Here is a 94,545-nt window from a genome sequence, read left to right on the forward strand (position 1 = left end):
TTTTTATTTCATCGTTGGTTAGGTGGTAGAGTTTATAGACTAGAAAATCGATTTTAGATTCTAGCTCTTTGGTGTCTGTGGTGGGGTCTTTGGCTTTGGAATCTAAAATTTGCTCTACTAGGCTTATTATCTCATCGCTTAAGGCTTTGTTTGTAGAATCTATTTTGGGAATAGGAAGTTTTTCTATATAAATCTTAGCACCATAGATGCCATCACCTAATGTAGCAGCATTATCTTTTATCCATTTTTTTGAAATAGCAGAGTTTAAAACAGCAATAATATATTTTAAAGTAGAAGTTAAATGTGAAGTTATTGAAAACATAGAATCTAAAATAAATATTTTGTTTGTATCATAACAAAAACATAATTCACTAGAAATTCTATTCCATACAATCTTTTCTTTTTCAAATTCCTCGTGATAATTTGCACCCCATCTTTGCAGACAATACCACTCATAGCGAATCCCTGTCTCATCTTTGTTGCGTGCAGATAATTTTTCTTTGTGAGAAATCAAGTGCTTATATAAAGCTGGAAATTGGGTTTGCAAATCTTTTTCATTTTCTTGCATTGTTTTTGGATTTTCTACATTTGGAAAATGCCAAGGGATAAATATCAACCACAATCCCGCCCATTCATAGCCATAGCGTTTGATGTCTCTACCGCGTAGCATTTTTTTGATAAGTTTGCTTGTGCGTGTCTTCTCGCTTTTATCCTTGCAGTTGTTTAGAATCTCTTCTCTTTTTGCGCTATCTATGATAAAGGCTTCATTGTAGCCTGTTTTGATTCCATAGTTTATAGAGATGTCCCATTCTTTTAGCGGTGTGCCAAGGCTTTCTATCTTTGCCTTTAGGGCTTGGTTTGCTTGGTCTTGGAATATAAAAGAATCTTTGCTTAGGCTACTTTGGTGCAAAGGCTGTGCGTGTAGCTCATCTGTATCTAGGCTAGGCTGTGTAGGTGCTAGGTAGTCAAAGCTATCTTGGCTTGGCGGTGTCTTTGCAAAAGTGATGATACTTGTATCCACGGTGGCAGAATCAAAGATTTTTAAGCCATTTAGGTCAATGTAGTGTAGAATCTGTGTGTTTGCTAGGATAAATGCCCTCAAAGGTTCGCCATAGCCCGCACGCGTGTATTTGTTGCTCGTGATCAAAGATAGGAGTGCCTTTGGCTTTAGAATCTTGTAGCCTTGCTCAAAAAAGTAGGTGTAAATATCGCTTGTGCCTTTGTAGATACTAAAGGCTTTTTTTAGATGTGGCTTTAGGTGCTTTATCTCTTCTTGGCGGATATAAGGTGGATTGCCTATCACTAAATCAAAGCCCAAAAAATCGCCATTGTTATCTAGCACTTCTGGGAATGCAAACCGCCATTCAAAAGGCTTGTTTGATTCGAGATTAAAGAGTGCGTTATAGGATTCTTGGAGTGTGGCGAAGTCAATTTGCGCTTGTTTTTTGTCAAAATCATCATCAAAAATACTTAGAGATGCTTTTACATATAAGGATAGATTCTCATCATCTTTGGCTAGGTAGTTGCCATATTGAGCGCTGTATTTGTCGCACTCTTTTTCAAAGGCTTTGATTTGGGATTTGAATTTGTCTTTGAAACAAAAGTTTTTAAAGGCTTCGTGGAGTTCTTTTATCTTTGAATCTAGGGCTTGTTTGTCTTGGTATAAGCCCTCTTTGTAGTTTTGCACGGCTTGTTTGTAGTCTTTTATCTTGGTGTTTATGTTGGGATAATGGCTAAGGCTTTGGGTGATGTCAAAATAGCTTATAAGGCTATTGCCGCATTTTATGTTGATGTCTATGTTTGGGAGGGTTTCTAGCTCTTTAGTAGAAATATTTTTATAGTAGCTATATTTCAGTAACTCTATCCAAAGTCTTAGCTTTGTGATTTCGCAAGAATTGTGGTTTATATCCACGCCAAAAAGACAAGATTCTATAAGTGTGCGTTTGTTGTGGAATATGGCTTTTTGGAGTTTGTGGGATTCTATGTTTTGGTGGCTTGGGATTTGGTAGATGTGTGGGTTGCCTGTAGAATCTTGTAGCACAATCTCATCGTTTTCTAGGCGTAGTTGTATGTCTTTTAGGCGTTCAAAGTTTTCATCACAAAGGATTTTTAGGTGGAATTTTAGCTCTATCATAGCATTTAGCATAGAGACTAGGAAATGTCCGCTTCCTACGGCTGGATCGCATACTTTTATGGAATCAAATATCTCATTTGCTTCTTTGTAGCCATCAGGTGAATCTGTGAGTTTATCTAGCCTTAGTTTTAGTGATTGTAAATCTTTGCAATCCCAATTTTTAGCGGTGTTAAACTTCTGTATCACGACTTGCTGCAGGGATTGCTTACACATATAGTTTGTGATAAAGCTTGGCGTATAAAAACTGCCTTCCTTGTAGCCATTTAGCTTTTCAAAGACTAGCCCTAAAACAGCGGCGTTGATAAGTTTGTCGTGGTTTATTTTGACATTGTCTTGTATGTCTTGTGGGGTGGTGGTGAAGTCATAAGCGTTTAGGAAATAAAAGAGATATTCTAAAAGCGGCAGGGGCTTTTTGGTGTCTTTGAGAATTGATTTTTTATAAAGTGCTAATGGCTTTGAATCTAAAAGCTTGATTTCTTTGCCTTGCTTTTCAAGCTCGGTTTTGTCAAATAGGCTTGAGTTCAGGTAAGGGATAGAATCTAGCTCTTTTGGTATGCTTTTGCGGACATTTTCTCTAAGTGCGAGAATCTCAAAAAAGAGTGTGTTTAGCTTGGCAAAGCTTTCTATCACGCTTGAATCCAAAAAAGGCTTTGGGATATGTTTGAAACTTAGCAGCATAGATTCTAACAAACGCAAGAATAAAAGGCGGTTATTCCATGTGATGATAAGCTCAAATATGCTCTCAAAATCTCGCACGCAATCTAGCCCTAAATTTTCTCTTATCGCGTAGCTTAGGGTATTTGGCGTGTCGCTAAGTTTGATGAGTTTGTTGGCGCCATCTTTTGTTTCTTCTAATCCCAAGATATATAGTAGCTCTTCATAGAAATTTTGGTTTAGCACATTGCTATCGATGTGGGTTTTGTAGCCAAGTAGCAGATGTGGGCTAAAGACTTGATATAGCAAGACAGGCTCGGTGTCTTTAATCCCAAAATGTGTAAAAGTCATCTCCATATCAAGTGTGCTTAGGATTTCTTGGGCTTTTTGATAGAATTTTTTTGTGCTTGTGTCGTTGCCTTGCTTTTTGTCGACATTTTTGTAGGCTTTTTGCAATTCTTTGTTTTGGGAGAGTTTCTCAAACTCTTTGGCACTGATGAGATAAAAAGATTCTACATTGCATAAGAGGATACATTTGAGGTTGTTATTTCCCTCGTTTTGTTCTCTCATATAATACAGCAGGGCTTCATACAAGGCTTTGGAATCTAGGGATTGGGTGCTTTTGGGGAATTCGCTTTTGTTGGCTATGGATTTGACTTCAAAAAATGTCTTGACTTCATCATCTTCGTATATGGCAAGATCGATTTTGTGTTTTGTGTTGATTTTTGGGTAGCTAAATGCTTGTTTTAAAAAATCTGCAATAAGATTCTTTTGAAATTCCTCACTCTCGCTTGTATCTTGCGCGGTGTGTTTGTGGCATTGGGCTAAAAAATGATCTAAGTGTTCTTTAAATGTGTTAAGGGATTGTGTCGTGGGGTTTGGTAATGTATATGTGTGTAAAAATTCTTTCAATGGCTTAGAAATGTAGTGCATACGCCTCCTTTGTAGTATGTAATGTATAGCTTAGTATATCGTATATTTGTGTGAAGTAAGTTTAATGGTTTAGCGAGGGTTGAAAAACCCTCAAGCATAATCACTCTAGCTCACTTTCTTTTGGGATAAAGATAGAAACGACTAAGATAAAGAACATCATCACTGCTAGATAGATGAAAAATCCATTTTCAATACCGGCGTTTTTGAATTGTAATGCCACATAAGGTGCAGAACCTCCAAAAATCGCATTGGGTATCGCATAACCAAATCCTGTTCCTAAAGCCCTGACATGCTCTGGAAAAAGCTTGGCTTTGAAAATCCCTGCTACTGAAGTGTAAAAGCTCAAGATTGTAAAAAGTGCCATAACAACTAAAAAGATGAGTATGCTATTTTGTGTGCCTTTTAAGGCTGAAAATAAAGGATAGAGTAGGAATAAGGCAAGGACCGCAAAAATCATTAAGAAGTTTTTGTGTCCTATTTTGTCTCCCAAAGCCCCAAAGATTGGTTGCATAACCATTAAAAGGAATAATGCAATAAGCATAATGTGGTTTGAAGTGGTTGCATCGATTCCTGCACTATTAATCATAAAGGTTTTTACATAAGTTGTGATTGTATAAAACGCTAAAGAACCTCCTGCGGTGATCCCTACAACAAATAAAAATTGTTTCCAAGAGGTTTTAAAAAGTGCTTTTAGCGTCCCTCTGTCTTCGTGATGGTGTAGTTTTGTCGCACTCTCATTCATAATAGATCGCACAAACAACGATCCAAGTGCTAATAAGCCCCCAATTACAAATAAGATTCTCCACGCATAGTCATTCATTTGCTCGTTGGTAAAAAATAGCAACATAATAGAAATACTAGCTACCGCTAAAAGCTGTCCGCCTATGAGAGTTACATATTGAAAAGAGGAATAAAAACCTCTATTGCCCTTACTTGCAAGCTCACTTAGATAAGTGGCGGCTATGCCATATTCGCCTCCGACACTCAAGCCTTGGATTAATCTTGCGACAAGTAATAATAAAATAGCAAAATCACCTATTGTTTCTTTGGAGGGGATAGCGGCTATCATAAAAGATCCTAGTGCCATAAGGATAACAGAAAAAACCATAGAAGATTTACGACCGATTTTGTCTGCTAATGATCCAAAAACCCAAGATCCAATGGGTCGCATCAAAAATCCAAGGGCAAAAATCCCAAATGCTGAAATTTGCTGTATTGTTGGATCTTGTGATCCAGAGAATTTGTGTGCAAAATACACTGCACTAAATGCGTAAATATAAAAATCATACCATTCTACCAAATTTCCGCTACTTGCAGCGATGATAGATCGAATCCTTTGTGATCTTGTAAGATTTTCTTGCATATCTAATCCTTAAATCAAAGATGATAAATAATTTAAATTATTTATGCTATCTATCTTACACTTAAATAAAATGAGATGCAACATAACACATATAATTGTATGGAGATTTTTTAATTTCTAGTAATTATTGTAACAATCTGTTTTTCTTGGTGCATCTTTTTGGTGTTTTGCAGTGATTCTTGTGAAAAAGCGGTAGAGTGAGATTAAAAGCAATATTTATTGTAGAGTGAAATTTTAAGTGATTGTAAGATTTGCAAAGGCAATGTGTGGTGTATTTGCCTTTGTTGTTGCTTTGATACTTGGCATTATTCTTTGAAAATGATGATTTCATAAGAACTTTGCTTTTTGGTAACGGATCTGCTTGGTTGATTGCTTTTGAGTTTTTCTAGGTGGATTTGCAATTCTTCGATTTCTCTATCTTGCTCATCAAGCTTGTCTTTAAGGCGCAAGATTATATCCACTCCTGCTAGATTCACGCCTAAATCGCGCGTTAGTCTTAGAATCGTTTTTATCTTGTCAATATCTCTTTGGGAATACAAGCGCATTTTGCCATCGGTTCTGCCTGGTTCTATCAAGCCCTCACGCTCATATTGTCGTAGCGTTTGGGGGTGGATTGAGAGAATCTTTGCTACTACACTGATGAGATAAACGGGTTCATCATAGCTATACATTGGCGCTCCTTATAGGTATTTTTCAAGCGATTCAACAAGCTCTTTTGGGAGTGAATCAATGTCAGGTAAAATAATATTAGCTTCTAGGTATAAATCTCCATAGATTTTGCTTTTGCGATTATAAGCCCCAAGCTCTTTTACGCGGAATCGTTGGTTGTTTTTGGTGTTTTTAGGAACTTTTAGTGTGATAGGCTTATAAAGTGTCTCTATCTCGACTTTGCCACCAAAAAGTGCGGTTTTTAGAGGTAAATCAAACTTTTTGGTGAGATTGTCGCCCTCTTGGGTGTATTGTGGGTGTGGAGCAACAGAGACTTTTAGCAAAACATCACCGCTTTGATTTCCCATTGTGTTGCCTTTTCCTTTTAGCCTTATGGTTTCGCCATTTTTGATTCCTGCTGGGATTTTAACATCAAAGTTTTGGCTTTGTAGGCTTACATTGTGTTTGCCTCCAAGAATCGCGGTGCTAAAGGGGATAGTGATTTGTGCGGTAATGTCAAGATTGGGTTGGCTTTTTTGATTAAATCCCCCAAACCCTCCAAACCCTCCAAAGCCACTAAAACCGCCAAAATTTCCTGCGCCTTGAGAGAATCCGCCTCCGCCAAAGATTTGACTTAAAATATCATCTAAATCCACATTGCCTTGCCCTCTTGCAAAATCGTGGAAATTTTGTCCGCCAAACATTGAATCGCCAAATTGATCGTATTGTTTGCGTTTTTTCTCATCGCTTAAGATTTCATAGGCTGCGTTGATTTCTTTGAATTTTTCTTCGGCATCTTTTTCTTTGTTGATGTCGGGGTGATATTTTCGTGCTAAGCGACGATAAGCCTTTTTTATTTCTTCGCTTGTTGCATTTGAAGAGACTTCAAGTGTTTCATAAAGACTTTTTGACATTTGCCATTCCTTAAAAAATAATAAATTCTATAAACTTTTAGCATATTATATAACAAATCTTTAGTATATGTCAATCAACTTTTAGGATTCTTAAATTAATGTTATAATGATGCAAATTTTATAAGGAAATACAATGGAAAATGCCTTATTGTGTTTGAATGCAAGTGCGGGGAGTGGGAAAACTTATCGTTTGGTTTCGCGTTATCTTGAACTGCTTTTTTTGGGTGCTAAGCCTTCAGAAATTTTGACTTTGACCTTTACTAAAAAAGCAGCAAAGGAAATGGAAGAACGCATTGTTAAGAGCATTCAAGAAATCTATCAAAGAAAAAATGATAGAGAATATATTAAACAACTTGAGTTTATTAGTATAAATGATTTGGAGGGAATTGAGCAAAAGATTACAAAGATTTATTATGAATTTTTGCGTGAAGATTTGAAAATCACCACGATTGATTCGTTTTTTCAGAGAATCTTAAAGAGCTTTTGCTGGTATGTGGGGGTTGAAAATAATTTTGAAATTCAAAATGAGGATTTTGAGGCAATTACAGAGATTTTTTTGGAACTTTTGAGCGATGAAGCCTTTGAGAGAATCGTGCTTTTTTGCGCCCAAGGGAGAAAGAGTATCGATAGTGTTTTGTCGCTTTGTTCTTTTCTTGATTCTTTTAAAGAAATGCTTAAAAAGGGATTTTTTGTCTATGAAGCACAAAAGAGCGATAAAGAACAAGCAATGGAATATGCCTATAGACTTCAGCGAGAATATAAAAAGAGTAAGGGTGAGAGTGAGAGTAAGAGTAAGACTTCTAATCCGATGGATTTTAGCGATTTTAATTCTTTGTTGCATAAGGGTAAAACTTGGCTTACAAAAGAGAAAATAACTGATTTTAGGGGATTTGGAAAGATTCCTTTTGATGAGAGGGATTTTGAAAGTCTAAAAGAAGCGCTTTTGGGAGTGTATTTAGATGAAGAATCGCAATATCTTAGGAATCTGTATGAAATTTTTCAAGTTTATTTAGAAGCCAAAGAGAAGTATTATAAACAAAGCAATACTTTGAGTTTTAATGCGGTAACTTCAAAGGTTTATGAGCTTTTGCTACAAAAAAACTTTGATAAGGAATTTTTGTATTTTAGACTTGATAGCACCATTAGCCACATTTTGATTGATGAATTTCAAGATACAAGTATTTTGCAATATGAGATTTTAAAGCCTATGATTGATGAAATCAAAAGCGGTAAGGGTGTTAAAGAGTTTTTGCGTAGTTTCTTTTATGTGGGGGATATTAAGCAGTCTATTTATCGCTTTAGGGGTGGTAATCCAAATCTTTTTAAAATTGCTGCTGATGGAATGAAGCAAGAGAGTTTGCAAAAAAATTATCGGAGTGCTAAGAATCTTGTGGAGTTTGTCAATGAAGTTTTTAGCAACAAAATAGATGGCTTTGTCTCTCAAGAAGCTAATAGCCATCAAGAGGGCTTTGTGAGGGTTGTCAAAAATGAATCAGATAAAGAAGAGATTTCAAAATGCTTAAGGGAGCTTTTGGAGCTTGGTGCTAAAGAAGAAGAGATTGCTATTTTGCTTTTTGATAATGATTGGGTGGTGGAGTTAGCAGAATACTTGGAAACTAGTGGTTTTAAGGTCGTAATGGATACGAGTGCAAAGCTAGTATTTCATAATGAAGTGCGCGCTTTGATTGAGTTTTTGAAATATTTAGATTCTAAAAATCCCTTGTTTTGTGAGGAATTTTTTATGCTATTGGGACTAGAAAAAGAGCCATTAGATAGGTATTTTGAAATTTTGGAGAATCCACCAGCAGTGATTTTGCTACAAGTGATGCAAAGTTTTAAGATTTCTAGTTTGAGTGCTAAGAAGTTTTTGGAATATGCCTTGGGGTTTGCAAGTGTGGGGGAGCTACTAGAAAAAGTTGAAAGCTTACAAGCAGATATTGTTTCAAGTGAGTGTTCAGGGATTAGGCTAATGACAATCCATAAATCTAAAGGCTTGGAATTTAATCATGTTTTGGTGATTGATGATAATAAGGCTAGAAGTCGTTATAATAATGTCTTTTTTGAATTCAAAGAAAATGGCGTGGAGATTCAAAGGGTGTTTCAAAAAAGCAATGATTTAAGAAAAAGCTTGGATAAAACCTATCAAAAGGCGATTTTTAAAGAAGAGATTTTAAAAGAAAAGGATTTGAAAAATCAGCTTTATGTGGCTTTGACACGCGCTAAAAATACGATGCATATTATGCTTTTAAGTGAAAAAGGGTGCTTTGATTCTTTGGAATTAGAAAATTTACAAAGAGGGGATTTAAAAAAAGCATTACAAGAAGTCAAAGAAGCTACAAATTTACCCAAAAAAGAAGAACAAGTATTTTTTGAAGAAGCAAGTTATAAAAAGAGCTTGGTGTCTTTGGGCACACAAAAGAAAATGCAGGTAATTCAAAAAGAAGTGCAAGAAGGTAAGATTCAAGGGATTTATTATGGTGTGGCGTTGCATTTTGTAATGGAACAAAAAATAAAAAATAATTTAGATGATTCGGTGCTTTTAGAGATTTTATGCAATAAAATGGGCTTTTTAATGGAGAGAGAAAGCTTAAAAAATGTGATTAAACATTGTAAAAAAATCTTAAAAAATTCTCATTTTATTGAAATTCTAGCTAAAGGAAAGGTAAAATGTGAAATTCCTTTTTTATCCAATGGCAGACAAAAACGCTTGGATCTCTTGGTTATCGGAGAAAACGAGGCGTTTGTGATTGACTATAAAAGCGGAGCGCAAAGGGAATCTTATGCGACGCAAGTGCTAGAGTATATGCAAAGTGTGGGAGAAATTTTGCAAAAACCTGTGAGAGGTTTTGTCTTTTATACAGAGGGTGAAGGAAGATTAGTTGAAGTTATAGGGGAATAAATGGAAGCAGAAAATCAAAATGGCTTTATGTCTAGCCTAAAAAAAATCACTCAAAGTGAATCGTTTGCGGGAGTTTTGTTGCTTTGTTGTGCTGTTTTGGCAATGATTGTTGCAAACTCACCTTTAGCAGAGGGTTATGCGGCACTTTGGAAAAGTAAAGTGGGATTTGATGTTAATGGCACTTTTATTGGAATGAGCTTGGAGCATTGGATTAATGATGTATTAATGGCATTTTTCTTTTTGGTTGTGGGCTTAGAAATCAAACGCGAAGTGTTGTTTGGTGAGTTAGCAGGGTTTAAAAGAGCAGCCTTGCCTGTCATTGCTGCTTTAGGGGGTATGATTGGTCCTGGGATTATTTATTTTGCTCTAAATGCTGGAAGTGCTTCTGAACACGGATTTGGAATCCCAATGGCGACAGATATTGCTTTTGCTTTGGGAGTTTTATCAGCGCTTGGCAAAAGAGTTTCTATTTCTGTTAAAGTGTTTTTAGTTTCTTTAGCGGTGGCTGATGATTTGGGTGCGATTATTGTGATTGCATTGTTCTATTCTAGTGGGATTAGTTTTGGTTGGTTGGCAGTTGCTGCTGGGATTGTCGCGGTTTTGGTTATGCTTAATAAAATGGGAGTAAAAGCACTAACCCCTTATATGATTTTGGGTGTTGGTCTGTGGCTTGCTGTTCATAATTGTGGTATTCACGCGACTATTGCAGCGGTTGTTTTAGCCTTTACTATTCCTGTTGCGCCCAAAATGGATACTTTAGATTTTATGGATAAAATTAAATTAGTGATTAGTAATTTCCAAGAAGCGCAAAAGAAAAAAGATGGAATCTTATTACAAAACGAACAAATTGAAGCCTTGCATCATATTGCCCAACACAAAAATGCAGTGCAAAATCCACTTTTGCGATTAGAACACGCTTTAGCACCTTATTCTAATTATCTTATTATGCCTATTTTTGCTTTTGCAAATGCAGGGGTTAGTATTGGGTCTAATATTGATTTTGGTGTGGATCATGTGTTTTTGGGTATTTTTTGTGGTTTGGTTATTGGGAAGCCATTGGGTATTTTCCTTTTTACTTTCTTGGCAGAAAAGTTTGGAATCGCAACGCGTCCAAAAGGCGTTACTTGGGTAGAAATCTTTGGTGCTGGGGCTTTAGGCGGAATTGGATTTACTATGTCAATGTTTGTAACTAACCTTGCCTTTAGTGGCGAACACGCTCTTGTAGCAACGGATGTGGCAAAAATTTCTATTTTGATTGCTTCTCTTACAGCTGGTATTTTAGGATGTATTTTCTTTTTTATTAGAGATAAAGTAACACACCATTAAGCAAAAGAATCCTTTTTTGGATTCTTGGCTTAGAGATAATTTTTTTATTGGATTGGAGTTAAAATTTAATCAAAAAGTTATCTAAAAAATAAAAACAATGGTATTTATTAGCAAATCATTAGTAAATAAATGGTAGAATCTTCGTTTAATTTTATTTAAGAGAGGTTAGCACTTATGGAAAATGCTGGAAATATCTTTACACAACTTTTGCCTTTGGTGGTTTTAATTGCGATTTTTTATTTTTTGATTATTCGTCCGCAACAAAAACAAGCCAAAAATCATAGAGAAATGATTGCTTCTTTGAGCAAAGGGGATAAGATTGTTACAACTGGCGGATTTATTGCAGAAGTGGTTAAACGCGAGGAAGATTATTTTATGGTGCGTTTGAATGAAGATACTATCGTAAAATTAGCAAAAGATTATGTTGCCAAAAAAGCCGAATAAAATAAAATGAAAAAGAGTTTTAATACTAAATTATTTTCTTTTATCATAGCAGCATTATTTGGGATTATTTTATCAATTCCCTCTTTGTTTCAAACTCAAGGACCTAAAATTACACTAGGGCTTGATTTGCAAGGAGGCTTGAATTTGCTTTTGGGCGTTAAAACTGAAGAAGCGGTTAAGACGCGCTATGCTTCTTTGGCTTCAGGTATAAACTACTATGCCATAGAAGAGCAGATTTTACTAGATGGCTTAAAAGTAGATTTAGAAAGTGTCGTGTTTGAGCTGCTTGATTCTAATGAAAAAGAAAAAATTGACAATTATCTTAAAGAGATTCAAGGTTTAAATGTCATAGAAAATGGTTTAAAATATACTATTACCCTCACAGAAGCAGAAATTATCAATATTGAAAATTATGCAATTGAACAAGCAATTGGTAATATCCGTAATCGTTTGGATCAATTTGGATTATCCGAACCTAGCGTAACAAAGCAGGGAACTGATTCGATTCTTGTGCAATTGCCCGGAATCAAAACTCAAGAAGATGAGCAAAGGGCTTTGGATTTGATTTCTAAGGGCGGACATTTACAGATGATGGCAGTAGATGAATCAAGAAATGCACGAGTGCATACTATGACAGAGCTAGAAGCAGAATCTTATGGTGATGTGATATTGCCCTTTATTAACGATCCTAATCAAAAAATCTTGCTTAAAGCTATTCCGATTTTAGATGGTGCGATGCTTACTGATGCAAGGGCGGCTTATGATCAAAATGGGCAACCTATTATTAATTTTACCTTGAATGCACAGGGAGGGAAAATCTTTGGGGATTTTTCTGGAAAAAATGTAGGGAATCGTATGGCAGTTGTGCTAGATGGCAAAGTTTATTCTGCACCAGTGATTCGTGAGAGAATTGGAGGAGGTAGCGGACAAATTAGTGGGGGCTTTAGTGTGCAAGAAGCAAGCGATATTGCTATTGCATTGCGTAGTGGAGCTTTGCCTGCGCCTATTACTTTGCTAGAAAAACGCAGTGTTGGTCCAAGCCTAGGTGCTGATAGCATTAAGGCTTCTATGATTGCATTAGCTAGTGGAGCGGTGCTAGTTGTGGTGTTTATGATTTTTTATTACGGCATTGCAGGAATTATCGCTAATATTGCAATGGTGATTAATATTTTATTGGTAATTGCGGTAATGGCGCTTTTTGGCGCGACATTGACTTTACCTGGAATGGCTGGAATTATTTTAACCGTGGGTATGGCAGTGGATGCTAATGTGATTATTAATGAACGGATTAGAGAGGGCTTTAGAGCAGGGGAAAATTTCATTAAGGCAATGGAAAATGGTTATGCCAATGCTTCAAGGGCGATTTTTGATTCAAACTTAACTTCTTTAATTGCTGCAGTTTTACTTTATATGTTTGGAACAGGCGCGATTAAGGGCTTTGCAATCACAATGAGTATTGGGATTATTGCTTCAGTGATTACAGCAATTGTTGGGACTCACGGAATCTTTAGATTATTGCAAAATAGAATCATCAAATCAGGCAATTATTCTTTTTGGTTTGGTTATAAGAAAAGAGGTGCTTAATGGATTTTTTTAAACACAACAAAATTTATGACTTTGTTAAAATGTCTAATTATGGGATTGTGCTTTCTTTAATCTTATTTATTGGATCTTTGGTTTTGTTTATTAAGCCTGGTTTTACTTTGGGTGTGGATTTTGCAGGTGGAACAATTATTCAAATACAATATTCAAAAGAAGCACCTTTAGCGGAAATACGCCAAAGGTTAGAAAGTGTTGAAGAGTTTCAAGGCGCACAAGTAAGTGAATTTGGAAGCCCTGAAGAGATTTTGATTAGACTTGCTACGGCAACTTCTAGTGTTAATCAAGATATTGGTGAGGAAGTTACGAATCTTTTGAAAGATACTGGAGATTTTCAGATTAGGCGTGTGGATATTGTAGGACCAAAAGTTGGAGATGAACTAAGAGAAAAAGGGATTTTGGCTTTAAGTTTTGCAATTATTTCTATTATGGCTTATGTGGCATATCGCTATGAGTGGCGCTTTGCTTTAGCGAGTATTTTGGCTTTGATTCACGATATTGTAATTGCTGCTGGTGCGGTGATTTTGTTTGATGTGGATTTGAGTTTGGAGGTGATTGCTGCGCTTTTAACACTGATTGGTTATTCCATCAATGATACCATTATTATTTTTGATCGTATTCGCGAAACAATTGGAATGAGAGCAAGTAATAATTTAAAAGCAGTAGTTAATGAAGCACTTTCTGCAACACTATCTAGGACAATGCTCACTTCTCTTACGGTATTTTTTGTTGTTTTAACACTTTATTTATTTGGTGGAGAGATTATCAAAGGCTTTAGTTTGCCAATGTTGGTTGGTTCGATTGTGGGGAGTTATAGCTCTATTTTTGTTGCAAGTAAGCTTGTAATGATTTTGGGATTTGATTTGGGAAAATATCATAAAAAATTAGTAGATCAAGAACGCAAAGCATTAGAGAAAAAGAAAATGCGCGAAATGTATGAAAGAGGAAGAGTTTAGGAGGTATCAAGATGGACTGGGGAAAAGTAATTTATGTCTTTTTTATATTAATGAGTTTGACTTCTACCATAGGATTTTTGTGCGAGCAAAATATCATAATGCTTTTTATTGCTGGGGGTGTAAATATTATTTCTACCATTTTGAAAGTTGGGGTAAGAAATTATATGTCTGCTGAACTTATGGCAGCCTCTCTTGTAGCAGATTTGCATTTGATTCCGGCTTTTATTTATATGCAAGTGCTAAATAATATTAATGTTGCTATAGCATTGGCTCTTGGTGCTTTGGTGGCTAATATTGTTTCAATTGTATTTGTGGCTATTGAGAGCATAAGAAATTACAACGATTTTAATTAAGGGTTAGCAATGGAATATTATGCAAAAGGGATTGAAAAAAAATGGCAAGATTTTTGGGAAAATAGCGGTGAATATGAACCAAAAGAAGATAAAAGTCTGCCTAAAAAATATATTTTAAGTATGTTTCCTTATCCAAGTGGAAATATCCATATGGGGCATGTAAGAAATTATTGTATTAGTGATGCAATTGCTAGGAATCTAAGAAAACAAGGCTATAATGTGCTACACCCCATTGGTTGGGATGCCTTTGGAATGCCTGCTGAAAATGCTGCGATTAAAAATAAAACTCACCCAAAACAATGGACTTATAGCAATATTGAACATATGAAAAAGCAACTTTATTCTCTGGGTTTTTCATTTTCTAAGACTCGTGAGCTTGCGACTTGTGATTTAGAATATTCTAAATGGGAGCAATTGCTCTTTATAGAAATGTGGGAAAAGGGATTGATTTATCGTAAAAAAGGCTATTTAAATTGGTGTCCTAATGATCAAACGGTTTTGGCTAATGAGCAAGTGATTGAGGGTAAGTGTTGGCGTTGTGATACGCAAGTTATCCAAAAGGAAATGTATCAATATTACATTAAAATTACAGATTATGCAGAAGAATTATTGCAAGATTTAGAGAGCTTGGATGGCAAATGGCCTAATCAAGTGCTAACAATGCAGCGCAATTGGATTGGAAAATCTCAAGGATTGAGCTTTTGTTTTCAATTAGAGCAAGAATGTCAAGGCATTAAGGAAATTGAAGTTTTTACAACGCGACCTGATACAATCTTTGGTGTAAGCTATTGTGCTTTGGCGCCTGAACATAGTTTGGTTAAAAAAATGCTTGAGAGCGATGGATTGAGTCAAGAAGCTAAAGATGAGATTCTTAAAATGCAAAATACTTCTGCAAGAGAGCGATCACAGCAAGAAAAGTGTGGTGTGCCTTTGGGGATTTTTGCCATTCATCCTTTAAGTGGAGAGAAGATTCCATTATGGGTGGCTAATTTTGTTTTAATGGATTATGGAAGTGGTGCAGTTATGAGTGTTCCTGCGCACGATGAGAGAGATTTTGATTTTGCACAAAAATATCATTTGCCTATTAAGCAAGTGATTGTAGATAAAAAAGATCCTAATGCACCTTTGCCTTATTGTGAGAGTGGAGAATTAATAAATTCTAAAGAATATAGCGGAATGGAAAGCAATGAGGCTAAAGAGGCGATTATTAAAAGCTTTGAATCACAGAATCTAGGCAAGGCTGTGGTGAATTTTAAATTGCGTGATTGGGGAGTTTCTAGGCAAAGATATTGGGGAACTCCTATTCCACTTGTCCATTGTGAGGCTTGCGGTATTTTACCAGAGAGCAAGGACAAACTTCCTGTAGCATTGCCAGAAGATGTTATTATCGATGGAGAAGGAAATCCGCTTGATAAACATTCTACTTGGAAGTATTGTGTTTGTCCTAAATGTGGTCAAAAGGCTCTAAGAGAGACAGACACTCTGGATACTTTCGTGGAATCAAGCTGGTATTTTTTGCGCTATACCACTCCACAGCAATTGCGCGATAAAACGCCTATTAGTTTGGAAGATGAAAAATATTGGATGAGTGTAGATGAATATGTTGGGGGTATTGAACACGCAATTTTGCATTTGCTGTATTCGCGATTTTTTACTAAAGTTTTAAGGGATTTGGGATATACACATATTAGTGAGCCTTTTTCTCATTTGCTAACGCAAGGAATGGTAACTAAAGATGGTGCTAAAATGAGTAAATCTAAAGGCAATGTAGTTGATCCTCAAGAGATTATTGATACTTATGGAGCAGATACGGCTAGACTTTTTATTCTTTTTGCAGCACCGCCTGTAAGAGAACTAGAATGGAATGATTCTGCTTTGGAGGGATCTTTTAGATTTATTAAGCGGTTGTGTGCAAAAGTGGAGAACATTGATTCTGTGCAAGGGCTTCCAAAGATTGACACTGCTAAGCTCTCTAAAGCAGAAAAATATGCTAGAAAAAAAGTCTATGAAGCCTTAAAAAAATCTAATGAAACTTTTGTGCATGAAAATGGCTATGCTTTTAACACCCTAATTGCTGCTTGTATGGAAGCAATCAATGCTTTAAGTGAGCAAGAAAATAGAGAAATTTGGAGTGAGGGATATTTTATTTTGTTGAATATCTTAGAGCCAATTATTCCACATATTTGTTGGGAGTTAAGTCAGCAGTATTTTAGTTTAAAAAATTTTCAAACTATTGTAGTGGATAATGAAGCTTTAAAAGAAGATTCAATTACTTTAGCAATCACTATTAATGGAAAACGCCGCGATGAGCTTGAAGTGGATTTGGAAACTTCTAAAGAGGAGATTTTGGCGCTTGCTAGAGAAAAAGTATCTAAATGGCTTGAGGGTAAGACACTTATAAAAGAAATTGTAGTTCCAAATAAGTTAGTAAATTTTGTCGTGCAGTAAAATGAAAAAGCTTTTTTTGTTCTTAGTGGTTTGTGTGTTTTTGGCGGGGTGCGGTTATCAGCCTATCGCTCACCAAGCCAATAAAGCGCTTGGTGGTAAAGTATTTGTAGAAGTTAAAATCAGTTTAAGAGATCCTCAAAATAGTGTGGAGTTAAAAGATTCTGTTTCACGAAGTATTTTTGAGCGTCTTCATAGTAGAGTGGTGGATAAGCAAGAAGCAGATTCGGTGGTGGAAGTGGAATTGCAAAATGTATTGTTCCATACTCTAGCAGAGAATAAAACTGGATTTGCAACCTTTTATCGCTGTGAAGTGAATGTGCGCTTTAAATATACTAATCGCTATACACAAAGCACAAGAATTTTTAGCAAAAAGGGCTATTATAATTTTTCACTTGGAAACTCATCTAATATCACCGATTCTATTCGTATGGAAGCGATTAATGAGGCAGTGATTCAAACACTTGATGGGTTTATTTCGCAAGTGGGAATTGAGACTTTTTAATGCAGATAATTCAAAAGATTGCTAAAGAAGCTTTGAAAGAATTGATGCAAGAGGGCAGTGATCCTACGCCAGAGGCTTACACTGATTATTTTTGCAGACAAGCCAAAAAAATGGGTTTAAAATCCTATGGGGATTATATTAGCTTAAAAAATATGTTAGAAAAAATTGATGCAGAAGTTAGAGACAATTTAGCTAATAAAGAATTTAGAAATAAAGATGAATTAACGATTCATTTGATTGTAGCATTAAATCATATGTATTTTTATAAGAAAAATTTTGCGCTTTATGTGGAAATTATCAAAATTCTTTTACGTATTTTGGCGACTTATCCTGAAAAGTCTATCTCTTCACTTGCTAAAAGTCAGCTTTTGGAATTTGACAAATCTAATCCTAAGATTATGCAGACTTGGAAAGAAAAATGGAATGAATTATTTAAAAAAGGTCTAGAAATCCAAAAAAATAAAAGTACATTAGAGATTTTAAGTGATTTTAAAATCAATAATCAAGCCTTTCAGGAATGGCAGGGAGAAGTGAAAGAGTTTCTAAAATTTCCACAAAATTTCAAAGAAGAATATTTATTAAAAAACTTGGAGAAAATTTTAAACCAAGAGCTTGTTATACAAAAAATTTCGCAACAAGAAGAAATTAAAAACTCACCAAAAGAAAGAATAAAATATCAAGAAGCAAGTTCTTTGCCTATAGATTCGATGACAACTTTGGTTAGCAAAGAGGGAATGCAAAAAGTTTTGGGATTTGCAGAAGAAGCATTTTGTAGGCAAGATAAAAACTACGCATTAGTAGTTTTTGGGGTTGTGGGCTATGATAAGATTGTAGAGGATTTTGGCAGTGAGGCTGGGAAAAAGATTCTATCCATTTTAGGAAGACTTTTAAAAGAATACAGCGGTCCAAGTGATTGGATTTCATATTATGGTAGGGAAGAGTTTGTAGCTTGTTTGTTGGATAGTCAAAAGAATGATGCGATTGAATTTATTAAAAATTTGGACTTGGTAGTTAAAAAGAGCATTTTTGCATATCAGCAAATGCACTTTAAAATTAAGCTTAGCGCGCAAGTTTTGCAACGATCTAATCAGACAAGTTTGGAATATATGCTAATGAAACTTTTAGCAGATTTTCAAGAATCCAAAAACACTCAAGGTGTGATTGGTGATGAGTGAGTTAAAAAAATTTTTAGAAAAAAAAGGTGTTGAATACGCTCCTTTTGATCCTAAACGCGCTCCAAAGATTTTAGAAACTCTTAAGATTCCTTTTTTAAAACCTAAGGTAATACATATTGTTGGCACAAATGGTAAGGGTAGCACAGGGAGGTTTCTAGCACTAATGCTTCATCAACAAGGGCTTGATGTGGGGCATTTTACTTCTCCGCATTTATTTAGTATTGAAGAGCGCTTTTGGCGTAATGGAAAAAATATTACACTAGAAACTTTAGAAAATGCATTTTTAGAATTTGATTTAACACTTTTAAAGGAGGCTAGTTATTTTGAGATTTTAACTTTTTTAGCCCTTAAAGTTTTTGGTGAGTGTGATTATTTGGTGCTAGAAGCTGGACTTGGCGGGGAGTTTGATTCGACAACAACTTGCGTTAAAAGGGATTTAACACTCTTTAGTGCTATTGATATAGATCATCAAGAGTTTTTAGGAGAGAGCTTGGAATCTATTGCAAAAACTAAACTTAATGCAATGGCAAAAAAAGCAATTTTGGGGATTCAAAGTCATTTTGAAGTAATTAAGATTGCACAAAAAATTGCTCAAGAAAAACAAATAGAATTAGAAATTTTAGATATTCAAAGTATTTCACCATCTATTAAGGAATATTGCAAAAAACATCATTATGCGAGATTCCAAGAAGAAAATCTAGCATTAGCATACTCTGGATTTAAAGCCCTAGGGTTTGATATGAATCTTAAAGAGCTTAAGTCGTTGGATTTGCAAGGTAGGGCACAGCAGATTGCACCTAATATCTGGGTTGATGTTTTGCATAATCCAAATGGTGCTAGGGCGATTTTGAAAAATTTTAGTAAAGAAAAATATATTTTAGTTTATAATTCCTATCTTGATAAGAATCCAAAAGAGATTTTAAAAATTTTAAAGCCTATTATTAAGCGTGTTGAGATTATTGAAATTTCAAGTTCGCGTAGGATTCCAAAAATGCAACTAGAAGATATTTTAAGAGGATTAGATTTGGAATTTACAGATTTTTGCAACATTAAAAAAGATGAAAAATACCTTGTGTGTGGATCTTTTTGTGTGGTCGCAGAGTTTTTAAAAAGAAGATAGCAATGGCAATAAAGAATCGCTTTGTAGTAACAATTACAGATATTGCTGGTTCTAAGCAGTACAATATTCATCAGTATGTTAAGCAGATTATCTTGTATATTGTTTTGTTTATTGTGGCTGTTTTTTTCTTTAGTGCTATTTCTATTAGGCTACTTTTAAACGAAGTTAAACAAATTAAAAATAAGCGCGACTTAATGCAGCAAGAATTTTTAAAAATCAATGAAAAAAATGAGCAATTACAAGCTTTAATTGATGAAAAAACTGAAGAATTAGTAAAAGTTTCTGATAAGATTGAGGATTTAGAAGGCATTGTTGGACTAGGGGAGCAAACTAGCCAAAGAGATTTGAGTTTAATAGAAAGAGTTGATTTGGCTAGTATTACAGGTGCTCAAAAGGCGTTTGTAATGCAACTTATTCCAAATGGTGCTCCACTTAAGGGAGATTATCGCATCACAGCTGCTTGGGGAACAAGATTACATCCAATTCTTAGGCGCTCTCACTCTCACACGGGTATTGATTTTGGAATGCCAATTGGAACACCTATTTATGCACCTGCTGATGGGGTGGCTGATTTTACGGGGACAGGTTATAATGGTGGGTATGGAATTATGGTAAAATTAGAACATTCTTTTGGTTTTAAGACTTTTTATGCACATTTGAGTAAAATTGTTGTAAAAAGGGGTGAGTTTGTGAGGCGAGGGCAGTTGATTGCTTATTCGGGTAATACTGGGAGAAGCACCGGTCCGCATTTACATTATGAAATTCGCTATTTAGGGAGAGATTTAGATCCAAAACCATTTATAGAATGGACTATGCGTGATTATACGCAAATTTTTGAAAAGGAGAAAAACATAAAATGGCAATCTTTGCTAACAATGATAAACAAACTATCGGAAATTCGGGAAACACCAGTATTATTGCGCAGGGCACAAGAATAAAGGGAGATATTGTTAGTGAGTGCAATTTGCATATTGATGGTGAGTTAGAAGGTAGCATTATTACTAAGAATAATATTGTTATTGGCAAAAGCGGGAATGTAAATGGCACTATTAATGCCGAACATTTGGTAGTTAGCGGAAAGTTAATGGGGAATTGTGAGTGCAGTATTGTTGAGATTCTACCTCAAGGCAGAATTGATGGAGAAATCAATGCTAAAGAACTTGTAATTGAAAAAACAGGTGAGTTTGTTGGGCATAGCATTACACACAAAAATAATGAAATTAGAAGTGCTTTTGAAAAAAATAAGCCACACAATGATATTTCCAAAAAAGTTGAGAATGTAGTTGGTTCAAAGTAGCTTTTATGAGTTTTTAAAAGCCAAAAAAGATGGTTTTGCTAAGACTTATTCTAAGGGATTGATTGGTTTAGCCAAGGATAAAAATGAGGCGCAAAGAATGGCAGATGTTGCTAGTTTTTTGGGCTTTGATTCTTATGTATTAGAGGATTTTAGGGCAGTTTTTGGAGAGGATTTAAGAAGTTATCAAGATGAGCTTGGCGAGATTTTTAAAACGCTTAAAAGGTTTTATGAATCAAAAGAGCAAAAAATCTTACTAACACCTTTGCAAACTTTGCTTAATTCTATGCCAAAACTAGAATTGTTAGAGGGTTTTAGTGTTGAATTTGGAGAATGTTTAGAGCTTAAGTCATTTCAAGAGAAGTTATTATATTTTGGCTATGAGTTTGTGGAGCTTGTTGAAGTCAAAGGAGAAGTTTCAATAAGGGGTGATATTATTGATCTTTTTTTGCCTAATTTTGAAAATCCCATTCGCATTTCTCTTTTTGATAATGAGATTGAGAGTATGCGATTTTTTGATGTGCAAACACAACTTTGCATACAAGAAGAATTAGAACAAATAGAGATTCTACCTGCTTTCTTTAATCTCAATGAAGAAACTTATGAAAAGCTTGTTGAAAAAATAGAAGAATCGCATTTGCAAAATGCTTTGCAGCTTGAGGGGAATAGTATTGCTTCATATGGGCTTTGGTTTGTGGAAGGCACACAGAATCTCTTAGAAGAATATCCTTATATTAAAGCGCCCAATTTAGAAAATTTACTTAATGAGCTTTTGGAATTTAAGGAGCAGAATCAAGGTTTGTTACATCAGATCTTAGAGCATTCAAGTCTAGAAATTAGTAAAAATTATGAGGATTTTGAATGTGCTTTTAGAAATATTCCGAGCTTTTTAGAATTTCGTAAACACAAAAAAATCACGCTAATAGCCAAAACTGAAGCGCTAGTGCGACAAGCTGGAATCACGCCTAGTGAGCATAAAGATTATGAATTTGTGTTGGGAAAAGATTATGGGGTTTGGATTTTAGGTAAAGAGGAATTAATACTCTCACTCAATGTTCAACAAAAACAAACTAAAAAGCGCCCTAATAAAATTTTAATTGATGAATTAAAGACTGGGGATTATGTTGTGCATATTGATTATGGAGTGGCAGTTTTTAATGGAATCATTCAAGCTAATATTTTTGGCGCAACGCGGGATTTTATTGAGCTAAAATATTTAGGTGAAGATAAATTGCTTTTGCCTGTTGAAAATTTAGATAGGGTTGATCGGTATATTGCAGATGGTGGCATTCCGATACTTGATAGGCTAGGCAAGGGTTCTTTTGTAAAGCTTAAAGAAAAAATCAAAGAAAAGCTTTTTGTTATTGCTAATGGAATCATTGCTCTAGCAGCTAAAAGAGAATTGATTGATGGGATTATCATTGATACTAATAAAGAAGAGATTCTAGTTTTTCAAGGGCAAAGTGGATTTGTTTATACAAAAGATCAAAGTCAAGCTATCCAAGAAATTTTTAAGGATCTCTCTAGTGGTAGAGTGATGGATAGATTGTTAAGTGGGGATGTTGGGTTTGGTAAAACAGAAGTAGCTATGAATGCAATGTTAGCTTGTTTTTTAAGTGGCTATCAAGCGGCTATTATTGCTCCAACGACTTTATTAGCCTATCAGCATTTCTCAACAATAAAAGCTCGTTTTGAAAACTTTGGTGTGAAAATGGCAAGGCTAGATAGATATGTTAGCGCCAAAGAGAAAAAGTCTATTTTAGAGGGATTAAAGCAGGGGAGTGTGGATATTGTTGTTGGAACTCACGCGCTTTTAAGCGCAGTTTTTAAAAAATTAGCTCTCATTGTGGTGGATGAAGAGCATAAATTTGGAGTGAAGCAAAAAGAAAGAATTAAAGAAATAAGTCAAAATATTCATTTGCTTTCAATGTCTGCTACTCCTATTCCAAGAACGCTTAATATGGCACTTTCACACATTAAGGGTTTGAGTGAATTAAAAGAAGCTCCAAGTCAGAGATTGCCTACAAGAACTTTTGTAAAAACTTATAGTGATTCATTGCTTAAGGAAGTGGTTTTAAGGGAATTAAGACGCGGAGGTCAAGTGTTTTATATTCATAATAATATCGCTTCTATTAACCAAAGAAAAGAAGAAGTTTTAAGTGTAATACCGCATTTAAAGATTGCTATTTTACATTCGCAAATTTCAGCTCAAGAATCTGAAGATATTATTATGGAGTTTGCAAAGGGAGAATTTAATCTCTTGCTTTGCACTTCTATTGTTGAATCAGGAATTCATCTTCCTAATGCAAATACGATTTTGGTGGATAGAAGTGATTGTTTTGGGATTGCGGATTTGCATCAGCTAAGGGGGCGTGTAGGGCGAGGCAGTAAAGAGGGATTTTGTTATTTTTTGATTGAAGATTTAAATAAAATCACTCAAGAAGCACAAAAACGCTTAATGGCGCTAGAAAAAAATGCGTATTTGGGAAGTGGTGGCGCTTTGGCTTATCATGACTTGGAGATAAGAGGTGGGGGTAATTTGCTTGGTGAGGCTCAAAGTGGGCATATAAAAAATATTGGTTACTCTTTATATCTAAGAATGCTAGAAGAAGCTATTTATCAGCTAAGTGGAAATGTAAAAGAAGAAAAGGCTAATATTGATGTGAAGTTAAGTGTAACAGCATTTTTAAATCCCGAGTTGATTGCTTCAGAGAAATTGCGTTTAGAGATATATCGCAGATTATCAAGATGCGAGGAAGAAAGCGCAGTTTATGGTATAGAATCAGAGATTGAAGAGAGATTTGGAAGTTTGGATATTTACACAAGACAATTTATTGGTTTAATTATTATTAAAATTAAAGCTAGAATGCGCGATATTGTGAGTGTTTTAAACTATCAGCAAAATATTACTTTTATGGATTCAAAGGGTGAGAAAAAAACTATCGTTGCAAAAAGCAAAGATGAAGAAGATATTTTAGAAGCGGTTATGGAATATTTGAAGTAGTTAAAGGGATAGATAAATGCGTTTTGGATTTATTGGAGATATTGTAGGAAAAGTTGGTCGGAGATTGGTTGGAGATTATTTGGGTGAAGTGCGAAAAAAATATGCAATTGATTGCGTAATAGCTAATGGAGAGAATGCTAGTCATGGATTTGGCTTGAGTGTTTCAACTTTTTTGGAACTTCAAGGCTATGGAGTGGATATTTTTACAAGCGGGAATCACATTTGGGATAAAAAAGATATTTTTCCACTTTTATCTCAAGATGATTCAGTGATTTTGCGTCCGCATAATTATCCAAAAGGTGTAATGGGAAGCGGAATTTATAAAGGAGAAATAAAAGAAGAGAAGTTTGCGGTGTTAAATCTTATGGGAAGTTTTGGAATGCCGCAATGCGATAATGCTTTTGTTTGTGCTAAAGAAGCTGTAGAATCTTTGCAAGAAGAGGGAATTAAGAATATTATTGTTGATTTTCATGCTGAAGCAACAAGTGAAAAACGCGCAATGTTTATGATGCTAAAGGGAAAAATTAGCGCAATTCTTGGGACACATACGCATGTTGGGACTGATGATTTGGAGATTTTTGAGGGGACTTTTGGGGTGAGTGATGTGGGTATGAGTGGAGCAAGAAAAAGTGTGATTGGAATGGAAATGCAAGAACCTATTGAAAAGTTTTTGACAGGTGTGCCAAATCGTCTTAGGATTCCTGAAGGCAAGGGGATTCCTAGTATTTTTCAAATGGTTGTTTTTGAGTTGGAAAATGGATTTTGCAAAGAAGCTTTTAAGCTCAAAGCATTGGATAATGGTGAGATTAAACAAACCTTGATAGCTTTTTAATCAAGAAGTGAAATTAGGAGATAAAAATGCGACAAACTTTAGATTTATTAAAAGCACACAATGAAGTTAAAATCATCTCTGAGCCTTTGGATATTAATTTGGAGATTCCCCATCTTGCGTATTTGGAAGTTAAAAAGTCTGATTCTAAGGCATTGCTTTTTACTAACCCTATTGATAAACAACGCGGGATTAACTTTGAAATTCCAGTTTTGATGAATCTGTTTGGAAGTTTTAGTCGTGTGGAATTGTTAATTGGCGATACGCGACAAATTGCAAATGATCTTGCATTTTTGCTAAAATTAAAACCTCCTAAAAATTTCAAAGAAATAATGCAAACACTCCCTAAGCTTTTAAATTTACGCTATTTGTCTCCAAAAGCTATTAAGAGTGGTAGTTTATGTCAAGAAGTGATTAAAACTGGCAATGAAGTAGATTTGCAATCTTTGCCTATTTTAAAAACTTGGAGTGAAGATGGGGGTGCTTTTATCACAATGGGGCAATGTTATACACAAAGTCTTGATGGTAGTGTGCGGAATCTTGGAATGTATCGTTTGCAAGTCTATGATAAAAATCATTTAGGATTGCATTGGCAGATTCATAAGGATTCAGTTGGAATCTTTGAAGAATACAAAAAAGCAAATCAAAAAATGCCAGTTAGTATTGCAATAGGAGGGAATCCGCTCTATACTTGGTGTGCGACTGCACCTTTGCCTTATGGCATATTTGAATTAATGCTTTATGGCTTTATTAAAAAGCAAAAAGCAAGACTTGTAAAATGCGTAAGTAATGAACTTTGTGTGCCTTATGATAGCGATATTGTGATTGAGGGTTTTGTGGATACTGATGAACTAAGAGATGAGGGGAGATTTGGAGATCACACAGGGTTTTATACACCTATTGAGCCTTATCCAGTGCTTGAAGTAAGTGCAATTACGCACAAGAAAAATCCTATTTATCTTGCTTCAGTTGTAGGCAAGCCTCCTTTGGAAGATAAATATTTGGGCTATCCAACAGAGCGGATTTTTTTACCACTTTTGCAGACGACCACTCCAAGTTTAATAGATTATTTTATGCCAGAAAATGGTGTGTTTCATAATTTAATTTTAGCCAAAATTGAAGCACGATTCCCAAGTGCCGCTAAACAGAGTATGCACTCTTTTTGGGGAGTAGGGCAGATGAGTTTTGTTAAGCATGCTATTTTTGTAGGAGAGGATGCACCAAGCTTAGAATCAAAAGAGATTGTGCCTTATATTTTAAATCGTTTTAATGTGAAAAATTGCCTTTTTAGCGAGGGGGTTTGTGATGCGCTTGATCATGCTTCCCCTAATTTTGCAGAGGGTGGTAAGCTAGGAGTTGATTGCACAGGCAAAGAAATTGAGAATCTTCAATTAGAGATTTTAGAAAATGAAATATTGCTAAAACAAATAAAGGAGATTTTCCCTAAGGCTGAAATTTTAAGACAATATTTTAAAGAAACAAAAAATCCAATTACTTTGCTTGGGGTTAGAAAGGAAGCGGACGAGTGTTTGCAAAAGTATTTAAATGAAACTTTGTTTCAAGCTTTGCAAAAGCATATGAGGATTCTTGTGTTGCTTGATTGGGAGAAAAACGATCTTGAAAATCTTTATATGATTTTGTGGCGCGTGGTTAATAATATTGATTCAAAACGAGATATTCGTATTTTTGGGAATATTATTATCATTGATGCAACGGATAAAAATATTGCAGATGGTTATAGGCGTGAGTGGCCAAAAGAAACAGATTGTGATATAAAGATTTTAGAATCATTAAAACAAAAAGGTTTATTAGAGGATTTTGGCGATAAAGAGTTGGAGGAATTTTATCGCAAGTTTCACATCGATAAATCTTATGCAACAAAAACTTAAAAACAAAGAATCTAGCTCATTGATATAAGGTCAATAAACTAGACATTTGTGAGGATTATTTTTGCTTTATAAAATCTTGTGTTGCTTGATTGATTGCAGAGTAAATAGCATTGTTTAAGGCTAGTTGTATATGGGGTGGATTTAGATTTGAATCATTTCCGATTCCTAGAAATTTATCGGTGGTATTTTTAAAAGATGCCTTGCTTTTATAATATCTTGTTTCCTTATCATTGCTAAAAGCGAGTAAAACTTCAATGATTGCAGTATCATGCGAAGTGGATTTCCAAAATCCTCCTTGTTTTGCTTGTTGATTGATACTTCCATAAATAGATTCTAGAATATAAATATTTGGTGTGTTTTGCTTGGCTTTTATAAAGCATCCGCTGTTTTGTAGGGCATTTTCTATTAAAGAGAGAACTTGCTTTTTTGGAATTTGCAAATCGTTAAATTCCCCTATTTTAATATTTTCTAATTGATAAGCAATAATGGGAGTTTGACAGGATTTTTGAAGTGTAACTGGTTGAATTGTGTTTTGTTTTTGAGCGCAAGCAACTAATAAAAGTCCAATAAGAGTAGCCATAAAACAATGTTTAAACATGGTTTTTCCTTTAATAAATATAAATGTAAAGTTAATTTTATCATATTTTATTGATAATTATTTTTAAGATTGATACAATTCCTAAGATTGAAATAAAAAGGGTATTTTTGGGTAATTGTAAGAAAAATTTATTAGCGCATTTGGCGCTTTTGTGTTGTTTGTGTGGCAGTGCGGTTTATTGTTATTTTTATATAAAAGAAATTTCACAAAAACAAGATACTTTGCTGTATTATATTAATATTAGCGGAAAACAAAGATTCTTAGCACAACGCATAGTATTTTTATCGCAAGTTGCTGCAACAAATTATGTCTTAAAACGAAATAATTACGAAAATTTTATGGAGCTTAGATTTTGTATTAATCAGCTTTTAACAATCCATAATGTTTTGAGAGACTTTGCTGTTTCTATGGTAGTGCAAAATAAAGATAATTCAACGCTTGATGATATTTATTTTGGAAGTGGAAATCTTGTGGTAAAAATGGAGAGTTTTTTAAATGATGCTAATCAAACTTTTATTTTGCGTAATGTTGAAGCATTTTTAGAAAATAATCAAAAGCTTTTGGTGGCATTAGAAGGGGATAATGGATTATTGACAAGTTTGGAATTAGCCACCTTAAGTCAGCAATTTTATGCACAAAATATATTAAAAGATTCGGAGAAAAAGATTAGTTACTTTTTGTATGGAATCTTTTTGTTTATTATTTTGGAGATTTTTTTATTATTTAAAAAACCTAAAAGCTAAGCTTTAGTAGGTTTTCAAAAGTTTGGAATTGAGAGAGAAGTTTAATAAGAATTAATCCTAATAATCCTGCAAAAAAACCTGCTAATAAATCATCCCCCATAACCCCTAGACCGCCTTTAGTATTTTTATCAATTCTACCAATGATTGAGGGCTTCCAAATATCAAAAATGCGAAAGAGAATAAATGCAAGCATAAGGGCAAAATAAGTGTGTCCTATCATAGCAATACTAATCCAAACCCCAGCTAGCTCATCAATCACTATTTCTTGCCTATCGTGATTTAAACCTTGACTTTCATAGTTATCAATTATTTTAATAGCAATCACGCTTACAAGTAAGGCAAGCAAAAATAAAGTGCTAGGTGCAATAAAATAAGCAATAGCCCAGCCAAAAGGAAGTGCTACTAGTGTCCCAAGAGTGCCGGGAGCTTTTTTGCTTAAACCGCTAAAAAAAAGGGTGAGATACATTTTACATAAAAAATCTTTGGTATTTTGGAATTGTAAAAAGAAATTCTTATCTTGCATGAAAAAGTCCTAATTGAGAGAATGAGTTTGATAGAGTAAAGAGAGCTTGATATAGAAATCTTCCTCGTTTTGTTCAGCGATGATTCCATTGTCTGCAAACATTGTTCCAAATTGCTTAATGAGATTGCTAAAACGATTTGGGAAAAGGTAAGCAAGAATTTTTGCTGAAACTTCTTTGCGCACAAGAATAGTTGGCGGAATAAGTCCGGATTGCAAGATACCTTGAATAAATCTTGCATGATAGTTAATGTGATGGTGTTTGCCATGGGGACAAGTTTTGACGCTCACGATAGTTTTGCATTGCTGACAATAAACAAATTCACTTAAAAACTTAATTCTTATTTTGATTTCTTTGGTGGTATCAAAAACAGAATATACTTTTTGCTTTTCATAATAAAAGGCGAGATTGGGGTGAGTTTCGCCGATAACCATTTTATCGCAACTTAAGTTTTGAGAAATAATTGCATTAAGCAAGATTCCGTGTGTTCCTTCAAAGAGATAAATATCATTAAGGGGGAAAATAATAATACGATTTTTTGGGAGATAATTTTCTATGACATACTCTAAGCATTGTTTTCGGATTTGGAAGCTTAGTAAGTCTTCTTTTTGCTTTTTAAATAAAAATAAAACTAAAAGTTCATTTTCGTCTAAAATAAGTCGAAAAATTCTCTCATGGATTCGAGTAATAGGAGAGACATCAAGCATCATAGCAGTAATACTAGAAGCTTGGATATTTTTTTTAATTTGCAAAATGGTTTCTTTTATGCCTTTGTTTATAGGGTATGTGATTTGAGGATAAAGCTCATAGTCTCCACAAACTGCAAAATCTCCAAGCCTTTTATAAATATCTTGTGCTTTTTTAGAGTAAATATCGCCACCTGTGATTCGCATAAGTCTTTGTTTTTTGTCAATACAAAAAGTAGAATCAACAACAAGTTCACCACATACTTGATGATCACAAATGAGACTTAAAGTTTCTCCTTTGGAAACATTTTGTAGAATTTCTTGATTGCGTTTTCCAGCGGGAGCTAAAATAAAAGAAAGAGGAAGAATTTGATTCTTTTCGCTCTGTTGCATTTCATTTTCATTCATAAGATGATTAATGGGCGCTAAAAGTCCTTCTTTGCATAAATACAGCGCAAACAAAGCTTCCTTATCTATAAAGAGAGATTTATTTTTTCTTGGTGATTCCATATTTTTTTCTTTTTTCCCATAGACTTTTTCTTGACATTCCTAGCTTTTTGCTTAATTCTGTATCAGGGTATTTGTCTTCAAAGTTTAAAATCATTGCTTTAACATACTCATCAACACTTAAAATCTCTTCATGGAATCCTTGAGAAATATCTTTGGTTTCAATTTCATAAACATTAGCAAAATCTGACATATCCCCATTGAGAGATGAGAAAATAATTGGAATATTTTTTAAGAGTCTAATACAATTTTCTTTGTTTTCTCTAGAAAGAGTTTCAAAGCCAATAACATAATTTAGCTTCTGCTTGGAAATTGCCTTGATTAATTTGTTATAGTCAGGAATTTCATAAAACGAAAGAAAATTAATGGGAAGTTTTTTGTGGATAGCGTAATTAGCCACACACATATCAATAGTTTTTTGAGAAGTGCTCTTAATAATAAGGGGAAATGAAATTTTAGAATTAATAGCATAGGAGGAAGTCAATAAAGAATTGCAAAGATAATCGCGATAAAAGGCAATTTCTTTTTGAGAGTGCTTAAAGCTATTGTGCTGTTCAATTTTTCTTACTAATTCATCAATCATAAAAGGCTTTACAATATAATCGTTTGCTCCAGCTTGCAATGGTCGTGTTACAGTTTCATCATTAATATAAGGTATCATTAAGATGATAATTGAATTGCAAAATTTTTCAATAAGGGGATAAAAATTTTGCCCAGAAATACTTGTGGATAACAAAACAATATCGGCTTTATCTTGATCTAATGCTTCTTGTATACTTGAAGTAATTTCGCAATTAAAGCCCAAGTGACTTAATTTTGAAGCAATGCTTTGTGCTAAATAGACTTCGTTTTCTACAATTAAAATTTCCATAACAACCTCATTATAATAATTTTTTCCAATTAAAGTATTCTAAAACAACATTAGCTTGAACCATAATACCTTCTTCTCTACCAACAAAACCAAGTTTTTCTGTTGTAGTGGCTTTAACATTAACACAAAAAAGCGGAATACCCAAAATCTCTGCAATGCGCTTTTCTATAGCTTGTTTGTAGGGTGAAATTTTTGGCTTTTGTGCAAAGATAGTGAGATCGACTTGCTTAATGCTATATCCTACATCTAGAGCGAAATCAGCTATTTTTTGTAGTAGTTGTGCAGAATCAGCATTTTTATAGGCATCATCGGTATCAGGAAACCATTCGCCAATATCTCCCGCTCCAATCCCGCCCAAAATGGCATCGCTTAAGGCGTGTAAGCAAACATCACCATCGCTGTGAGCTATGAGTTGATATTCGCAAGGAATCATAACTCCACCTAAGACAATACCATTTCCTGATTTCATAGCGTGTATATCGCTTCCTAACCCTATAATGTTTTTAGGGCTTGGTGAGGGAAGTGGAAGGGAATTTAAATCTTCAAGGTATGTAAGCTTATTGCCCTCTTTGGAGCCTTCTACAAAAGTAATCAAGCCGCCATAAGAAGAAATGGCACTACTTTCATCAGTAAAATCCCCTTTAAGTAAGGCTTTTTTTAAGATTTTGGTTTTGCTAAGCTGTGGAGTTTGTATGATTTTAAGCTTTTCTCTTTTTAGGTATTGTAAAGTCTTATCATCATAAGCAATGGTATCTGGAATACTTAAATAGGGCACAACACAATCAGATTGGTTAGTAGAGGAGAGTATTTTAGTGAAAATACTTTTTGGCATATTGCATCGAGCAATATCACTTACCAAAACCCATTCCTCTTCCACTTTTAAAAGAGCATTTTGTAATGATTCTTGTCGCGTTTTTCCACCTTTGGTGAGAATAAAATCCAAATTATAAGAATCAAGATATTTCTGTGTGTATCTTTTTTCTTCTTCTTTAATGCTTAAGATGCACTTGCTAAAAGGATAATAGCTAGTAACTTCTTTGGCAACTTTGAGCCAAAGCGGAATCTCATCAATGCGCAACCATTGTTTTTTAGGGCTTTTTTGAGACTTAAAACGACTGCTATCACCAGCGCCCAAGAGTATCAAAGCGACATTACGCAAATTTAGCCTTTCTTGTTTATGATTTAAAAAATGAAATTATAGTGAAATTTTATAAATCTCCCATAAATATGGGAGAAAAAAGTTTATAGTTTAAAGTGATTGATATGATTTTTTAAGATCGATGAAATTTCTTTTAGTGTTTGGGCAGATTTTGTGTTATTTTCCATAGAATTAGCCGTATTTCTTGAAGTTTCAGAAATTTCTTTTAAATCATTGGCAAGATTTTCCATATTTACAGTCTGTTTTTCTGCAGCACTAGTTACCTCTCTTGCCTTGTTGAGTGAATCGGTTGCTTGGGAGTTAATTTGATCTAGTATCTCACTTGCTTCATTAGCCAACTGCATTCCTTTCTCAACTTGTGGAACAGCAGTTTGGATAGCTTCAACTGCGGTTTGTGTTTCATTTTGAATTACTTCTATCATGCGTGCAATTTCAGAGGTGGCAACACCTGTGCGTTCAGCGAGTTTTCTTATTTCATCAGCAACAACTGCAAATCCTCTTCCAGCCTCACCAGCTCTTGCAGCTTCAATAGCTGCGTTAAGTGCAAGGAGATTAGTTTGATCGGTGATTTCTTTGATTAGTTCAGCACTACCGCTAATTTCTTGAGAGTGTTTTTCTAACATTCGAATATGTTCTGAAGATGAGGAAACGGTTTGGGTAATTTTCTCAATTTCGTTAATAGTTGTTTTCATTGCTTCAATACCTTTATTAGAAAGGCTTGTAGTGATTCCGGAGTTTTCTTCTGTTTGTTTTGCTATTTGTGAGACATAAGCTACTGCATCAACAACTTCTTCAATTTTTTGAACCGAATCTTCAGAGCTATTGAGTTGTCTATAAGAGGAAGCTTTTGCTTCTTCAGAACTATTGGCTACTTCACTAGCTCGCTCATTAAGCTCTCTTGAAGAATTCATAACCTCTGAAACAATTTCTTTAAGCTTCTTTTGCATTTGTTCGACAGAAGCCAACATGCTTTCTTGATAATTGGTATGAATAGGAGTATTTAAATTTCCATTAGCAATACTTAAAACTACCTTAACTGCTTCTTTTGGTTCACCACCTAATGATGAGATAATAAGCTTTGTAATATAAATAGCGATTAAAATTGCAATTACAAAAGAGATTCCAGCCAACCATAAAACAAGGCTAAGATAGTTTCCTATTTCCTCTCTAGCACTGATAGTAAGAGCTTGATTTTTTGCTTCTTGGTAATCAATAAATTCATTTATAACTGCTAACCATTGAACAAAAGCACCCCTTGCTTGGGAAAGAAGTATATTGTGTGCAGCTGTTAGATCCCCATTTGCTTTAAGTTCGATAATATTGCGAATTAAAGGCATCGTAATGCTTTCTACTTTTTTAATACGACTTAAGATCTCTTTATCTTTGTCATCAACCATAACAGGATTTTGAAAGATTTGATCCATTTTTTCACTTGAATCGCGGTAGAAGTTTTCTAGCTTCTTGATTTGATTAAGTGTTGCTTCAAGCTCAACTGAATCTTCTAATAAAACAACATCTCTAACAGCGATTGCTCGATCATGCACACTCCCTCTAAAGTTAATTGCATAGCGTTGTTTAACCGCATTATCATCGCTGATTTTTGTGAGTGTATTATCTACAAATTTGATTTTTATATAACCTGTAGCTGCAATGATAATAATAAAAGCCAAAATGATACCAAAGCCAATGAAAAGCTGACCCTTAAGGGATAAATTTTTTCCTATCATACATAACTCCTTTATATAAAGTGCAAAATTCTAATATAAAATAATTTAAAAAAAATTAAATCGCAGAGGCTTTAATAATCTTTTGAATTAGCTCTAAAGGATGTGCAAAAAGCGTTTTGACTTTTTCTTGATGGAGAGCATTATTGAGTTGCATACGACATGCACTACATTCTGCTACAACATATTTAGCTTGTGTTTTGTTAATCATTTGAGCCTTTTTATTTCCCACTTTACTTGCTAGATTGAATTTTTCTGTTTGCATTGTAACACCACCAAAACCACAGCAAGCATTAGAATCTTCCATTTCAATTAAGTTGTAATTTTGACAAAGTAATTCGCGTGGCTCTTTCCAGATACCAAGCACTTTTCTTGCATGGCATGGATCGTGATAAGTGAATGTTTCTTGTAACTTTGGAAGAGTGGAGAGATACTCTTTGAGATTTGTATTGTGCATAAGCCAATGGGTTGCCATATGGATTTTAGGTAGTAATTTTTGGATTCTTTGTTTGTAGTTTGGGTTTTTCTCCATAAACCTTTCCCAATCTTCCAAAATCATTGCCGCACAAGTAGCTTCAGGAATCAAAATCGCCTCTACTTCATCAATGAAGCTTTCAAAGTAGGCGACATTTTCTATGATGAGTTGATTGACACTTTCAAAATCACCTGTAAAATAAGCAGGAGCACCACAACATTTTTGTTTTTTTGGAATCATTGTGTTAATCCCTAGCTTTTGGAGTATAAATACAAGCGATTCTCCCACGCTTTTATAATTATAATTTCCCAAACAGCCAATGAATATGGCAACTTTTTTGGGGTTGTCTTTGTTATAAATGAGATTTTCTTTGTGGGAATTTAAAAAACTTTTAGTCTGAATGGATCCAAAGATTCTATTAGAGATAAAAGGGAGTTTAAAACGCGGTTTTATAGAATGATTATCGCTTGTTTTTTGGAAAAGCAAGGGTGTAAAAAATGCACCTAATTTCATACTAAAATCCATTATTTTACGATGCTTTAAAAGGTAGAAAAATATTCTCTTAAACCAAGTAATTCCGTATTTTTGGGCAATTTCATAGCGAATATTCTCAATAAGTGTGTCTGTTGGGAGAGAATTTGGACATACACTAACACAAGTGGTGCATAAAAAACAGGTCTCAAAAATATTCTTAGCATTTTTATCAAGCGGAATCTCTTTTCTTTGATAAGCACCCAATAAATCAATAAAACCTCTTGGAGAAGTAGCTTCATCGCCATTGATATTAAAGATTGTGCAATCTGGAAGGCATTTGCCACATTTAACGCAGGCATCACTTGTTTTTAAATAATTATAATCCTTAAAATGTTTCATTTCACGCCTTAGATTGTTTTGCTAAAGATTTTTTGATTGGGGCTAAACTTTTTAATATAGGCATCAAAAGCCATTACAATATTTCGGATAAGCAAAGTGCCAGTTGGGCTTACTTCAATACCATTGTTGTGAATTGTAATTAAATTTTCTACTGCAAAAATCTCTAATTCCTTTAAAGATTCACTAAAATATTCTTTAAAGTTAATATTAAATTGCTTTTCAATGGCTGAGAAATCTAATTTGAAATTACTCATAAGCTGCATAATAACGGACTTTCTAATCCTATCATCAAGGCTTAGCTTGATTCCTTTGGAGAATGGCAAAATACCTAAATCAATGGCTTTTTTGTAAGAGGGGAGATCTTTGTGGTTTTGAGCATAATAATCCATGCCCTCCCCAATAGAAGTTAAGCCAATCCCGATAGTTTGGGTCCCTCCTTTGGTGCTGTAGCCTTGGAAGTTGCGCCGCAATTGTCCTTTTTGAATGGATTTAAAAAGCTCATCATCAGGTTTTGCAAAATGATCCATACCAATCATTTTATAACCATTTTCTTGTAAATGTTGTATGGTGCTTTTTAGGATATTAAGCTTTTCTTCGGGTATTGGAAGTGTGGTCTCATCTATTTTTCTCATTGTTTTTTTAATCCAAGGCACATGAGCATAATTAAAAATTGCAAAGCGATCTGGATTAAGCTTAAGGCATTGGGACAAAGTTTCTTGAAAAGTTTCAAGTGTTTGATAAGGCAATCCATAAATAAGATCAAAATTAATTGAGCTAATGCCAAAATCTCTAGCAATGCTAATGGCATCTTGAACTAACGAGAAAGGCTGGATTCGGTGGATTGCTTCTTGCACTTTGGGATTAAAATCTTGAATCCCAAAGCTAAGTCTGTTAAAGCCTCCATTTTTAAGCACTTGCATTTGTTCTTTGTTGAAGAATCTTGGATCGATTTCACAGGCGATTTCTGCATCGTTATGGAAGTTTGGAAAAGTCTCTTTTAACATTTGTATTAAAACTTCAAGCTCTTTAGCATGAAAAAAAGTAGGTGTTCCTCCTCCAAAATGTAGCTGACAAACTTCCTTGGTGCAATCTGATGTATTCTTTAGGATTTGTAGTTCTTTTTTTAGAATTTCTAAATAGAGTGTTTTGTTTTCTTCTTTACTTGTGTAAATCACATTGCAACCACAAAAATAACAAGCACTACGACAAAAAGGTAAATGCACATAAAGCGAAAGGGGATTTGTATCTTTTTGTAAATCTTGTATGTAAGAATCATAGGTGTAGTCTTGATTGAATTCTACGGCAGTAGGATAGCTTGTGTAGCGAGGACCTGGTTTGGAAAATTTAGCAAATTTTTTAAAATCAATAGTTTCTTTCAAATTTTTAACCTTCAATAAGTTTGGTTTAATGATAGATTAAAATCCATAAACAAATAAGGGTAGCGTTTTCGGATATTTTTAATAAGATTTTTGGGGTTTTTATTAAAATTCCCTGCCAATTCTTTTAGGGCAATGCACCATACATCTTCAAAATCAATAGGCATATTTTTGTATATTTCTTGCTCTAGTTTAAAAAGATATTTATTTTTCTCAAGCTCTTTGGCTGATTCTATAAGAGAATTGATACAAGAATCAGAAAGAAGATAGTATTTTTTGTTATTAGAATCCCTAAAGCAACAAGCTACAAAATCTTTTTCTCTAGAAAGCTCTAGCGTTTGTGGAAGGGGTAAGATATTCTCTTTTGCTTCCATTAATACTTGCTTTAATTCTTGATAGCCATTAGCCTTTTTGTGCTTTGTTAGCGGTTTTGGTGTAGCCAAACCATAACTCCTTTTTGTGCGTGTAAGCGATTTTCTGCTTCTAGGAAAATCTTACTTTGTGAAGATTCTAGGACTTCTTCACTAACTTCTTGTCCGCGATATGCAGGCAAACAATGCAAGAAAATGCAATCAGGCTTTGCTAATTGCATTGAATCTTTGGTAATGCAATAGCCCTCAAAAGCTTTTTTTCTCGCCTCTTTTTCGCTTTCTTGCCCCATAGAAGCCCAAGTATCAGTAGTGATAACATCAGCATTTTCAAGTACTTCTTGCGGGTTATTGGTTAAAATTAATTTTGCGCCTGAAATTTTAGCAAATTCTTGAGCCTTTTGGTAAATATTTGGACATACTTCATAATTTTTAGGAGAAGCAATTCTTAACTCAAATCCCATTTTTGCTGCAAGCATAAGCCAAGAATGTGCCATATTATTTCCATCTCCTACATAAGTTACGATAGGGTCTTTATCTTTTTGGCATTCTTGCATAGTTAGATAATCTGCCAAAAGTTGCATAGGGTGAAAACTATCACTTAAACCATTAATTACAGGGATGCTAGAGTAATGAGCAAACTCTTCTAATCTTGCGTGTTCGTGTGTTCGCATCATAATCAAATCCACCATAGATGAAAGCACTCTAGCAGTGTCTTTAATAGGCTCTCCTCTTCCTAGTTGTGTTTCATTGCTGGAGAGAAAAATCCCTTGTCCGCCTAATTGATAGATTCCAGTTTCAAAACTAACGCGAGTTCTTGTGGAGTTTTTTTCAAAAATCATACCAAGCGTTTTTCTCTCTAATAAATTGCTATATTTTCCTGCCTTTAAGTCTTTTTTAAGAGATTTTGCTATGTCTAAGATTTCTAAAATTTCTTGTTTGCTGAAATCTGCCAAAGTTAAAAAATGTCTCATATATTACCCTCTTTGGAGTGTTTTTTGAAAAATAAAAGCGATATTTTACACTTAAGAAGCTAAAATTTATTTTTAAAATGAAATAAAAATATTAGGGAATCTTTATGCATGAGTTTTCTATTGTGTCTTCGTTGATTGAAAATTGTGAAAGAATTGCCAAAGAAAATAATGCTAAGTTAGTTGTGGAAGTTTATTTGGAGATTGGGCGGCGCAGTGGGGTTAATGCGGTGTTGTTGCAGAGGGCATTTGAGGAGTTTAAGATTGGAAGCGCGTGTGAGAGAGCAAAGCTTTTGGTAGAGGAAGTAGAAGTGGAAGTGTTTTGCGAGTTTTGCAAAAAGCAAAGTCAAGTTGTAGAGATTTGCTACACCAAATGTCCGCTATGTCAAAATGAGGGAGTAAAAATTGTAAAAGGAACTGAAATGCTTATTAAGCGATTGGTGATGGAATAAAATCTCTTTGGCGAATCCCTTCATAAAGCACGATTCCAACGCTTGTTGCTAGATTTAGACTTCTTGCGTTATTTTGCATAGGTATGGTGTAACAATAATCTTGATAGCGTGAAAGCAAAGCAGAATCTAATCCTGCATCTTCACGCCCAAAATGCAAATAAGCACCTCTTTTTAAAGGGGCATTGTAATAGGGTATTTGACTTTTGGTAGTAAGATAGAAATGTGGAATTTCTAAAAGGTTTGATTCTACAAAGCTTGAGAGATTCTCCCATTCATAAACCTTAAGATGATCCCAATAATCCATTCCAGCACGTTTAAGTTCTTTTTGTGTGATGCTAAAGCCTAGTGGATGAATCAAATGCAAAATACTATTGCTAGCAAAACATAGTCGCCCAATATTTCCGGTATTTTGTGGAATCCTTGGTTGGTGTAAAACAATATGAAACTGCATTTTATTTCCTTGGTGTATAAAATTAGCCCTCTATATTTAAAGGTGGTTTTGGTAGGGGTATATCTAACTCTAGATCATCAAGATGAATGGTTGATTCTTGATTGGTCTTTTGATTAACTATTTTAGATTCTGCTAAATTTGTTGATTTGTTTTGGGGTTTTGATTTTTTATTGTCTTGCGAGACACTTTCGCTCTTAATGAGTGCTTTAAAGATCAGTGCTAATGCTTTAGGATTATGTTTGCAAAAATTACTAAATTGATATTTAATAATATTGAGCCGAATATCATTGATTTGCTGTTTTTTTGGCATTAATCTCCCCTAAAAGGGGAATTATAGCATATTTAATTTTTTTTGGAGAGCTCAATTCTTGCTTGTTTGCGTTTCTTTGCGTTATTGTAGCGACGAATTTCAGCTGGTGTCTTGGGTTCTAGTTTTGGAGCAGCAATTGGTTTGCCATTCTTATCGACACAAACCATTGTGAAATAGGCGCTATTAGTGTGTGTTACGATTCTTTTGTGAATATCTTCTGCAATGACTTTAATTCCCACCTCAAGAGAACTAGTGCCAGTGTAATTAACTGAAGCAAGAAAAGTAACAAGATTTCCCACTTCAATGGGATATTTAAAGGTAACACTATCAACAGAAAGTGTAACCACATATTCACCACAATATCTTGATGCACAAGCATAGGCAACTTGATCAAGCAATTTTAGTAAATCACCACCATGCACTCTTCCTTTGAAGTTTGCCATAGTAGGAGTCATTAAGACAGACATAGTAAGAGATTTTATATCAAAGACATTTTCTAAATTATCCATTCTTTATTCCTTAAAATTAAAATACCCTATCATATCATTTTTTAAGAGAATTATTACCATAAAGTATTAAATTTTTTAAACTTTCTAGAAAAAATCAAATAAAATGATACACTATTACTATAAAATCTTTAATTTGAGCTGTGTTAGAATTACAAAAAAGTATTAGGTTATTATTATGAATATTATGATTACAGGCGGTGGAACAGGCGGTCATTTAAGTGTTGCTAGAGCGTTTTTGGATGAATTTCATCAGCGAGGTTACACTTGTTTTTTTATGGGATCTATTAGGGGTCAAGATAGAGCTTATTTTGAAGAGGATAAAAGGCTTGCCAAAAAGTTTTTTTTGCAAACAGGTGGAGTGGTGAATCAAAAAGGATTTAAAAAAATCTTTGCTTTATTTTCGCATTTTAAAGCTTTTTTATTGGCAAGTAAGATTTTAAAATCCAAAAAGATTGATTTTGTTTTTTCTGTTGGGGGATATTCCGCAGCACCTGCAGCTTTTGGCGCAGTTTTTTTAAGAATCCCACTGGTAATTCATGAGCAAAATGCTAAAATAGGTCGCCTAAATAAAATTTTAAAGCCTTATGCGATGCTTTTTTTTTCTTCTTATTCAAAGGATTCTTTGATTAAATTTTATCCCGTACAAAAAGATTTTTTTAAATATTTTAGAGTAAGAGATAAAATACAAAATATCTTATTTATGGGTGGATCACAAGGAGCACAAGCGATTAATAATTTTGCTTTAGAAGTTGCCCTAGAGCTAAAAAAAAGAGGCATTAAACTCTATCATCAATGCGGAAAAAGTGATTTTCAAAGAGTGTTGTATGAGTATAAAAAAATGCCTTTAAAAGTTGTCCATATAACTAACACAAAAGATCTACAGGGTAATTTTGATGTGGCGGTGTTTGATTTTTGTAAATTTATGCCACAGATTTTTGGGGCTTGTGATTTTGCAATTTCAAGGGCAGGGGCTAGCTCATTGTGGGAATTGTGCGCTAATGGCTTGATGACACTCTTTATTCCTTACCCTTATGCAGCTGCAAATCACCAATATTTTAATGCAAATTTTTTAAAAGAAAAGAATTTGGGATTTTTGTGCGAAGAGAAAGATTTATCTTGTGAAGTTTTGTGGGATATTTTATTACAATCTCAACAAAATATAAAGCAAATTAGTCAATCCCTGCAAAATGAATGTGGTATCAATGCAGTAAAAGAAATGGTTGATTGTGTGGAGAAATCTTTGAAGAGATAATTCTTCCATACAAGAAGCTATAAAAAGTAAGTATGAGAAGTGATTGAGTGAGTTATAAAGGCAAATAATGCAGAAAAAAGAGATTCTGCATTAAAAAGTGCGCTTAAGGAGTTCTTCTGGGCGTAAAATTGTAATGAGTCTATCATCTCGTTTTCCAACTCCATAGATGAGATTTTCATCTTGACTAATGGTTTCTGGAGTTGGATCAATGTCAGATTCTTTAATTCTAACTGCCTCTGTGAGACGATCTATTACAAAACCTGCTCTTTCTTCTTGATTGCGTATAACAATATAGCGTGTATCCTCAGTTGGTTTTTCATAAGGTAGTCCAAATTTCAAGCGCAAGTTAATTAGTGGCACAACCCATCCACGCATATTAAAGACACCCAAAACATAGTTTGGAACCCCCGGAACCCTTGTGTATTCTAATGGTTTAATAATTTCTTGAATACTTAGGATTGGCACAGCAAACTCTTCTGATCCAACCACAAAGGCAACAAGCTGAATAATATTTTCAGCTTCAGATGCTGGTTTTTTTTGCTCTTGTTGTTTTTGTAGAACATCGCGTAATTGATTGCTCATTATTCGGTTACCTCCATAGTTAAATTAATATTTCTCTTAACAACATTCATTAAATATTCTGGTGAATAAGGTTTAGTGATGTATTCTGTCATTCCTGATTCAACTCCGCGCATTCTATCGGTTTTACTTGTCCTGCTTGTAACAGCAATGAGAGGAAGGTTTTTGAATTTAGCATATTTTCTAATCTCTCCTGCTAGAGTATATCCATCCATTTTTGGCATTTCAATATCAATCAAAATAGCATCAAAGGTTTTATCACCATTTTTAACAATCTCAAGAGCTTCCATGCCGTTTGTTGCTTCTGAGATACTAATTCCTAATGGTTTAAGAGATTTTTTCATAATCGCTCGATCTGTCATTGAATCATCAACAATTAAAACTTGGTAATCACTAGGTGAATTTTTTTCTTTTTTAGTTTCACTTTCTTGAGCAAGCTTGCTAATACTAACTTTAACTTGTTTTGCCATTTGCATCATTGCAGCAATATCTACAATAAGCGTTACTCTACCATCTCCGCGGATTGTAGCACCTGCAATACCTTCTGTTCCTTTTAGATAAGAACCAAGCGACTTAATAACAACCTCTTCTTGACCAATGAGGAAATCTACAATCACCCCAATTTTATTTTCTGCCAATCCTATAACGACAACATAGGCTTGTTCTGCATTGTCAAATACCGAATCAACCCCAAAAATATCCGCTAAACGCACTAAAGGCAACACTTCATTTCTTAGGCGCAATACACTTTTATTTTCAACAGTGTAGATTTCATCTTGAGAGATTCTAACGGTCTCTATAACAGAGGCAAGCGGAATAGCATAATATTCCTCTTGCACTCCAACAAGCAAGGATTGAATAATAGCAAGTGTTAAAGGAATTTTTAGCTTTAGGGTAGTTCCTTCTCCATAAGTGCTATCAACATCAATAATTCCATTAAGTTTTTCAATGTTTGTTTTTACAACATCCATACCTACACCGCGTCCGCTAACATTGGTTACAACCTTTGCTGTAGAAAAACCGGCTTTAAAAATAAGAGAATAGGCTTCTTTATCAGTCATACTATCTGCTTCTCTTTCGCTAATTATCCCCTTTTCAACAGCCTTGGCTTTAAGGATTACTGGATCCATTCCCTTACCATCATCAGTGATTTCGACGACAATGTGATTTCCTTCATTATAAGCTTTTAATTCAACAGTTCCTTGTTCCTTTTTGCCAGCTGCAATTCTTTCTTCTTTGGATTCAACTCCATGATCGCAAGCATTTCGGATTAGATGCACCAATGGATCCCCAATTTCTTCTACAATAGACTTGTCAAGTTCTGTCTCTTCACCACTAATAACTAATTCGATATTTTTTCCAAGTTCTCTTGAAAGGTCGCGCACCATTCTAGGGAATTTGTTAAACACCCTTCCAATAGGTAACATTCTTGTTTTCATAACCGCAAGTTGAATATCTGTTGTTACCATAGATACGGAAGCAACGACTTGATTAAGCTCTTCTAAAAATTTTTCTCCCTCATAGCGCTCTTCAACATCATTGTAAATTTTAATTAAGCGATTTTTACCTAAGACTAATTCACCAATTAGATTCATTAAGCTATCCAATCGCTTAACATCAACGCGGATAGTTTGCTCTACAGATGTGGCAAGTGTTTTATTGTCATCTTGTCGTGGCGCTGACTTTGCCTGTGGCTTTGGTTCGACAGGTTTTGGAGAGGGTTTTGGGGCTTGTGTGGCTACCGCTGGAGTTTCTGTAATTTCTTTTGGAGCTTGAACATCGCTAACTTCACCTTTAGCTTTTTTTTCTTCTCGTTTTTTCTTATCTTCTTCTTGGCGCTTATTAAGTAGCCTTTCAATCTCGCTTTCAATTTCTTCAGGGGACATATTAGAATAATCCAATTCTTCTTCATCTTCTTGTGCGGTCTGCGGTGCGGATTCTTCTACTTTGGGAGCTTCTTGTGCGGCTGGTGCTGTTTCTTGTGGAGACTCTCCTTTAGAAATTGCATCAAGACGTGCTACAACATTAGCAATATCTGAATCTAATCCAGTGTTAGCATCTGTTCCTGCATCGCGAATTGCATTAAGCAATTTTTTCATAAAATCAATTGATTCTAAGACAACATCCATAATATCAGGAGTAATGACTAACTCCCCATGTCTTGCCTTGTTTAAAACATCTTCCATATGGTGTGTTAAATGGGTTAGGACTGAGAAGTTTAAGAACGATCCCGAACCTTTAATAGTGTGTGCTACTCTAAAGATACGATTTAACAATTCTAAATCCTCTGGTCTGTTTTCTAGTTCCACCAAATCTTGATCTAGTTGCTCTATCATCTCAAAAGCTTCGATTAAAAAGTCTTCTAATATTTCTTGCATTTCATCCATTTATTTTTCCTTTTTTTGATAGATTTGAAATTTTAAGCATTATTTAATTCTTGATTGTATTTGCTAACAATCCGTGAAACTTCTTCATGGAATTTGTTGGCATCAAATTTAACAAGATACGATTCTGCACCTGCTTCCTTGCCACGACTTTCACTAAATTGATCGCTAATTGAAGAGCTGAAAATAATAGGGATTTTTGAGAATCTCGGATCTTCTTTGACTTTGGCAGCAAAGTGAAAACCATCCATTTGTGGCATTTCAATATCGGATATGATAATTTTTAGCTGCTTAGCAAGATTTTCGCTGTAGTTTTCATATAATTTTTCTAGTTTTTGCAATCCGGCTGCCCCATCATTTGCTTCCACAACATTAAAGCCCATTTTCTCCAAGAAATCCTTGATAATCTTTCTTGCAATGGAGCTATCATCTAAGATAAGTGCTAATCCATCAAATTTATTATAAGTGTGATCAGAGCCAATTTCTGGGTGGTAAAAACCTAAATCCTGCACAATGCTTTCTAAGTCAAGAATCAACAAAACTTGATCGCCCTCAATCCTTGTAACTCCTGTTACTCTGCTTTTATCTAAATTTTCACTTGCAGAAGAGCTAAAATGCGCGGGTTCAATATCTTTCCAGCTAATACGACGGATTCGCTTAGCTTCATGCACGATAAAGCCAATCATAATGTTATTGAATTCTGCGATAATAACTCGGGGTTTGATTTTTTTATTTTTTGGAGTTTCGACATTCATCCATTTTGCAAGATTGATTACAGGTATGACTACTCCGCGCAGGTCAAAAATACCTTCAATGTATTCTGGCACCCCTGGAAGTTCAGTGAGTTCAGGTAGGCGTATGATTTCATTGACTTTAGCAACATTGATTCCATAAACACCTTCATAAAGCTTACCTTTTTCGATTTTATAGATTCTAAAATCGACTAATTCCATTTCATTGGTGCCAATTTTTAAAGTATCGGTTTTTTCGAGATTTGACACTAAAACTCCTTTGTTTTGAAGGATAAAGAATAATTGTTGGATTCTACAATAAAATATGTTTTTTTACAAGTAAAAAGGGGCAATCCTATATAGTTAATTGAATCTAATTTTGCTATTTCCCCTAAATGAAAGTGTCCTTCTATAATATAAGAATCGCTATGTATGCCAAGTTTTTTTTGGTATTTGCGGATTCTATTGTTGATAAAATCTTTAGGATAATTATATTTTATTTTATTTTTATTTTGGAGATAAGAGAGAATTTTTGGATATAAAATGGAATTAAAACAATTTAAAAAAGTGAGAATAAAGTGGTTTCTAATTAAGTGCGCATAAAAATGATAATGCCAATTTAAAAAAATATCCCCATGCGCAAGATATGCTTTTTGTTGATTAAAAAGAAAGCAAATAGGTTGTTTGGCAAGTGGATAATAATGGATATTTTTAAAAAAAGGTAGATTTTGCAAAGAGAAATCGTGATTACCTTCAAAATAATGTAATTCATGCTTTAAAGAGAGTTTTTTAAGTATTTCTAGTGTTTTTTGATTATCGGTGATGCTTCTAGATACTTCCCCTACTAAAAAATCAAAAATATCACCCATAAAAAAAATTTGTCTTTTTTTTGATTTTAATAGAGAGATCAAAAAATCATCTAAGACATTATTATAAAGAGAATGGTGATGGGAATCGGCTATAAAAATGGCATCTTGCTGAATGGAAATAGGTTGCATTAGGGGATATAAGCAATTTGGGGTAAGCCTAATTTTTCATCCAAGCCAAACATTAAGTTTGCATTTGCAACAGCTTGAGAACTAGCGCCACGCAAGAGATTATCAATGCTGGAGTTGATAAATAAATCTTTACCATCATTTTTGGCATAAATATCGCAGAAATGTGTTCCTGCAACATTTTTAATTTGTGCGCAATTTTTAGTGATGCGGACAAAGAATTCATCTTTATAGTGTTGATTAAGAATCTCTAATGGATTAATTTCTTCTTTGAGTTTTGCATAAACAGAAACTAACATTCCTCGTGTAATAGGAACAAGATGTGGGACAAAAAGGGTTTTAAAATCAACTTTGCTAATTTTTTTGATTTGTTCGTTAATTTCAGGGCAATGGCGATGTGTGATAGGAGAATAAGCAAAAAGATTCTCATTGATAGTAACAAAATGAGAAGTTTGAGTAAGTTTTTTTCCAGCACCGCTTACACCGCTTTTAGCATCAATATAGAGTGTTTGAGAGGGATCTAAGTAAGACATAAAAGGTAAAATAGCTAACAATGAGGCAGTTGGATAACAGCCTGGATTTGCAACAAGATTGGTATTCTTAATTAAATGTCGATTGTATTCAGGTAGCCCATACACAGCGTTTTTAAGATTTTCCTTATCTAAATGAGGGCAGTAAGATTCTTCATATTTTTCAGCTGATAAGCGGTAATCGGCGGATAAATCTACGATTTTAATATTTTTAGCAGAGAGTGCTTTGACATATTCCATTGCCTTTTGGTGGGGGAGAGCTAGAAAAACTAGCTCGCATTCTTTTGCAATTTGCTCGATTCTAGCTTCTTGAATTGGCATACTAAGAGTGTTTTTTAAAGAGGGGTGAAGTAGGGCAATATCGCTGTAATTTTCTGTAGCACAGAGTGTATGAAGCTCAAAAATAGGATGATTAATCAATATTTTCACGAGTTCTAAACCAGTATAACCACTTACGCCAACTATTCCAACTTTAATTTTCATTGATAACCTTCAGTAATAAAATATATTTGTTTTGTGAATTCAAGAAAAAGAGTTTAGCAAGAATCAGCCACCACCTAAAAATGTGAAGCATTCAATAACATCGCCATTTTTAAGCATATAACTTTCCCATTGATCTTGTTTGATAACCTCAAGATTAACTGCAATTGCAACGCTTTTTTGTTCAATTTTGTATTCTTTTAATAATTCTAAAAGATTTTTAGAATGGGTAGCAATGAATTGACCATTAAGCTTTAATTCCATTGATTTTAACCTTAGATTTTTAAAAATAAGTAACGCAATTTTTATGTTTTTTTGCTGAAAAATTTATAAAAGAAACCTTCTTTTCTGATTTTTTCTCCTTGAGTTAAAAATAATTCACCCTGTTTAATATTTTCCCTTATAGTGCTTCCTGCGCCAATAATGCAATTATCTTCAATTGTTATGGGTGCGATTGCTTGAGAATCGCTGCCAATAAAAACATTTTTGCCAATTTTGGTTTGAAATTTTGCTTTTCCATTGTAGTTGCAAGTAATAAAGCCAGCCCCAATATTTGTCCCCTCATCTACTTCGCAGTCGCCAAGATAGCTCAAATGTCCAGCTTTAATTCCATTAAGTGTGGATTTTTTTACTTCAACAAAATTGCCAATGTGGGTGTTTTTTAAAATGCTTTGTGGGCGCAAATGTGCCATAGGTCCAATATCACTGTTTTCAACATGGCTTGATTCAATAACGCTATGGGATCTAATATGAGAATTAATAATTTCTGTATCCCCATAGAGACTAACTCCATTTTCAATAATGCATTCACCTTTAAATTTAACTCCCTCTTCAATATAAATTGTGTGGGGTAGTTTCATAATTACGCCTTGCTTCATTAGCGTTTTTTTGATTCGATTGCCCAAAATTACTTCAGCATCAGCCAAATCTGCCTTATCATTCACGCCTTTAAAATTTTCTAATTCTACAAATAAAGGAATAATATTTTTAGAATCTTGTTTAGCTAAAGTGATAATATCGGTGAGATAATACTCTTTTTGTGCATTATTGTTTTTAAGCTTAGGTAAGTAAGTTTGTAAAATTTCACTCTGAAAGCAATAAACTCCAGCATTTAGAGTGCTTAAGGCTAGGATTTCAGAATTAGCATCTTTTTCTTCAATGATGGCTTGGACTTGATTGTCTTGTATTACAACGCGCCCATAACCATTAGTGTTGGGCAGATCTATCACACTCATAATAATGTCACCTTTAGCAATGAGAAATTGTTGTAATTCGCTTGATTGAATAAGCGGCATATCTCCATTCAAAACAAGGATTTTTTGGTGTTTTGGATGATAGTTTTTTAGTGCCCCCCCAGTGCCAGGATAATTTTCTGTATCTTGAAAGATGAAGTTGATTTTATCTAAAAAATATTTTTCCATCGATTTTTTAATTTTATCTGCCTCATAGCCTAGCACAACACTCACATCATTACTGAGCTTTAAAGATTCTTTGATGGTGTAATAAAGCATTTCTTTGCCACAGATTTGGTGTAAAACCTTTGGAGTCTGCGACTTCATACGCGTTCCTTTGCCTGCAGCTAAAATAACAATTGATAATTGAATGGTTTCCATAAAAATATCCGTGTATTTTGAAGATTTTAATAAAATTTTAACACAATAAAGTTTAGAATTTAAAATATTTTTCGAAAAACTTGAAATTAAAGCTTTAACTTTTTAATAAGGAACAACAAAGTTATGGATTTAGCAACTATTATTGGTATGTCTTTGTCTTTTATTTTGATTGGAACGGCTATGATGCTTGGGGTTGGGGTTGGTCCTTATATTGATATTCCATCGGCTCTAATTACAATTGGAGGTTCAATTACGAGTTTGTTTATTGGTTATAAGATGGAGAATATGAAAAAAATTTTCTCTTATTTTCTTGTTGCTTTTAAGCCACAGACTTTTGATGTTCCAGCATTGGTTAAAAAGTTGGTTGATTACTCTACACAAGCAAGGCGCGATGGTATTTTGTCTTTGGAGCAACAATCTAATCAAGAAGAAAATGATTTTTTAAAGCGCGGTTTAAATATGGCAATTGATGGTGCAGAGCCCGATAGCATTCGAAGCTTATTGGAAACAGATTTAGATCGAACTTTGGAGAGACATAAAGCAAATGCAGGGATTTTTGATACTTGGGCAGCATATGCTGGGGCTTATGGGATGCTTGGGACTTTAATTGGATTGGTGGCAATGTTGCTTAATATGTCAGATCCAAGCTCTATTGGTCCTGCGATGGCAGTTGCTTTGATTACAACTCTTTATGGTTCGATGGTGGGTAATATTGTTGGTGCGCCCATAGCTAATATTTTGAATGTGCGAGCCAATGATGAAGCTTTAGTAAAATTAATGATTATTGAAGGGATTATGTCGATTCAAGCAGGAGATAATCCACGATCCCTAGAAGCAAAGTTGCTAACTTTTTTACCTCCAAATCAACGCGTTAGTCAATTTGAATAATTGTTTGGATTTGTTGTATGGCAAAGCGTTGTCCTTCCTGTGATTGTCCTCAAGTAATGCCTTTGTGGCTTGGGACATATGGAGATATGGTTACATTAATCCTTACTTTTTTCATTCTTCTTTTAACAATGGTTACTTTTGATGCCAAAAAGCTTACAGAAGCAGAGGGGAGTATCCGCGGTAGTCTTAGTGTGTTATCAGGGGGAATTAAAACTGAAGAGAGTAAAAATCGCATTCAACAACAAGCAGACATTACCACTGACCCAGAAACAGCTGAAGAGATAATAAAAGTGGAGAGTGAAATTTTAGAATTTAAAGAAGATGCTAGAGTATCTTTGGGTCCTTCTGTGATTGATGATGATGGAAAAGATGGATTTATTTTGCGATTCAATGGTCGTTTGCTTTTTGATGAAGAAAAAACAATAATTGAAAATGCTGATGAAATTTTATTTTTAAAAAGGTTGGCTTTAATTTTGCAAAAAATGCCTCAAGCGATTCATTTGGATATCATTGGATATGCTGATAATGTAGAGGGAAAAGCTAATTTAAAATACCGAGATAGTTTGGGTTTAAGTGCCTTGAGGGCTTCAAGTGTTGCTAAGATTCTTATTGATAATGGAGTTAATCCGCAAAAAATAACTTCTCTAGGTGGGGGCGCAACAAATTTTTTATTACCAAATATTAATGCAGAGAATCGTGCGCAAAATCGCCGAGTCGAGTTTCATTTTTATCCACAAGATAGACATTTACATCGCGTAAAAAATGTACTAGATAAGACAAAGGAACAAAAGCTTTATGAGCAATCTCAAAAAAATATCTCAGTAACATTGCAAAATAATGAAAAATAAGGATTTTTTGATGTTGCGTGTGTTGTTGTGGTTGGGGTTTTTTGCAGTGGTCGCATTTTCAGCTCCACCTGAATTGCCGCAAAGTCCAACTATTCCAACAATTGATTTAACACTTAGCGGTCCTAACGAACCAGCAGATCTGGTGGCTATTTTAAATATCGTTATTGTTTTAACTCTACTTGTTTTAGCCCCTTCATTGATTTTGATGGCAACAAGTTTTGCAAGACTTCTGATTGTTTTTTCATTTTTGCGCACAGCATTAGGAACACAACAATCTCCCCCTACACAACTACTTGTTTCCTTTGCTTTGATTTTGACTATGTTTATTATGGAGCCAGTATTTAAAGAAGGGTATGAGCAGGGGGTAAAGCCCTATGTTGCAAAAGAGATTTCCTATCAAGAGGCTTTTGTGCGAACTTCTCAACCTTTTAAGGATTTTATGATTCGCAACACGCGCCCTAAAGATTTGGCATTGTTTTATCGAATTAGAGGAATGGAGAATCCACAAACTGCACAAGATGTGCCTTTTACTATTGCTTTGCCAGCCTTTATTATCAGCGAGATGAAGACAGCCTTTCAAATTGGCTTTTTGCTTTATTTACCTTTTTTAGTAATTGATATGGTAATTAGCTCAATTCTTATGGCAATGGGTATGATGATGTTGCCTCCAACAATGATTTCATTGCCTTTTAAGATTTTGATTTTTATTTTGGTCGATGGCTTTAATTTGCTTACAATGAATCTGGTGGAGAGTTTTCGCTAGTGTTCTGTGAATATCTTGGAGTTTGCGGTGGTTGCAGTATTTTGGAGGAATGTGGCTTAGAAGCTAAAGTCGCTTATGCTAAGCAACTTTTGGGAATCAATAAATGTGATGTTATTAGTCTAAAACAAGATTCTTTTAGAGCTCGTTGTGAGCTTGGAATCTTTCACAAAGATGATAGCATAAGCTATGTAATGCGCAAAGATAGGCAATTTATTTGCATTGAGAATTGTTGTAATTTATTAGAAACTTTGCAGAAGTTTTTGCCAACTTTAAAAGAAAAGCTTAATCAAGAAAATTTCAGAGATTTTAGGCAGAAGCTCTTTGCTATTGAGGTGCTTAGCACACAAAATAATGAAATTTTGCTCACTCTTATTTATCATAGAAAGCTTGATGAGTTTTGGCTAGAAAAAGCCAAGGCTTTAAAAAAAACTTTACAAAATTTTCAAGTGGAGATTATGGGGCGTAGCAAGGGTGTGAAATTGATTGTGGATAAAGATTATGTTGTTGAGACATTAGAGATTTTTGATAAAAAGTATTTTTATCGTTATGATGAGGGGGTTTTTACTCAGCCTAATCCCAAAATTAATGAAAAAATGATTGAATGGGTATTACAGAGCATTCCATCAAGTAGTGGAGATTTGCTTGAAATGTATTGTGGTTGTGGTAATTTCACGATTCCACTTTCTCAAAAATTTAAAAAAGTTCTTGCCACAGAAATTTCCAAAGTTTCCATACGGGCAGCAAAATTTGCATGTGAGCAAAATGGAAGTGATAATATTGCCTTTGTTCGTTTAAGTGGTCAAGAATGCATTGAAGCAATAAAGGGTTTAAGGAAGTTTGAACGATTAAGGCAAATTAACTTAGAGACATATTGCTTTTCTATGGTTTTGGTTGATCCACCAAGAGCGGGATTAGGTGAAGAGGTGTGTCAATTTTTGCAGGATTTTCCATCTATACTTTATATTTCTTGCAATCCTTTAAGTTTGGCTAAGGATTTGGAGATTTTAAACCAGACACATAGGGTTGTCAAAGTGGCTTTTTTTGATCAATTTCCACATACTCCACATTTAGAGACAGGGATTTTATTGCAAAAAAATGATATTGATTCGCAGATATATTAAATACTAAAGAATCGCTACTCTTAATTTTTAAAAATAAATTAAAATATTAATTATTAATAAAATTTAAAGCATTTTTTAAAGAAAATACCATTTCCAAAAAAAATTAAATGGAAGGTAAAAATGAAAAAAATATTTCTTATTGCAATGCTTGGAATTCTAGGCTTTGGATTGGTAGGTTGCGGTGATACTAAACAAAATGCAAGTAATTCACTAGAGACCATTAAGCAAAAAAGCGTTATTACAATAGGAGTTTTCAGTGATAAACCACCTTTTGGTTTTATTAATAAAGAGGGCGATAATGATGGGTTTGATGTGAAAGTTTCTAGACAAATTGCTAAGGATTTATTAGGTGATTCTAGTAAGGTAAAATTTGAGCTTGTTGAAGCAGCTAGTCGTGTTGAGTTTTTAAAAAGTGGAAAAGTTGATGTGATTATGGCAAATTTCACAAAAACTCCTGAAAGAGAAGCGGTGGTAGATTTTGCTTCACCTTATATGAAAGTAGCATTGGGTGTAGTTTCTAAAGATGGAGCTATTAAAAGCATTGAAGACTTAAAGGGTAAAAAACTTGTTGTTAATAAAGGAACAACAGCTGATTTTTATTTTAGTAAGAATCACCCAGAAATTGAGCTTTTAAAATATGATCAAAATACAGAAGCTTTTTTAGCCTTAAAAGATGGTAGAGGAGACGCTTTGGCGCATGATAATCTTTTGGTATTTGCATGGGCAAAAGAAAATCCGGGATTTGAAGTTGGGATTGCAAAGCTTGGCAATGAAGATGTAATCGCTCCTGCGGTTAAAAAAGGAGATAAAGAATTGCTGGAATGGCTTAATAAAGAAATTGAAACACTAAATAAAAATGGCTTTATGAAAGAAGCTTATCAAGAGACTTTAACGCCTATTTATGGTGAGGACAAGCTTAGTTCTGTTATATTTGCAGAATAATTAACATTTATAGCTCTTTTTACTTTTGCAAAGGTGGCTTAAGAAGCAGTTTTGACACTGCGGATTGAGCGCTTTGCAAATATATCTCCCAAAAAGCACCATAGCTTGGTGTAAAGTAGCAAGATTATCCACAAAGATTTTTGTTAAATCCTCCTCAGTCCCTAAAGGCGTGTTGGCATTACTTAATCCTAATCGATGAGAAACTCTAAAAACATGCGTATCAACAGCAATAAAATTGGCTTCTTTAGATTCGATTAAAACGACATTGGCGGTTTTTTGTCCCACACCCGGAAGGCTTTTGAGTGCCTCTCTATCAAGGGGAATCTCTCCATTAAAACTTTCACAAACCACTTCTGCCATTGTTTTTAGATTGGTGGCTTTATTGTTAAAAAATGAGCAGCTTTTGATTAGATTTTTAATATCCTCTAAAGAAGCATTTTTTAGAGCTTGTGGAGTTGGATATTGCTCAAAAAGAGCAGGGGTGATGAGATTAACACGCTTATCGGTGCATTGTGCTGAAAGCATCACAGCAATGAGTAATTCATAATCATTGCGATAAACTAATTCTGTTTTGGCATTTTTATAATGTTCTAAAAAAAGAGCTTTAATGGCTTGAATCTCCTTTTTTGTGGCTTTTTTTACTTTTTTATCTTGCATAATAGATTCCTGTTAATTGAAAATTTCAAATGGAGAGGTGATAACGCGTTTTAAAATATTAAAAGGAGAAAGGAGAATATCTTGAGCAGTTTTGGTTGTAATAGTTGGATTTTCAAGATCACCCGTGATTGAAAAACCAGTTGATATTTTTCCCTCTTTTCCTAATGTAATATAATTAACAATGGGAATTTTATTGATGATTCCAGTAAGGGATTTTGCTGTAATGAGCTGAGCATAAAAATCAATTTTTTGATCTTTTAAGGATAAAATGCCTTTGCCTTGAATATCAATAGATGAGCCATTAAAATCTAGATTTTCAATTGCCAAAAAATCTCGATTATAGCCAAAAGTGATATTTCCCTCTTTAAGATAATAGCCTTGATTGTTGAATCCTGGGGCTTTAAAAGTAAGTAAGGAAGGGATTGTGTCTATAAAAGCCATAAGATTTTGTAGAACACTAAGTTGATTAATATTAGCATTTAAGATTCTAAGTTTTCCTATTAAAGCACCTTTTGGGTTGGTGTTGGCGTTAATAGAAAATCTACCTTGTGTAACAATATTTTTATTAGCTAAAGCATTTATAAAAGCATCACCAAATTCTTTTGCATCAATTGTAATATAATCTTCTTTTTTATAGACTTGAGCTTCGCCATTTTTGTGTTTAAGTGTGAATTTAAGTTCATCTCCCACCATTGAAAGAGAAAAATTATCGTTTAATATGGTGTGATTCTTAAAATGTAAAGGGCTATTTTTTCCAATCACAAAAAGTGGAGAATTTACATTAGAATTAGTGTTAGTTTGAATATTATCTAACACAACAATAAGATTTATTAATTCAAGTTGGCGTTTTTCTTTGGTTTTATGGAATTTAAAGTTTGAATCATCGCTATTTAATTGCAAATTATCAGGAGTGTAATGAAAATTTAGTAACATAGTTTCTAGTGGTTTATTGTTTTTATCTTGTAGGAATTGCTGATTGCTATGAATTAAAAATTTTCCCTCAAACTCTTTAAAATCTTTAGTGTTAATTTGAATTTCACCACCTAAAATTTGATATTCTTTAAGTATTTTGGAAAAAGGAAGTAAGGAGGAGAGATTGGTGATTTTTAGAGATGAGTTTTCTTGCAAAATTCCTTGAAAATTGATAGTGGGAAGATTTATGAAGGTTTGTGAATTGCTACTAAAATCAATTTCAAAAGGAAGTAATTGATTTTGAAATGCAAGAATTTCGGGAGAATTTTTGTCTAACACGAAGGAATGGGCTAATAAATCTCCATTAATCGTCTTTTGGTTGGTGTTTATAATAAAATTAAGATCCGCTCGCAAAAAATCTCCATAAAATACATTTTTTGCAGAGACTTTAATAAGATTATCTTCTGCGCTAACAAGCAAAGATTCAGAATTAAATGTTAGAGCATTAGAGAGTATTTGGGCATCTTCGGCTTTGAATATGCCTTTGTAAGTAACAGAATCATTTTTTAGATTAACCTTTAAAGCTAGGTTGGTGTCAATTTTTGCTTTTGGAGCTTTAATGGGAAGTGAGATATGATAGCTCTCTAAAAGGCTTAAAATAGTGTCATCTAAAGGAGTTTTTGTTTGAATAAATACTTCTAAAGTAGGGGATTGAAAAATATTACTAATAGCAACTTGGCTACCTTGTAGATTAATGTTTTTGTAGGTTGGCTGATTAGGGTGAAATTCCAGTGTATTGTTTTTGAAAGTAAGCTGAATATTGGGAGAGAGAATGGGGGATAGCCCTTTTTGAAAAGTTACTTTAGCATTTTGAATTTCTCCTAAAACATAAAGAGATTCTAAAGAATCGTCAATGAGATTTTTAGAGTTTAGGGGAAGCTCAAGGGAGAATTCTTTTATTTTAGCAGAAGTAATTTGATAGTTATCAAAAATCCATTCTTTAAGCATCTGATTTTTAAAAGGTGGTAGTAAGGGGAGTAGAAAATTAATATTTTCAAAAGTATCGCTAAAGCCATTTAGGGTGATTTTGTGGAAATCTCCTTTAAGATTTAGATTTAAATTTGCGAGGATTTTATAGGATTTCTTGTCTAGGAATTTTAGTTCCCCTTGAACATCGAAATTATTCTTAATAAGATTATATTGACCGCTACCATGATAGTAGATTCCATATTCTTTTAAATAAATATCTTCAAAATTTATTGTAATTTGCGAAGAACTTTCTAAAATATTTAATTTAGCATAAATTTGTGGGAGATTGACAAGAAAATGTTCTCCATCATAAGACAAATTAGCCTGATAATCATTGAAAATAATATGATCGATTTTGATTGTTTGGAAGTATTGTAAAAGTAAGTGGAAATTTTTTAGGTATTGAATTTGTTCTTCTAAATCGTTTGAGGTGGAACTTGAACTTTGGATGTCTGATAGATTTAAAGTTTGTATTTTCAAAATGAGTTTTTTATCTAATCTTAGATAGAATTTCTCGATTTGAATTCCAGCAATATTTAATTGCTGAATTTTAATTCCGTTATAAAGAAAGGTGTAGAGCAAAATGAATGCTCCTAGTATAAAAGATAAGAAAAAGATAATTTTTAGTAATTTAGTTGATGTTTTTTTCATGATAGTGATAGTCTTATGTTTTTATTTGCAAATCCCTATTAACTCAAGCAGAATCGTTTATATTCCGCAAGGAGGAACGAATGAGATTATAACATATTTAGATAAAAATAATTTTGATGTCAATCGATTTGATGGGTATATGTTGCATTTTTTTGGTTATTTGCAAAGTGGTTGGCTTAATATTGGTCAAACGCGACTTACAAAAGGGGATTTTTTGTATGGCTTGATGAACTCAAAAGCAGCACTAGAGGATATTACTTTGATTCCAGGTGAGACTTTGTATTTTTTTATTGATGAAGTTGCTAAGCAATTAAATCTTGATTCTAACAAATTGGAGTTATTTTATAGACAATATGCACCTTATGAAGATGGAGTTATTTTGGCTAATACCTATAAAATCCCCAAAGGTATTAGTGAGAAGCACTTAATGTATTATTTGGTTAATACCTCGCTTAAAGAACATAAAAAATGGGCAATTAAGTTTTTGGGGGAATATGATCAAAAGCAGTGGTTTAGATATGTGACGATTGCTTCTATTATTCAAAAAGAATCGGCTAATACAGAAGAAATGCCCTTGGTTGGAGCTGTGATTCACAATCGCTTAAAATTAAAGATGCGTTTGCAAATGGATGGTGCGTTAAATTATGGTAGATTTTCTCATACTAAAGTTACCCCAGAAATGATACGAAATGATACAACCTCTTACAACACTTATCGTTATAATGGAATACCAAATACGCCAGTTGGAAGTGTTAGTTTTAAGGCAATCCAAGCCGCGATTTTTCCTGCTAATGTTGATTATTTGTATTTTGTGAGAAATAAAAATGGTACACATTCTTTCTCAAAAACCTACAAGGAACATTTAAATAATTTCTCACAATAGTAAAAATAAAAAGAAAAATCTTAAAAATAAGATTTCTTTAAGAAAAAATAATCAAAAATACAGAATAAAAAGTTAAAGAAATCTTTGCTTTTTAGCTTAGTGCATCATTGGCGATATTGAAAGCATATTGTCACAAGGAAAGAGAATGGAAAGAGTAAAAAGAGTAGGCATTATTGGAGCGGGAAATGTAGGTTCAACTTTGGCTTACATTTTATCGGCTACAACACCTTATCAAATTGTTTTGAGAGATAAAGACAAAGATAGGGCAAGGGGTATGTTGCTAGATATGTTTCAAGCTTCTTGCGTGGGAGAAAAATTTGCAAAATTAGATGTGATTGCTTCGCCTAAAGATTTGGGTGGTTGTGATGTGATTGTTGTAGCTGCAGGATCTCCTAGATTGCCAGGAATGAGCAGAAATGATTTGTTATTTGCTAATGCAAAGGTAATTAGTGAAATCGCAAAAGATATTAAGGAAAATTCTCCTGAAGCTATTGTAATACTGGTAACAAATCCACTGGATGCTATGGTTTATACTATGTTGCAAGAAACGGGATTTAATCCAAGGCAGATTCTAGGAATGGCAGGGATTTTGGATAGTGCGAGAATGGCTAGTTTTATTTATGAAAAATTACAATGTGCACCAGGACAAATTGTAGCGCCTGTAATGGGTGGTCATGGCGATGATATGGTGCCATTGCCTCGCTTTTGTATGGTAAATGGAGTTCCATTGAGTGAGCTTTTAGAAGAAAGTCAGATTCAAGAAGTAGTTCAACGCACAAGAAATGCTGGAGCAGAGATTGTCTCTTGTCTTAAAAAGGGATCGGCTTATTTTGCTCCTGCTAGAGCGACTGCAGAAATGATTTGTGCAATTATGAGTGATAGTCATAAGATTTTACCTTGTTCTGTTTTATTGCAAGGCGAGTATGGTTATCGTGATGTGGTTGGAGGAGTGCCTGTAGAGCTTGGAATCCATGGAATTGAAAGAGTGGTAGAATTGAAATTATTGCCAGAAGAAAAACAACAATTTGATAAATCAATCCAATCTGTCCAAGATTTGATTGATGCACTTAAAGCAGAATATTTTAATTCCTAATAAGGAGGCGATGATAGGTTATAATAAATTTTGTGAATGCCAATTTTAATAAATTTTTCTAAGGAGTTAAGTATGGGATTATTAAAAGCACCTGAAAATACACCAGTTTGGGTTAATGAAAGTCGCTGTAAGGCATGTGATTTGTGCGTAAGTGTTTGTCCTAGTGGCACACTTGCTATGCGTTTAGATGAACATAGAGTATTGGGCAAAATGGTAGAAGTTATTAACCCAGAAAGTTGTATTGGTTGTTGTGAATGTGAGTTGCATTGTCCTGATTTTGCAATTGCAGTTGCCGATAGAAAAGAGTTTAAGTTTGCAAAACTAACTGATGAATCAAGACAGAAAGCTGAAGCAATTAAAGCCAATGGTTTTATGGCATTATAAGGAGATTAAAGTGAGTAGAGAATTTATTTCAAGTGGAAATGAATTGGTTGCCCATGCAGCAATTGATGCAGGTTGTAAGTTTTTTGGTGGTTATCCTATTACACCTTCAAGCGAAGTAGCACATGAAATGAGCGTTCTTTTACCAAGAGAAGAAGGATCGTTTATTCAAATGGAGGATGAAATTGGAGGAATCTCTGTTGCGCTTGGAGCATCTATGAGTGGCGCAAAATCAATGACAGCGACCTCTGGACCTGGCATTTCATTAAAATCAGAACAAATTGGCTATGGTTTTATGGCAGAAATCCCTTTAGTAATTGTTAATGTTATGCGTGGTGGTCCTTCTACTGGATTGCCTACACGCGTTGCACAAGGAGATGTTGCTCAAGCAGCTCATCCTACTCACGGAGATTATCAATCTATCGCTCTGTGTCCTGGTAGCTTAGAAGAAGCTTATACTGAAACAGTTCGAGCTTTTAATTTAGCAGAAAAGTTTATGACCCCAGTATTTTTATTGCTAGATGAGACTTTAGGGCATATGCATGGTAAAGCAGTTGTTCCGGATTTGGCAGAAGTGCAAAAAAGTATTGTTAATCGCAGAACTTTTAGTGGCGATAAGAATATTTATAAGCCTTATGATGTGCCACAAGATGAACCAGCTATTTTAAATCCATTCTTCCAAGGATATAGATATCATATTACGGGTCTTCATCATGGACCAACAGGATTTCCAACAGAAGATGCAACTCTTTCTCAAAACCTCATTGATAGATTGTTTAATAAAATTTTATGCAAAAGAGATGAAATTGTAACTTATGAAGAATATTGCTTAGATGATGCTGAGATTTTATTGATTGCGTATGGTTCAACTTCAAGAAGCGCAAAAGAGGCAGTTGATAGACTAAGAAAAGAGGGAGTTAAAGTTGGATTATTCCGACCTATTACACTATGGCCTTCTCCTAGAAAAGAATTAGAAAAGCTAGGGAAGAGATTTGATAAGATTTTGGTTGCAGAGCTTAATAAGGGGCAATATGTAGTTGAAGTTGAGCATTCAATGAAAAAAGAAGTGCAACTTCTAGCTAAAGCAAATGGGCGACCGCTTTCACCAATTGAAATTGCAAATAAAATAAAGGAGTTATAATATGGCATTTAATTATGATGAATATTTGCGTGTGGATAAAATGCCAACACTATGGTGTTGGGGATGTGGAGATGGTGTAATTTTAAAAGCGATTGTTAGAGCTATTGATAAATTAGGCTGGAATATGGATGATGTATGTCTAGTTAGTGGTATTGGCTGTAGTGGGCGTGTTTCCTCTTATGTTAATTGTAACACAGTTCATACAACTCATGGTAGAACGCTTGCATATGCCACTGGAATTAAACTTGCAAATCCAACTAAAAAAGTGATTGTAGTGGGTGGTGATGGTGATGGTTTGGCAATTGGCGGGAATCACACTATTCACGCATGTAGAAGGAATATTGATATTAATTATGTTTTGATTAATAACTTTATTTATGGATTGACAAATTCACAAACTTCCCCTACTACTCCAAAGGGAATGTGGACAGTTACTGCGCAGTATGGAAATGTCGATCCTGCTTTTGATGCATGTAATCTAGCAAGTGCAGCAGGAGCAAGTTTTGTAGCCAGAGAATCGGTATTGGATCCTAAGAAACTTGAAAAAGTTCTGGTGGAAGGATTCCAACATGAAGGATTTAGCTTTTTTGATATTTTTAGTAACTGCCATGTGAATCTTGGTAGAAAAAATAAAATGGGTGAGGCAGTTGATACGCTTAAATGGATTGAAAATATGATTATTTCTAAGAAAAAATATGATGACCTAAGCGATGAAGAAAAATCAGGAAAATATCCTACTGGTATTTTATTGCATGATACAAATAAAATAGAATATTGCAAAGCTTATAAGCAGGTGCAAGAAAAAGCACAAGCTAAAAAAGGAGGTGCTAAATGAGAAAGCAACTTCGTTTTACTGGTGTAGGTGGGCAAGGGGTATTGCTTGCAGGTGAGATCCTAGCAGAAGCTCAAATCCGCAATGGTGGTTATGGGGTTAAGGCAGCTACTTATACTTCACAGGTGCGTGGAGGTCCAACAAAAGTAGATATTTTGCTAGATGATGAGGAGATTTTATATCCTTATGCTAATGATGGGGAGGTGGAGTTTATGCTCTCAACTGCTCAAATAAGCTATGATCAATTCAAAGGTGGTTTAAAAGAAGGGGCGACAATTGTGATTGAACCTAATCTTGTAACTCCAAATGATGAAGATAGGAAAAAATACAAAATTTACCCTATTCCTATTATTACAATTGCTAAAGAGGAAGTTGGAAATGTTGTTACGCAATCTGTAGTAGCATTAGCAATCACTATTACATTAACAAAATGTGTGGATAGGGATTTGGTTTATGATACAATGATTAGCAAAGTTCCCGCAAAAGTGATAGAGCTTAACAAAAAAGCTTTTGAATTGGGCGAAAAATATGCCAAAGAAGCTTTAGAAAAAGGTTCTTCGTAATTTTCTTTTTTGATATTCTCTCCTTGTTTTAAACAAGGAGAGAATATTTATACTTCAAATCTTAAAAATCTATATTCAAAAGATCAATCAGCTAAAAATCAGTTTCTTAAAGTGATTATATAAAAATATATATATTTGAAATGTTAAAAAAATATTGACTTTAGAGGTTGTATCAATGTAAAATTATTCAATAAAAGAACAGAGCAAAACTTTATTTTTGCGCCTTAAGAATAAAATTTTAGGATTCTCACAATGGATATTGAAAAATTGCCTTTTGGGAATTTGCTTTTGGATAAAGCAGATATTAATTATGAACAAAAAATGAAAATTCTCAATCAAACACAAGAAATTCTAGACGACTTTAAGTTGGATTCTAGCAAAATTTTGGAGCTTGATAATAAGCTTGCTATTTTTTATGATGGAGAAGAGGGGATTGCAGCATCGGTTTTAGGCTTTGAAAAACAAGCAAGTCAAGAGTTTGAAGTTTCTTTATTTGAGATTAGTAGCATTAATAGAGTTAATGGCTATTTAGGAAATTTTCAAGCTGAGTTAGAAAATGGCGAAATACACAACTTTTCTCAAGCGGTAATGTTTGTCTATGATGAGAATCTTTTGCGTTTTAATGGATTTTTTAGTGTGGCTGATTTTGATAATCCCGATTCACTAATGAGTGCTTTAAAGCAGAATCTAGGAGAATATTCTTACAAAGAAATCATTAGTTATAGGGATGATTTTTGTCAATATCATCACAGACGCGAAAAGTATTGCACTAAATGTGTAGATGCGTGTCCTACTTTTGGTGTGGGAGCTAATGATAGTTTGATGGAGCTTGTGTTTTCGCCTGTAGATTGTGTAGCCTGTGGAGCTTGTGTGGGGGTATGTCCTACGAGTTCTTTGGAATATGAAGAATTACCCAAAGAGGGCTTGGAAGAAATCGTGGAGTTATACCAAGGTCATAAAGTTTTTCTGTGTGATGTGGCAAGTTACAAAGAATTAGTTAATCAAGAAATCATATTAGATAGTAGTCTTACACCGCTTATTTTGCCTACTTTGAAAATTTTAAATGAAAATGATTTGTTGATGTTGCTTCAAACCACTCAAAATGAAATGATAGTGTTTGGGGAGAGTAGTGAGGCAATTAGTTTTGTTAATAATATTACACAGCAAATTTACAAAAGAGATTGTATTGTTGTTGTGGATTCTCTAGAGAAAATTAATACCTGTGCTAAAGAGCTCCAAACATTTGAGACATATTTGTATAAGAATCGCTATTCAAGATCACATCGTGAATCGTTTGCTCAAAGAATCCAATACATGATAAAAGACAATAATTTTGGGATTGCTAAGAGTGTTGCGCCGGTATTTTATGGGGATTTAAAAATAGAAGCTGATAAATGCACTTTGTGTTTGTCTTGTGTTGGGGCTTGTAATGTGAATGCAATTTTTGCCAAAAGTGATGATTTTTCTTTGCGGTTTAATCCTTCGCTTTGCACGACCTGTGGGTATTGTGTTGATTCTTGTCCTGAAAAGATTATGGAAGTTAGCCGCGAGGGAATGAGACTAGAATCAAGCTATTTTAAAAGTAGGGAACTTGCCAAAGATGCACCATTTTTATGTGTAGAATGCAAAAAGCCTTTCTCCACAAAGAAATCTATTGAAAAAATCAAAACAATGCTTAGTGCCTCTTTTAGTGCTAATCCCAAGAAATTACGAACTATTGAATGTTGTGCGGATTGTAAAGTAAAAGTGATGTTTCAAGATCAAGTAGCGCAGCATTTTGCAGAAAAATAAGGGTAAAAGATGTTAAATAAACTATCTAAAGAAGAGCAAATAAGCATAAAAAATGCAAGAATCTTATATTATGATTTTTTTTATGGATTCTTTGTATTCGAAGTGCTTGGAGATAGAGCTAAAGTTGCTAAAAAACAGATTAATATTCTTAAACAATCTTCTTTAAATGAAGTGGTGGAAGCAGATTTTTTGCTTTTAGAGAATGAGATTAATCAAAATGGAATGGAAAATATTAAAGAAGAGTTTTCTAGGCTTTTTGCCTTGCCTTTTGGGGGAAAGCAAGTTGGAATGCACCTATCGCATTACTATGAGGGTTGTGTGGGTGGAGATAGCCTATTGAAAATGAGAGGGATTGTTAAAAAAAGCGATATTCGTGTGAATTCTAAAGAGTTCAAAGAAACAGAAGAGCATCTAGGTTTTTTATTTGGCTTTATGAGATATCTTGTAGAAAATGATGATGAAACTTTGGCTAAAGAAGTATTTTTGTATGTTAATCAAGCTTTTTTTCAGTTAGTAAAGGAGATTAATGAAAGAGAAGATTCAAAGTATTATTTGGCATTAGCAAGAATTTTAGAGAGCTTTTTGAAGTTTGAAGAGGAGATTTACACATAAAAGTATGAGTAATCTCACAAAGACTTTTTTGTTTAAAAAGGTCTTTTTGGGATTATCCCAAATCTCAAATTTAAGGAGCTTAAATGGAGAAGAGTAGGCGTGAATTCCTAAAAAACGCTACTAAAACTTCAATAGCTATCGCTGGTGTGAGTGTTGCATTAGCAGGCTGTAGCAAAAAGGGAAGCAGTGAGAATCTGGTTCGTGGGAAGTCGCCCAAGACAGAGATTCTTTATCAAAAGACAAAACAATGGGATATGTATTATTCTGTTGCAAAATAAAGGAGGTTAAGCTATGAGTGAGACATTAAAAAGACGTCAAACAAGGCGTGCATTTTTGAAAATGACAGCACTTGGAAGTTTGGCTGGGGCTAGTGTAGCCTTAGGTGCTGATAGTCAAAAAACTATGCGTCCTGCAACTACTCAAGAGTTACAGGAAAAATATCCAAACTCTCAAAAAATCAAAACAATCTGCACCCATTGTTCAGTGGGCTGTGGAATCGTTGCTGAAGTAGTTGATGGTGTGTGGGTTCGCCAAGAAGTTGCACAAGATCACCCTATTTCTCAAGGTGGGCATTGTTGTAAGGGTGCTGATTTGATTGATAGAGCAAGAAGTGAAACAAGATTGCGCTATCCACTTGAGAAAAAAGATGGAAAATGGGCACGATTAAAATATGATGAAGCAATGGATAAAATTGCTGCTAAACTTAAAGAAATTCGCGAAGAGAGCGGACCTGATGCGGTTATGTTTTTAGGTAGTGCAAAATGTTCAAATGAGCAAAGCTACTACATTAGAAAATTTGCGGCTTTTTTTGGAACTAATAATATAGATCATTGCGCAAGAGTTTGACACTCCCCTACAGTTGCCGGTGTGGCAAATACATTTGGGTATGGTGGAATGACAAACCATCTTGGCGATATGATGTTTTCAAAATATATCTTAATTATTGGTGCAAATCCAGCTGTCAATCACCCTGTATCGATGGTTCATATTTTAAGAGCCAAAGAAAAAGGTGCTAAGCTTGTTTGTATTGATCCTAGATTTACAAAAACAGCAGCAAAATGTGATGAATTCCACCGCATAAGAAGTGGGACAGACATAGCCTTTGCATACGGATTACTTAATCACATTATTGCTAAAAATCTTTATGATGAGAAATTCTTAAAAGAGCGTGTTTATGGCTATGAAGAAATCATCAAAGAAGCACAAAAATTCTCTCCAGAAGTGGCAGCAGATATTTGTGGAATCCCAGCAGATGAGATTAGACATATTGCTGAAGAAATGGCAGCAGCTAAACCTGCTAGTTTGATTTGGAATCAAGGTCTTACTCAACACACAGTTGGAACTTCTAATACAAGAATTATGCCTATTTTGCAAATGTTTTTAGGTAACATTGGTAAAAATGGTGGGGGTGTAAATATCCTTAGAGGTCATGATAATGTGCAAGGTGCATCAGATATGAACAATCTTGCTGATTCTTTGCCTGGTTATTATGGTTTGGGTGAGCCGGCTTGGAGACATTTCTGCAAACACTGGGGTGTTGATTATGAATGGATGCTAGGGCGCTTTAAAAACAAGGAAATGATGGGTGCAACAGGTTTTGCGCATTCAACTTGGAAATTTGGTGTTTTAGATGAAGAAAATATGGCAAATAATGGAGGAACAAAGCTTAGAGCATTGGTTGTAATTGGTTCTGGTATGACAACGGTTTCTTTGCTTGATTTACAGAAGAAAGCAATGGATCAGCTTGATTTGGTTGTTTTTGTTGATCCTTATGTGAATGATTTGGCGATTTATAGCGATAGAACCGATAATCTATTTATGCTACCTGCAGCATCTCAAATGGAAACAGCAGGTTCTGTAGCAGCGACAAATAGAAGTTATCAATGGCGAAGTAAGGTTATGGAACCGCTTTTTGAATGTCGTCCTGATGAAGAGTTTTTGTTTGGTTTAGCCGATCGACTAGGATTCTTAAAAGAATATCAATGGAGATTGTATGATATTGCAAAATCCAAAGGAAGAGATCAATTTATTTGGCCTGATGATGCAACAACAGAATTAACCCAAAGTATTCGCAGTATTGGTTTGCAAGGAATGAGCCCAGAGCGATTAAAAGCACACCAAGAAAATTGGCATATGTTTGATAAAGTAACTTTGGAAGGAACTGGTCCATTTAAAGGTGATTATTATGGGTTGCCATGGCCTTGTTGGAGTGATAAGCATCCTGGAACTCCTGTGATGTATGATGACAACATTCCAGTTATGCGTGGTGGTATGGGATTCCGTGTGAATTGGGGAGTTACAAGCCCAGATGGACAAAGTATGCTAACTGAAAGAACTCTGCCAAATGCTAAACACCAAGGTGGGCACGCTCCTGTAAGTGCTGCAAATGCTGAATCTTTGGGCATTAAGCTCACCGAAGAAGAAAAACAAGCAGTAGCAGGAACTACTTTTGCTATGGGAATTGGAAATAATATCCTAGTAGAAAAAGCCCTTGAAGCAGGACTTTGTCCTTATGGAAATGGTAAAGCAAGAGCAAAAGTGTGGAATTGGTATGATCAAATTCCATTGCACAGAGAACCATTGCATTCTGTGCGCGGAGATTTGGTAAGCAAATACCCAAGCTTTCCTGATAAGAAAAATCACTTTAGAGCAAATATTAAGTATATTTCTCGCCAAACAGAAAAAGATTGGGTAAAAGATTATCCAGTTAATATGCTTAGTGGGCGACTTGTGGCACATATGGGAACAGGTGCAGAAACAAGAAGTGCAAAATATTTGGCTGAAGTTGAGGGCGAAATGTTTGCAGAGATTCATCCAGATAAAGCTGCTGAAATGAATATTAGAAATGGCGATAAGCTTTGGATTTATGGAACTAATGGTGCTAGAATCTTAGTGCCTGCAAAAATCTCTACAAGAGTAGATTACAACAGCATTTGGTTACCGCAAAACTTCTCTGGTTTAGATCAAGGTAAATCAAGACTTGAAAATTATCCAGAAGGCACAAAGCCTTATGCTATCGGCGAATCAGCTAATATGATTTCAAGTTATGGATTTGATTATAATTCTGCTTGTCCAGAGACAAAATGCGGTTTATGTCGAATTGAAAAAGCACAATAAGGAGTGAAAAATGAGTAATACTAATCAAGAAATACTTGCAAATTTCTCAAGAATCAAATTTTATTGTGATACTAATCGATGTATAGAATGTCATGGGTGTGATGTAGCTTGTAAAGAGGCACATCATTTGCCTGTTGGCGTTAATCGCCGTAGAGTTGTTGTGCTCAATGAAGGACAAGTAGGCAAAGAAAGCGCTGTATCAGTAGCTTGTATGCATTGTGCTGATGCACCTTGTGCGCAAGTTTGCCCCGTAGATTGTTTTTATATCCGTGCAGATGGAATTGTTTTACACGATAAAAAGACTTGTATTGGTTGTGGTTATTGTTTGTATGCTTGTCCTTTTGGTGCTCCACAATTCCCTAAAAATGGTGTATTTGAAAGTCGTGGTGCAATGGATAAATGCACTTTCTGTGCAGGTGGTCCAGAAGAAACTAATAGCGAAGAAGAATACAGACTTTATGGACAAAATAGAATCGCTGAGGGTAAAGTGCCAATGTGTGCAAGTATGTGTTCTACTAAAGCGCTTTTAGCAGGAAGTAGCGAAGAAGTGTCTAATATTATTACGCATCGTGCAACCGTGAGAGGCGAAAATATGCCAAATGCTGTGCCAAATGTGTGGAAAACCGCTTATGGAAATTAGGAGGATTCTATGAAAGCTTATAAAAATTTCTTTAGAATCTTTGTAATTTTAATGGGATTTGCTTTGACTTTATGGGCGGCAAATCCAAGCGTTCCACAAGAAGGGGGTAAGCAATATGCAGAAGTGATTGAAGGAAATAATGCTTTAATGCAAAACCCTATGAACACAAAACTTTATGGGGGACCTGAAGTAGAAGCAATTAAAGACTGGGGAGTGAATTCTCCAAATGCTACAGGTTGGGGTGAGATCTTCACTCTTTTGCAAGGGCATTATTTTGCGACTATTTTTGCAGTTATTGTTATTTTAGTTCCTTTAACTTTTTTAGCCCATTTTATTGTTGTAGGGCAGAAAAAATTTTCTCATGGTCGAAAAATTAAAGTTTTCTCGCGTTATAACATTATAGTGCATTGGTGCGCTGCAATCCCTTTTGTAATTTTGTGCTTAACGGGATTGGTTATGGTCTTTGGTGATAAACTTGGCGGAGGTGGCTTTGTTAGATTTGCTAGAGATGTGCATGGAATTGTAACGATTTTGTTTGCAATTTTTGGTATTTTGATGTTTTTAATGTGGGTAAAACCTGCACTTTTCAAACTTTATGACATTAAATGGCTAATGATTATGGGAGGTTATTTAAGCAAAGAAAAGCGTCCTATTCCTGCTGGTAAATTCAATGCTGGTCAAAAAATGTGGTTTTGGGTTTGCACACTTGGTGGGTTTATGATGATTATTTCTGGTGTTTTTATGTTCTTCCAATTTAGTGATATTGAAACGCTAAGAATTATGGCTTTGGTGCATAATGTGATAGGATTTCTTATTATAGCACTTTTGATTACTCATATTTATATGGCTGTTTTTGCTATTGAAGGCGCATTAAGCTCTATTATTGATGGAAATATGGGTGAAGAAGAAATTGCTATTTTACATAGCTATTATTATCAAGAAATCAATAAAGCCTAAGATGAATCAATTTTGTCAAAATTTACAGATAGAGCAAATTTCTCCTAGTGGATTTAGTTCCACTAGAGAGGATTGTGTTGTTAAAGAAGAGCGCATTGCTTTTTATCTTAATGGTCAAAAATTACTCTCTGTAATGAGTATCCCTTATGAGCAAGATTATCATTTTATTGGTTTTTTATTAAGTGAAGGCGTGATTAGCAATCTTTCGTGTATTGATTATGTTGAAATTGCAAAAGATGGAAAATCTGTGCGATTAGAGGCAAAAATAGATAAAAAAATGTTGAAAAGTCTTTTTAGAGAAAAAACTTTAACTTCGGGTTGTTGCGTTGGTGTTGCTGGTAATTTAGAAGGCAATGTCATTACTAAATTTATTGAAAGTCCCTTTAAAGTAACGACTGAAAAAATTTTTGAACATTTAAGTTTTTTTGAGACAAATACAGAGCTTTTTTCTAAAACAGGTTGTGTGCATAAGGCGATGCTGGTTTTGGGGGATAAGATTTTTATTTCAGAAGATATTGGTCGGCATAATGCAATTGATAAGGTTATGGGCAAGGCAAGGATGTTGGGTTTTGAGACGCACGATTCTATACTTTTTGTAAGCGGGAGATTGTCTTTGGAGATGATTGTTAAGGCGGTTATGCATAATATTCCTATTGTAGTTTCTAAGGCTGCGGCTACTTTTATGGGGATTAAAGCTGCTCAAGAAACAGGAGTAACACTTATTGGCTTTGCTAGAGGTAAAAAGGCAAATGTCTATACACATAGTGGCAGAATCATCAGATAACAAAGCCCTATAATAACTTTTGAGTGTTTTTAAAGAAAACCAAAAAAAGTAAATAGAAGTGTAAAAAAGTAATTTAAAAAACAAATGAAAGTTTGCAAAATAGCTCTAGGTTTAATTTAATAAAGGGTGAGGCAAGAGTTGTTTTATAGATTTTTGATTGCCCAAAAATGCTTTAGTAAAGTGGTGATTCTAGAATTGTTAAGATATTCTTGGCATTTTTTGGGCAAGATTTTATGTAGAAAATTATTTAAAGGTATTTTAAATGGAAAAAATACATAGTCGCAAAGAATGGATTAGGAATCTAAAAAGCCAAATTATGGGTTTGTATAGCGCTGGAAAGAGCGATAAGGAGATTAAAAAACAGATTCGTGGAGAATTTAATAAATATTCTACAACACCAGAAAAAATCATACAAGTTATTTTTGCAGTTTTGCTAATTGGATTTATCTTGCTTGGAATCCACATTGGCTATACTATTTTACTATGGGAAGCAAATCTTTATGCTTATAATGATTCTTTGTGGTCTCCATATGTTTCAATGTTGATTTTTGGCATAGTGTGTGTGCTTTTGTTTATGATTTTTAGCTTTTGGTTTGGATTTTTTATGGACTGGCTACTCTATCACAAAGTTCTCAATGATTCTTTGGATGAAAATTTTTATCTTAAATTGTTTAAAGCTTTACTTGTTTTAACTTGCCTAGGGTTTATTGTTTTTATGGTTATGGTTTTTGTTGTGGGGTGGCAAATTTCTGAATTTTATGGAATGCCCTTAGGGAGAAGTTTGTTTGAAACTTTTATGGAGATTATTGATTGATGGAAGTTGGTGTTATTAAAAAGCTGAAGCTTGCTAGATTTGTGGAATTTGGAGCTTACTTACAAGATAAAGATGAAGAGGTTTTGTTGCCTAAGAAATATTTGCCAAAAGATTCTAAAATAAATGATATGATTGAAGTATTTTTGTATCATGATTCAGAAGGGAGGGTGATTGCCACAACGCTAAAACCTAAAGCGCAAAGGGGTGAAATTGCTGTTTTAAGAGTGGTGGATAAGAATTATTTGGGTTGTTTTTTGGATTTAGGAATTGCCAAAGATTTATTTATGCCCACCCAAAATCCACAAAAATTTAGTATAAATTCTCAAGTGCTAGTGTTTATCACCACAGATAAACAAGGGCGTTTGATAGCTAAGGGGAATATTAAGTCTTATTTAAAGGACTTAAGAGATTGTAATAATCAAGAACTTAGAGCTTTTTCTAAGGTAGAAATATTCCCTTTTAGAAAAAGTGAATTGGGCTATGAATGTGTTATTAATGGAGAGTATCTTGGGCTTTTGCATCAAAATGAAGTATTTGGTGGCATTGAATTTTTTGTTAAAAGGGAAGGGTATATTAAAAGAATCTATCCTAATGGAAAATGTGATTTGTCTCTCAAGCTACCTTTGGCTAAAAAAGATTCTGCTAGTGAAGCACAAGAAGTGTTAAAGAAGCTAAAAGAGAGTGGAGGACATTTAAAAATGCATTATGATAGCAATCCAAAAGAGATTGCAAAGATTTTTAAAATGAGTAAAAAATCTTTTAAAAAAGCTTTAACTTCCTTAATAGAACAAGATAAAATAATACTGAAAGCCAAAGAAGGAGTTTGGCTAAAAGTTTGAAAAAATATAAATTTTTTCAGATAGAGTTAGATTTTAGATAATTTTTGCTATTCTACGAAACAATTCTTTAAAAAAGGAGAGGGTATGAAAAAGAACATTGTGTTTTTTGAAGCAAGAGGCGGAAGCGATAAAGGACCTGATGGTTATAGAAAAGATACTATGCCTATGGTTAATGCACTCAAAGCCAAGGGTTGGAATGCGGAAGTTATCTTTTTTACTGATGATATTTTGCGAGACCAAACAGAGCGCAACAAAATCTATGAGCATGTCAAGAATACTGCTGATGGCTATGTCTCACGCGTCAATCCAGGGAATCTCAAGGAAGAAAAATTGTATTTTGATGTGTTGCGTAAGCTCTGTGCTGATGGGCTTGTAGGTATGCCTCATCCTGATGCAATGATAGGCTATGGTGCCAAAGATGCACTCACAAAACTTGCAGATACAGAGCTTGTGCCTAGCGATACCTATGCGTATTATGATCCAGCAGAAGCCAAACGCATTGGGGTAACATGGAGTGATATACATGATTTCAAAAAAACATTTCCAAAAACTCTAGCTAAGGGTGAGCGTGTCCTAAAGCAAAATCGTGGATCTACAGGCGAGGGAATTTGGCGTGTGCGTTTAGAATCTCCAAATGATTATGGCAAGGTTAATTCACTGCCGCTTGATACAAAAATAATCTGCACAGAAGCCAAAGATAACCACACAGAAGAGCGAAAATTGGGAGAATTTATGGATTTTTGTGAGCATTATTTGGTAGGTGATAATGGTATGCTTGTAGATATGACATTTTTACCGCGTATCAAAGAAGGGGAAATTAGAATCCTTATGTTATACAAAACCCCTGTATATGTCGTGCATAAAAAACCAGCTGAAGGTGGCGATGCCTTTTCTGCAACACTTTTTAGCGGGGCGAAATATCGCTATGATGAACCCAGAGATTGGCAGAGCCTTATTGATTGGTTTTTAGCCCAACTTCCAGAGATTCGATCCAAGCTAGGAAATTATGATTTGCCACTTATTTGGACAGCGGATTTTATTCTTGATACAGATTCACAAGGCAAGGATAAATATGTCTTGGGTGAAATTAATTGCTCGTGCGTAGGCTTTACTTCTCCAGCAGAATTTATGGAAAAAATCGCTCTTATGGTGGGTGATACTATCATTGATATTGTAAGTAAGCAAAAAGCTTAGATTCTAGAAATTTTGGCATTATTAGGAGAATGGGGTTAGATTCTAAGATAGATTGCTCTATCTTAGAATCGGCATTATACTTCAAATAAATCTGTGCTAAGGTATCTTTCACCTGTATCGCATAAAATCGTTACGATATTAGCATTAGGGTATTTTTTAGCAATTTCTTTTGCACCCCATAGATTTGCACCACTTGAAATTCCTACCAACACACCTTCATTTTTTGCAATTTTTCTTACTTCTTGTGCCGCCCACTCTGCATCAACTTGCAAAACCTCATCAATCAAACTTGTATCCAAAGTTTCAGGAATAAACCCTGCTCCAATACCTTGAATCTTGTGAGGTCCGGGGGCACCACCGCTAATAACAGGCGAATTTATTGGCTCAACGGCAATAATCTTTACATTGGGATTTTTTTGCTTTAAGACAGATCCTACACCGCTTAAAGTCCCGCCTGTCCCAACTGCACTCACAAATACATCAATCTTGCCATCCATTGCCTCCAAAATCTCTAGCGCGGTAGTTTTGCGATGCACTTCAGGATTTGCCTTGTTTTGGAATTGCTGCAATACAAGAGAGTTTGGAATCTCTTTTTGCAATTCTAAAGCGCGAGACACAGCACCTTTCATACCTTGTGGTGCTGGAGTAAGCTCTAATTTTGCACCAAATGCGCTAAGCAACTTGCGTCGCTCAATACTCATAGATTCTGGCATTGTAAGAATAAGCTTAATGCCCTTAGCTGCACACACAGAGGCTAAGCCTATACCTGTATTCCCACTTGTTGGCTCGATTAGAATTGTGTTTTCATTGATCTTACCCTCGCGTATCGCACTTTCAATCATATTAAGCGCAATCCGATCTTTAACCGATCCACTTGGGTTAAAAAACTCACACTTACCATAAATATTAGCCCCACTTTCTTTGGAAAGCGATTTGATAAACAAAAGAGGGGTATTGCCTATGCCCTCACTAATAGACTGCATAACCTTCATGAAAACTCCTTAAGACATACTAAAATAAAAAAATTAAATACTTAAAATAAGTGTATTGATTTATACAAAAAAAAATATTTTTTGTCAATGGATGATTATATTTTTTGTGTTTAGTTGTTTCAAAAGCAAACATTAGAGACAAAAAAAGAAAGTTTAAATTTTTTTTGCCTATTTTTTAAGATTTTTTTTGTATGATTTTGGAATATTATAAAAGTATTTTAAGGAGTAGTCAATGAGTTTTTTCACAGAATATCAAGAACAAGTCAAACAAAGAGCAGAGCAAAATATTCCTCCACTTCCTTTAACAAAAGAACAAGTAATTGAAGTGATTGAATTATTAAAAAAAGGCGAAAGGCAAGAGGAGTTAATCGATTTATTGTCTAATCGTGTTTCGCCGGGTGTTGATGAAGCAGCTAAGGTTAAGGCAGAATTTTTAAACCAGATTGTGCAAGGTGAAGTCAATATTAGTGGTATTTCTAAAGTTTTGGCAGTAAAATTACTTGGCACTATGCTTGGAGGCTACAATATTACTCCTTTAGTAACAGCTTTAAATTCTAGTGAAGTAGAAGTGGCTAAAGCAGCATCGGAGGCTTTAAAGCATACTTTGCTTGTTTATGATTCCTTTAATGAAATTGCAACACTAAGCAAGAGTAATACCTATGCCAAAGAAGTGCTAGAATCATGGGCTAATGCAGAGTGGTTTCTCTCTAAAGAACCTTTAGCAGAAAAGATTACAGCTGTAGTTTTTAAGATTGATGGCGAGACAAATACTGATGATTTAAGTCCTGCAAGTGATGCTTTTACGCGAAGCGATATTCCTTTGCACGCACAAGCTATGTTAAAAAGTCGCACCCAAAATGCCTTTGGTAGAATTGAGGAGCTTAAGAAGAAGGGATATCCGCTTGTTTATGTGGGTGATGTCGTAGGGACAGGAAGTTCTAGAAAGTCAGCTTGCAACTCTTTAGTATGGCATATGGGGCGAGAGATTCCTTATATTCCAAACAAAAAGGCAGGTGGTTTGGTGATTGGTAGTGTCATTGCACCAATTTTCTTTAACACTTGTGAAGATAGTGGTTGTTTGCCTATTGTTGCACCTGTAAGTGAGCTTAATGAAGGTGATGTTATAGAGATTTATCCCTATAAAGGTGAGATTTGCAAAAATGGAGCGGTAGTTTCAAAATTTGATTTAAAGCCTAATACACTTGCTGATGAAATTCGTGCTGGAGGCAGAATTAATCTCATTATTGGTAGAGGATTAACCGCTAAGGCAAGAGAGTTTTTGGGAATGCCAAAAGAAGAAATTTTTGCAAAACCTCAAATGCCAAAAGGGAGCACACAAGGATTTACACTTGCACAAAAAATGGTGGGTAGAGCCTGTGGAGTTGAAGGGATTTTGCCGGGAACTTATTGTGAGCCTAGAGTAAGCACCGTTGGTAGTCAAGACACTACAGGAGCGATGACACGCGATGAGATTAAGGAACTCGCTTCTTTAGGATTTAGCGCAGATTTTGTATTGCAAAGTTTTTGCCATACTGCAGCTTATCCTAAACCCGCAGATGTTAAACTCCATGCAACTTTACCACAATTTATGAGTAGTCGCGGTGGGGTGGCTTTGAGACCGGGTGATGGTGTTATTCACTCTTGGCTTAATCGCATGGTATTGCCAGATAGTGTTGGGACAGGTGGGGATTCGCATACGCGTTTTCCCATTGGAATTAGTTTTCCTGCAGGAAGTGGGCTTGTAGCATTTGCAGCTGTAACTGGTTCTATGCCACTTGATATGCCTGAATCAGTGCTTGTGCGATTTAGTGGCAAAATGCAGCCTGGAATCACATTAAGAGATTTGGTTAATGCAATCCCTTATTATGCAATCAAGCAAGGATTATTAAGTGTAGAAAAAAAAGGAAAGAAAAATATTTTTAGCGGTAAAATCTTGGAGATTGAGGGCTTACCAGATTTGAAAGTTGAACAAGCTTTTGAGTTAAGTGATGCGAGTGCAGAGAGAAGTGCAGCAGCTTGCACGGTTACCTTAAACAAAGAGCCCATTATTGAATATTTAAAATCCAATATTTCGTTGATTGAAGCTATGATTAAAGCTGGTTATCAAGATAGTGCAACTCTAAAAAGAAGAGCGCAAAAAATGCAAGAGTGGATTGATAATCCTGTGCTTTTAAAAGCTGATTCTAACGCGCAGTATGCTGCTGTTATTGAGATTAATCTTGATGAAATTACGGAACCAATTTTAGCATGTCCTAATGATCCAGATGATGTGGCAACGCTAAGTGAGATTTTAAATGATCCAAATCGCCCACATAGTATTGATGAAGTCTTTATTGGAAGCTGTATGACAAATATTGGGCATTATCGTGCTTTAGGGGAGGTTTTGAAGGGCGAGGGAATGGTGCCTACAACCCTTTGGATTGCGCCACCAACAAAAATGGATGCTAGAGAGCTTACAGAGGAGGGATATTATTCAGTCTTTGGGGCTGCTGGAGCGCGAATTGAGCTTCCTGGTTGTAGTTTATGTATGGGAAATCAAGCGCGTGTTAGAGATAATGCAGTTGTATTCTCAACTTCCACAAGAAATTTTGATAACCGAATGGGGAAAGGTGCTAAAGTTTATTTGGGGAGTGCGGAATTGGCAGCACTTTGTGCATTGCTTGGAAGAATCCCAACAAAACAAGAATATTTGGATTTAATTCCTAAAAAACTGCAAGGAAAGGAAAATCAAATTTATCGTTATTTGAATTTTAATCTTTTGGAAAATTGGGAACTAGATTAATAAAATTTAAGGCAAGATTGTATTAAAGAATCGCTATCTTGCCTTAAAATAAATTTAAGATTTAGGGTTATTTTTAAAACAAAGTTGATTCTGCTTTATTGTTACAAATGTTTGCAAATACTTTTTAAGTTTTTTTATCTTTCTTTTTTTAAGGGTTCATCCTTTTTATCGATGATTTTTGTTATTTTGTGATTTTGGACTTTAAAGTTCAAAAGATAACTTTTATTTTTTGTTAATTTTTATTTAATAAAAAAAAAGATAAAATTTTTGGGATTGCAGTGGTAATCATAATTTTATTTTATAAGGAGTATTAAATGGAGAGGTGGTTTTTGTCATTATCTTCAGTATTAGTGGCTTGTAGTCTTACTTTGAATGCTAATCCTTTGATTCAAAGTGCAAAAGATAATGGATTGGTACCTTTACCAAAAAACCAAAAAGAGGTCGATAAAGTATTGCGAGAAATGGGAGTGGAATTTAGCCCTTTTACTGAAGCTAAAGCTGAACTTGGTAAAAAATTGTATTTTGAACCTCGTTTATCTAAAAGTGGAATTATTTCTTGTAATACCTGTCATAATTTAGGAATGGGCGGAACAGATGGAATTTCAGCAGCAGTAGGTCATAAATGGACAGTAAATCCACACCATTTAAATTCCCCAACAGTTTATAATTCAGTCTTAAATGCTTCTCAATTTTGGGATGGAAGAGCAGGGACACTTGCTGATCAAGCCAAAGGACCTATTGAAGCAGAGCCTGAAATGGCAACACCTGCAAAGCTTGCTGTTGAAAAAATTGCTTCGTTACCTGAATATGTAAATGAATTCAAAAAAATATACGGAAAAGATGGGGTAACTTTTGATAATATCGCTGATGCAATTGCAAATTTTGAGCGAACTCTTATTACACCTTCTCGATTTGATAAATTTTTAGAGGGAGATACAAAAGCATTAACCAAAGCAGAGCAAGAGGGATTGCAAGTATTTTTAGATAAAGGTTGTGCAGCTTGTCATAATGGAATTAATTTGGGGGGAACTATGCAGGCTTTCCAAGTAGCTGGACAATATAAATTTGCAAATTTAGGGGATTTCAAAGGTGATGCTAATGGAATGGTTAAAACTCCTACTTTAAGAAATATTGCTGAGACAGCACCTTATTTCCATAATGGAGCAATTTGGTCTCTTAATGATGCAATTCAAGAAATGGGAAGTGTGCAACTTGGAATTGAAATTTCTAAAGCAGAAGCAGAAAAAATTTCTACATTCTTAAAATCTCTCACAGGTGAAAAACCAGTTGTTACTTATCCACAGCTCCCTATTTCTACAGATAAAACTCCAAAGCCAGAGCTTTAAGTAATCTGATAAATCATCAATAAGCTAGATTCTAGCTTATTGACAAATTTCAATTCCTAGGATTTTATCTCCTTGTTTAATTAAATCGAGGACTTTTAAACTTTCTTCATCTTCTATTTGCCCAAACACTGTATGCTCTCCATCTAAGTGAGGCTGTGGAGCAAAACAAATAAAGAATTGACTGCCTCCTGTGTTACGACCAGCATGTGCCATTGAGAGTGTTCCTTTTAAATGTTTATGGGGATTGTTTTGTAACTCGCATTTAATAGCATAGCCTGGACCACCTCTGCCATCGCCATTAGGGCAACCTCCTTGTGCAACAAAACCTGCAATAACGCGATGAAAATTTAATCCATTGTAAAATCCATTTTGAGCTAAAGAAGCAAAATTGGCTACTGTATTGGGTGCTTCATTGGGGAAAAGTTTTACTTTCATATCACCTTTTTCTGTATGAATGATAGCATTTTGAAGTGATTTTAATTCTTCCTTTGAAAGATTGAATTCTTTTAATTCCATTTTAATTCCTTGAATTTTAATTTTTGTTTTTAAAGGGTTTTTATTGTAGTATTTTATGAATTAAAGATAAATAATTTTGGAGTCTATTTTTAATATGCTTAAGATATTATTGAGTTTGTTGTGTGTGTTAAATTTGTATGCGCAATCACCCAAGTGGCTAGATAGCGGATTGAAAATTGTTTCTTCTTTTGGAATACAAGATTATAAAGAGGGTTATGGCTTAATTATTAATGAAGGTTTAATTATTACAAGTGCGAGTTTAGTTTATAGAGAATCTAAGGCAAAAGATATTTTACTCTATGATAGCCAATCGCCTAGCTATGTAGTTGCCTGTCTTAGTCATGCAGAAATATTAGCTTTAGATTCTAATCTAGACTTAGCAATTTTAAAGCCACAAAAATTCACAGATATTTATTGCAATATTCTTCCAGAGCCAAATTTACGAGCTTTAAATTTTAGAGAAAAATCTTTTGATATTTTTAATAATTCTTATTTAAAGACTTTGGATAATTCTTTAAAAATAGAGTATTTTTATGAACAAGAGTGGTCTAATTTTGCCACTGAACAAACTATATTAGGGGCGATTAAAAATCTCCCTCAAGACAAAAATGAAGAAATGTTAGGAATGCCTTTGTTTGCTGAAGAAAAATTTGCAGGAATTATGCAAGAAAAGGGCAGTGTTTTGGGGGGTCAAGAAATTTTAAAGTTTATTTGCAAAATTCATCAAACCACTTCTATTTTAGATTCTTATTTAGATGAGAAAAAGTATTGCCAATAAAGCGCTTATGCTAATGCTTATTATTAGCGGAATTAAAGTTAAATAAGGATATAATCTAAAACTTTTTTATAAAGCAAAAGGGAATAAATGTCTGATTTGTTAAACCAAGATATACAGAATGTAAATATTGAAGACTCTATTAAAGAGAGCTATCTTGATTACTCAATGAGTGTAATTGTGGGGCGTGCTTTGCCTGATGCACGAGATGGATTAAAGCCAGTTCATAGAAGAATTTTATATGCAATGTATGAGCTTGGAGTAACTTCAAAAGCAAAATACAAAAAATCTGCAAGAATCGTTGGAGATGTTATTGGTAAATATCATCCACACGGAGATACGGCGGTTTATGATGCTTTAGTAAGAATGGCGCAAGATTTTTCTATGCGCCTAGAATTAGTTGATGGGCAAGGAAACTTTGGGAGTATTGATGGTGATAGTGCAGCAGCTATGCGTTACACTGAAGCAAAGATGACTCAAGCAGCCGAAGAGGTTTTGAGGGATATTGATAAAGATACAGTGGATTTTCTCCCAAACTATGATGACACACTCAAAGAGCCTGATATTCTTCCTAGTCGTTTGCCTAATTTGCTTGTTAATGGTTCAAATGGAATTGCTGTGGGTATGGCTACTAATATTCCTCCACATAGAATTGATGAAATTATTGATGCTTTGGTGTATTTAATTGATTACCCAAAAGCAGAGTTGAATGAAATTTTACAATTCATCGAAGGACCAGATTTCCCCACAGGTGGAATCATTTATGGTAGAAATGGTATTAGAGAAGCTTATGAAACAGGGCGTGGTCGAATCAAGATTCGCGCTAAAACCCATATTGAAAAAACTAAAACAAAAGATATTATTGTAATTGATGAGATACCCTATCAAGTCAATAAAGCAAGATTAGTAGAGCAAATTGCGGAATTAGCTAAAGAGAAAGTGATTGAAGGCATTGCAGAAGTAAGAGATGAATCTGATAGAGATGGAATAAGGGTGGTCGTGGAATTAAAAAGAGAAGCAATGAGTGAGATTGTTCTTAATCATCTCTTTAAATCTACGCCAATGGAAAGCACTTTTGGGATTATTTTACTTGCTATTTACAATAAAGAGCCTAAGATTTTTACACTTTTGGAATTGCTTGGTTTATTTATTTCTCATCGTAAGAGTGTGGTTATTAGACGCACAATTTTTGAACTTGAAAAGGCAAAGGCTAGAGCGCATATTTTAGAGGGCTTGAGAATTGCTTTGGAAAATATTGATGAAATTGTTGCCTTGATTCGTTCTAGTAGCGATCCAAAAGTTGCTAAAGAGGGTTTGATTGAGAAGTTTAATCTTAGCGAGATACAAGCACAAGCGATTTTGGATATGCGTTTGCAACGCCTAACAGGCTTAGAGAGAGATAAAATTGAAAATGAATATCAAGAATTAATTAAAGAGATTGAATATTTAAGCTCAATTCTAAGAAGTGAGGAATTACTTAATAAAATTATCAAAGAAGAATTGCTTGAAATTAAAGAAAAATTTAGCACAAAGCGTTTGACAGCTATTGAAGAGGATTATGAGAGTATTGATGTGGAGGATTTAATCCCAAATGAAGCTGTAGTGGTTACAATGAGTCATCGTGGATATGTCAAAAGAGTGCCAGTTAGGACTTATGAAAAACAAAATCGCGGAGGCAAGGGTAAAATTTCTGCTAATACACACGAAGATGATTTTATTGAAAGCTTTTTTGTCTCTGACACACATGATACGATTATGTTTATTACTAACAAAGGGCAGTTGTATTGGTTAAAGGTTTATAAAATTCCAGAAGCAAGTCGCACCGCCATTGGAAAAGCAGTGGTGAATCTAATTAACCTTGCACCTGATGAAAAGATTATGGCTACTATTACAACAAAAGACTTTAATGAAGACAAGTCTATTGCATTTTTCACAAAAAATGGAATCATCAAACGCACTAATTTAAGTGAATTTAAAAACATTCGTAGTGTTGGGGTAAAGGCTATCAATCTTGATGGTGATGATGAGCTTGTAACAGCAAAAATCATTCATCCGGAGATTCAGCAGATACTTGTGGTTACTTATGAAGGAATGTGTGTGCGCTTTGGCGTTGATAATGTCCGTGAGATTGGTCGGGTAGCGCGAGGGGTTACAGCGATTAAATTCAAGATTCCAGAAGATTATGTAATCGGTGCTACCGTGGTTTCTAGCGAAAATGAAGAAATCTTAAGTGTTAGCGAAAAAGGTATAGGAAAACGCACGGAAGTTAATGAATATCGCATTACTAATCGTGGTGGTAAGGGTGTTATTGCAATGAAGCTCACTGGTAAGACAGGAAAACTTGTGGGCGTAGTTAATGTAGATGAGAATATGGACTTAATGGTCTTGACTTCTAGCGGAAAGATGATTCGTGTTGATATGCAGACAATTCGCAAAGCAGGACGTGCTACAAGTGGTGTGATTATTGTTAATGTAGATGATGATAAAGTTGTCTCTATTGCAAGATGCCCTAAAGAAGAAAAAGAAATAGAAGAAGATTTACCAGAAGGGGATAATGGATTATTAGAATTTAACAATGGGGAATAATGCATAAAATATTCTTTGGAATTATGATTTGCAGTATTGTTGCAGGGGCTACAGAGTATATCTTTTCTTATAGGGTAGCTATTAAAAATGGAATTATTTTGAATGAAAAATATTATTTTTCTCCTGCAATGTTGAGTGCTAATTTGTTGGATAAAATTAAAAATCCTTATAAAAAATGCGAGATTGTGCATAATAGTAAAAGCGAAAGAGAATTTTTAGATTTTGCAAAAGAGGAAATTTTAGAATGTTTTTTTAAATGGGGTGTGAAGCTAGAAGATAGAAGCAAAGCTTCTAATTATCAAGGCGAGTTTGTAAGCCTTTTATCAATCCCTGCAACGCGCATTAAAGTTGAATATGAAAGGGGGATTGCTACAATCTATCATCTTGTAGCAAATAAAAAGGAGAAGTGATGAAGTTAGCTATTGTTGAAGATGATATTAATATGAGGAAGTCTTTAGAGATTGCCCTTGGTGAATATGAAGAATTTGAAGTTGTGAGCTTTAAAAACGCTAAAGATGCACTCAAAAAACTTGATGATAGCATTGATTTAATTATCACTGATATTAATATGCCACAAATGGATGGAATTGAGTTTTTAAGGGAATTAAATGGGCGTTATGAAGCCTTGATTATCACGGGTAATGCGACTTTAAATAAGGCAATTGATTCAATTAGGCTTGGAGTGAAAGATTTTCTAACTAAACCTTTTGATATTGAAACTCTGGTGGCAGCGATTCATCGTGCTAAAAAAGCCAAAGAAATAATCGCTAAAATCCCTAAAAAAAGTGAAGAAGCTGAAGGGCAAAGCTTTATCTCCACTTCTCCAGCATTGCAAAAAGCTCTAATGCTTGCAAATAAAGCTGCTAAAACTGATGCATCAATTTTATTGTTGGGAGAGAGCGGGGTTGGAAAAGAAGTGTTTGCTAATTATATTCACAATAATTCTCTTAGAGCAAAAGCGCCTTTTGTTGCAATTAATATGGCAGCAATTCCTGATAATCTTCTTGAATCAGAGCTTTTTGGTTATGAAAAGGGTGCCTTTACAGATGCAACAGAAGGGAGAGCAGGGAAGTTTGAAAGTGCTAATGGCGGAAGTGTGTTTTTAGATGAAATTGGAGAAATGCCTGCTAGTCTCCAAGCAAAGCTTTTGCGCGTTTTGCAAGAAAAAGAGATTGTAAGACTTGGGAGTAGTAAGCCAATTAAAGTGGATATACGCTTTATTGCAGCCACTAATGCAGACATTCAAAAAAAGATTAAAAAGGGTGAGTTTAGGGAAGATTTATTTTTTAGACTACAAACAATTCCTATTCATATTCCACCATTACGCGAAAGGATAGAGGAGATTATTCCGCTTTGTGAATGGAAACTAGAGGAAGTAGATAAACAATATGGAGTGGGAAAGAAAAAATGGGGAAAAGGAGCAAAAGAACAATTGCTTTCTTATAGATGGCCTGGAAATATTAGAGAGCTTTTGTCGGTTGTGGAGCGAGCTGCGATTTTATGTGAAGATGACACTATTATGCCTGAGGATTTGTTTTTAAGCTCTAGAGAGAGTGGTGGAGCCAAAAAAATCGCTAATTTAGAGGAAGAATTGATTTATGAAGCACTAAAGGTGTCTGATTCGGATATAGATAGTGCAGCTGAGCTTTTGGGAATGCAAAAGCAAGCATTGTTAGAAAAAATAAAACATTACCATATTAATTTTTAAGGAGTTGTTTATGAAAAAGTTTAATGTTGCTGTTGTTGGGGCTACTGGAGCTGTTGGTGAAGAGATTTTTAAGATTCTAGAAGAAAGAAATTTTCCTATTAATAAACTTGTGCCTTTGGCGAGTGCAAGAAGCGTGGGGAGAGAAATTACTTATAAAGATGAAGCCTATAAGGTAAAGGAGCTTACTCATAGTGTTTTTGAAGAAGAAGAAATTGAGATTGCCTTTTTTTCTGCAGGTGGAAGTGTGAGTGCGGAATTTGCGCCAAGTGCCGCTAGGGCTGGGGCTGTTGTGATTGATAATACTAGTCATTTTAGAATGCAAAAAGATGTGCCTTTGGTTGTGCCTGAGGTAAATCCGCAGGATATTGCATTGTGGGAGAAAGCTGGAATCATCGCAAACCCTAATTGTTCAACCATACAAATGGTGCAAGTTCTAGCGCCTTTGCACAATGCTTTTAAAATCAAAAGAGTGGATGTTAGCACTTATCAAGCTGTTTCAGGTGCGGGCAAAAAGGGAATGGAGGAATTAGTCTTGCAAATGCAGAAGTTTTTTGAATTTAATATGGATTCAGTAGAGCCAAAGGCATTCCCTCATCGAATCGCACTTAATCTTATTCCACATATTGATGTGTTTTTGGATAATGATTACACAAAAGAAGAAATGAAAATGGTTAATGAGACCAATAAGATTATGCATAGTGAATTTGCAGTGAGTGCGACTTGTGTGCGTGTGCCTGTTTTAAGAAGCCATAGCGAATCTATCACCATTGCTTTTGAGCAAGAAGTGAGTGCAGAGGAAGCTAGAGAAGTTTTAAGAAAAGCAGAATCGGTAGTTGTCATTGATAGTCCTAAAGAAAAATCTTACCCTATGCCTTCTTTGGCAACAGATACTGATGAGACTTATGTGGGTAGAATCCGTGTTGATAATTATGATAAAAAGATTTTACACCTTTGGTGCGTGGCAGATCAAATTCGCGTTGGTGCAGCTACTAATGCAGTAAGAATTGCGCAAAAATGGGCAGAAATGCAAAAGTAAATCAAGGAAAAATTGATGCAAAAAGTCCATTCAATTCTTTTTGTTTGTTTGGGAAATATTTGCCGATCTCCTTTGGCAGAGGGGATTGCAAGGCATTTGGCGCAAAAAGAGGGTTTGAATCTTAAGATTGATTCAGCAGGAACAAGTGGTTGGCATATTGATGAACCACCCTGTGCTTATTCTATTGCGATTGCTAAAAAATATAAAATTGATATTTCACAGCTAAGAGGGCGAAGGGTTAATGTTTATGGTGATGATTCTTTTGATTATATTGTAGCAATGGATAGGCAAAACTATCAAGACTTGCTTTCAATGGGATTTAAAAAAGAAAAAGTCAAACTTATAGGAGATTTTGGGCTAGAGGGTCAAGATATACCTGATCCCTATCATTATAAAAATTTAGAAGGATTTGAGAAAATTTATACTATGCTTGAAGTGGCGATTAAAGCACTTTATAGCACGATTAAAGATTAGTCTTTAAGTGTTGTATTGAATAGAAATTCCCATTTTGGGGAGATTAAAGAAATTTTCATCTAAATAATAAATATTCTTATATCCCATCTCAACTAATTTACTCCCAAAATCCGCTGCGCTTGCTCCACTATGACAATAAAGCACGATTTTTTTATCGGGATTTTCTTGTGCAATAAAACCAATTCGCGAAAGAGAAATAAGATTAAGCGCATTGGAAATATGACTAATGAGAAAATATCCTCTAGAGCGTAAGTCAATAATGATGCAATTATCAAGTTTATCATTTTGTAAATCAATTGGCTTAGCTAAGCTTTTATTTTTAATATACATTTGCACCCTTTATGAAATTTTAGCTAGAATCAAAGAATGAAAAGAGTTTATTATATCACAAAAAAAAATACAAATAAAACAATCAAAGCAGTGGAATATTTGGAGCTTTTAGAAATTTGCTTTATAGAAGATTCTGCGCTTAAACAAAAGATTAAAGAAGTAGATGGTTTGCTTTTTACTTCCAAAAATGCCGTTTTTGCCTTAGAGCATTTTGCTCCTAAAGAATGCCAGAATCTGCCTTGTTATGTGATTGGAGAGGGAAGTAAAAAAGTGTTAGAAAGTTTTGGTGGCAAGGTAGAATTTGTAGCTTCTACTGCTTATGGGGATTTATTTGGTAAGGAATTAGTAGAGATTTTACAGAAAAAAAAAGTGCTTTTTATTCGTGCTAAAAAAGTCGCTTCTAATCTCGTAGAAATTTTAAGAAATGGAGGGATTTTGGTGAGTGAATCAATTTTGTATGAGACTAAAATTTTATCGATTCCTGAGGTTGATAAACAGAGAATTAGTGATGATTCTATTTTCTTTTTTAGTGCCCCCTCAAGTCTTAAGGCTTTTTTAAAAAATTATGCTTGGAGAGATAGCTACTTGGCACTTTGTATTGGTAAAAGCACTGCTAAAGTGGCAAAGGAACTTTTAGGGGAAAAAGCAAAAATATTGCTTTCGCCTAAAATTGACATAGAAAATTCATTAGAATTTGCTAAAGAACTTGCCATGGAAAATAATAATGAGTAAAATTAATTTAAAAACAGCCACAATTCCAAGATTATTTTTCACTTATTTTTTACCCTCATTGGTTGCAATGTTAGCTTTATCAACTTATTCCACTATTGATGGAATCTTTGTGGGTAAAAAGTTAGGCGAAAATGCCTTAGCTGCCATTGGGATTGCGTGGCCCATTTTTCCCATCCTTATTGCCTTTGAATTGCTTTTTAGTGTAGGCGCTGCAGCGATGAGTTCTTATTTTTTGGGAAAAGGAAAGCCTTTTAGGGCTAGAATCATCTTTAGCTCCGTTTTTTATTTTGCAGTTTTTACTTCTTTGGTGGGCGGAATCATACTCTATTGTTTTAGCGATACGATTGCCTTGTATCTTGGATCTAGTGAGACTTTATTGCCTTTGGTTATAGAATATACAGAGATTATTTATTTGGGGGCTTTTATTATTGTCTTACACCCAATGCTTGATATTTTTGCCATCAATGATAAACAGCCTATTTTGGCGATGATAGCAATGATAGTTGGGGCTTTGATGAATATTGTTTTAAATTATCTTTTTTTATTTGTTTTAGAGTGGGGGATTCACTCAAGTGCTTTGGCTACAATTTTGGGGCATGGGATTGGAATGTGTATTTTATTACAACATTTTTTACGCAAAAAGGGAGATTTATTTTTAATCAAAGCTTTTGATATTTATGCAATTTTGATGGCAACCAAAAATGGTATCCCTCAAAGTAGCTCTGAAATTAGTGTAAGTATGATGATGTTAATTTTTAATCATACTATTGTTGGAATTGCTGGAGATAGGGGATTGGCGATTTATAGTGTTTTAATGTATGTAGGTATCATACCTTTTACCATTTTATTATCAATGGCTCAAGGGATTCAGCCTATTGCAAGTTTTAATTATGGGGCTAAGCTTTTTAAAAGAGTAAAAGAAGTTTTTTATTTTGGTTTGGGGTTTAGTTTATTGGGAGGAGTGGCGCTTTATATTAGTTTTTATTGTCTGTCGCCTTTGATTGTTCCTTTGTTTTTGCAAGATAATATTGTTTTGCGCGATCCTAGTTTGATTAATGATGTAAAAGTAGCTATGGATATTTATTTTTTAGGTTATGTTCTTTTGGGGGTTAATATTGTCAGTGCAATTTTCTTTCAATCCATTCAAAGAACAACAAGTTCATTTATTATTACTTTTTCCTATACTTTATTTTTTGCTTTGTTTTTTGTTTTGATATTATCAAAAATTTATGGATTTATAGGAGTGATTATTTCCTATCCTCTTGGGATTTTGTGTGCAAGTTTTGTTTCTTTGGTAGTTATATTTTACGAACAAAGATTTGGGATTTTAAAAATCAAATATTAATAAAAAATTTAAGTTTTTGATTAATTTAAATTATTAATAAAATGTTTATAAAAGTAAGAGTAGTATTGTCTTCATGAGTTAGGTATTTACTCAAAAATTATTTTTTTAGGAGGTAGTTTATGGCAACTCGAAAAGAACACGACTTTATAGGAGAGCTTGAAATACCAGAAGATGTTTATTACGGAGTGCAAACTTATCGCGCAGTAGATAATTTTCATATGACACAGCGTAAATTAAGAGACTATCCATTTTTTATTAAAGCTTTTGCGCAAGTCAAAAAAGCTGCTGCTTTGGCTAATAAAGAAGTAGGGGTTTTAGATGCGGATAAGGCAGATGCTTTAGCGGCTGCTTGTGATAGATTGATTGCAGGAGAGTTTATTGAGCAATTTGTTGTTGATATGATTCAAGGTGGTGCTGGAACTTCTACTAATATGAATGTTAATGAAGTGCTAACTAATATTGCACTAGAAAGTATGGGACATAAAAAAGGTGAATATCAATACCTTCATCCAAACGATCACACAAATTTGGGGCAATCTACTAATGATACTTATCCAAGTTCTATTAAAGTTGCAGCACATAAGAAGCTAGGGGATTTGCTTGAAGCAATGGAAGAATTAAAAGAAGAGCTTCTTAAAAAAGCTGAGGAATATAAAGATTATATTAAAATGGGAAGAACGGAGCTTGAAGATGCTGTGCCAACTACTTTGGGAAATACTTTTAATGCCTTTGCGAGTTATATTAAAAGCGATATTGCAAAACTTAAAGCTGCAAGAGAGGTTATGGAAGTTTTAAATCTTGGTGCAACAGCAATTGGAACAGGAATTAATTGCCATCCAGATTATAAAAATGTTGTTGAAAGAAAAATGCAAGAAATTACTGGAGTAAATTTTAGACCTGCAGAAGATTTGATTGCAGCTACTCAAGACACTGCTGATTTTGTTTATGTAAGTGGTTGTTTAAAGACTGCTGCAGTAAGACTTTCTAAGATTGCTAATGATTTAAGATTAATGAATTCAGGACCTCGATGTGGATTAGGCGAAATTAATTTACCTAAAATGCAGCCTGGAAGTTCTATTATGCCTGGTAAGGTAAATCCTGTGATTTGTGAAGCTGTTGGTGAAGCTTGCTATGAAGTAATTGGCAATGATGTAACTATTATGCTTTGTAGCGAGAGAGGAGAATTTGAGCTTAACGCATTTGAACCTGGAATTGCCTATGCGCTTTTTAATTCATTGGTTGTGTTAGAAAACGCTATGAAAACTTTAGCGCAAAAAGCTATTAAGCATTTAACTGCAAATCCTGAGGCTTGCAAGCAATCTGTGCTTAATTCTATTGGAATTGTAACAGCTTTTAATCCAATTTTGGGATATGAAAAATCCGCAAGTATTGCAAAAGAAGCTTTGCAAACTGGAAAATCAGTGGGAGATATTTGTTTGGAGAGAGGATATTTATCTAAAGAAGAAATTAGTGAAATATTAGATCCAAAAAATATGCTTAATCCACAAATGAAAGCAAAGAAATAAGGTCTGCTAATGGAAATGATTATGTTGATTTTGCAAATTATTGTTCTTTTGGGTGCAATATTTGTTGGTATTAGACTTGGTGGTATCGGTATTGGTTACGCTGGTGGTATCGGCGTTGTTATCTTAGGTCTTTGTCTTGGTATGAAACCAGGCACTATTCCTTGGGATGTTATTTTGATTATTATGTCTGTAATTGCGGCTATTTCTGCAATGCAACTTGCAGGTGGTTTGGATTATTTGGTTCAAATTGCTGAGAGAATTTTGCGTTCTAATCCAAAATATATCAACTATTTAGCCCCAACGGTAACTTATTTTTTAACAATTCTTGCAGGGACAGGACACACTGCGTTTTCTATGATTCCTGTTATTGTTGAAGTGGCGAAAGAACAAAACATTAAGCCATCAGCGCCACTTTCTATTGCAGTTGTTTCTAGTCAAATTGCAATTACTGCAAGTCCTGTTAGTGCGGCTGTGGTGTATATGAGTGGTGTGTTAGAGCCACTTGGTTGGAGTTATCCAGTTTTACTTGGAATTTGGATTCCTACTACTTTTATTGGTTGTATGCTAACTGCTTTTGTAATAACTCTATTTACTGATCTTGATTTAAGCAAAGACCCTGTCTATCAAGAAAGGTTAGCTCACGGATTAGTTCAAGCTCCTATTGGCTCACAAAATATGGAATTAAAAAAAGGTGCAAAGCTTTCTGTTGGAATCTTTATTATTGGAGTGCTTTGTGTGGTGCTTTATGCTACTGCTATCTCAAAAGTCGGTGGCAAACCGGTTCTTATAGAAAATGTCATTGTCCCTAGAGATGCTGCTATTATGAGCTTTATGCTAGGTGTGGCTACATTTATTACAATCTTTTGTAAAATTGAAGTTGGCAAAGTAGCCGATACAAGCGTATTCAAATCAGGTATGGTAGCGTGCGTATGTGTTTTGGGTGTTGCGTGGCTTGGTAATACATTTGTTGGTGGTTATACAGAAGAGATTAAAACTCTAGCTGGTGATTGGGTTAAGGCTGTTCCATCACTACTTGCTGTTATATTCTTCTTTGCGGCTATGCTTCTATACTCTCAAGCAGCAACCGCTAAAGCTATCACTCCAGTAGTTGTCGCAGCATTAGGAATTACAGCGGCAAATCCAGGCGATTCTTATATGCTTGTTGCTTCATTTGCAGCAGTTTCAGCCCTTTTTGTGCTTCCAACTTATCCTACTTTGCTAGGTGCTGTGCAGATGGATGACACAGGTTCTACAAGGATTGGAAAGTATATTTTCAATCACGCCTTTTTAATTCCGGGAGTTTTGGCAATTGTCTTTAGCGTTATTCTCGGATTTTTAGCGGTTTCGCTCTTTTAAGAATTTTTCTATCCCCATTTTTTGGGATAGAAAATACTCTATAAAAAAACAACTCACTCTACTTTGCTAGAATTCTTTTTATTTCTTGTATTCTTTTTGTATCGCTTGGATGTGTGGAGAAAAAATCTGAAGTTTCTTTGTTGCCTTGAGACATTTTTTGCCAAAAGCTTAAAGCGGCTTGTGGATTGTAACCTGCCTTTTGCATAAGTATGATTCCGACTTCATCAGCTTCAAGCTCGTGATGACGGCTAAAGGGTAGCATGATTCCAATATTACTGCTGACATTATAAGCTTTATTAAAAAGATTATTGTATTCAGGATTTTGTGTGCCAACAAAGATTTCAAGGATACTTCCACCTAATTGTTGTAAGGTTTGCATACTCATTCGTTCAGCGCCGTGTCTTAAAATTGTATGCCCAATTTCGTGTGAAATCACTACAGCAAGTTCATCATCGTTGCTGATTAATTCCATTAAGCCTGTATAAACAAAAACTTTACCACCTGGGAGACAAAAGGCATTTTGGGCTTTGTTTTCTATTAGATAAAATTCCCAATTAAAATCAGGGCGATTGGCGATAGAAGCAATTTTTTGTCCTACGCGTTTTACCATAGCTGTTTGTGTGGTGTTTTGACTTAGTTTTGATTCTTTTAAAACTGCAAGAGCGCTTTGCTCCCCTAAGGCTTTTTCTTGTTGTTCATTAAGAAGCATAAGTTGAGTGCGATTAGTGTAGATTGTAGATGAACAAGCGCAAATTAGCAATGCTAAAACAAGCCAATAAATTTTTTTTAAAATAAACATTTTTAATACTCTTAAGTTATATTAGTCAATTTTTAAAACTGCTAAAAATGCCTCTTGTGGTAAATTGACTTTACCAATGGCTTTCATACGCTTTTTCCCTTCTTTTTGTTTTTCAAGTAGCTTTCGTTTTCTAGTAATGTCTCCGCCATAGCATTTTGCAGTTACATTTTTTCCCATTGATTTAACCGTTTCTCTGGCGATAATCTTGTTCCCCACACTTGCTTGAATCGCTACTTCAAAAAGTTGTCTTGGGATAATTTCTTTCATAGCTTCTACAAGTTCTTTTCCTTTTTCATAAGCTTTGCTTTTTGGCACGATAATGCTAAGCGCATCTACAATTTCTCCTGCCACGCGAATATCAAGCTTAACTAAATCTCCCTCTTGATAGCCAATTGGCTCATAATCAAAACTCGCATAACCCTTTGTGCAAGATTTTAATTTATCATAAAAATCCATTACGATTTCATTAGTAGGAATATGATACTCTAACAATACTCTTGTTTCTTGTAAATATTCCATTTTCTTTTGGATTCCACGCCTTTTGCTTACTAGCGTAATGATATTCCCTAAAAATTCACTTGGCACAATAATGGTCGCTTTAACATAAGGCTCTTTAATTCCTGCGATTTTTTGTTCAGGTGGTAATTCGCTTGGATTTTGAATCATAATTATTTCACCATCGGTTTGGGTAACTTCATAAACAACCGTTGGCGCAGTGGCAATCAAATCTAGCCCAAATTCTCGCTCCAATCTTTCTTTGATAACTTCCATATGCAAAAGTCCCAAAAATCCAACACGAAATCCAAAGCCTAAAGCCACAGAGGTTTCTGGTTCAAAATTAAGACTTGAATCATTGAGTTTAAGTTTTTCTAGCGCATCGCGTAAGTCTTCAAATTTGTCTGTATCAATGGGATAAATTCCTGCGAAAACAAAAGGCTTGGCTGGTTCAAATCCTGCAATAGGTTCTTTGGTTTTATTTTTAAAATCTGTTATGGTATCGCCGACGGCTATATCTGTAACATTTTTTAATCCCAAAACAACAATCCCAACCTCACCACATTGAATACTTTTTGCTTTTTCTTGTTTGATTGGATGAGGGTAAAACAATCCCAAAACCTCGTGATTCTTACCACTTCCCATAATATAAATGTTTTGACCAACTTTGATTGAACCATCAAAGACACGCACCAAAGCTAAAGCACCCAAATAGTTATCAAACCAAGAATCATAGATTAAAGCTTTAGTAGGAGCTTCTAAATCCCCTTGTGGTGGTGGAACTAATTCAATGATTCTATTAAGCAATTCAGTAATTCCAATATTTGCTTTAGCGCTAACCTCTAAAGCGTGGCTACAATCAAGCCCAATAGTTTGCTCTATTTCTGATTTTACACGCTCTGGTGCAGCTGCTGGTAAATCGATTTTGTTTAAAACAGGAATGATTTCAAGGTTATTTTCCAATGCAATATAAACATTTGCGATGGTTTGAGCCTCCACACCTTGAGAGGCATCAACAACTAATAAAGCTCCCTCGCAAGAAGCAAGTGAGCGTGAAACTTCATAGCTAAAATCCACATGCCCTGGGGTATCAATGAGATTTAAAATATAAGGTTCGCCTTTGTAAAAATATTTCAATCTTACACTTTGGGCTTTTATGGTGATTCCGCGTTCTTTTTCAATGTCCATTGTATCCATTACTTGCGCACTCATTTCACGCTCAGAAATTGCTCCACAAGCTTGAATTAAACAATCTGCAAGAGTGGATTTACCATGATCAATATGTGCAATAATAGAAAAATTACGAATTTTGGAGAGTGAATCTTTCACAACATACCTTTTAAAATAAAGTTTTGGGCAAAATTCTATCAAAAGTTTGCTAAAAAGGCTTAGAATCTTATCTAATTTCATTTGAGAATGGTGCTATAATTTTGCTTTAATTTTTAGTAAGGAAGTGAGATTGAAAATAATTAGAATCTTGTTAGCACCTTTAGATTTTATTATGAAATATTTTAAGGCTTTGGTGTTTTTATTGATTGTTTTTTTGATTTTTATGCCAAGTTCTAGTGGGAATTCTAGCTTAGCAAATGTAGCTAGGATTGATTTAAAAGGAATGATAATCCAAAGCGATAGTTTTTTAGAAGAACTCTCAAAACTGGAAAACAATCCTAATATTAAAGGGGTTTTGCTTGTTATTGATTCTCCTGGTGGCACTATTCCACCAAGTGTTGAAATCTCAGAAGCGGTTAAGAGGATACGAAGCAAAAAGCCTATTGTTGTTTATGCGCAAGGTTCTATGGCAAGTGGTAGTTATCTAGCAGGAGTGTGGGCAGATAGAATTATTGCCAATAAGGGTGCATTAGTAGGTTCTATTGGTGTGATTTTAAATGGAGTGGATGTAAGTGAGTTAGCAGAAAAACTAGGAATCAAAACACAAATTCTAAAAGCTGGAATCTACAAAGAAGCAGGAACTTTTATGCGTCCTTGGAATAAGCAAGAAGAAGAAATGTTAAAGGGATTAATTAAAGAGCAATATGAAATGTTTGTAAGTGAGGTCGTGGCTGCAAGAAATTTGGAAATCACAAAAGAAGGAGATTTTGCACAGGGTAGGGTGTTTAGTGCTAGTAATGCTTTAAAGCTAGGATTGGTAGATAGCATTGGAAGCATTTATGAAGCGCAAAAAATACTTTTTGAGCTAGGCAAGATTCAAAATCCTATTTGGCTTCAAAAAAGTGAAATGGAAATGTATTTAGAAAAAATTATAGGTGAGAATATTGCACTTGGTATTCAAGAAGGTATTTATAATATATCTTTAGGGTGGTTAAAGGGGTATTAATGCGTTTTGTTATAAAGATACAAACTCCAGATAAAAAAGGCTTGATTGCTCAAATTACACAGATTATTTTTCAATTTAATTTAAATATTTTAAAAAATGATGAATTTGTTGATAAAGAAAATAATCTTTTTTTTATGCGTAGCGAGATTGAGGGGGAGTGTGAAATTGCGATTTTAAAGCAAAAGATAAAAGCTGCTATTAATGATGAATCTAGTCAAGTAGAGATACTTCCTTGCCAAAAAAAGAAAATTGTGATTCTTTGCACTAAAGAGAGTCATTGTTTAGGCGATTTGCTAATCCGTTATGATAGCAATGAGCTAAATGCGGATATTTTAGCGGTGATTTCTAATTATGAAGTTTTAAAGCCTTTGTGTCAAAAGTTTAACTTGCCTTTTATCTGCATTAGCCACGAAGGAAAAAGCAGAGAAGATCACGAAAAACAAATCATTGAAGTTTTAAAACAATATCCAAGTGATTATATTATTTTGGCAAAATATATGCGGATTTTAAGCCCCAATTTTGTTGAAGAGTTTGAGGGGAAATTGATTAATATTCATCATAGTTTTTTACCGGCTTTTGTGGGAGCAAACCCCTATAAACAAGCCTATGAAAGAGGTGTAAAAATCATTGGTGCTACCGCGCATTTTGTCAATAATGAGCTTGATGAGGGTCCAATTATTTATCAAGATATTACTAAAGTCAATCACACAATGGATTGGAAGGAAATGCAAAAACACGGCAGAGATGTGGAGAAAATCGTCCTATCTAAGGCACTAAATCTAGCTTTAGAAGAGAAAATTTTTGTTTATTGCAATAAAACGATTGTGTTTTAAAGAGATAAAAGAGAATTTAAGTGCAAAAGAATCTTATCTTTTCTATTTTGATTGTCATAGCAATGGCTTTTTGGGGGAGTTCTTGGGCTTGTGGAAAGGTTTTAGTGCAGTATGCAAGTGCAGATATTATAGCTTTTTGGAGATTCTTTTTTGCCTTTATTGCTTCTATTCCTTTGATTATGTTATTGAAGGTGCCTTTGCGGATTAACACAGAAAATTTGAAATTTTTATTAGTAGCGGCTTGTTTAAATGGGATATATTCTATTTTCTTTTTTATGGGCTTAAATTATGGTAGTGCAGGGAAGGGCGGTGTGCTTGTTACTACCCTGATTCCTATTTTTGCATATTTATTAGCTTACTTTTTTTCTCGCAAGGAAAACAAAAGCATCAAAGCCAATGAAATTTTAGGGCTTGGAATTGGCATTATTTCTGGGATTTGTCTGCTTGATCTTGGAGGTTTTGAAGAGTTATTTGGTAAATTTAATACATTTTTCTTGTTCTGTGCTTTGGATTGGGCGATTTTAACTCTAGTTTGTCAAAGGATTCGTATTCATCCTTTGGCAATCAATTTCTATATTACTTTTTTGAGTATGCTTTTTTATTCGCCTTTGTTTTTCTTCAAACCACAAATGTTTGAGATTTTTCATTATGATATGAAATTTTGGTCTATGATTTTTGTAGTTGCTGTGCTTTCAACAGCCATTGGGACAAGCATTTATTATATGGGTATTGCTAAGCTTGGTGCGACTAGGGCTAGTTCTTATCAGCTTTTAGTTCCTGCAATGGCTTTAGGAAGTAGTTATTTGATTTTGGGAGAAATACCAAGCCTTTTAACGATTTTTGGTGGTATTTTAGCTATTTTTGCTACTTATTTAATCAATATCCACAAGCCAAAAAAAATAGGGCAGGTCTAAAAACTAGACTAAAGCTACTTTTTAATAAGTGTTTCACCCTTATAGATTCCAAAAACTTTTGAATCGCCATTTTTATAAAGTAACACAACTGGATATTCTTCTTGCATATTACCTTGTTCCATTCCGGGGCTTCCTATTGGCATTCCTGGTGTTGAGATTCCAACGACATTTTCAGGTTTGTTTTCCAAAAGCCAATTAATTGCATCTAATGGCACATGTCCTTCTATGGCATAGCCCTCAATAACGCCAGTATGACAACTTTGATTTTGTGGTGCGATTTTGTATTTTTCTTTGACTGCCATAAAATCGCTATTTTTGTGGTGCGTTACTTGATAGCCATTGTTTTGTAAATAATCTCCCCATTTAATACAACACCCACAAAATGGACTACTATAGATTTCAACTTCTTTGCTTAGTAAATAGAGTGGTGCTAAAAAAGCTAAAAATAAGAGTTTTTTATTTTTCATTTTGCGCCTTTAATTTTCTGTGGATTCTATCATTTTTTGGAAATAATAGTAAAGAGTGCAAAAGGCACTTTGAGAAGCGGTTAAAAATAAAAGTTTGAAAATTA

At 34.6% G+C, this 94,545-nt stretch carries 86 protein-coding genes; 54 read left to right on the forward strand and 32 right to left on the reverse strand.

What is annotated here, in order from left to right:
• The 4 genes from MKD52_RS04665 to MKD52_RS04680 all read right to left on the reverse strand — a co-directional run.
• Positions 1 to 3,721, reverse strand: a 3,721-nt coding sequence (locus tag MKD52_RS04665; RefSeq protein WP_242099420.1) for an Eco57I restriction-modification methylase domain-containing protein, incomplete at its 3' end; no start/stop codon positions are given.
• 100 nt (positions 3,722 to 3,821) lie between these two features.
• Positions 3,822 to 5,084 (reverse strand): MFS transporter, encoded by a 1,263-nt coding sequence (locus MKD52_RS04670; protein ID WP_242099421.1) that lies wholly within the window; start codon positions 5,082 to 5,084, stop codon positions 3,822 to 3,824.
• 305 nt (positions 5,085 to 5,389) lie between these two features.
• The gene (locus MKD52_RS04675; protein WP_060661812.1) at positions 5,390 to 5,755 is read right to left on the reverse strand and encodes a helix-turn-helix transcriptional regulator; all 366 of its coding nucleotides are present in this window, start codon (positions 5,753 to 5,755) and stop codon (positions 5,390 to 5,392) included.
• A 9-nt stretch (positions 5,756 to 5,764) separates the two neighbouring features.
• On the reverse strand, positions 5,765 to 6,646 hold the full coding sequence (locus MKD52_RS04680; protein WP_242099422.1) for a J domain-containing protein: 882 nt from the start codon (positions 6,644 to 6,646) through the stop codon (positions 5,765 to 5,767).
• Positions 6,647 to 6,779: 133 nt separating this feature from the next.
• Between MKD52_RS04680 and MKD52_RS04685 the strand changes: the two genes are divergently transcribed.
• From MKD52_RS04685 to MKD52_RS04755, 15 genes are all read left to right on the forward strand, one after another.
• The gene (locus tag MKD52_RS04685) at positions 6,780 to 9,545 is read left to right on the forward strand and encodes a RecB-like helicase (RefSeq protein ID WP_242099423.1); all 2,766 of its coding nucleotides are present in this window, start codon (positions 6,780 to 6,782) and stop codon (positions 9,543 to 9,545) included.
• Positions 9,546 to 10,871, forward strand: a complete 1,326-nt coding sequence (nhaA, locus tag MKD52_RS04690) for a Na+/H+ antiporter NhaA (RefSeq protein WP_242099424.1) — start codon at positions 9,546 to 9,548, stop codon at positions 10,869 to 10,871.
• A gap of 174 nt (positions 10,872 to 11,045) precedes the next feature.
• On the forward strand, positions 11,046 to 11,315 hold the full coding sequence (gene yajC / locus MKD52_RS04695; RefSeq protein ID WP_112056758.1) for a preprotein translocase subunit YajC: 270 nt from the start codon (positions 11,046 to 11,048) through the stop codon (positions 11,313 to 11,315).
• A 6-nt stretch (positions 11,316 to 11,321) separates the two neighbouring features.
• Positions 11,322 to 12,899 carry a protein translocase subunit SecD gene (gene secD / locus MKD52_RS04700; RefSeq protein WP_242099425.1) on the forward strand — a complete coding sequence of 526 codons (1,578 nt, stop codon included), beginning with the start codon at positions 11,322 to 11,324 and terminating at the stop codon, positions 12,897 to 12,899.
• A complete protein-coding gene (gene secF / locus MKD52_RS04705) occupies positions 12,899 to 13,870 on the forward strand; it encodes a protein translocase subunit SecF (RefSeq protein WP_242099426.1) in 972 nt (323 codons plus the stop codon). The genes secD and secF overlap by 1 nt, the downstream gene beginning before the upstream one ends.
• 11 nt (positions 13,871 to 13,881) lie before the next feature.
• Positions 13,882 to 14,223 (forward strand): DUF6394 family protein, encoded by a 342-nt coding sequence (locus MKD52_RS04710; RefSeq protein ID WP_112056755.1) that lies wholly within the window; start codon positions 13,882 to 13,884, stop codon positions 14,221 to 14,223.
• A 9-nt stretch (positions 14,224 to 14,232) separates the two neighbouring features.
• On the forward strand, positions 14,233 to 16,671 hold the full coding sequence (gene leuS, locus MKD52_RS04715) for a leucine--tRNA ligase (protein ID WP_242099427.1): 2,439 nt from the start codon (positions 14,233 to 14,235) through the stop codon (positions 16,669 to 16,671).
• Position 16,672: 1 nt separating this feature from the next.
• Positions 16,673 to 17,173 carry an LptE family protein gene (locus MKD52_RS04720; protein WP_242099428.1) on the forward strand — a complete coding sequence of 167 codons (501 nt, stop codon included), beginning with the start codon at positions 16,673 to 16,675 and terminating at the stop codon, positions 17,171 to 17,173.
• Positions 17,173 to 18,348, forward strand: a complete 1,176-nt coding sequence (locus MKD52_RS04725; protein WP_242099429.1) for a diguanylate cyclase — start codon at positions 17,173 to 17,175, stop codon at positions 18,346 to 18,348. Before MKD52_RS04720 ends, MKD52_RS04725 begins: the two co-directional genes overlap by 1 nt.
• Positions 18,341 to 19,468 carry a Mur ligase family protein gene (locus MKD52_RS04730; RefSeq protein ID WP_242099430.1) on the forward strand — a complete coding sequence of 376 codons (1,128 nt, stop codon included), beginning with the start codon at positions 18,341 to 18,343 and terminating at the stop codon, positions 19,466 to 19,468. The genes MKD52_RS04725 and MKD52_RS04730 overlap by 8 nt, the downstream gene beginning before the upstream one ends.
• Before the next feature lie 8 nt (positions 19,469 to 19,476).
• Positions 19,477 to 20,406: a M23 family metallopeptidase gene (locus tag MKD52_RS04735; protein WP_242099907.1), complete on the forward strand. Its 930-nt coding sequence runs from the start codon at positions 19,477 to 19,479 to the stop codon at positions 20,404 to 20,406.
• Positions 20,325 to 20,765: a polymer-forming cytoskeletal protein gene (locus tag MKD52_RS04740; protein ID WP_242099431.1), complete on the forward strand. Its 441-nt coding sequence runs from the start codon at positions 20,325 to 20,327 to the stop codon at positions 20,763 to 20,765. The genes MKD52_RS04735 and MKD52_RS04740 overlap by 82 nt, the downstream gene beginning before the upstream one ends.
• Positions 20,752 to 23,766, forward strand: coding sequence for a DEAD/DEAH box helicase (locus tag MKD52_RS04745; RefSeq protein WP_242099432.1), 3,015 nt, complete (start codon positions 20,752 to 20,754; stop codon positions 23,764 to 23,766). The genes MKD52_RS04740 and MKD52_RS04745 overlap by 14 nt, the downstream gene beginning before the upstream one ends.
• Positions 23,767 to 23,782: 16 nt before the next feature.
• Entirely contained in the window at positions 23,783 to 24,598 is an 816-nt protein-coding gene (locus MKD52_RS04750) for a TIGR00282 family metallophosphoesterase (RefSeq protein WP_242099433.1), read from the forward strand.
• Between the two features lie 26 nt (positions 24,599 to 24,624).
• Positions 24,625 to 26,484, forward strand: coding sequence for a menaquinone biosynthesis decarboxylase (locus tag MKD52_RS04755; protein ID WP_242099434.1), 1,860 nt, complete (start codon positions 24,625 to 24,627; stop codon positions 26,482 to 26,484).
• Between the two features lie 55 nt (positions 26,485 to 26,539).
• Here the strand turns inward: MKD52_RS04755 and MKD52_RS04760 are convergent, their stop codons facing one another.
• Positions 26,540 to 27,082, reverse strand: a complete 543-nt coding sequence (locus MKD52_RS04760; RefSeq protein ID WP_242099435.1) for a hypothetical protein — start codon at positions 27,080 to 27,082, stop codon at positions 26,540 to 26,542.
• Between the two features lie 107 nt (positions 27,083 to 27,189).
• Here MKD52_RS04760 and MKD52_RS04765 point away from each other — a divergent pair, with 107 nt between their 5' ends.
• A complete protein-coding gene (locus tag MKD52_RS04765; protein WP_242099436.1) occupies positions 27,190 to 27,825 on the forward strand; it encodes a hypothetical protein in 636 nt (211 codons plus the stop codon).
• Here MKD52_RS04765 and MKD52_RS04770 read toward each other — a convergent pair.
• From MKD52_RS04770 to argF, 9 genes are all read right to left on the reverse strand, one after another.
• Complete coding sequence (locus MKD52_RS04770) at positions 27,815 to 28,348, reverse strand: phosphatidylglycerophosphatase A (RefSeq protein ID WP_242099437.1); 534 nt, start codon at positions 28,346 to 28,348, stop codon at positions 27,815 to 27,817. The genes MKD52_RS04765 and MKD52_RS04770 overlap by 11 nt on opposite strands.
• A 9-nt stretch (positions 28,349 to 28,357) precedes the next feature.
• A complete protein-coding gene (locus tag MKD52_RS04775; RefSeq protein WP_242099438.1) occupies positions 28,358 to 29,542 on the reverse strand; it encodes a sulfate adenylyltransferase in 1,185 nt (394 codons plus the stop codon).
• Positions 29,520 to 30,410, reverse strand: coding sequence for a response regulator (locus tag MKD52_RS04780; RefSeq protein ID WP_242099439.1), 891 nt, complete (start codon positions 30,408 to 30,410; stop codon positions 29,520 to 29,522). Before MKD52_RS04780 ends, MKD52_RS04775 begins: the two co-directional genes overlap by 23 nt.
• A 10-nt stretch (positions 30,411 to 30,420) precedes the next feature.
• The gene (locus MKD52_RS04785; RefSeq protein ID WP_242099440.1) at positions 30,421 to 31,569 is read right to left on the reverse strand and encodes a bifunctional 2-C-methyl-D-erythritol 4-phosphate cytidylyltransferase/2-C-methyl-D-erythritol 2,4-cyclodiphosphate synthase; all 1,149 of its coding nucleotides are present in this window, start codon (positions 31,567 to 31,569) and stop codon (positions 30,421 to 30,423) included.
• An 83-nt stretch (positions 31,570 to 31,652) separates the two neighbouring features.
• Complete coding sequence (locus tag MKD52_RS04790) at positions 31,653 to 33,296, reverse strand: methyl-accepting chemotaxis protein (RefSeq protein WP_242099441.1); 1,644 nt, start codon at positions 33,294 to 33,296, stop codon at positions 31,653 to 31,655.
• A gap of 55 nt (positions 33,297 to 33,351) precedes the next feature.
• Positions 33,352 to 34,641: a (Fe-S)-binding protein gene (locus tag MKD52_RS04795; protein WP_242099442.1), complete on the reverse strand. Its 1,290-nt coding sequence runs from the start codon at positions 34,639 to 34,641 to the stop codon at positions 33,352 to 33,354.
• A gap of 8 nt (positions 34,642 to 34,649) precedes the next feature.
• Positions 34,650 to 36,020: an oxygen-independent coproporphyrinogen III oxidase gene (gene hemN, locus MKD52_RS04800; RefSeq protein ID WP_242099443.1), complete on the reverse strand. Its 1,371-nt coding sequence runs from the start codon at positions 36,018 to 36,020 to the stop codon at positions 34,650 to 34,652.
• Between the two features lie 11 nt (positions 36,021 to 36,031).
• Entirely contained in the window at positions 36,032 to 36,460 is a 429-nt protein-coding gene (locus tag MKD52_RS04805) for a DUF2603 domain-containing protein (RefSeq protein WP_112056738.1), read from the reverse strand.
• Positions 36,439 to 37,359 (reverse strand): ornithine carbamoyltransferase, encoded by a 921-nt coding sequence (gene argF, locus MKD52_RS04810; RefSeq protein WP_242099444.1) that lies wholly within the window; start codon positions 37,357 to 37,359, stop codon positions 36,439 to 36,441. Before argF ends, MKD52_RS04805 begins: the two co-directional genes overlap by 22 nt.
• Before the next feature lie 104 nt (positions 37,360 to 37,463).
• Between argF and MKD52_RS04815 the strand changes: the two genes are divergently transcribed.
• Positions 37,464 to 37,808, forward strand: coding sequence for a hydrogenase maturation nickel metallochaperone HypA (locus tag MKD52_RS04815; RefSeq protein ID WP_242099445.1), 345 nt, complete (start codon positions 37,464 to 37,466; stop codon positions 37,806 to 37,808).
• Here MKD52_RS04815 and MKD52_RS04820 read toward each other — a convergent pair.
• The 3 genes from MKD52_RS04820 to MKD52_RS04830 are packed head-to-tail and all read right to left on the reverse strand — an operon-like array spanning position 37,786 to position 39,078.
• A complete protein-coding gene (locus MKD52_RS04820) occupies positions 37,786 to 38,259 on the reverse strand; it encodes a tRNA (cytidine(34)-2'-O)-methyltransferase (RefSeq protein WP_112056735.1) in 474 nt (157 codons plus the stop codon). The two genes, MKD52_RS04815 and MKD52_RS04820, sit on opposite strands and share 23 nt — an antisense overlap.
• 22 nt (positions 38,260 to 38,281) lie before the next feature.
• On the reverse strand, positions 38,282 to 38,569 hold the full coding sequence (locus MKD52_RS04825; protein ID WP_242099446.1) for a hypothetical protein: 288 nt from the start codon (positions 38,567 to 38,569) through the stop codon (positions 38,282 to 38,284).
• Positions 38,570 to 38,601: 32 nt separating this feature from the next.
• Positions 38,602 to 39,078, reverse strand: a complete 477-nt coding sequence (locus tag MKD52_RS04830) for an acyl-CoA thioesterase (protein ID WP_112056733.1) — start codon at positions 39,076 to 39,078, stop codon at positions 38,602 to 38,604.
• A 175-nt stretch (positions 39,079 to 39,253) separates the two neighbouring features.
• Here MKD52_RS04830 and MKD52_RS04835 point away from each other — a divergent pair, with 175 nt between their 5' ends.
• Positions 39,254 to 40,330 (forward strand): UDP-N-acetylglucosamine--N-acetylmuramyl-(pentapeptide) pyrophosphoryl-undecaprenol N-acetylglucosamine transferase, encoded by a 1,077-nt coding sequence (locus MKD52_RS04835; RefSeq protein WP_242099447.1) that lies wholly within the window; start codon positions 39,254 to 39,256, stop codon positions 40,328 to 40,330.
• Between the two features lie 90 nt (positions 40,331 to 40,420).
• Here the strand turns inward: MKD52_RS04835 and MKD52_RS04840 are convergent, their stop codons facing one another.
• The 7 genes from MKD52_RS04840 to glmU form a co-directional block, all read right to left on the reverse strand.
• On the reverse strand, positions 40,421 to 40,912 hold the full coding sequence (locus MKD52_RS04840) for a chemotaxis protein CheW (RefSeq protein ID WP_112056731.1): 492 nt from the start codon (positions 40,910 to 40,912) through the stop codon (positions 40,421 to 40,423).
• A complete protein-coding gene (locus tag MKD52_RS04845; RefSeq protein ID WP_242099448.1) occupies positions 40,912 to 43,296 on the reverse strand; it encodes a chemotaxis protein CheW in 2,385 nt (794 codons plus the stop codon). The genes MKD52_RS04840 and MKD52_RS04845 overlap by 1 nt, the downstream gene beginning before the upstream one ends.
• 32 nt (positions 43,297 to 43,328) lie before the next feature.
• Positions 43,329 to 44,294, reverse strand: a complete 966-nt coding sequence (locus MKD52_RS04850) for a chemotaxis protein (protein WP_112056729.1) — start codon at positions 44,292 to 44,294, stop codon at positions 43,329 to 43,331.
• On the reverse strand, positions 44,294 to 44,893 hold the full coding sequence (locus MKD52_RS04855) for a metallophosphoesterase (RefSeq protein ID WP_242099449.1): 600 nt from the start codon (positions 44,891 to 44,893) through the stop codon (positions 44,294 to 44,296). The genes MKD52_RS04850 and MKD52_RS04855 overlap by 1 nt, the downstream gene beginning before the upstream one ends.
• A gap of 128 nt (positions 44,894 to 45,021) precedes the next feature.
• On the reverse strand, positions 45,022 to 46,032 hold the full coding sequence (gene argC, locus MKD52_RS04860) for an N-acetyl-gamma-glutamyl-phosphate reductase (protein WP_242099450.1): 1,011 nt from the start codon (positions 46,030 to 46,032) through the stop codon (positions 45,022 to 45,024).
• A 63-nt stretch (positions 46,033 to 46,095) separates the two neighbouring features.
• Entirely contained in the window at positions 46,096 to 46,293 is a 198-nt protein-coding gene (gene thiS, locus MKD52_RS04865) for a sulfur carrier protein ThiS (RefSeq protein ID WP_112056726.1), read from the reverse strand.
• A gap of 41 nt (positions 46,294 to 46,334) precedes the next feature.
• On the reverse strand, positions 46,335 to 47,642 hold the full coding sequence (gene glmU, locus MKD52_RS04870; RefSeq protein WP_242099451.1) for a bifunctional UDP-N-acetylglucosamine diphosphorylase/glucosamine-1-phosphate N-acetyltransferase GlmU: 1,308 nt from the start codon (positions 47,640 to 47,642) through the stop codon (positions 46,335 to 46,337).
• A gap of 123 nt (positions 47,643 to 47,765) precedes the next feature.
• Between glmU and MKD52_RS04875 the strand changes: the two genes are divergently transcribed.
• The 5 genes from MKD52_RS04875 (at position 47,766) to MKD52_RS04895 (ending at position 52,204) form a co-directional block, all read left to right on the forward strand.
• Positions 47,766 to 48,530, forward strand: a complete 765-nt coding sequence (locus MKD52_RS04875; protein WP_112056724.1) for a motility protein A — start codon at positions 47,766 to 47,768, stop codon at positions 48,528 to 48,530.
• Between the two features lie 17 nt (positions 48,531 to 48,547).
• Entirely contained in the window at positions 48,548 to 49,378 is an 831-nt protein-coding gene (locus MKD52_RS04880) for an OmpA family protein (protein WP_242099452.1), read from the forward strand.
• Between the two features lie 10 nt (positions 49,379 to 49,388).
• Positions 49,389 to 50,141, forward strand: a complete 753-nt coding sequence (fliP, locus tag MKD52_RS04885) for a flagellar type III secretion system pore protein FliP (RefSeq protein WP_112056722.1) — start codon at positions 49,389 to 49,391, stop codon at positions 50,139 to 50,141.
• Positions 50,141 to 51,262, forward strand: a complete 1,122-nt coding sequence (trmA, locus tag MKD52_RS04890; RefSeq protein WP_242099453.1) for a tRNA (uridine(54)-C5)-methyltransferase TrmA — start codon at positions 50,141 to 50,143, stop codon at positions 51,260 to 51,262. The genes fliP and trmA overlap by 1 nt, the downstream gene beginning before the upstream one ends.
• Before the next feature lie 120 nt (positions 51,263 to 51,382).
• Positions 51,383 to 52,204 (forward strand): cysteine ABC transporter substrate-binding protein, encoded by an 822-nt coding sequence (locus MKD52_RS04895; protein ID WP_242099454.1) that lies wholly within the window; start codon positions 51,383 to 51,385, stop codon positions 52,202 to 52,204.
• Here MKD52_RS04895 and nth read toward each other — a convergent pair whose 3' ends face one another.
• Together nth and MKD52_RS04905 are read right to left on the reverse strand one after the other, a co-directional pair.
• A complete protein-coding gene (nth, locus tag MKD52_RS04900) occupies positions 52,205 to 52,861 on the reverse strand; it encodes an endonuclease III (protein ID WP_242099455.1) in 657 nt (218 codons plus the stop codon).
• 12 nt (positions 52,862 to 52,873) lie between these two features.
• Positions 52,874 to 55,384: a DUF3971 domain-containing protein gene (locus MKD52_RS04905; protein WP_242099456.1), complete on the reverse strand. Its 2,511-nt coding sequence runs from the start codon at positions 55,382 to 55,384 to the stop codon at positions 52,874 to 52,876.
• Position 55,385: 1 nt separating this feature from the next.
• Here MKD52_RS04905 and mltG point away from each other — a divergent pair, with 1 nt between their 5' ends.
• The 16 genes from mltG (at position 55,386) to MKD52_RS04985 (ending at position 71,094) form a co-directional block, all read left to right on the forward strand.
• Complete coding sequence (gene mltG, locus MKD52_RS04910) at positions 55,386 to 56,336, forward strand: endolytic transglycosylase MltG (RefSeq protein ID WP_242099457.1); 951 nt, start codon at positions 55,386 to 55,388, stop codon at positions 56,334 to 56,336.
• Between the two features lie 145 nt (positions 56,337 to 56,481).
• Positions 56,482 to 57,429, forward strand: a complete 948-nt coding sequence (locus tag MKD52_RS04915; RefSeq protein WP_242099458.1) for a malate dehydrogenase — start codon at positions 56,482 to 56,484, stop codon at positions 57,427 to 57,429.
• A gap of 72 nt (positions 57,430 to 57,501) precedes the next feature.
• Positions 57,502 to 57,813, forward strand: a complete 312-nt coding sequence (locus MKD52_RS04920; protein WP_112056715.1) for a 4Fe-4S binding protein — start codon at positions 57,502 to 57,504, stop codon at positions 57,811 to 57,813.
• Between the two features lie 10 nt (positions 57,814 to 57,823).
• On the forward strand, positions 57,824 to 58,951 hold the full coding sequence (locus tag MKD52_RS04925) for a 2-oxoglutarate synthase subunit alpha (protein ID WP_242099459.1): 1,128 nt from the start codon (positions 57,824 to 57,826) through the stop codon (positions 58,949 to 58,951).
• 1 nt (position 58,952) lies between these two features.
• Positions 58,953 to 59,786 carry a 2-oxoglutarate ferredoxin oxidoreductase subunit beta gene (locus tag MKD52_RS04930; RefSeq protein ID WP_242099460.1) on the forward strand — a complete coding sequence of 278 codons (834 nt, stop codon included), beginning with the start codon at positions 58,953 to 58,955 and terminating at the stop codon, positions 59,784 to 59,786.
• On the forward strand, positions 59,783 to 60,346 hold the full coding sequence (locus MKD52_RS04935; protein WP_112056712.1) for a 2-oxoacid:acceptor oxidoreductase family protein: 564 nt from the start codon (positions 59,783 to 59,785) through the stop codon (positions 60,344 to 60,346). Before MKD52_RS04930 ends, MKD52_RS04935 begins: the two co-directional genes overlap by 4 nt.
• Before the next feature lie 252 nt (positions 60,347 to 60,598).
• Entirely contained in the window at positions 60,599 to 62,137 is a 1,539-nt protein-coding gene (locus MKD52_RS04940; RefSeq protein ID WP_242099461.1) for a 4Fe-4S binding protein, read from the forward strand.
• Positions 62,138 to 62,146: 9 nt separating this feature from the next.
• Positions 62,147 to 62,749: a molecular chaperone TorD family protein gene (locus MKD52_RS04945; RefSeq protein ID WP_242099462.1), complete on the forward strand. Its 603-nt coding sequence runs from the start codon at positions 62,147 to 62,149 to the stop codon at positions 62,747 to 62,749.
• Positions 62,750 to 62,832: 83 nt separating this feature from the next.
• The gene (locus tag MKD52_RS04950; protein ID WP_242099463.1) at positions 62,833 to 63,027 is read left to right on the forward strand and encodes a twin-arginine translocation signal domain-containing protein; all 195 of its coding nucleotides are present in this window, start codon (positions 62,833 to 62,835) and stop codon (positions 63,025 to 63,027) included.
• Between the two features lie 13 nt (positions 63,028 to 63,040).
• Entirely contained in the window at positions 63,041 to 65,866 is a 2,826-nt protein-coding gene (locus tag MKD52_RS04955) for a molybdopterin-dependent oxidoreductase (RefSeq protein WP_242099464.1), read from the forward strand.
• Between the two features lie 10 nt (positions 65,867 to 65,876).
• Positions 65,877 to 66,506 (forward strand): formate dehydrogenase FDH3 subunit beta, encoded by a 630-nt coding sequence (gene fdh3B, locus MKD52_RS04960; RefSeq protein ID WP_006655699.1) that lies wholly within the window; start codon positions 65,877 to 65,879, stop codon positions 66,504 to 66,506.
• 9 nt (positions 66,507 to 66,515) lie between these two features.
• Positions 66,516 to 67,463, forward strand: a complete 948-nt coding sequence (locus MKD52_RS04965; protein WP_242099465.1) for a formate dehydrogenase subunit gamma — start codon at positions 66,516 to 66,518, stop codon at positions 67,461 to 67,463.
• Between the two features lies 1 nt (position 67,464).
• Entirely contained in the window at positions 67,465 to 68,247 is a 783-nt protein-coding gene (gene fdhD / locus MKD52_RS04970; protein ID WP_242099466.1) for a formate dehydrogenase accessory sulfurtransferase FdhD, read from the forward strand.
• A 262-nt stretch (positions 68,248 to 68,509) separates the two neighbouring features.
• Positions 68,510 to 69,061, forward strand: coding sequence for a hypothetical protein (locus MKD52_RS04975; RefSeq protein WP_242099467.1), 552 nt, complete (start codon positions 68,510 to 68,512; stop codon positions 69,059 to 69,061).
• On the forward strand, positions 69,061 to 69,900 hold the full coding sequence (locus tag MKD52_RS04980) for a S1-like domain-containing RNA-binding protein (protein ID WP_242099468.1): 840 nt from the start codon (positions 69,061 to 69,063) through the stop codon (positions 69,898 to 69,900). The genes MKD52_RS04975 and MKD52_RS04980 overlap by 1 nt, the downstream gene beginning before the upstream one ends.
• A gap of 84 nt (positions 69,901 to 69,984) precedes the next feature.
• Positions 69,985 to 71,094, forward strand: coding sequence for a Cj0069 family protein (locus MKD52_RS04985; protein WP_242099469.1), 1,110 nt, complete (start codon positions 69,985 to 69,987; stop codon positions 71,092 to 71,094).
• 74 nt (positions 71,095 to 71,168) lie between these two features.
• On the opposite strand, the gene cysK is transcribed toward MKD52_RS04985, so the two are convergent.
• Positions 71,169 to 72,086: a cysteine synthase A gene (cysK, locus tag MKD52_RS04990; RefSeq protein ID WP_242099470.1), complete on the reverse strand. Its 918-nt coding sequence runs from the start codon at positions 72,084 to 72,086 to the stop codon at positions 71,169 to 71,171.
• Positions 72,087 to 72,318: 232 nt separating this feature from the next.
• On the opposite strand from cysK, the gene acnB reads away from it, so the two are divergent.
• On the forward strand, positions 72,319 to 74,868 hold the full coding sequence (gene acnB / locus MKD52_RS04995; protein ID WP_242099471.1) for a bifunctional aconitate hydratase 2/2-methylisocitrate dehydratase: 2,550 nt from the start codon (positions 72,319 to 72,321) through the stop codon (positions 74,866 to 74,868).
• 329 nt (positions 74,869 to 75,197) lie between these two features.
• Positions 75,198 to 76,214, forward strand: a complete 1,017-nt coding sequence (locus tag MKD52_RS05000; protein ID WP_242099908.1) for a cytochrome-c peroxidase — start codon at positions 75,198 to 75,200, stop codon at positions 76,212 to 76,214.
• A gap of 36 nt (positions 76,215 to 76,250) precedes the next feature.
• Here MKD52_RS05000 and MKD52_RS05005 read toward each other — a convergent pair whose 3' ends face one another.
• The gene (locus tag MKD52_RS05005) at positions 76,251 to 76,730 is read right to left on the reverse strand and encodes a peptidylprolyl isomerase (RefSeq protein ID WP_112056703.1); all 480 of its coding nucleotides are present in this window, start codon (positions 76,728 to 76,730) and stop codon (positions 76,251 to 76,253) included.
• 94 nt (positions 76,731 to 76,824) lie between these two features.
• Between MKD52_RS05005 and MKD52_RS05010 the strand changes: the two genes are divergently transcribed.
• The 6 genes from MKD52_RS05010 (at position 76,825) to MKD52_RS05035 (ending at position 83,309) form a co-directional block, all read left to right on the forward strand.
• Positions 76,825 to 77,508: a hypothetical protein gene (locus tag MKD52_RS05010; protein ID WP_242099472.1), complete on the forward strand. Its 684-nt coding sequence runs from the start codon at positions 76,825 to 76,827 to the stop codon at positions 77,506 to 77,508.
• Between the two features lie 87 nt (positions 77,509 to 77,595).
• Positions 77,596 to 80,091: a DNA topoisomerase (ATP-hydrolyzing) subunit A gene (gene gyrA, locus MKD52_RS05015; protein ID WP_242099473.1), complete on the forward strand. Its 2,496-nt coding sequence runs from the start codon at positions 77,596 to 77,598 to the stop codon at positions 80,089 to 80,091.
• The gene (locus MKD52_RS05020) at positions 80,091 to 80,501 is read left to right on the forward strand and encodes a hypothetical protein (RefSeq protein ID WP_242099474.1); all 411 of its coding nucleotides are present in this window, start codon (positions 80,091 to 80,093) and stop codon (positions 80,499 to 80,501) included. Before gyrA ends, MKD52_RS05020 begins: the two co-directional genes overlap by 1 nt.
• On the forward strand, positions 80,501 to 81,799 hold the full coding sequence (locus MKD52_RS05025; RefSeq protein ID WP_242099475.1) for a sigma-54 dependent transcriptional regulator: 1,299 nt from the start codon (positions 80,501 to 80,503) through the stop codon (positions 81,797 to 81,799). Before MKD52_RS05020 ends, MKD52_RS05025 begins: the two co-directional genes overlap by 1 nt.
• 10 nt (positions 81,800 to 81,809) lie before the next feature.
• On the forward strand, positions 81,810 to 82,835 hold the full coding sequence (locus tag MKD52_RS05030) for an aspartate-semialdehyde dehydrogenase (protein ID WP_242099476.1): 1,026 nt from the start codon (positions 81,810 to 81,812) through the stop codon (positions 82,833 to 82,835).
• A gap of 15 nt (positions 82,836 to 82,850) precedes the next feature.
• Positions 82,851 to 83,309 (forward strand): low molecular weight protein-tyrosine-phosphatase, encoded by a 459-nt coding sequence (locus MKD52_RS05035; RefSeq protein WP_242099477.1) that lies wholly within the window; start codon positions 82,851 to 82,853, stop codon positions 83,307 to 83,309.
• Between the two features lie 3 nt (positions 83,310 to 83,312).
• Here the strand turns inward: MKD52_RS05035 and MKD52_RS05040 are convergent, their stop codons facing one another.
• Complete coding sequence (locus MKD52_RS05040; protein WP_242099478.1) at positions 83,313 to 83,639, reverse strand: rhodanese-like domain-containing protein; 327 nt, start codon at positions 83,637 to 83,639, stop codon at positions 83,313 to 83,315.
• 36 nt (positions 83,640 to 83,675) lie between these two features.
• On the opposite strand from MKD52_RS05040, the gene MKD52_RS05045 reads away from it, so the two are divergent.
• From MKD52_RS05045 to MKD52_RS05060, 4 genes are all read left to right on the forward strand, one after another.
• Positions 83,676 to 84,371 (forward strand): uroporphyrinogen-III synthase, encoded by a 696-nt coding sequence (locus tag MKD52_RS05045; RefSeq protein WP_112056696.1) that lies wholly within the window; start codon positions 83,676 to 83,678, stop codon positions 84,369 to 84,371.
• The gene (locus MKD52_RS05050; protein WP_277930826.1) at positions 84,364 to 85,716 is read left to right on the forward strand and encodes an MATE family efflux transporter; all 1,353 of its coding nucleotides are present in this window, start codon (positions 84,364 to 84,366) and stop codon (positions 85,714 to 85,716) included. Before MKD52_RS05045 ends, MKD52_RS05050 begins: the two co-directional genes overlap by 8 nt.
• 119 nt (positions 85,717 to 85,835) lie before the next feature.
• On the forward strand, positions 85,836 to 87,242 hold the full coding sequence (locus tag MKD52_RS05055; RefSeq protein ID WP_242099479.1) for an aspartate ammonia-lyase: 1,407 nt from the start codon (positions 85,836 to 85,838) through the stop codon (positions 87,240 to 87,242).
• Between the two features lie 9 nt (positions 87,243 to 87,251).
• Complete coding sequence (locus tag MKD52_RS05060; RefSeq protein ID WP_242099480.1) at positions 87,252 to 88,598, forward strand: anaerobic C4-dicarboxylate transporter; 1,347 nt, start codon at positions 87,252 to 87,254, stop codon at positions 88,596 to 88,598.
• Between the two features lie 58 nt (positions 88,599 to 88,656).
• Here MKD52_RS05060 and MKD52_RS05065 read toward each other — a convergent pair whose 3' ends face one another.
• Both MKD52_RS05065 and lepA read right to left on the reverse strand, forming a co-directional pair.
• The gene (locus MKD52_RS05065) at positions 88,657 to 89,397 is read right to left on the reverse strand and encodes a M48 family metallopeptidase (protein WP_242099481.1); all 741 of its coding nucleotides are present in this window, start codon (positions 89,395 to 89,397) and stop codon (positions 88,657 to 88,659) included.
• A gap of 21 nt (positions 89,398 to 89,418) precedes the next feature.
• Complete coding sequence (gene lepA / locus MKD52_RS05070) at positions 89,419 to 91,221, reverse strand: translation elongation factor 4 (RefSeq protein ID WP_242099482.1); 1,803 nt, start codon at positions 91,219 to 91,221, stop codon at positions 89,419 to 89,421.
• A 130-nt stretch (positions 91,222 to 91,351) separates the two neighbouring features.
• On the opposite strand from lepA, the gene sppA reads away from it, so the two are divergent.
• The 3 genes from sppA to MKD52_RS05085 are packed head-to-tail and all read left to right on the forward strand — an operon-like array spanning position 91,352 to position 93,974.
• Positions 91,352 to 92,227 carry a signal peptide peptidase SppA gene (sppA, locus tag MKD52_RS05075; RefSeq protein WP_242099483.1) on the forward strand — a complete coding sequence of 292 codons (876 nt, stop codon included), beginning with the start codon at positions 91,352 to 91,354 and terminating at the stop codon, positions 92,225 to 92,227.
• Positions 92,227 to 93,060, forward strand: coding sequence for a formyltetrahydrofolate deformylase (gene purU, locus MKD52_RS05080; RefSeq protein WP_242099484.1), 834 nt, complete (start codon positions 92,227 to 92,229; stop codon positions 93,058 to 93,060). Before sppA ends, purU begins: the two co-directional genes overlap by 1 nt.
• Positions 93,061 to 93,080: 20 nt before the next feature.
• Entirely contained in the window at positions 93,081 to 93,974 is an 894-nt protein-coding gene (locus MKD52_RS05085; protein ID WP_347340922.1) for a DMT family transporter, read from the forward strand.
• Between the two features lie 14 nt (positions 93,975 to 93,988).
• Here the strand turns inward: MKD52_RS05085 and MKD52_RS05090 are convergent, their stop codons facing one another.
• Positions 93,989 to 94,441: a DUF411 domain-containing protein gene (locus MKD52_RS05090; RefSeq protein WP_242099485.1), complete on the reverse strand. Its 453-nt coding sequence runs from the start codon at positions 94,439 to 94,441 to the stop codon at positions 93,989 to 93,991.
• Between the last annotated feature and the right edge of the window lie 104 nt (positions 94,442 to 94,545).

Source organism: Helicobacter sp. CaF467b (assembly GCF_022664765.1).
Taxonomy (GTDB): Bacteria; Campylobacterota; Campylobacteria; order Campylobacterales; family Helicobacteraceae; genus Helicobacter_D; species Helicobacter_D colisuis.

Excerpts from the sequence above, each read along its gene's own strand:
- MKD52_RS04670 (WP_242099421.1), bottom strand. The coding sequence starts at position 5,084 with ATGCAAGAAAATCTTACAAGATCACAAAGGATTCGATCTATCATCGCT.
- MKD52_RS04675 (WP_060661812.1), bottom strand. The coding sequence starts at position 5,755 with ATGTATAGCTATGATGAACCCGTTTATCTCATCAGTGTAGTAGCAAAG.
- MKD52_RS04680 (WP_242099422.1), bottom strand. The coding sequence starts at position 6,646 with ATGTCAAAAAGTCTTTATGAAACACTTGAAGTCTCTTCAAATGCAACA.
- MKD52_RS04685 (WP_242099423.1), top strand. The coding sequence starts at position 6,780 with ATGGAAAATGCCTTATTGTGTTTGAATGCAAGTGCGGGGAGTGGGAAA.
- nhaA (WP_242099424.1), top strand. The coding sequence starts at position 9,546 with ATGGAAGCAGAAAATCAAAATGGCTTTATGTCTAGCCTAAAAAAAATC.
- yajC (WP_112056758.1), top strand. The coding sequence starts at position 11,046 with ATGGAAAATGCTGGAAATATCTTTACACAACTTTTGCCTTTGGTGGTT.
- secD (WP_242099425.1), top strand. The coding sequence starts at position 11,322 with ATGAAAAAGAGTTTTAATACTAAATTATTTTCTTTTATCATAGCAGCA.
- secF (WP_242099426.1), top strand. The coding sequence starts at position 12,899 with ATGGATTTTTTTAAACACAACAAAATTTATGACTTTGTTAAAATGTCT.
- MKD52_RS04710 (WP_112056755.1), top strand. The coding sequence starts at position 13,882 with ATGGACTGGGGAAAAGTAATTTATGTCTTTTTTATATTAATGAGTTTG.
- leuS (WP_242099427.1), top strand. The coding sequence starts at position 14,233 with ATGGAATATTATGCAAAAGGGATTGAAAAAAAATGGCAAGATTTTTGG.
- MKD52_RS04720 (WP_242099428.1), top strand. The coding sequence starts at position 16,673 with ATGAAAAAGCTTTTTTTGTTCTTAGTGGTTTGTGTGTTTTTGGCGGGG.
- MKD52_RS04725 (WP_242099429.1), top strand. The coding sequence starts at position 17,173 with ATGCAGATAATTCAAAAGATTGCTAAAGAAGCTTTGAAAGAATTGATG.
- MKD52_RS04730 (WP_242099430.1), top strand. The coding sequence starts at position 18,341 with ATGAGTGAGTTAAAAAAATTTTTAGAAAAAAAAGGTGTTGAATACGCT.
- MKD52_RS04740 (WP_242099431.1), top strand. The coding sequence starts at position 20,325 with ATGGCAATCTTTGCTAACAATGATAAACAAACTATCGGAAATTCGGGA.
- MKD52_RS04750 (WP_242099433.1), top strand. The coding sequence starts at position 23,783 with ATGCGTTTTGGATTTATTGGAGATATTGTAGGAAAAGTTGGTCGGAGA.
- MKD52_RS04755 (WP_242099434.1), top strand. The coding sequence starts at position 24,625 with ATGCGACAAACTTTAGATTTATTAAAAGCACACAATGAAGTTAAAATC.
- MKD52_RS04760 (WP_242099435.1), bottom strand. The coding sequence starts at position 27,082 with ATGTTTAAACATTGTTTTATGGCTACTCTTATTGGACTTTTATTAGTT.
- MKD52_RS04770 (WP_242099437.1), bottom strand. The coding sequence starts at position 28,348 with ATGCAAGATAAGAATTTCTTTTTACAATTCCAAAATACCAAAGATTTT.
- MKD52_RS04775 (WP_242099438.1), bottom strand. The coding sequence starts at position 29,542 with ATGGAATCACCAAGAAAAAATAAATCTCTCTTTATAGATAAGGAAGCT.
- MKD52_RS04780 (WP_242099439.1), bottom strand. The coding sequence starts at position 30,410 with ATGGAAATTTTAATTGTAGAAAACGAAGTCTATTTAGCACAAAGCATT.
- MKD52_RS04790 (WP_242099441.1), bottom strand. The coding sequence starts at position 33,296 with ATGATAGGAAAAAATTTATCCCTTAAGGGTCAGCTTTTCATTGGCTTT.
- MKD52_RS04795 (WP_242099442.1), bottom strand. The coding sequence starts at position 34,641 with ATGAAACATTTTAAGGATTATAATTATTTAAAAACAAGTGATGCCTGC.
- argF (WP_242099444.1), bottom strand. The coding sequence starts at position 37,359 with ATGAGACATTTTTTAACTTTGGCAGATTTCAGCAAACAAGAAATTTTA.
- MKD52_RS04815 (WP_242099445.1), top strand. The coding sequence starts at position 37,464 with ATGCATGAGTTTTCTATTGTGTCTTCGTTGATTGAAAATTGTGAAAGA.
- MKD52_RS04820 (WP_112056735.1), bottom strand. The coding sequence starts at position 38,259 with ATGCAGTTTCATATTGTTTTACACCAACCAAGGATTCCACAAAATACC.
- MKD52_RS04825 (WP_242099446.1), bottom strand. The coding sequence starts at position 38,569 with ATGCCAAAAAAACAGCAAATCAATGATATTCGGCTCAATATTATTAAA.
- MKD52_RS04830 (WP_112056733.1), bottom strand. The coding sequence starts at position 39,078 with ATGGATAATTTAGAAAATGTCTTTGATATAAAATCTCTTACTATGTCT.
- MKD52_RS04835 (WP_242099447.1), top strand. The coding sequence starts at position 39,254 with ATGAATATTATGATTACAGGCGGTGGAACAGGCGGTCATTTAAGTGTT.
- MKD52_RS04840 (WP_112056731.1), bottom strand. The coding sequence starts at position 40,912 with ATGAGCAATCAATTACGCGATGTTCTACAAAAACAACAAGAGCAAAAA.
- MKD52_RS04845 (WP_242099448.1), bottom strand. The coding sequence starts at position 43,296 with ATGGATGAAATGCAAGAAATATTAGAAGACTTTTTAATCGAAGCTTTT.
- MKD52_RS04855 (WP_242099449.1), bottom strand. The coding sequence starts at position 44,893 with ATGGGTGATATTTTTGATTTTTTAGTAGGGGAAGTATCTAGAAGCATC.
- argC (WP_242099450.1), bottom strand. The coding sequence starts at position 46,032 with ATGAAAATTAAAGTTGGAATAGTTGGCGTAAGTGGTTATACTGGTTTA.
- thiS (WP_112056726.1), bottom strand. The coding sequence starts at position 46,293 with ATGGAATTAAAGCTTAATGGTCAATTCATTGCTACCCATTCTAAAAAT.
- glmU (WP_242099451.1), bottom strand. The coding sequence starts at position 47,642 with ATGGAAACCATTCAATTATCAATTGTTATTTTAGCTGCAGGCAAAGGA.
- MKD52_RS04875 (WP_112056724.1), top strand. The coding sequence starts at position 47,766 with ATGGATTTAGCAACTATTATTGGTATGTCTTTGTCTTTTATTTTGATT.
- MKD52_RS04880 (WP_242099452.1), top strand. The coding sequence starts at position 48,548 with ATGGCAAAGCGTTGTCCTTCCTGTGATTGTCCTCAAGTAATGCCTTTG.
- fliP (WP_112056722.1), top strand. The coding sequence starts at position 49,389 with ATGTTGCGTGTGTTGTTGTGGTTGGGGTTTTTTGCAGTGGTCGCATTT.
- MKD52_RS04895 (WP_242099454.1), top strand. The coding sequence starts at position 51,383 with ATGAAAAAAATATTTCTTATTGCAATGCTTGGAATTCTAGGCTTTGGA.
- nth (WP_242099455.1), bottom strand. The coding sequence starts at position 52,861 with ATGCAAGATAAAAAAGTAAAAAAAGCCACAAAAAAGGAGATTCAAGCC.
- mltG (WP_242099457.1), top strand. The coding sequence starts at position 55,386 with ATGAATGCTCCTAGTATAAAAGATAAGAAAAAGATAATTTTTAGTAAT.
- MKD52_RS04915 (WP_242099458.1), top strand. The coding sequence starts at position 56,482 with ATGGAAAGAGTAAAAAGAGTAGGCATTATTGGAGCGGGAAATGTAGGT.
- MKD52_RS04920 (WP_112056715.1), top strand. The coding sequence starts at position 57,502 with ATGGGATTATTAAAAGCACCTGAAAATACACCAGTTTGGGTTAATGAA.
- MKD52_RS04930 (WP_242099460.1), top strand. The coding sequence starts at position 58,953 with ATGGCATTTAATTATGATGAATATTTGCGTGTGGATAAAATGCCAACA.
- MKD52_RS04935 (WP_112056712.1), top strand. The coding sequence starts at position 59,783 with ATGAGAAAGCAACTTCGTTTTACTGGTGTAGGTGGGCAAGGGGTATTG.
- MKD52_RS04940 (WP_242099461.1), top strand. The coding sequence starts at position 60,599 with ATGGATATTGAAAAATTGCCTTTTGGGAATTTGCTTTTGGATAAAGCA.
- MKD52_RS04945 (WP_242099462.1), top strand. The coding sequence starts at position 62,147 with ATGTTAAATAAACTATCTAAAGAAGAGCAAATAAGCATAAAAAATGCA.
- MKD52_RS04950 (WP_242099463.1), top strand. The coding sequence starts at position 62,833 with ATGGAGAAGAGTAGGCGTGAATTCCTAAAAAACGCTACTAAAACTTCA.
- fdh3B (WP_006655699.1), top strand. The coding sequence starts at position 65,877 with ATGAGTAATACTAATCAAGAAATACTTGCAAATTTCTCAAGAATCAAA.
- MKD52_RS04965 (WP_242099465.1), top strand. The coding sequence starts at position 66,516 with ATGAAAGCTTATAAAAATTTCTTTAGAATCTTTGTAATTTTAATGGGA.
- fdhD (WP_242099466.1), top strand. The coding sequence starts at position 67,465 with ATGAATCAATTTTGTCAAAATTTACAGATAGAGCAAATTTCTCCTAGT.
- MKD52_RS04975 (WP_242099467.1), top strand. The coding sequence starts at position 68,510 with ATGGAAAAAATACATAGTCGCAAAGAATGGATTAGGAATCTAAAAAGC.
- MKD52_RS04980 (WP_242099468.1), top strand. The coding sequence starts at position 69,061 with ATGGAAGTTGGTGTTATTAAAAAGCTGAAGCTTGCTAGATTTGTGGAA.
- MKD52_RS04985 (WP_242099469.1), top strand. The coding sequence starts at position 69,985 with ATGAAAAAGAACATTGTGTTTTTTGAAGCAAGAGGCGGAAGCGATAAA.
- cysK (WP_242099470.1), bottom strand. The coding sequence starts at position 72,086 with ATGAAGGTTATGCAGTCTATTAGTGAGGGCATAGGCAATACCCCTCTT.
- acnB (WP_242099471.1), top strand. The coding sequence starts at position 72,319 with ATGAGTTTTTTCACAGAATATCAAGAACAAGTCAAACAAAGAGCAGAG.
- MKD52_RS05005 (WP_112056703.1), bottom strand. The coding sequence starts at position 76,730 with ATGGAATTAAAAGAATTCAATCTTTCAAAGGAAGAATTAAAATCACTT.
- MKD52_RS05010 (WP_242099472.1), top strand. The coding sequence starts at position 76,825 with ATGCTTAAGATATTATTGAGTTTGTTGTGTGTGTTAAATTTGTATGCG.
- gyrA (WP_242099473.1), top strand. The coding sequence starts at position 77,596 with ATGTCTGATTTGTTAAACCAAGATATACAGAATGTAAATATTGAAGAC.
- MKD52_RS05020 (WP_242099474.1), top strand. The coding sequence starts at position 80,091 with ATGCATAAAATATTCTTTGGAATTATGATTTGCAGTATTGTTGCAGGG.
- MKD52_RS05025 (WP_242099475.1), top strand. The coding sequence starts at position 80,501 with ATGAAGTTAGCTATTGTTGAAGATGATATTAATATGAGGAAGTCTTTA.
- MKD52_RS05030 (WP_242099476.1), top strand. The coding sequence starts at position 81,810 with ATGAAAAAGTTTAATGTTGCTGTTGTTGGGGCTACTGGAGCTGTTGGT.
- MKD52_RS05035 (WP_242099477.1), top strand. The coding sequence starts at position 82,851 with ATGCAAAAAGTCCATTCAATTCTTTTTGTTTGTTTGGGAAATATTTGC.
- MKD52_RS05040 (WP_242099478.1), bottom strand. The coding sequence starts at position 83,639 with ATGTATATTAAAAATAAAAGCTTAGCTAAGCCAATTGATTTACAAAAT.
- MKD52_RS05045 (WP_112056696.1), top strand. The coding sequence starts at position 83,676 with ATGAAAAGAGTTTATTATATCACAAAAAAAAATACAAATAAAACAATC.
- MKD52_RS05050 (WP_277930826.1), top strand. The coding sequence starts at position 84,364 with ATGAGTAAAATTAATTTAAAAACAGCCACAATTCCAAGATTATTTTTC.
- MKD52_RS05055 (WP_242099479.1), top strand. The coding sequence starts at position 85,836 with ATGGCAACTCGAAAAGAACACGACTTTATAGGAGAGCTTGAAATACCA.
- MKD52_RS05060 (WP_242099480.1), top strand. The coding sequence starts at position 87,252 with ATGGAAATGATTATGTTGATTTTGCAAATTATTGTTCTTTTGGGTGCA.
- MKD52_RS05065 (WP_242099481.1), bottom strand. The coding sequence starts at position 89,397 with ATGTTTATTTTAAAAAAAATTTATTGGCTTGTTTTAGCATTGCTAATT.
- purU (WP_242099484.1), top strand. The coding sequence starts at position 92,227 with ATGCGTTTTGTTATAAAGATACAAACTCCAGATAAAAAAGGCTTGATT.
- MKD52_RS05090 (WP_242099485.1), bottom strand. The coding sequence starts at position 94,441 with ATGAAAAATAAAAAACTCTTATTTTTAGCTTTTTTAGCACCACTCTAT.